This window comes from Microvirga terrae (assembly GCF_013307435.2).
GTDB lineage: Bacteria > Pseudomonadota > Alphaproteobacteria > Rhizobiales > Beijerinckiaceae > Microvirga > Microvirga terrae.
In genome coordinates this window covers 3,759,672-3,875,014 of record NZ_CP102845.1, presented here as the reverse complement: position 1 = coordinate 3,875,014, position 115,343 = coordinate 3,759,672, and the positions used below count along the sequence as shown (strand labels likewise).

At 57.8% G+C, this 115,343-nt stretch carries 88 protein-coding genes and 8 pseudogenes (2 of these 96 cut by a window edge); 56 read left to right on the top strand and 40 right to left on the bottom strand.

Annotated features, from left to right (window positions below):
- The 4 genes from HPT29_RS18170 to HPT29_RS18155 all read right to left on the bottom strand — a co-directional run.
- A protein-coding gene (locus HPT29_RS18170) for an IS256 family transposase (protein ID WP_173947165.1) crosses the window boundary here: on the bottom strand, nt 1-555 show its beginning. 645 nt of this gene lie to the left of the window's left edge; the window shows 555 of its 1,200 coding nt (coding positions 1-555); its start codon is at nt 553-555; its stop codon lies beyond the left edge, outside the window.
- Between the two features lie 431 nt (nt 556-986).
- Nucleotides 987-1,946, bottom strand: a complete 960-nt coding sequence (locus HPT29_RS18165; protein ID WP_173947166.1) for a glycosyltransferase family 2 protein — start codon at nt 1,944-1,946, stop codon at nt 987-989.
- The gene (locus tag HPT29_RS18160; RefSeq protein WP_173947167.1) at nt 1,943-3,169 is read right to left on the bottom strand and encodes a glycosyltransferase; all 1,227 of its coding nucleotides are present in this window, start codon (nt 3,167-3,169) and stop codon (nt 1,943-1,945) included. The genes HPT29_RS18165 and HPT29_RS18160 overlap by 4 nt, the downstream gene beginning before the upstream one ends.
- Nucleotides 3,170-3,204: 35 nt before the next feature.
- Nucleotides 3,205-4,017: a glycoside hydrolase family 16 protein gene (locus HPT29_RS18155; RefSeq protein WP_173947168.1), complete on the bottom strand. Its 813-nt coding sequence runs from the start codon at nt 4,015-4,017 to the stop codon at nt 3,205-3,207.
- 691 nt (nt 4,018-4,708) lie between these two features.
- On the opposite strand from HPT29_RS18155, the gene HPT29_RS18150 reads away from it, so the two are divergent.
- The 8 genes and pseudogenes from HPT29_RS18150 to HPT29_RS18115 all read left to right on the top strand — a co-directional run bounded on the left by HPT29_RS18150 (nt 4,709) and on the right by HPT29_RS18115 (nt 14,918).
- The gene (locus tag HPT29_RS18150) at nt 4,709-5,683 is read left to right on the top strand and encodes a glycosyltransferase family 2 protein (RefSeq protein WP_259060150.1); all 975 of its coding nucleotides are present in this window, start codon (nt 4,709-4,711) and stop codon (nt 5,681-5,683) included.
- A gap of 88 nt (nt 5,684-5,771) precedes the next feature.
- Nucleotides 5,772-7,679, top strand: coding sequence for a tyrosine-protein kinase domain-containing protein (locus tag HPT29_RS18145; RefSeq protein ID WP_173947170.1), 1,908 nt, complete (start codon nt 5,772-5,774; stop codon nt 7,677-7,679).
- 15 nt (nt 7,680-7,694) lie between these two features.
- Entirely contained in the window at nt 7,695-8,657 is a 963-nt protein-coding gene (locus HPT29_RS18140) for a glycosyltransferase family 2 protein (RefSeq protein WP_173947171.1), read from the top strand.
- Between the two features lie 289 nt (nt 8,658-8,946).
- Nucleotides 8,947-9,657: a sugar transferase gene (locus HPT29_RS18135; protein ID WP_173947172.1), complete on the top strand. Its 711-nt coding sequence runs from the start codon at nt 8,947-8,949 to the stop codon at nt 9,655-9,657.
- Between the two features lie 190 nt (nt 9,658-9,847).
- Nucleotides 9,848-10,789 carry a glycosyltransferase family 2 protein gene (locus HPT29_RS18130; RefSeq protein WP_173947173.1) on the top strand — a complete coding sequence of 314 codons (942 nt, stop codon included), beginning with the start codon at nt 9,848-9,850 and terminating at the stop codon, nt 10,787-10,789.
- A gap of 85 nt (nt 10,790-10,874) precedes the next feature.
- Nucleotides 10,875-12,164, top strand: a complete 1,290-nt coding sequence (locus tag HPT29_RS18125; RefSeq protein ID WP_173947174.1) for an O-antigen ligase family protein — start codon at nt 10,875-10,877, stop codon at nt 12,162-12,164.
- Between the two features lie 201 nt (nt 12,165-12,365).
- Nucleotides 12,366-13,587: pseudogene (locus HPT29_RS18120) on the top strand (IS3 family transposase).
- A 260-nt stretch (nt 13,588-13,847) separates the two neighbouring features.
- Nucleotides 13,848-14,918: an acyltransferase family protein gene (locus HPT29_RS18115; protein ID WP_173947175.1), complete on the top strand. Its 1,071-nt coding sequence runs from the start codon at nt 13,848-13,850 to the stop codon at nt 14,916-14,918.
- 22 nt (nt 14,919-14,940) lie between these two features.
- Here HPT29_RS18115 and HPT29_RS18110 read toward each other — a convergent pair.
- The 6 genes and pseudogenes from HPT29_RS18110 to HPT29_RS18085 form a co-directional block, all read right to left on the bottom strand.
- A pseudogene (locus HPT29_RS18110) lies at nt 14,941-15,074 on the bottom strand (transposase domain-containing protein); the annotation flags it as partial.
- Between the two features lie 24 nt (nt 15,075-15,098).
- A pseudogene (locus HPT29_RS18105) lies at nt 15,099-15,437 on the bottom strand (integrase core domain-containing protein); the annotation flags it as partial.
- 186 nt (nt 15,438-15,623) lie between these two features.
- The gene (locus HPT29_RS18100) at nt 15,624-16,250 is read right to left on the bottom strand and encodes a putative nucleotide-diphospho-sugar transferase (RefSeq protein ID WP_173947177.1); all 627 of its coding nucleotides are present in this window, start codon (nt 16,248-16,250) and stop codon (nt 15,624-15,626) included.
- A 636-nt stretch (nt 16,251-16,886) separates the two neighbouring features.
- A complete protein-coding gene (locus HPT29_RS18095) occupies nt 16,887-17,486 on the bottom strand; it encodes a transposase (RefSeq protein ID WP_173947178.1) in 600 nt (199 codons plus the stop codon).
- 212 nt (nt 17,487-17,698) lie between these two features.
- Nucleotides 17,699-18,760: an acyltransferase family protein gene (locus HPT29_RS18090; RefSeq protein WP_173947179.1), complete on the bottom strand. Its 1,062-nt coding sequence runs from the start codon at nt 18,758-18,760 to the stop codon at nt 17,699-17,701.
- A gap of 688 nt (nt 18,761-19,448) precedes the next feature.
- A complete protein-coding gene (locus HPT29_RS18085; RefSeq protein ID WP_259060149.1) occupies nt 19,449-19,643 on the bottom strand; it encodes a hypothetical protein in 195 nt (64 codons plus the stop codon).
- 961 nt (nt 19,644-20,604) lie between these two features.
- Between HPT29_RS18085 and HPT29_RS18080 the strand changes: the two genes are divergently transcribed.
- From HPT29_RS18080 to HPT29_RS18070, 3 genes are all read left to right on the top strand, one after another.
- Entirely contained in the window at nt 20,605-21,495 is an 891-nt protein-coding gene (locus HPT29_RS18080) for an FkbM family methyltransferase (RefSeq protein WP_173947180.1), read from the top strand.
- On the top strand, nt 21,492-21,668 hold the full coding sequence (locus HPT29_RS18075) for a hypothetical protein (protein ID WP_173947143.1): 177 nt from the start codon (nt 21,492-21,494) through the stop codon (nt 21,666-21,668). The genes HPT29_RS18080 and HPT29_RS18075 overlap by 4 nt, the downstream gene beginning before the upstream one ends.
- A gap of 242 nt (nt 21,669-21,910) precedes the next feature.
- On the top strand, nt 21,911-23,173 hold the full coding sequence (locus HPT29_RS18070; RefSeq protein ID WP_349774702.1) for a polysaccharide biosynthesis/export family protein: 1,263 nt from the start codon (nt 21,911-21,913) through the stop codon (nt 23,171-23,173).
- 168 nt (nt 23,174-23,341) lie between these two features.
- Here HPT29_RS18070 and HPT29_RS18065 read toward each other — a convergent pair.
- Nucleotides 23,342-23,497, bottom strand: a pseudogene (locus tag HPT29_RS18065) (transposase domain-containing protein); the annotation flags it as partial.
- A gap of 109 nt (nt 23,498-23,606) precedes the next feature.
- On the opposite strand from HPT29_RS18065, the pseudogene HPT29_RS18060 reads away from it, so the two are divergent.
- Nucleotides 23,607-24,770, top strand: a pseudogene (locus HPT29_RS18060) (IS256 family transposase).
- 37 nt (nt 24,771-24,807) lie between these two features.
- Here the strand turns inward: HPT29_RS18060 and HPT29_RS18055 are convergent.
- From HPT29_RS18055 to HPT29_RS18045, 3 genes and pseudogenes are all read right to left on the bottom strand, one after another.
- Nucleotides 24,808-25,011 (bottom strand): annotated as a pseudogene (locus HPT29_RS18055) (transposase); the annotation flags it as partial.
- A 124-nt stretch (nt 25,012-25,135) separates the two neighbouring features.
- On the bottom strand, nt 25,136-26,620 hold the full coding sequence (locus HPT29_RS18050) for a lipopolysaccharide biosynthesis protein (protein ID WP_173947182.1): 1,485 nt from the start codon (nt 26,618-26,620) through the stop codon (nt 25,136-25,138).
- 357 nt (nt 26,621-26,977) lie between these two features.
- Nucleotides 26,978-27,874 carry a glycosyltransferase family protein gene (locus tag HPT29_RS18045; protein WP_173947183.1) on the bottom strand — a complete coding sequence of 299 codons (897 nt, stop codon included), beginning with the start codon at nt 27,872-27,874 and terminating at the stop codon, nt 26,978-26,980.
- Nucleotides 27,875-28,322: 448 nt separating this feature from the next.
- Here HPT29_RS18045 and HPT29_RS18040 point away from each other — a divergent pair, with 448 nt between their 5' ends.
- From HPT29_RS18040 to HPT29_RS18020, 5 genes are all read left to right on the top strand, one after another.
- Entirely contained in the window at nt 28,323-28,523 is a 201-nt protein-coding gene (locus tag HPT29_RS18040; protein ID WP_173947184.1) for a hypothetical protein, read from the top strand.
- Between the two features lie 84 nt (nt 28,524-28,607).
- On the top strand, nt 28,608-28,928 hold the full coding sequence (locus tag HPT29_RS18035; RefSeq protein WP_173947185.1) for a transposase: 321 nt from the start codon (nt 28,608-28,610) through the stop codon (nt 28,926-28,928).
- Between the two features lie 786 nt (nt 28,929-29,714).
- Nucleotides 29,715-31,064 (top strand): UDP-glucose dehydrogenase family protein, encoded by a 1,350-nt coding sequence (locus HPT29_RS18030; protein ID WP_259060147.1) that lies wholly within the window; start codon nt 29,715-29,717, stop codon nt 31,062-31,064.
- Nucleotides 31,057-32,253, top strand: a complete 1,197-nt coding sequence (locus tag HPT29_RS18025) for a glycosyltransferase family 2 protein (RefSeq protein ID WP_173945057.1) — start codon at nt 31,057-31,059, stop codon at nt 32,251-32,253. The genes HPT29_RS18030 and HPT29_RS18025 overlap by 8 nt, the downstream gene beginning before the upstream one ends.
- 306 nt (nt 32,254-32,559) lie before the next feature.
- On the top strand, nt 32,560-33,447 hold the full coding sequence (locus HPT29_RS18020) for a glycosyltransferase family 2 protein (RefSeq protein ID WP_173945056.1): 888 nt from the start codon (nt 32,560-32,562) through the stop codon (nt 33,445-33,447).
- A gap of 1,010 nt (nt 33,448-34,457) precedes the next feature.
- Here the strand turns inward: HPT29_RS18020 and HPT29_RS18015 are convergent.
- Nucleotides 34,458-34,721: a hypothetical protein gene (locus HPT29_RS18015; protein WP_173945055.1), complete on the bottom strand. Its 264-nt coding sequence runs from the start codon at nt 34,719-34,721 to the stop codon at nt 34,458-34,460.
- 64 nt (nt 34,722-34,785) lie between these two features.
- Here HPT29_RS18015 and HPT29_RS18010 point away from each other — a divergent pair, with 64 nt between their 5' ends.
- Nucleotides 34,786-35,499, top strand: a complete 714-nt coding sequence (locus HPT29_RS18010; protein WP_173945054.1) for a DUF8692 domain-containing protein — start codon at nt 34,786-34,788, stop codon at nt 35,497-35,499.
- A gap of 449 nt (nt 35,500-35,948) precedes the next feature.
- On the opposite strand, the gene HPT29_RS18005 is transcribed toward HPT29_RS18010, so the two are convergent.
- Nucleotides 35,949-36,296, bottom strand: coding sequence for a hypothetical protein (locus HPT29_RS18005; RefSeq protein WP_173945053.1), 348 nt, complete (start codon nt 36,294-36,296; stop codon nt 35,949-35,951).
- A gap of 448 nt (nt 36,297-36,744) precedes the next feature.
- On the opposite strand from HPT29_RS18005, the gene HPT29_RS18000 reads away from it, so the two are divergent.
- From HPT29_RS18000 to HPT29_RS17980, 5 genes are all read left to right on the top strand, one after another.
- The gene (locus HPT29_RS18000; RefSeq protein ID WP_259060146.1) at nt 36,745-37,611 is read left to right on the top strand and encodes a UTP--glucose-1-phosphate uridylyltransferase; all 867 of its coding nucleotides are present in this window, start codon (nt 36,745-36,747) and stop codon (nt 37,609-37,611) included.
- An 822-nt stretch (nt 37,612-38,433) separates the two neighbouring features.
- Nucleotides 38,434-41,433 carry a family 16 glycosylhydrolase gene (locus HPT29_RS17995; protein WP_173948573.1) on the top strand — a complete coding sequence of 1,000 codons (3,000 nt, stop codon included), beginning with the start codon at nt 38,434-38,436 and terminating at the stop codon, nt 41,431-41,433.
- Between the two features lie 465 nt (nt 41,434-41,898).
- Nucleotides 41,899-42,267, top strand: coding sequence for a hypothetical protein (locus HPT29_RS17990; RefSeq protein ID WP_173948572.1), 369 nt, complete (start codon nt 41,899-41,901; stop codon nt 42,265-42,267).
- Nucleotides 42,268-42,913: 646 nt separating this feature from the next.
- Nucleotides 42,914-43,549, top strand: coding sequence for a transposase (locus HPT29_RS17985; protein ID WP_349774726.1), 636 nt, complete (start codon nt 42,914-42,916; stop codon nt 43,547-43,549).
- Between the two features lie 1,364 nt (nt 43,550-44,913).
- The gene (locus tag HPT29_RS17980) at nt 44,914-45,651 is read left to right on the top strand and encodes a LuxR C-terminal-related transcriptional regulator (protein ID WP_173948571.1); all 738 of its coding nucleotides are present in this window, start codon (nt 44,914-44,916) and stop codon (nt 45,649-45,651) included.
- A gap of 516 nt (nt 45,652-46,167) precedes the next feature.
- Here the strand turns inward: HPT29_RS17980 and HPT29_RS28860 are convergent.
- Nucleotides 46,168-46,476 carry a transposase gene (locus tag HPT29_RS28860; RefSeq protein ID WP_432807306.1) on the bottom strand — a complete coding sequence of 103 codons (309 nt, stop codon included), beginning with the start codon at nt 46,474-46,476 and terminating at the stop codon, nt 46,168-46,170.
- Between the two features lie 268 nt (nt 46,477-46,744).
- A complete protein-coding gene (locus HPT29_RS28855; RefSeq protein WP_432807305.1) occupies nt 46,745-46,843 on the bottom strand; it encodes a hypothetical protein in 99 nt (32 codons plus the stop codon).
- A gap of 258 nt (nt 46,844-47,101) precedes the next feature.
- On the opposite strand from HPT29_RS28855, the gene HPT29_RS17975 reads away from it, so the two are divergent.
- Nucleotides 47,102-47,860, top strand: coding sequence for a LuxR C-terminal-related transcriptional regulator (locus tag HPT29_RS17975; protein ID WP_173948568.1), 759 nt, complete (start codon nt 47,102-47,104; stop codon nt 47,858-47,860).
- 246 nt (nt 47,861-48,106) lie between these two features.
- On the opposite strand, the gene HPT29_RS17970 is transcribed toward HPT29_RS17975, so the two are convergent.
- Nucleotides 48,107-50,530 (bottom strand): ATP-binding protein, encoded by a 2,424-nt coding sequence (locus HPT29_RS17970; protein ID WP_173948567.1) that lies wholly within the window; start codon nt 50,528-50,530, stop codon nt 48,107-48,109.
- Between the two features lie 50 nt (nt 50,531-50,580).
- Nucleotides 50,581-52,752, bottom strand: coding sequence for a putative bifunctional diguanylate cyclase/phosphodiesterase (locus tag HPT29_RS17965; RefSeq protein WP_173948566.1), 2,172 nt, complete (start codon nt 52,750-52,752; stop codon nt 50,581-50,583).
- A 553-nt stretch (nt 52,753-53,305) separates the two neighbouring features.
- Here HPT29_RS17965 and HPT29_RS17960 point away from each other — a divergent pair.
- Both HPT29_RS17960 and HPT29_RS17955 read left to right on the top strand, forming a co-directional pair.
- The gene (locus HPT29_RS17960; protein ID WP_173948565.1) at nt 53,306-54,277 is read left to right on the top strand and encodes a crotonase/enoyl-CoA hydratase family protein; all 972 of its coding nucleotides are present in this window, start codon (nt 53,306-53,308) and stop codon (nt 54,275-54,277) included.
- 327 nt (nt 54,278-54,604) lie between these two features.
- Entirely contained in the window at nt 54,605-55,492 is an 888-nt protein-coding gene (locus HPT29_RS17955) for a LysR substrate-binding domain-containing protein (protein WP_173948564.1), read from the top strand.
- Nucleotides 55,493-55,585: 93 nt separating this feature from the next.
- Here the strand turns inward: HPT29_RS17955 and HPT29_RS17950 are convergent, their stop codons facing one another.
- The 10 genes from HPT29_RS17950 to HPT29_RS17905 form a co-directional block, all read right to left on the bottom strand.
- On the bottom strand, nt 55,586-56,023 hold the full coding sequence (locus HPT29_RS17950; protein WP_173948563.1) for a DoxX family protein: 438 nt from the start codon (nt 56,021-56,023) through the stop codon (nt 55,586-55,588).
- A gap of 176 nt (nt 56,024-56,199) precedes the next feature.
- Nucleotides 56,200-57,219 (bottom strand): aldo/keto reductase, encoded by a 1,020-nt coding sequence (locus tag HPT29_RS17945; protein WP_173948562.1) that lies wholly within the window; start codon nt 57,217-57,219, stop codon nt 56,200-56,202.
- A 165-nt stretch (nt 57,220-57,384) separates the two neighbouring features.
- The gene (locus HPT29_RS17940; protein ID WP_173948561.1) at nt 57,385-58,374 is read right to left on the bottom strand and encodes a ketopantoate reductase family protein; all 990 of its coding nucleotides are present in this window, start codon (nt 58,372-58,374) and stop codon (nt 57,385-57,387) included.
- A 101-nt stretch (nt 58,375-58,475) separates the two neighbouring features.
- Nucleotides 58,476-59,120: a ThuA domain-containing protein gene (locus HPT29_RS17935; protein ID WP_173948560.1), complete on the bottom strand. Its 645-nt coding sequence runs from the start codon at nt 59,118-59,120 to the stop codon at nt 58,476-58,478.
- Nucleotides 59,121-59,150: 30 nt separating this feature from the next.
- The gene (locus HPT29_RS17930; RefSeq protein WP_173948559.1) at nt 59,151-60,326 is read right to left on the bottom strand and encodes a Gfo/Idh/MocA family protein; all 1,176 of its coding nucleotides are present in this window, start codon (nt 60,324-60,326) and stop codon (nt 59,151-59,153) included.
- Nucleotides 60,327-60,331: 5 nt separating this feature from the next.
- Nucleotides 60,332-61,099, bottom strand: a complete 768-nt coding sequence (locus HPT29_RS17925) for a sugar phosphate isomerase/epimerase family protein (RefSeq protein ID WP_173948558.1) — start codon at nt 61,097-61,099, stop codon at nt 60,332-60,334.
- A 70-nt stretch (nt 61,100-61,169) separates the two neighbouring features.
- Entirely contained in the window at nt 61,170-62,249 is a 1,080-nt protein-coding gene (locus HPT29_RS17920; protein WP_173948557.1) for an ABC transporter ATP-binding protein, read from the bottom strand.
- A gap of 3 nt (nt 62,250-62,252) precedes the next feature.
- Nucleotides 62,253-63,137, bottom strand: coding sequence for a carbohydrate ABC transporter permease (locus tag HPT29_RS17915; protein WP_173948556.1), 885 nt, complete (start codon nt 63,135-63,137; stop codon nt 62,253-62,255).
- A complete protein-coding gene (locus HPT29_RS17910; protein WP_432807304.1) occupies nt 63,134-64,060 on the bottom strand; it encodes a carbohydrate ABC transporter permease in 927 nt (308 codons plus the stop codon). Before HPT29_RS17910 ends, HPT29_RS17915 begins: the two co-directional genes overlap by 4 nt.
- Nucleotides 64,061-64,149: 89 nt before the next feature.
- On the bottom strand, nt 64,150-65,391 hold the full coding sequence (locus HPT29_RS17905) for an ABC transporter substrate-binding protein (RefSeq protein WP_173948554.1): 1,242 nt from the start codon (nt 65,389-65,391) through the stop codon (nt 64,150-64,152).
- Between the two features lie 182 nt (nt 65,392-65,573).
- Here HPT29_RS17905 and HPT29_RS17900 point away from each other — a divergent pair, with 182 nt between their 5' ends.
- The 3 genes from HPT29_RS17900 to HPT29_RS17890 all read left to right on the top strand — a co-directional run bounded on the left by HPT29_RS17900 (nt 65,574) and on the right by HPT29_RS17890 (nt 69,321).
- Nucleotides 65,574-66,620, top strand: a complete 1,047-nt coding sequence (locus tag HPT29_RS17900; RefSeq protein WP_173948553.1) for a LacI family DNA-binding transcriptional regulator — start codon at nt 65,574-65,576, stop codon at nt 66,618-66,620.
- Between the two features lie 39 nt (nt 66,621-66,659).
- Nucleotides 66,660-67,658: a Gfo/Idh/MocA family protein gene (locus HPT29_RS17895; protein WP_173948552.1), complete on the top strand. Its 999-nt coding sequence runs from the start codon at nt 66,660-66,662 to the stop codon at nt 67,656-67,658.
- Nucleotides 67,659-67,881: 223 nt separating this feature from the next.
- Entirely contained in the window at nt 67,882-69,321 is a 1,440-nt protein-coding gene (locus tag HPT29_RS17890) for a phosphomannomutase (RefSeq protein ID WP_173948578.1), read from the top strand.
- 9 nt (nt 69,322-69,330) lie between these two features.
- Here the strand turns inward: HPT29_RS17890 and HPT29_RS17885 are convergent, their stop codons facing one another.
- Complete coding sequence (locus HPT29_RS17885) at nt 69,331-70,224, bottom strand: glycosyltransferase family 2 protein (RefSeq protein ID WP_173948551.1); 894 nt, start codon at nt 70,222-70,224, stop codon at nt 69,331-69,333.
- Between the two features lie 449 nt (nt 70,225-70,673).
- On the opposite strand from HPT29_RS17885, the gene HPT29_RS17880 reads away from it, so the two are divergent.
- From HPT29_RS17880 to HPT29_RS17815, 14 genes are all read left to right on the top strand, one after another.
- A complete protein-coding gene (locus HPT29_RS17880; RefSeq protein WP_173948550.1) occupies nt 70,674-71,981 on the top strand; it encodes a nucleotide sugar dehydrogenase in 1,308 nt (435 codons plus the stop codon).
- Nucleotides 71,982-72,107: 126 nt separating this feature from the next.
- Nucleotides 72,108-72,908 (top strand): ABC transporter permease, encoded by an 801-nt coding sequence (locus HPT29_RS17875; RefSeq protein WP_259060145.1) that lies wholly within the window; start codon nt 72,108-72,110, stop codon nt 72,906-72,908.
- A 9-nt stretch (nt 72,909-72,917) separates the two neighbouring features.
- Nucleotides 72,918-73,685, top strand: a complete 768-nt coding sequence (locus HPT29_RS17870; protein WP_173948548.1) for an ABC transporter ATP-binding protein — start codon at nt 72,918-72,920, stop codon at nt 73,683-73,685.
- A gap of 129 nt (nt 73,686-73,814) precedes the next feature.
- Nucleotides 73,815-75,818, top strand: coding sequence for a glycosyltransferase domain-containing protein (locus HPT29_RS17865; RefSeq protein ID WP_173948547.1), 2,004 nt, complete (start codon nt 73,815-73,817; stop codon nt 75,816-75,818).
- Nucleotides 75,819-76,012: 194 nt separating this feature from the next.
- Entirely contained in the window at nt 76,013-77,074 is a 1,062-nt protein-coding gene (gene rfbB, locus HPT29_RS17860) for a dTDP-glucose 4,6-dehydratase (protein WP_173948546.1), read from the top strand.
- 78 nt (nt 77,075-77,152) lie between these two features.
- A complete protein-coding gene (rfbC, locus tag HPT29_RS17855; RefSeq protein ID WP_432807258.1) occupies nt 77,153-77,710 on the top strand; it encodes a dTDP-4-dehydrorhamnose 3,5-epimerase in 558 nt (185 codons plus the stop codon).
- A 59-nt stretch (nt 77,711-77,769) separates the two neighbouring features.
- Nucleotides 77,770-78,642, top strand: coding sequence for a glucose-1-phosphate thymidylyltransferase RfbA (gene rfbA / locus HPT29_RS17850; RefSeq protein WP_173948545.1), 873 nt, complete (start codon nt 77,770-77,772; stop codon nt 78,640-78,642).
- 66 nt (nt 78,643-78,708) lie between these two features.
- Nucleotides 78,709-79,869, top strand: coding sequence for a DegT/DnrJ/EryC1/StrS family aminotransferase (locus HPT29_RS17845; protein WP_173948544.1), 1,161 nt, complete (start codon nt 78,709-78,711; stop codon nt 79,867-79,869).
- A 20-nt stretch (nt 79,870-79,889) separates the two neighbouring features.
- Nucleotides 79,890-80,918 carry a glycosyltransferase family 2 protein gene (locus tag HPT29_RS17840; protein ID WP_210272212.1) on the top strand — a complete coding sequence of 343 codons (1,029 nt, stop codon included), beginning with the start codon at nt 79,890-79,892 and terminating at the stop codon, nt 80,916-80,918.
- Nucleotides 80,919-81,019: 101 nt separating this feature from the next.
- Nucleotides 81,020-81,997 (top strand): WxcM-like domain-containing protein, encoded by a 978-nt coding sequence (locus tag HPT29_RS28660; RefSeq protein WP_173948543.1) that lies wholly within the window; start codon nt 81,020-81,022, stop codon nt 81,995-81,997.
- A complete protein-coding gene (locus HPT29_RS28850) occupies nt 81,994-82,416 on the top strand; it encodes a GtrA family protein (RefSeq protein WP_432807257.1) in 423 nt (140 codons plus the stop codon). Before HPT29_RS28660 ends, HPT29_RS28850 begins: the two co-directional genes overlap by 4 nt.
- Nucleotides 82,417-82,668: 252 nt before the next feature.
- Nucleotides 82,669-84,717, top strand: a complete 2,049-nt coding sequence (locus tag HPT29_RS17825) for a glucosyltransferase domain-containing protein (RefSeq protein ID WP_173948541.1) — start codon at nt 82,669-82,671, stop codon at nt 84,715-84,717.
- Nucleotides 84,717-84,857, top strand: coding sequence for a hypothetical protein (locus tag HPT29_RS17820; RefSeq protein ID WP_173948540.1), 141 nt, complete (start codon nt 84,717-84,719; stop codon nt 84,855-84,857). Before HPT29_RS17825 ends, HPT29_RS17820 begins: the two co-directional genes overlap by 1 nt.
- A gap of 13 nt (nt 84,858-84,870) precedes the next feature.
- Nucleotides 84,871-86,349 carry a hypothetical protein gene (locus HPT29_RS17815; protein WP_173948539.1) on the top strand — a complete coding sequence of 493 codons (1,479 nt, stop codon included), beginning with the start codon at nt 84,871-84,873 and terminating at the stop codon, nt 86,347-86,349.
- 85 nt (nt 86,350-86,434) lie between these two features.
- Here HPT29_RS17815 and HPT29_RS17810 read toward each other — a convergent pair.
- A pseudogene (locus tag HPT29_RS17810) lies at nt 86,435-86,855 on the bottom strand (transposase); the annotation flags it as partial.
- A gap of 271 nt (nt 86,856-87,126) precedes the next feature.
- On the opposite strand from HPT29_RS17810, the gene HPT29_RS17805 reads away from it, so the two are divergent.
- Nucleotides 87,127-88,266 (top strand): acyltransferase family protein, encoded by a 1,140-nt coding sequence (locus HPT29_RS17805; protein ID WP_173948537.1) that lies wholly within the window; start codon nt 87,127-87,129, stop codon nt 88,264-88,266.
- 460 nt (nt 88,267-88,726) lie between these two features.
- The gene (locus HPT29_RS17800) at nt 88,727-89,806 is read left to right on the top strand and encodes an acyltransferase family protein (protein ID WP_173948536.1); all 1,080 of its coding nucleotides are present in this window, start codon (nt 88,727-88,729) and stop codon (nt 89,804-89,806) included.
- A 298-nt stretch (nt 89,807-90,104) separates the two neighbouring features.
- Here HPT29_RS17800 and HPT29_RS17795 read toward each other — a convergent pair whose 3' ends face one another.
- From HPT29_RS17795 to HPT29_RS17785, 3 genes are all read right to left on the bottom strand, one after another.
- Nucleotides 90,105-92,186 carry a methyltransferase domain-containing protein gene (locus HPT29_RS17795; protein ID WP_173948535.1) on the bottom strand — a complete coding sequence of 694 codons (2,082 nt, stop codon included), beginning with the start codon at nt 92,184-92,186 and terminating at the stop codon, nt 90,105-90,107.
- 109 nt (nt 92,187-92,295) lie between these two features.
- Nucleotides 92,296-95,631: a glycosyltransferase gene (locus HPT29_RS17790; protein ID WP_259060142.1), complete on the bottom strand. Its 3,336-nt coding sequence runs from the start codon at nt 95,629-95,631 to the stop codon at nt 92,296-92,298.
- Between the two features lie 761 nt (nt 95,632-96,392).
- On the bottom strand, nt 96,393-98,540 hold the full coding sequence (locus HPT29_RS17785) for a glycosyltransferase family 2 protein (protein WP_173948533.1): 2,148 nt from the start codon (nt 98,538-98,540) through the stop codon (nt 96,393-96,395).
- Nucleotides 98,541-98,870: 330 nt separating this feature from the next.
- Here HPT29_RS17785 and HPT29_RS17780 point away from each other — a divergent pair, with 330 nt between their 5' ends.
- Entirely contained in the window at nt 98,871-100,373 is a 1,503-nt protein-coding gene (locus HPT29_RS17780) for a glycosyltransferase family 2 protein (protein WP_173948532.1), read from the top strand.
- On the opposite strand, the gene HPT29_RS17775 is transcribed toward HPT29_RS17780, so the two are convergent.
- A complete protein-coding gene (locus tag HPT29_RS17775) occupies nt 100,363-102,255 on the bottom strand; it encodes a glycosyltransferase family 2 protein (RefSeq protein WP_173948531.1) in 1,893 nt (630 codons plus the stop codon). The two genes, HPT29_RS17780 and HPT29_RS17775, sit on opposite strands and share 11 nt — an antisense overlap.
- Nucleotides 102,256-102,546: 291 nt before the next feature.
- Between HPT29_RS17775 and HPT29_RS17770 the strand changes: the two are divergent.
- From HPT29_RS17770 to HPT29_RS17760, 3 genes and pseudogenes are all read left to right on the top strand, one after another.
- Nucleotides 102,547-103,968: pseudogene (locus HPT29_RS17770) on the top strand (mannose-1-phosphate guanylyltransferase/mannose-6-phosphate isomerase).
- Between the two features lie 77 nt (nt 103,969-104,045).
- Nucleotides 104,046-104,993: an NAD(P)/FAD-dependent oxidoreductase gene (locus HPT29_RS17765; RefSeq protein ID WP_173948530.1), complete on the top strand. Its 948-nt coding sequence runs from the start codon at nt 104,046-104,048 to the stop codon at nt 104,991-104,993.
- Between the two features lie 212 nt (nt 104,994-105,205).
- Nucleotides 105,206-107,047 (top strand): cadherin domain-containing protein, encoded by a 1,842-nt coding sequence (locus HPT29_RS17760; RefSeq protein WP_173948529.1) that lies wholly within the window; start codon nt 105,206-105,208, stop codon nt 107,045-107,047.
- 99 nt (nt 107,048-107,146) lie between these two features.
- Here the strand turns inward: HPT29_RS17760 and HPT29_RS17755 are convergent, their stop codons facing one another.
- Nucleotides 107,147-108,166, bottom strand: a complete 1,020-nt coding sequence (locus tag HPT29_RS17755; protein ID WP_173948528.1) for an alpha/beta hydrolase — start codon at nt 108,164-108,166, stop codon at nt 107,147-107,149.
- A 164-nt stretch (nt 108,167-108,330) separates the two neighbouring features.
- Between HPT29_RS17755 and HPT29_RS17750 the strand changes: the two genes are divergently transcribed.
- Nucleotides 108,331-109,662: a solute carrier family 23 protein gene (locus tag HPT29_RS17750; protein ID WP_173948527.1), complete on the top strand. Its 1,332-nt coding sequence runs from the start codon at nt 108,331-108,333 to the stop codon at nt 109,660-109,662.
- Between the two features lie 132 nt (nt 109,663-109,794).
- Nucleotides 109,795-110,655 carry an SDR family oxidoreductase gene (locus tag HPT29_RS17745; protein ID WP_173948526.1) on the top strand — a complete coding sequence of 287 codons (861 nt, stop codon included), beginning with the start codon at nt 109,795-109,797 and terminating at the stop codon, nt 110,653-110,655.
- 53 nt (nt 110,656-110,708) lie between these two features.
- Here the strand turns inward: HPT29_RS17745 and HPT29_RS17740 are convergent, their stop codons facing one another.
- The gene (locus HPT29_RS17740; protein ID WP_173948525.1) at nt 110,709-110,912 is read right to left on the bottom strand and encodes a hypothetical protein; all 204 of its coding nucleotides are present in this window, start codon (nt 110,910-110,912) and stop codon (nt 110,709-110,711) included.
- Nucleotides 110,913-111,107: 195 nt separating this feature from the next.
- Here HPT29_RS17740 and HPT29_RS17735 point away from each other — a divergent pair, with 195 nt between their 5' ends.
- On the top strand, nt 111,108-111,281 hold the full coding sequence (locus HPT29_RS17735; RefSeq protein ID WP_009494036.1) for a DUF1328 domain-containing protein: 174 nt from the start codon (nt 111,108-111,110) through the stop codon (nt 111,279-111,281).
- Nucleotides 111,282-111,385: 104 nt separating this feature from the next.
- Here HPT29_RS17735 and HPT29_RS17730 read toward each other — a convergent pair whose 3' ends face one another.
- Together HPT29_RS17730 and HPT29_RS17725 are read right to left on the bottom strand one after the other, a co-directional pair.
- Complete coding sequence (locus HPT29_RS17730; RefSeq protein WP_173948524.1) at nt 111,386-111,931, bottom strand: sigma-70 family RNA polymerase sigma factor; 546 nt, start codon at nt 111,929-111,931, stop codon at nt 111,386-111,388.
- A complete protein-coding gene (locus tag HPT29_RS17725) occupies nt 111,928-112,161 on the bottom strand; it encodes a NepR family anti-sigma factor (RefSeq protein WP_173948523.1) in 234 nt (77 codons plus the stop codon). Before HPT29_RS17725 ends, HPT29_RS17730 begins: the two co-directional genes overlap by 4 nt.
- Nucleotides 112,162-112,344: 183 nt before the next feature.
- Between HPT29_RS17725 and HPT29_RS17720 the strand changes: the two genes are divergently transcribed.
- From HPT29_RS17720 to HPT29_RS17705, 4 genes are all read left to right on the top strand, one after another.
- Complete coding sequence (locus HPT29_RS17720; protein WP_173948522.1) at nt 112,345-113,151, top strand: response regulator; 807 nt, start codon at nt 112,345-112,347, stop codon at nt 113,149-113,151.
- 303 nt (nt 113,152-113,454) lie between these two features.
- A complete protein-coding gene (locus HPT29_RS17715; protein ID WP_173948521.1) occupies nt 113,455-113,976 on the top strand; it encodes a hypothetical protein in 522 nt (173 codons plus the stop codon).
- A gap of 368 nt (nt 113,977-114,344) precedes the next feature.
- On the top strand, nt 114,345-115,076 hold the full coding sequence (locus HPT29_RS17710; protein ID WP_173948520.1) for a PRC-barrel domain-containing protein: 732 nt from the start codon (nt 114,345-114,347) through the stop codon (nt 115,074-115,076).
- A gap of 224 nt (nt 115,077-115,300) precedes the next feature.
- On the top strand, nt 115,301-115,343 hold the start of the coding sequence (locus tag HPT29_RS17705; RefSeq protein ID WP_173948519.1) for a hypothetical protein. It continues 194 nt past the right edge of the window; the window shows 43 of its 237 coding nt (coding positions 1-43); its start codon is at nt 115,301-115,303; its stop codon lies beyond the right edge, outside the window.

Genomic DNA, 115,343 nt, shown 5'->3' with positions numbered 1-115,343 from the left:
GTTGACCCCCACCGCCACGATCACGGCCACCAAGACGATGCGCCCGTTCTGGCGCACCTTCACGTAGGTGGCATCGATCCACAGGTAGGGCCACTCGCCCTCGATCGGCCGCTCCAGGAAGGCATTGACCCGCTCGTCGATCTCCTCGCACAGGCGGCTCACCTGGCTCTTGGAGATGCCGGTCATACCCAAAGTTTTGACGAGATCATCGACCGAGCGGGTGGAAATGCCCTGGATGTAGGCTTCCTGGATCACGGCGGTCAGCGCCTTCTCGGCCATGCGGCGCGGCTCGAGAAAGCCCGGAAAGTACGAGCCGGTGCGCAGCTTGGGGATGCGCAGTTCGACCGTGCCGGCACGGGTGTGCCAGTCGCGCTCACGGTAGCCGTTGCGTTGGGCCAGACGCTCCGGGCTCTTCTCGCCATAGCCAGCGCCGGCGAGGGCACCGACCTCCAGCTCCATCTGGCGTTCGGCCGCAAAGCTGATCATCTCGCGCAGCAGATCGGCGTCCGGGGTCTTCTCGACCAGGCTCTTGAGGTCCATCATGGGATTGGTCATCGGGGGTTCTCTCGGGTGCAGGTGGATGTCGCAACCCAACCCTAACCGGAAATCGCCGATGACCACCCGCCCAGCGCCCGGCCCGCTACGGCGCTATTGAGGCGCGCGGGCCGACCGCTGTGCTTCCATCGAGCTACACCACGCACTGGGACCTATCCCGGTAGCTGATCGGGTTGCCTATGCGATTGTGCAGGTGATTGAATGCAAGGGATTCAATGTCACCGTACACGTCATACGTGCAGTCGGTCCAACGGCCGACTGCGTACCGTCAAGTAAGGTGCTTGAAGAGTATCTCCACGCGCAGGTTAGGAATATTCTCGATCTGGACGATGTACTTGTCCAAGAGCCAAGAGTATGCATGAGCTTCATGTGCCGCGATTAGCGACGAAGCGTTAACTTCGGTGCTGCCATTTGCGTCGCTAAACTCTGCTTTATTTGTTGCGGCGGAGTCCAACTCGCCGCGTCGAGCGAAGCACTGCCTCGTTGAAGCATTGCTTTGTAATGTACAAAAGAACTGGCATGCTCATCGTTGCGGTCTGGATCAGATCAACCGGGCGTCGTTCTTTGAAGCAGTCGATGAACTGAACCCAAGCGGCTCTCTCCTGAGTCGAAATGAAGTGGCGTCTGAGTGCTTTCTGCAGGCGCTGATTGCCGCGAGCCCGCAGCCAAGCTGCTTGATCGACCGCACACAATTTGAACAGGTCTGCTGCTCTGTGATCGAATGTTAAAGATCCATCTCGCACTGAGTAAATGTAAGTTGCCTCTGGTACCGTGATCCAACGTCCGCCAGCCAGAAGGGCATCGACGTAAAATGCGTAATCTTCTGCGAAGCGCATTTCCTCATTATAATGGATGCCTTTCTCGACAAGAAATGCTTTTCTCACAATTGGCTTTAGAAAACCATATCCGCAGCGTGGCTGATGTGGATTTGGCATGTTGCCAAGAACGAACGCTTCGCCATCAATGGACGGAGGCAAGCCGCCGGTCCCAAACATCGGACCGATAGTTGCTCCCCCCGCCTCATCGAACAGCAAGAGGTCATCGCAGACGAGGTCAGCCTCAACGCCGTTTCCAGCCCGGGTAACATACTCCAACCGATTAGGAGCATACCAATCGTCGGCATCCAAAAGGGCGATCCACCGGCCTGTCGCTGCGGAGATTCCGGCATTTCGTGCAGCAGAGGGTCCCCGGTTGGTCGGAAACCTAATCAGCTTGATTTTAGAGCTTCCCGCTTCGTAATCCGCGACAATTTGAGTCGTATTATCGGTTGAGGCGTCATCAATAACGATAACCTCGATGGCATCCAGTGTTTGGTGCAATGCCGATTCGATTGAGCGGCGAATGAAGTCCTGCCCATTCCGAACAGGAATGACAATGCTTACCTCAGTCATCCTTTATTCATCCGCAAGGTGCGCCTATCTCCGAGTGGTGCCTTGACGCGTCTCATTCTCATAAGTTGTTCGACATAGTCGTGGGTGTCCGTTTCATCAACGAAAAACCTCCGGGGCTTTGCCATAACGGCAGCGCGCAACTTTGAATAGCGTTTGCCGTCAAGGTCACGGATGAAATCACAGACACTTTGCTCAAGTGGCTGCGGGAACGCCTGGCCGAGCTCGTGCTCCGCGACCATTCGCGCTGTCGTCGTTCCTTGTCTAGCAAGACCGACCGCACCGAAGTAGCCACCTTCATACAATCGGTTGGGGAGAAGCCAGTCAGAGTTCGCACCTGCATCGGTGAAGTCGACGGACCAGCTGAAGTGTACTTTCCCATAGATGGTCGCAAGGTCCTCTGGGCTGGCATAGGGACCTTCAAAAATTATATTCGGACGCGCATTGACGACCTGCGAGAACTCCGTCTCACTGATGTCTTCTCGTGACAACCGCCCGCGTATATAAATTTTTACAGTTGAGCCAAGCTCATCAGCAATAGCTGCAAGGATATTGAGGCTTTTACGGCACCGGAGAACCCCAAACCACCCGATGACCCAAGGGGCGGCTGCCGGCAGTCCATCTGATGATTTTGCATATGCTCGTGGCGCAGAGTCAACTTGGCTTGCAGAGATTTTGTTTTCCAACAGGTACCGAGGACCGCCATACCTCTGAAGGGGCTCGAAATACTCCTTCACAAAGTCTGGTGACGAGATCAGAAGCAGGTCAATTCTTCTGAGAAGCAGGCGCTCAACCCCGCGGATAAACGAAGCCGTCCAGCCTTTTCCAACGAAGATCCGTTGCACATCGAGCACTTCATAGACTACTCGCGCCCTAGAGCCACATATGAACCGGGCAGCCAAGGCAAGTGCAAGCATATCAATATTGCGAGCCTGGATTATATCGACCTCACGTAGGACCCGCGCGTGACGCACGGCCGCGATAAGTCCAACAGCAAGTGGTACAAGTCGCCGGAGGTAGTTGCGGTCAACGGTAGTTCCCAGCGGAATGTTGTCAAAGGGCACCGACGCACGTTCGGCCTGGTAGCGACGAGAATATGTAAAGGCCACAATGCGACAGCCATTCGCCTGTAACGAGGAAATTCTCTTTTGAACGGCTGTTTCCCGGGCGTCATGTCCAAAATAGGCAATGGAGAGAGCTTGCTCAGGATCAGCGAGCCTCGTCATGTGTCTGTATCCTTATAATCTAACGAGCGCAGCGGCTACCGCGGCCCATCGGAGGGCGTGCTTTTCAGCGGGGAAGTGGAATGCGGCGGAGTATCGTCCGGCGTGCCGTCCTTGGTCCTTCGATATACCTTTACGTAATCAACTTCCATTGTGGATGGGAACGGTGTTGCCGCATCGGGATCGCCTGGCCAGTGACCACCGATAGCAAGGTTCAGGAGGAGGTACATTGGTTTTGCCGAAACACTCGGGCTAGAAAAGCGGTATGTTTCTTTGCCATCTACATACCAGATCAACTTGCCCGGTTGCCAGTCAACCCCGTAGCTATGAAATCCGGTCGAGAAGTCGCTCCCCGAATAACTGGTGCCCGCTTTTGCTCGTTTGCCTGAGGTGTCGTTGAAATGATAAGTTTGAACAGCTTGTGTGGTGCTGCTTCCCAGCACTTCCATGATATCAATCTCGGGAGGCCAAGAGCCATCGATTGGAAGCAGCCAAAAGGCGGACCACAGGCCTTTACCCTTTGGTACTTTCGCCCGAACTTCGAAATAGCCATAGGCTTGGGAGAATGAGCTTAAATCCTGGCAGCCAACACCCTTTTCCCATTTGTTGCACCCGGATGACGTAATCATCCCGGAAGAATACTCCAAATTGCGCACTGCACTCTTGCACTGGCTGGCTAATACATTGCCCTTTGCCGCAACAATCTTCAGAGTGCCATCGCTTTGCTCCAACGAGGTCGGCAGATAGCATTGCTTTTCACCGTTCGCAGCTAGGGTTTGATTCCCCCACAAATCGGACGTTTTCCACTTCGTTATATCAAGACTGCTTGCGTTGAAATCGTCTTGAAACACTATCTCCCAACCTGCGCTGCAGGTCTGCGGAGCCAAGATCAACAGTAAGAGCGTAAGGGCTCCGCTGCACCCGAGGAGGCGACGCGGAGCAATTTCTGTCATCAGTCTTAAGCTCTTCACTTGTAAGCCCCTCTTCCGACCCAAGGGGCCTTGGCGGCGGTTTGTGTAGAACTGTTGCGGGTTTCCGGCAACAGTCAATAAAGCCATCTTGGTTGTTCGGTCCGGGTTGTTTCTCGCAAAATTTTGCCGATTAGGGGTTCCAGCGTCTCCGCAGGCTTAGAGCCCCAGAATTCTGCGCCAGACACCATTTCCTCCTCGTGCCTCTAGGAACTGACAATAGCCCTTATAAGGCGATAGTTCCTTTTCGTGCAAAAGGGGCTGAAGTCCCGTTCGGACAAAGATAAATGTTTAGCTATAAAACTGGAACCGAGACTGCGGTTTCGGAGCATTTGTGAGTTCAGCGATAGGGGAAAAGCTATGACCCAACTTGAACGCAATGCTGCACTTGTATAGGAATGGCGCCGCTGAATTTTGCCCCTAAGGTCACGTGACAGTATCCTGAACACGTGGGTATGTCTGACAAGCTGGGTAATGATGAGTTGGGTCGCTTATGTCAAATGTTTTATCGTTGCCCTTACTCTGTCTAGGTTCCGCGCCGCAAGTTCCTCCAATAACACTGATAGTTCCAGTCTTGAATGAAAGCGTCTTCATAGAACGGTGCCTATTATCACTGCTGCCGCAGATCCGGGCTGGAGTTGATGAGGTCCTCGTGATTGACGGTGGTAGCAGCGACGACACATGTGACATTGTTCTGCGCCTCCAGTTGCAGCATCCCGAACTCCGTCTGCTTCATAATGCGAAGCGTCTACAGGCTGCAGCTGTCAATTTAGGTGCAAAGGCTGCTTCTCCCCAATCGAAGATCATCGTTCGAGCAGATGCGCACGCCGACTACCCCTCGAACTTCATTGAGCTTTGTGTCTCTAGCTTGATAAGACAAGGAGCGCATTCTGTTGTTGTGCCGATGCAGGCTCAAGGACGGACAGCCCTGCAACGAGCGATTGCCTGGGCGCAGAACAGCCTCATCGGAAACGGTGGTTCGTCGCATCGGCGCGCTGACTCTGTATCTAAATTTGTTGACCATGGTCATCATGCGGCCTTTCACCGTGAGGTTTTCCTCTTACTGGACGGTTACAACGAAGGGTTCACACATAACGAGGATGCGGAGTACGACTACCGCCTGCGATCTCTCGGCGGGCGGATTTGGATGTGCACCGAGGCTTGTATAATCTATTTTCCTCGTCGAACATGGCGCTCTTTGGCGATCCAATATTTCAACCATGGGCGCGGCCGTGGCCGCACTCTTCTGCTGCATCGGCAGACGCCGAAGCTGCGACAGATTGCGCCAGTTCTGGCCTTGGCTGGCACGGCCGGAGGCTTGCTTCTTGCTCTTGTCACGCCTTTTGGGTTGCTCTTTCCGTTGGGATATACAGTGACGTTGTTGGGGGTATCGATCACGCAAGCTGTCAAGCATCGTGATATCGCACTCCTTGCTACAGGGCTGGCGGCCGGAGTCATGCACTTGAGTTGGGGGGTAGGCTTTATAAGGGCGCTTATGGACGGTTTCGTCGGCCTGCGCCGTAAGTCCCTCGTGCGCATCTCTGCTTGATTTGTAGGGCATTTATGACCAAACCTCACATCCTGCGGGCTTTCGATCGCTTGTACCGGTTCAATATGCTTAACGCTTGAGGTCCTCAGTGCTGTATCAACAAACCAATCGAGGCCTGCGGAGTGCGGCAGAGGAGGGAAGAAGCGATGCTGTTGACTGGGCCGATGTAATACGGTTCGCAAATCTTGCCAAATGGCCAGTGGTTATCTGTGCTGTACTGTTTGCGGTTGCCGCATTTGTATATACGCTCGTCGCCCAGCCTCTCTATACCGCAAGCGCCAGTATTGTTCTCCAGAACCAGAAAGGTCTTGTGATCAGCAAGGAAGCCAACGGGTCGATTCCCATGGACGTTGGCGAAATCGAAACGCAGATGGAGATGATAAAATCTGAGAGGGTAACGGACGAGGTCATCCGCACGACAGATGTCGATCGCCTCCTTACATCTGTTAAGCAAGACCAGACCCGTTCGCTCCGTCAGCTCCTCACGAGCTGGATTGGGTTTCTAGGCGCACAAACTGACGACCACTTTGAGGAAGAGGCCTCAGAGCTTGCACGAAAGCGTAACTTGGTTCGTCAGGGATTATCTGTAAACAGGCCAGGATTGTCCTATGCTATCCAAGTGAATTATGTCGCCCGTGAGCCCGAAGCTGCTGCTGTCTTGGCGAATGCCTATGTGCAAGCCTACATCGCTGAAAGGCACAACCAGCGCCGGGACGCCGTCAAGGTCGCGACAGCTTGGATGGAAGAGCGTGTGTCTCAGCTCCGTACGCAGGCGGAGCAGGCCTACACGGCTGCTGAGGAGTACCGCGAGGCCAACATAGGGGTTCGCCCTGGAACAACTGCTGACCCATCTGGCGAGACTGCTGATCAGCGTCGGGTTAAACTTAAGCGCCTCGAGAATGCAGCTCAGACGCTTCAAAGCACCTACGAAACCTTTTTTCAGCGGCTGGCCGAACTCACCCAGCAACAAAGTGCTCCTGGCTCCGATGCTGTTGTATTGAACACAGCCGAAGCTCCCTCCGCGCCGAGCTTTCCCAAGAAAAAGCTCACGCTGGCTCTCGCTCTCATCGCAGGCGCTGCTGCTGGAATTGCTGGAGCGCTAATCCGGCATCTGATTTCAAAGCTTTTTGTGTCCCCACAGTATCTTCAGGCGGCCGGCCTGCCGTATTTAGGCAGTATCCCGGCTGTATCATGGGCACAAAAGCATGCCTCACAAGATGGTCTCCGTCGCTTTTTGCAACGTCTGGGGCTGGGGCCCCGCGCGAAGGAGTACGCAAGATCCCAAAGCAAGTCAGGGGGCGAGCGCGCTATTCTCGAGAGCGCCGACTCCCCGTTCAGTACAGCCATTCTCAATATCAAGGTTGAGCTTGATCTCGCCGGTCTAGGGCGCAACATTCATACATTAGGAGTTGTATCGACCGGGCCCAGTGACGCGGCTTCGGTAGTCGTAAGCAACCTTGCTCTTCTGGAGGCTCTGCAGGGTAGTGCGCTTCTGGTTGATGCAGAGGGACGCAATTCGCAGTTGTTCCAAGCCCTCGCACGACCCGGCAGCCTGGGTGTTGTTGATGCGATTACAAGAGGGGGCGAACTCAGTGCGGCATTGCAGCAGGACAATGAGACTGGCTTGTACTTTCTCCCCTACAACGCGCAACCCGGCTTGAACCTCCCTATCGCTGCAGTTCCTTCTCGGCAGTTGAGCCGTTTGTTTGAAGCGGCTAGGGCGCAGGCAGAGGTAACGATCGTTCATGTTCCCCCTATTGCTTCTGCGGCCACAAAGTCATTGCTGCCATACTTGGATGCGTTACTGATCCTGGCTGAGACGGGACAAACCGGGACTCGTCTACTGATGGACGTGGTTAAGGAGATTGAAACCCGTGGTGGGAATGTAATGGGCGTTGCACTTTATGAAGGCACTGGTCAGGATGACCAAGGCCAAAGTTGGCTTCACGTCCCGCTTCTCAGAAAATTACGCACTCTTTCAGCTTCTGTCTCCTGAGCAGGGCAGTTGAAGATGCACCCTCGCGTTTCGATCATCATTCCCACTTACAACGCGGCCGCGCACATTGGCCGGGCCCTGCAATCAGCCCGTTTACAGACGATTGAGGACATCGAGATCATTGTTATTGATGATGGCTCTTCCGACGCGACGGCAGAGATTGTGGCGCGCGTTGCTGACGCGGATTGCCGCGTCCTGTACATTGCCCGTCGACAGAATGGTGGGCCCTCCGCTGCCAGAAACGATGGAATCGAGAAGGCGAGCGGTGAGTGGATTGCCGTCCTTGATGCTGATGACGAGATGGCGAGCAATCGACTCGAGCGCCTCCTTGAACTCGGCGGAGCTACATCGGCAGATATCGTTGCTGATAACATTATCGTTAGCCCGGAGGCTCATTATGCAAAAGGGCATCATAGAAAGGGTCGGCCAGCATTGCCCAGCAGTGGGCTTCCTTACCATTTCAGCGTCGACGCAGTCGAATACATCCGCCGGAATATGATGCTCACTTCAGGCTTCAAACTCGGCTACCTGAAGCCAATGTTTCGACGGGATATGCTCAGGGCGAGTGGGCTCTTTTATGACACCGACGTGCGAATTGGCGAAGACTACCTTTTATGCCTCCAAGCACTTCTAACAGGCGCTCGTTTCGTTGTAACATCAGAGGCATTATACCGGTACTGGGTGAATCCCGGATCCCTTTCGTCTAAGCTGACCAAACGCGACATCCTCGCCTTGCAGAAAGCGCAACATTCGGTGGTCGCATTGTGCACAAATGAGCCGCTGCGGCGCCAGCTCGCGGCTTATGACCGGCATCTGATCGAACTGCTCATGTACACAGACTTTGTCGAGACCTTGAAGCACGGGCGCTTGCACCAAGCTGCAGCATCTGCCCTATTAAGGCCCCGATTGTGGCGTCATATCATTCGCGGTGGATCAGAGGCAATCACAAAGCGGGCGCGTCGGATCTTCCTCGTTTGAGGCAGATTCTCATGGGCCTCGTCCTCGCTCTCAGTTCTGCGATACCTAATGTAATAAACTTGCTCATAACAGGTTGACTGCATAATCTGCGCTGCTAATCCGAACGGGTTAGTCCCTTCGAATTGCATTGCATTTTATGCAAATTTTAAGTAAGTTCTGTTCAAGCGAGAAGGGCATACGCCAAGCCTTCGTCATTGAGCGCTCACAACAAGAACGATGAATGAGTGCTCATTGAATCCTCCCGCAAACAGGATATTGGCGACAGCACTCTCAGGGGGTTGATGAAATCATGGGTGGGCAAAACGGGCAGAGCGGCCGTACGGCCGCAGACTCCTTCGCATGGGCTGCAGAGTGCCCAAAGACTGCTTCCACGACTTTAGCGCGCCCTGTTGGCGGCTTCACAAAGCGCTCATTTGACGTGACACTCATTGTGGCGGGTTTCATTCTTCTGTGGCCCCTTTTGCTTCTGATCGCGCTGCTTGTTCGCAGCTCCGGCCCCGGTCCTGTAATTTATCGACACAAAAGGATTGGGTACGGTGGCAGGGAATTCTCCTGTCTTAAGTTTAGGACTATGTCGGTTGATGGTGAGCGTATCCTCGAAGAGCATTTTCGGCAGTTCCCGGACGCGCGCAAAGAGTGGCAAGAAAGCCGGAAACTGCGACACGATCCTCGGATTACCCGCATCGGGTCGTTCCTGCGGAAGTCTAGTCTGGATGAGCTTCCGCAACTGCTGAATATCTTGTGCGGAGACATGAGCTTGGTCGGACCCCGCCCAGTTGTTCGGGATGAACTGGTAATGTACGGTCCGTCTGCAGCGCATTACCTCCGAGCGCGGCCAGGCCTCACCGGTGCTTGGCAGATCAGTGGCAGGAGTGATACGACCTATAGCGAGCGCATTGCTCTTGATGCAGACTATGTGCTGCGGTGGTCCTTCATCTCAGACCTTAACATTGTTGTCCGCACCGTCCCTGCGGTTGTCTTCGCCAGCGGAAGCCGCTAAGAACAATTATTGCCGTCCCATGCTCAGGCGTCCAAGGCACCGCATGAGGCGTTCACCCTCGTGACAACGCACCATGAGGGCTGTTGTATCTGCGTCCTGATGTGTCGACTGCTCGTATCGGATTTCAGATCTTGTACTAGAATGGGCTGGACTTCATGCTAACAGGCTAACACAACGGTGAAGCATAGAAATGACCAGTGCTGTCTCAATCGGAATTACGACATACAACCGGCCTGAGCAGCTTGGGCTCCTTTTATCGGCATTGGATCGACAGGTTCTCCCGCACGATCTCGAGAGCCGGATCAAAGTTGTGTTGGTCGATAACAGCCCTGATTGTACAGCGAGAAACGTTGCGGAATCCTACTGCCACACTGGTCGCTTCCCATTAAAATACATTTCAGAGCCGTTGAAGGGCTTGTCGAAGGCGCGCAATGCCGCCCTGGCAACCGCTTTGCCCGACTCGGAGTTCATCACTTTCATCGATGACGACGAGGTGCCAACGTCCTCTTGGCTCGCAGCTTTAGTTGGAAAACTCATTGAATCCAACGCAGCTGCCGTTGTTGGCCCGGTGCAGCCCATTTTCGAGGGCGTAGCGCCAACGTGGATCTCAGGCGGACAATACTTTTCGAAGAATCTCGCAGTAGAGTGTGGCTTCGTTCGCGAAGGGTACACGTGCAACACCGCTCTAAGGGCATCCGTGCTTAGAAAGCTCAATCTATGGTTTGATGAGGCTTTCGATCAAACTGGCGGCGAAGATACAATGTTTTTCGACGCCCTCAAGAAGGCAGGTGAACAGATCGCTTGGGCTGAGGATGCACTTGTTCTTGAGTGGATCCCGAAAAGCCGCACAAACCTATCATGGATGGCTCGAAGATGGTATCGGACGGGCGGAACGGAAGCAAACCTCGGACGCTTCAGGCCCTTAGGAGTTGCTGGCCGAACTGTCAACTTCTTGCGCGGTTGTGTTCGGGTCGGAATAGGCGCCCTACTGTTGCTGCTATGCGCGCCGTGGTTTTGGTTCCGGCGAGGTATGGTTGTCCGGGTTTTAACAATGATATGTAGAGGTGCTGGGCTTGTCTCGAGTGCTTTCGGGAAGCAACATCAAGAGTATGCGCATCCGGCCTACCATTGACGCAAATTTGAGCATAGCCCGATTATGGATTTTTACTACGATATCAATGTTTGCTCGGCAGCCCAAGTACGTAGCACTACATGACATGAGCCAGCAGTCGCATTCGGCAGACAGCGGGATCGGTTGGGGTGAGGTTAATCTTCTGCCGCTCAAGCGCGCGACTCCAAGCCTCAAGAATGCGCCATCTGTGGAAGACTCAACTCTACTGGCTCGTTTGCCTGCCTGGGTTGAACAAGCATTTTGGTGCTTTCTTGTCGCGGTTGGCTTTGGTGCCCTCCAAAGCTACTCAGGTCTAAGTCGGGTTGCGTGGCTTATCGCAGATCTCTTCGTTGTTGGCTGCTTTGTTCAAGCCTTTAGCCAGTATCTCTCAGTCTCCGCACGTGCCTGGCTGTTCTACTCTTGGCCTGCTTTAGCAATCACGTCTTGCCTCTGGTCTCTCGTTCCGAGCCTCAGCATTTATCATGGACTGCAACTTACGGCGACAGTAATGGTCGGCGTTGTCCTGTTCACGAGGTGGGGCTTCCTCGGGACAATACGGATCGTCTTTTTAGGCTTGTTATCCGCAGTATGCCTATCCTTTATAGATGGACAAAGGGATCAGTTCGGAAATTTGATTGGTGTTTTTGGGCACAAGAACCAACTAGGTGGTGCTGGAGTTGCGCTCTTCTTCACATCGATAGTGCTGTTCATGCCCCGCTGGCGCCTCGTGTCTTTGCTCGGGACGATTGTCGCAGTTGTCGCAGTTGTGTTCAGCCACTCCGGGACTGCACTCCTTAGCTTGGCACTCGCTGCCTGCACACTTGCAATGGCAGTCATTTGGATTATGAGTCGGTCGGTGTTCCTTATTGCAATTGCAGTGGCTGCCGTACTGATTTCCAGCATTGTATATGCTTTATCTATTCAGAACCTTAGCATTGTAGATGAAGCTCTACGCTTACTTGGCAAAGACGCCACCCTAACCGGCAGGACTGTGCTGTGGCGGTACGGGTGGCTTAGCTTCATGGATCACTTCTGGCTGGGTGTAGGTTACAAGGCGTATATGGCATCCCCGCTGACCACTAGCACCCTCATTCAATATATTCTGCAGCAAAGACTTCCATATCTCCACAACAACTGGTTGGACGTTGCTGTGGACTTGGGTATTGTTGGCTTGGGCATGTTTGGAGTGGTGGTATGCCTCACAATCATAAGAATTATAAACGTATTTATTCGTTATCGAACTATATTGTACGCGTGGTCTCTTTGTTTTCTTGCGAATACATTGATAGCTTCTCTCGCTGAAGGTTCATTGTTTTACAATCACAGTATGACCCAAGTATTGATCGTTGTTGTATACTTGAACGCGGTTGTCAGTACTGTGCGAACTCGAGGTTAGGCTCGAGACTCGTTACTCATCGTAGAGGTATAAGACCATATGTCCGCTTGTGTTGAGGAGGTGGCTCGCCCTGCTCGGTGCCTCCGAGGGTTGCTCGGATGGGCCGAGCCGATCCTCACCGCAGGAGGACGATGAAGTAGCCCCTGAATAGACCGGACACGATCTCCCACCTCTCTAAGAGGTAGGAGTAGTGTTGGTGCTATGACTGGTTCTTCTCCGAAGATAGAGGTCCTTGACGGACCACAACACCGCCGCCACTGGACGGCCGCCGAGAAGCTGTCCATCGTCCAGGAGACCTACGAGCCGGATGCGACGGTCAGTCTGGTCGCCCGCCGGCATGGTGTGGCGCCCAACCAACTGTTTCGCCGGCGCGAGCTCGCCGCCCAGGGAGCCCTGACGGCTACCAGTGCCCAGGAGGAGGTCGCTGCCGCCTCGGAGTACCCCTCCTTGCAGAACCAGGTCCGGGAACTGTAGCGCCTGCAGGGCCAAGAAGACGCTTGAAGCCGAGATCCTCAAGGAGGCGCTGAAGGTCGCCACCAGGCCAAAAAAGCAGCTGTTGCGCTCGCTGTCCTGGCCCAAGGGCGGTTCACGATGAGTGCCGTCTGCGTCACCCTTGAGGTCGCCCGCTCCAACATCGCCGAGCAGGCAGCCGGGCGGCCATCAAAGCGCCGGGGCCGGCCGCCTCCGCCGGACGCGGGACCTGGTGGCGGCGATCAAGGCCATCATCGGCAGCCTGCCGACCTACGGCTACCGACGCGTGCACGCTCTCCTGACCCGCCAGGCGCAGGAGCAGGGCCGTGCTCCACCCAATCACAAGCGCGTCTACCGGGTCATGAAGGCTCATGGCCTTCTCCTTCAGCGGCACGCGGGTGGGGCCGAACAGCGCCGGCACGACGGGCGCGTGGCGGTGGAGCGCTCCAATCTGCGCTGGTGTTCGAACGGGTTCGAGATCGGCTGTGACAACGGCGAGAAGGTGCGGGTGGCGTTTGCGCTCGACTGCTGCGACCGGGAGGTGCTAGGCCATGTGGCCACGACCGAGGGGATCAAGGGTGAGGACGTGCAGGACCTGATGATCACGGCGGTCGAGTACCGCTTTGGGCCGGTGACCCGTCTGCCGCAGACGATCGAGTGGCTCTCGGATAATGGCTCGGGCTACATCGCCCATGAGACGAAGAGCCTGGCGCGAGAAATGTGGCTGGAGCCGAGGACCACACCGGTGCAGAGCCCACAAAGCAACGGCATGGCCGAAGCCTTCGTGCGCACGATCAAGCGCGATTACGTCCGCGTCAGCCCGATCCCGAATGCCCAGACGGTGATGGAGAGCCTTCCTCTATGGTTCGAGCATTGCAACAGCCTTCACCCGCACAAGGCGCTCGGGTATCGTTCCCCACGTGAGTTCATTGCCTCACGTCAACCGGGATGATCTGTCCGATATTTCAGGGGCAACAACAGACGAGCCATGGGACAATCTACGGAAGTTTTCGTCGGAATCGATGCCGCCAAAGCGCGCAATGACGTCCTTGTGGCGCTCCTGTGGAGGACTTGGCGTATAACGTGTCCTTCCATCTTGGGGCTAAACATCTCTCTAGCGAAAATTTTATCAGTCTAATATAGAATTGCGATGCCTCCCTCGGTAGGCCGAAGTCAAGCATTTGAAACTCAAGCGACGTTGGTTGAAAAGAATTGAAGAAGTCAAAATGGGTTCTGCGCCCCGAGTCTAGCAAACTCCTTAATTTGGATTTTCTCCGCTTTGTAGCTGCAATAGGTATCGTTTGGTTTCATTACGGATCAACGCTGATAGATCCAATTAAGGAACGCTTAGAAGCTTTTCTGCTGTTTGTAGACTTGTTTTTTGTAATTTCTGGTTACGTTATCGCCTATGTTTATGGTGGACGGCTCGGTTCAGGTCATGACTACCAAGTTTTCCTAAGGAAGCGCGTTGCTCGGTTAATTCCTCTGCACTGGGTAACCCTTGGTCTCTATGTAGCTCTCGGCCTAGCTCTTGGAACTAACGCCAAATACCCTGATATGTTTAACTGGCAATGCCTAATCCCAACTACTTTCTTAATGCATTCATTCGGAATTTGTACAACACCTTCCTTCAATTACGTTTCTTGGTCCATTAGTGCTGAGTTCGCAATGTATATTGCGTTCCCATTATTATTCGCAGTTGCTCGTTTACGATGGGTACCGCTGGCGGCAGTTGTAATCATATTTGTAATCCTATTTCAGATTACGAGCGGGGCGCATCCTTGGTACATCTGGACTCATGACTTCGGCGTCGTCCGTGCCCTTCCGGCCTTCTTATTTGGACTGTCGCTCTTCGTGTATCGCGACGAACTCAAGCGCGTTCCCGCACCCACTACTGGAATGTTCATCACTCTGGCGCTATTTTTTTGGGGTTCTTTCACACGCACTTCAATGGGAGCTCTCGTCCCACTCATCTACGCAGTCGTTTTTTTTGGTGTCGCCGCCGATGTGCAGGATCGTAGGATTTGGATGGTGAAGAGGATTGCCCCACTGGGGCAGCTTACCTACTCCGTCTATATGCTGCATCTCCCACTTCAGACGTTTTTGCTTGCTCGTGTACCTTTGGATGGTTTCGCCAGAGTGACTTGGTACGTCTTGGGCTGTTTTATCCTGATGGCGGTCTCTTGGGCATCTCTTGTGCTCTTTGAAACACCAATGCGTCGCTGGATTAGCGGCAAGGCTAAAGAAGTAACCGTTATCGATGTTCTCAGGCCGCGTCGTTGAGGTCTTGCGCGGCGGCATGGGCCTACGGCAGCAGTCCATCGATGCGGGTGTTGAGATGGCCGGTGGCGATGCGGCTCGGCACGTCGGCGAGGTAGGCCTGCGATCCACCCCGCACAGTGTGCAGGTCTCGATCAATGAGGTACTGATCGCCCAGTGCTCACCTGACCTGCCACTTAAGTTTCATCCAGCCGCCGTTAGAGCCCCGGCAGGTGATACGCCGTGTGGCGCGACAGGAGCAAGGGGCCAGCACGCGGAGCCTGTCTGTTGCGCAGCGTGATTGACCCTTGCGGCTCTCAGGCCCGCGGCATAGGCCGTGGCCATCCTATAGCCTAATGAGGAATGGGGCCTCGCGGTATTGTAATCGGCCACCCAGGCCGCAATCAGCTCGCGGGAATGATCCAGTCCGACGAACAGGCTCTCGTTCAACAGTTCATCCCGCCTGCGGCCGTTGAACGACTCAATCTAGCCGTTCTGCATTGGCTTGCTTGGGGCAATGTAATGCCACTCGATCCGATGCTCACCACCAGCCTCCTGCTCCCGCAAGATCCCAATAATCTGCTCGTCCGCGAACCGTGAACGCTTCATTGTCCGTCCTTGTGAGGGGCCGGACTCTAACTCAACGTGGAGGAAAATTTCAGCGGCAGGTCATTGTAGCGCTGCCGTCAAGAAACTAGCCCAAAGTGCATGCCTAAGTTCTAATAAATCTCAAGTGAAAAGTTTTGCACTCGCAGACGACAGGCGATTTTGAAGCCGATTGATTGCGAAGTTCGAAATGGAATAAGGTTCGGCTCTCTCAAGTTCGATCTGCACTGAAGGACTTCCATCTCCATACCCCCAGCGCTGTGCTTCATCGCGATAAGCCGCGAGCAAATGTCGAACCGATCCGACGAAGTGACCAGCAACAAAATCTTGGTTGTACCGGTCATGTTTTGAGATTACACGCATCTGCTTTGGCTTCCATCGGTACGTGCGAAGCTTTCCTGCAAGTGCCGCCCAGCAAGTCTGTTCCACAAACCACTGATACGATCGATTGGCTGAGTACCCGTAGCTAGTCTCAATGGTTCGGACCAGGCGCTCCATTCCCTCAAGTTCAAAGAAGCGCCGCCGGATCATCATCATCCCAGCGTTAAATCTATGTGGCAAACTATAGCGCATAGTTTGCCAAGGTTTCCAGCAATAGGAGTCAGCGTAATCCTTAAGATGTATAACATCTACATCCTCGCTTGGAAACACGAATGCACTATGGAAAGGTCGAACGAACAATATATCAGTGTCGCATAAGATTATATTTCCTTCTAACATAAGAGCAGCATCAACAAGCTTCATGCCCATTGCTGAACGTCTGCGAAATGCTTCGCAGTGTGGGAAGGTTTTGAGCAGAGGGTACACAAGGTCGTCCGACTCCTCCTTTGAGATTATACGAACATTAGGAAGAGCGTTTTCTAATCTCGCTCGATCCTCTTTCGTGATTGAGCCGTCATCGTGAAGCACAAGTTGAACAGGGTCCCGCGAAAAACGCAAAAGTGATCCTAGGCACTCAATCCCAAGATCTATGTCTCGATGGCAGATCATAGAACTGATCTGCGGTCTGTCTGGATCAATCGCCAATCTTCCCTCCAATCGATCCGAAACCAAGCATGTCCGAAGCGTCTGATGTCAAGTGTTGCCCAAGACCGACGAACTGATTTTCCTACTAAAGAGGCCTCTGTGGGGCTCAAGCTCCTATCCGTACCTCTGAAATCAAGGCAAAATGGCTTCAAAGGCAAATGGACATTTCTCAAGCGGCGTTTCCTATGTCGACCTCCACCATTTTTGGTACCCGAGATCCCCTCAGAAGGAAACTAATGATCTTCACGGGATGCCTGTAACGGAGAGGCCTGCATGGCGGAAGAAGCGGACGATCATCTCGAGATGCCGTTTGAGGCGGCCGAACTCGCGACGGGCGAGCCGATGCAGGTTGTCGACTGATCAGGGCAGGGCGTTTGCCATGGCACGCTTGATGAGGGCATTGCACTGCTCTTCCGGATTCAACTCCGGGGCATACGCCGGCAGATAGGCCACCGCATAGTCCTGCGCGTGCGAAGCGATGAAGTCCGTGGTCGCCTGTGAGCGGTGCGCGTTGAGCCGGTCCCAGACCACCAGCAGAGGCGTGCCGATCTTGTGGCGGAAGAAGCGCAGGGCCTGGATGACGCAGTGGCTTGAGATGGACGTGCGTAAGTGGCGCGCAACCAGCCGCCCGTCCGGCGTGATGGCCACCACGCTCGACACCTCACGTCGCTTGCTCACCCGCTGGAGCACCGGGGTCAGCCCGCGCCGCGCCCAGGTCGTGCCCGGCCGGATCCGGAGGCTGTGCCCGGTCTCGTCCCAGAGGACCAGGGTCCGATGCTCCCGGCGCGTGCGACGCAGCTCCCGCCGCCACTGGTACAGGTGTTGCCGGGTGACATCATGGCGCCGGGCTACATCGGAAACGCTCGCGCCCTCCACACCCATTTCGCTCAGGATTCTGTGCTTATCCTCCTGTGACCAGCGTCGCCGGCGCTCCACGCCTGTCAGTATCTCTTGCCGCATTGCTTACGCCTTGCTGACGTCAACAACGACGTCGTTAACGACGTAACCTCACACAACACGACAAGCTTCGTAAGGCGGCCTTGAACGGCCGATTACCGTAAACCCGGGCTGTAGTACAACTAATGATCCATTCTTCCGAAAACCGTGCACGTTTCCTTCATCCGTCTCCGCGCCGGACGGGCTCTAACCTCTTCCGGATGATTTCACACGGTTCACGTAGCCTCGACTAACGCAGGCTTTGAGTTTTTTCCAATCGCACGGGATATATTAATCGCTGGGGCTTCGACCATCCTGTGAAATAGCTCTGCAACTAGCAGCGACATCAAAACGGCCAGAGCAAGTAATGCAGGCACTGGAAGAGCGCCAGCGAAAGCGTGCCCGATCGACAATAAAACTATCAGGTGGGTTAAATAGAGACTGAATGATACCCTGCCTAGCCACGTCAATATACTTTTTGACAGGAATGATTGGAGGCTCTCCGAGTTTAAAGTTACCACGATAAGTATTAGAGAGCCAGCTCCATTGGCAAGTTCACTATATGGAAGCATAAGTGCGAGCCCGAATAATGCACAGCATGCTCGAGCGAGGTTTGAGAATGATTGCAACAGACACCGCCAGAAGTTGCCTGTGGCAGCAATCATTGCTCCAATTACAAAGAACGTTGAATAGTGAATCGTGCCACGAACTTCACTAATGGCAGTATTTCCGCCAGTTTCTATTAAAAGCACTGCGACAGTTGCGACTGTAATGTATAGCAAGCCAGGAAGCCAACGAGAATTTATCAGCAACAGGCAAAGAAATGGAAGCAATACCGATATCCGAAGTTCGTAGAAGAGGCTCCAAGAGACGCCATTGAGGTCGAGCCCGCTCCTTGTTCCTAGCATCAGCAGCATTTCGAGTGTTGCCCGAAGCGTAACTGGCTTCGACCAATTATCGTCAAATACGCCGCCTAATTCATGAGGCATTGGTGCAAAGAAGATGGCAAGTGGGATAGCGATTGATGTGGCGCCAGCAAAAGGAATGTAGATTCTAACAAACCTTTTTATGACATATTTGCCGTAGCCTGTGAGCGGGAATCTAGATATCAATCCCAAAGAAAGTACAAATCCACTCAGGACGAAAAAAAATATGACCCACGAGTGCGCATTTCTGATTATGCGCAAGGGAGTGAGCTTAACCCATGGGTCCACCACCTCAAAAATCGCCGGCGGCAACGCCCCGTAGCAGTGACTTAACATCACAATAAGTGCGGCTATGCCACGCAGCGAATCCAAGGCAACGATCCGATGAGGTACACTCGTTTGCAATTCCGGACCCATCCAATGCAAATCACAATCCCACAACCTTAGATACCGTTTTGGAGCTCCGTGTCCATAACTAAGTTTGTACAGCTTATTAGTTTTAGATAAGACTTCCTGCTGTGCTAAATAATCCTGAACAAACTGTAGTATATTTGCTAGCTTGTGGAGCTTAGTATACAATATGATTATGGTATCGGAATGAGCATGCATCTGGAGTAAACAATGTTAGCCGTGCACAAGGCAGGTAAAGCGCCTTGGCTTGGCGGTGGTATGCTCTTGCTCTGCCACTCAGCGCTGATGCAATCGTATGAAGCCGCGCGAGAGGAGCTTGATCATAGGCAAAGGACCAATCATAGACCTCAGATCCTGTTCGAGAACGTCGCAGTGGAGCGGATCGGGGTAGCGTCGGGTCTACATGGGCCCAATGTGGACGAAAGAGCATCGCGGGTGCCGGAAGGCCTTTGAGCGGCGGCGCTATCCCACTGGCCTGACCGACGAGGAATGTCAGCGGATCCGGCCGATCTTGCCTCCACCTGCGCGGCATGGCCGCAATCCCAAGGCAGACCTGCGCGAGATGCTCAATGCCAATCTCACACCTAGCTCGCACCGGCTGCGACTGGCGCATGCTGCCAGATGAGTTCGGGGCCGCCCGTGGGAGCTTCTACGTGCGGGTGGCGCGCCTCGGCGTCTGGAGCAAGCGGTCGATTGTGGCGGCGCTCATCGACAGGACCTTGGAGCGGAGTTCCGCCTCGAGCTTCGAATGTCCATTGCGTTCCAGCGCCGGCAAGAGGATGGGCCGCAAGGCCTTGAGGCGCTTGCCGCAGACGCGATCGGAAGCCTCCCGCAGTACAATCAAAGCGCCTCGAGCGACTTCATCATAGAACGACGGGCGCTGACGGGTTTGCCGGCGCTTCGGCTCCGGGAGCCTGTTCAGAACACGAATTGCGAACTTTTCGTGATAACCTGTTGCGGCGATGAATTCCTACAAGATCCTGCGCTTGTCCTTGTTCGCAGCGGCCGTATAGCGATCCCGGATCGCATTGGTGAGATCCATGCGCATGGCATGCGTCATCTTCGTCGTCATGATGCCTCCCTCGTGGTGAAGGGCTCATGCGGGATGCGCCTTTACGGGTAGCATTTTAGGTGAGGCAACGAACGCGCTCGGTTACATTCTCCTTGAATCAGTGCGCAGGGGCTATGGCGCGGCCAAGAAGGTAAAAGGCCGTACGTGGCACATTGTCGTGGACTCGGCGGCTCTCAGGCCCATTTTTGTGCGCCAAGCCGGCTCGCCCGAGCCAGTGGCTGATGGTGGAGGTCACACTGACCACAATGCCGAACTGGCGCAACTCGGTTTGGATCTCCACCAACGAGATGGCCGCCTTGGTGTCGAGAAGAGCCCGCACGAGAGCCTCATGCGGCGTGAGGATCGAGTGGGGTGGCAACTAAAGTGGGCCGGAGCCGGGCTGCCGCTCTGGCGGCAGCGCCGCACCAGCTTCACGGCGGCCGACGGATTGACCTCAAAGCGCAGAGCCGCCTGTCGGATGGAGGATCCCCCTTCCATCGCACCCACAATCCGCTCGCGCAATTCTCGCCACAGAGGAACTGGCATGGGATGCCTCCCAGCAGACCATAATCAACCCTATGGAATCTGCTCTGCCGGTCCCACGCAACCATTGCACGCTCTAACACTACGCCCGTCTCTTCCCGAGACATGAAACTGTGTCCGATTTTTTGGGGGCTACTTCAGTTGGTCTGGCCAAACTCAGCGAGTTCAAGGTAAGCACTACGTTGTTATCATTAGGAGAGGTAGAGTAGGAATGATCTCGAAAGAATGGATACCCATCGGGGTTAGACGTGCGATTCCCAATCCGATAAAACAGCTTCCGTGGCGGGTACAGTGGATGAGAAGCACATCAAGGTATAAAGATGATTATATCAAAACTGTATCAAGTTTGATAGGTTGGACAATCAAGGAGATATGCTCCTCCGAGTTGAGATATGTGACATCCGGCGGCATGGAATTACTAACAATGCCAAACAACATATCTGCATTCCAGGATCAAATAGCCGGAGGGTTTGAAACTAATCTCTTGATGCACTTTCGGCGCGCGCTATCGCCCGGAAGTGTAGTTTGTGATGTTGGCGGCAACATTGGCGTTTATGCGCTTGAGGCAGCGCGGGTAGTGGGACAGACGGGAAAGGTTATATCGTACGAAGCTCACCCGTATACGTTTGATTTCCTCACTAGGAATATTAATCTGCATCGCTTCGATAATGTTATTCCCCTCAATGTTGCTGTGGGAGATACGGAGGGCTCCATCTTTTTGAATTATGGTCAGGGCAATTCCGGATCAACCCACGTTGCGCTCAACCAAGAAGGTATCGAAGTTCCTATGGTTACTCTGGACGAGAGTCTAAGGAGGCATGGGATAGTGTACCTTGATTATCTCAAAATCGATGTAGAGGGATATGAGTTGCCAGTACTTCGAGGTGCACTCAACATAATCAAACAGAGCCCCAGCCTTATAATTCAGATCGAGGTCGATCAAGGAAATCTCAGCCGTTTTGGAAATGACACGAATGAGCTTGTAGATTTTCTCCTTCAACTAGGTTTCGAGCCGCGTGGTGTAGCACCTGACGGATCAACCACTTCTGTTAACCCCTACACAGTTAAATACGGCGACCTAATTTGGAGAAGGCCGGAATGAGTTTAGGTGTTCAAATCCGGCTTTGGTGGGCTGGATTGAGCCTGAGCGTTTCGGCTCAACTATCTCGATTGCAGGCAATCGGCCGTTACATCGACGGCTTCTACAACCCTGTGCGGCGCCATTCGACACTGGATTATGCCAGTCCGGCGCAGTTCGAGAGGCTGGTCGAATAGCTACCAAACCGCTCTCCACAAAAGCAACGCAAATCCGCACAGTTCCTGGTTCGACTTACGATTCATAAATCAGCATTGCAAAGTTACAACTGATAGCCTCGTGTTATGCAACTAAATTTCATCTTCTGTGTAACGCGTCTTTACAATTCAACGCTTTTAGGCAAGATCGCTCAGAACCTCCCTTATAATTCAAACTGCCTGGCTCTTATAGTTGCTATGTCTGGGCTAACCATCTTGGAAAAATGACAGCTAAGCGAAGAAGATTTCTCCCTTGGAGCCGAGTAGGGGCCTGGGCAAGCATTCCCATGGTGTGCATAGTGTTGCAGACGCCCGCTTTTGCGGAATACCGTCTGGCACCTGGTGACGTATTGGAGCTCTCCGTCGCGGGGTTCTCGGAACTTCGGCAAAAGTCCACAATCGGGGTTGACGGAGAGATTGTATTGCCGCTCATCGGCAGTGTGAAAGCTGTTGGGCGCACATTGCCCGAGCTATCTCAGGCTATTCGGCAGGCCTATTCGAGCGCTGTGCTCCAACAGAGAGTGCCGGGTGGACAATCTGAGCCGATCGTGATTACGGCCAACGAAATCACCTTGCAGATTTCTGAATATCGGCCGATTTATCTCACCGGAGATGTTGCCAACCCTGGGCAGCAACCGTTCCGGCCCGGCATGACAATCCGGCAGGCAATTACCGTGGCGGGTGGCTTCGGCGCAGGGCGCGCCGGACTTGCGAACCCTCGGCTTGAGGCGGCTCAAGTCCGTGCTGATATGAAGGCACTTTGGGTGCAACTGGTGAATGACCATGCCACTGTCTGGCGGATCAATTGTGAGTTGACCGGGAACAACGCTCCTTTCCCTGATTTCTCAATGGCTCCCCTCGATCAAGAGATGGTCCGTCAAATAAGATCAAACGTGGAAGAGCAGCTAAAGACGCGGCGGGACGATCTTTCCAAACAGAAAGCCTCGATTCAGAAAACGATTGAGCAGGCAGACAAGCGCCTTGCTCTATTAGCCGACCAATTGAAGAATGAGGAAGCCGGAAGTCAAGCTGATGCTGAGGACTTTGCGCGGGTTAGTGCCTTGTTCGAGAAGGGCAACATCGCAGTCACGCGCCTATCGGATGCACGTCGAACAATGCTGTTTTCCGGAACGCGCGTTCTGCAAACGACATCTGCGATTTCTCAGCTCGAGCGAGACAGAGAAGTGCTAAGAAGATCCCTTGAAGAAGCCGATGCCAAGAAGCGTATTGCCTTAAACGACGAGCTTCAACAGGTACAATCCAGAATAGCACAGGCACAAACAAAGCTTTCGGGACTTGAGGAAAGATTCCGATACATCGGCGGATCGCAGACCGGACTTTCGCGCGATCTCGGTAATGAGTTAAAGATTTCTGTATTGCGAAAAGGGGCAACTGGTGTGGAGCGTATTTCCTCCGAAGAAGATGCCGATCTTCTTCCAGGGGACGTTGTAGAAGTTCTTCTTCCTGATGACCGCCCTCAGCTATGAACCTTCTAATTTGACCTTCCTAACCTAGATCGTCAGACAAACCCAAAGCCAGACTTTGTTTTGAACTGTAATGCTTCGCGATCTAAGGGGGCGTAGTATTACAGAATGGCTTAGATGGAGCTGAGGCTGTGCAGCACCCACAGGGAGTAAGCGTGCAGCTGATGCCGTTCAGGAGCGATAATTCCACGGCATGAGGGTCTCGATCTTGCGGTTGGGCCCCCCGTTGGCGATGCGCTCGAGCGTTCGGGTCAGCCAGGCGTGTGGATCGACGTTGTTCATTTTGGCCGTAGTCAGAAGGCTCGCGCTGGCTGCCCATGTGCGCCCGCGGGACTATCGGGAATTTCGTGTGGGGCCATTACGATGATCATGGGGGAGACATCGCATGGCACGCCGCAAGGAACCCCGCATTCCCGACCACCTGCTCGATTAGCAGCTGGCGGGTGCTGAGGCCCAATCAGCCTTTGCCAGGGACGGGCTGCTTGACGAGCTGAAGAAGGCTCTGGCCGAGCGGGCGCTCAATGCCGAGATGGACCACCATCTCGATCAGGACAGCGAAGTCGGCAACACCCGCAACGGCTATGGCCACAAGAGAGTGCTCACCGACTCCGGCAGGATCGACCTGGAGATCCCGCGCGATCGAATGGCCACCTTCGATCCGCAGCTGATTGCCAAGTACCAGCGCCGCTTTCCCGGCTTCGATGAGAAGATCGTGTCGATGCACGCCCGCGGCCTGAGCGTGCGCGAGATCCAGGGCCACCTGCGCGAGCTGTACGGCAATCGAGGTCTCGCCGGATCTGGTCAGCGCCGTCACGGATGCGGTGCTGGAGGAGATCAGCGAGTGGCAGAACCGGCCTCTGGAGGCGCTCTACGCCCTGGTGTTCTTCGACGCGATCCGGATCAAAGTGCGCGATGAGGGCACCGTGCGCAACAAGGCGGTTTATCTCGCCCTTGGGGGCGGCCGGACGGCACCAAGGAGATCCTGGGGCTGTGGATCGAGCAGAGCGAGGGCGCCAAGTTCTGGCTGCGGGTGATGAACGAGTTGCGGACCCGCGGCGTCGAGGACGTGCTGATTGCGGTGGTGGATGGCCTGAAGGGCTTTCCCGAGGCGATCACGGCAGTGTTTCCCGAGACCTAGGTCCAGACCTGCATCGTGCATCTGATCCGCTCGTCCTTTGCCTTCGTAGCCTACAAGGATCGCAAAGCCGTGGCAGCAGCCTTGAAGGCGATCTACCGAGCTAAGGATGCCGAGGCTGGCCAGACGGCCCTGGAGGCGTTCGCCCAATCGGTCTGGGGCCGCAAGTACGAGGCCATCGCGGCCGCTTGGCGACGCAATTGGGCGGCGGTGATCCCGTTCTTTGCCTTTCCTGAGGAGGTTTGCCGGATCATCTACACCACCAATGCTATCGAGCCGCTGAATGCCAAGCTGCACCGGGCGGTGCGGGCTCGCGGGCACTTTCCCACCGACGAGAGCGCGTTCAAGCTGTTGTTCCTGGTTTTGAGGCAGACGCAGAAAGAGTGGAAAATGCCGCCACGCGAATGGGGCATGGCGAAAGCGCAGTTCGCCATTCTGTTCGAAGGCCGCTTCCGGCTGGGATGATGAACCCGGCCTGTACACGGAAATTCTGGCAGTCCCGCCGCTTGAGGCGGGTATTCTCCTCGAACACCTGCTTGAGCTCGCGCACCTGATCCGACTCAAGGCCGGCGTACTGCTTCTTCCAGCGGTAAAACCTCTACTCCGAGATGCCGACCTGCCGGATCAGGTCGGCCACCGGCAGCCCCAGCACCGCCTGCTTCAGGACCGCCACGATCTGCTCAACCGAGAACCGCTTCTTCTTCATGACAAACCTCCTTCGTCCCGAAAGGAAATCTGCCGAGAAAACTAACAAAAGAGCTGGACCACTTCGCCCGTGTCACCTCATCACAGAAAAGGAAAGATGATTGCTCACCAGCCTCTTACACCGTTCATTGCGGGTGAGTTGAACTCGGCTGGATCGAGCTTCTCAAGATCATGCCGATTGCTTTTGCGAGCGTCTTGCGGCCCCTCGCATGAGAAAGCATGGATAGTAGGGAGAGCAGATAGCAAGTCAGGAGTGTCATCAATATCAGGGGGAAACCCGCAAGGGAGAGTGCCTCCTGGAAGCCAAAATGGACGAAGAACCAGCTTAGGCCAGCAGAGGCTAACAATGGTCCCTGAATAAGCCAGTAGTCCGCGAGGAAGATTGGACCTTTCCTGCCTAAAATGAAATATAGTACTGGTTCCTTCAAAAGATAACTGCTCAAAGCATAAGCACTTGCCACTCCAACCGACCCGCCTTGAAGGCCCACCAGGATTGAGCCTACTGTCACAATCGAACTGTAGATACCCCAGTAAAACATTGCCTTTGTACGTCCTAGAGAGATGAAAACCCACCCAGTAGAATTCCCAAGAGGTTGTAGCAGTCCAGCTAACCCGAGCCAGAAGAAAACAGGTGCAATTGGCGCCCACCGCTCTCCGAACAGTATATCAACGAAAGTATCAGAGATAATTACTAAAGATGCTAAGCCAGGTACGGCAACGAAACACAGTATTTGCGCAGAGAACAGATAGATCTCTCGGAATTTGACTTGGTTGGTTTGGAAGCGACTCAGTATGGGAATCATAATGCGTGACAAGGGGCCGCTAATTGTCTGCAGCGGGAAGACCATCAACTTGTATGCTCGGTCATAATAACCAAGTTCAACGCTGCCGTGAAATTTTCCAATTAGAACATTGTCGAGGTTCCGGGAAAAGAAGTTCAAAAAGTTGAAACCTGTTAGACCAGCACCGAACGATATGATCTCTCGGTCCATACGAAATCTCGGTTTCATGGGCGTATAACGGCTTGATACCCAAGAAGCAACGAGGGTGGTCAATGAAGACGCTGATGTAGAAATTAATAACGACCAGTATCGCATCCCGATGATCGCGCTGGCTAGAGCTGTAATCAATCCCACAGCAATAGAGATAACTTCGATGGTGGCAAGCGTGCGAAAACGCAGATTTCTGTTGAGAATACTTAGCGGAATTGAACAAAGGCTTCCAATCAGTAGTGGAATTGCCGAGGCTGAGGTTACGGCTATCAGTCTCGGATCGCTATAGAACGAAGCAACCAGAGGGCTAATAAGCACAACTATTATGCTGCATATCACTCCGGCAGCTGTCGACGCCCAGAATACGTCGCTAATCTGCAGATTGTCTAGTTTATCCTTTTGGACTAGTGCTTGTTGAAGCCCAAGATCCTGAAATAGAGAGATAAAGACAATTATTGGACCAACTGACGCGACTAACCCAAAATCTTCGGGGGTGAGCAGGCGTGCTAGAAGGATCACCGAAAGGAACTGTGAGCCGACTTTCACCGCTTGCGAGAAACCCATGAATGCGCCGCCACGGATGGCTATGCGCGATAGATTTGTAGTTTCGCTGCTCATGATTGGCTCAATTCGTACACGCAAGGGTTTGTTAGGGAGGGCGGAGCTAGATGGCACTTATGGCAGACCACCGAGGGACCGCGGAGTTTGCCAACTTCAGACACGGGACGTGCCACATTTGATGCCGGATACATCCCTGCTGCGACGCCAAGGCACAAAATGGACCATCCCTTCGCGAGTATTCGCTGTTAATTCGGCCATATGTACACCTTGTCCGCTCCGCTAAGAAAGCTGCCTACTGCGTGTCATTGCAATCGCTCTCCATGGCGTAGCTGTGTCGTAGATAGCAAATAGGGATTTGCAGGAATTCTCGAGATCAGCTTCAGAGTGCTGAATAAGTCTACAGTTTTTGATGCATCAATTTGGTTGCGCCTTAACAGGAAACCCAAAGTGCCTTGTCAGTGCGCCGATCTGCTGGTCGTTTTTGCTCATGAGCAAGTTTTCATGGAACAGACTACGCTTCTGAGATGTCGGCCAAGTTGGTGGCACACCAGGCCCGCCAATCTTCTTGTAAATTGTCTTGGCACGCCTTCCCATCCAATAAAGCCAAAGATCGTCTCCACTCGGGCAGAGTTCCTGAAAAGTTTGCTCATCGAGCACGTCTGGATGGAGAGAGTTTGGCGGATACAATACGCCGCCAACGCCAATCGGAAGTAGGCTTGGCGAGACTTCCGGCGCCGAAGCATATTCCCAATCTTTGTAGGCTTTCGAGGAACCATCCTGATTTAGCGTAACTTGTCGGGCAACCCGACAAACGATCTGATGTTGGTCTTTTTCCCATGCCTTAATCAAGTGCTCAAGCCAGTGGGGGCCATAGTACGTATCATCATCTGCCGTGACGATGAACGCATGAGGGAAAGCCCTGAGGCTAGGAATAATTTTTTTGTACGACTTGATGTCCGTAGTGTAACGAATTTCAAGCCCGTACTGACAAAGATCGACTATTTCCGGTGGGATCGAGGTGTCCCCGTGAGCAAGCCAAAGAACAGTCCGATCAGGCCTGATTGTCTGTGATAAGAGGCATCTGAGGGTGAAAACAAGGGTATTAAAGCGCGGTTCATACGACGTCAAAGAAATTACTAAGTCGCCAGGCAGATCGTGCGCCTTCTGAGGCTTTCTGACGTGCCACCAGCAACGTGCTGCGGCGAGAGCTGTGTATCCTCTAAGGTTATCACGAAGGGCAGGATGCCACCTGTATCGGTAACGCCACTTAATTCCCCATAATGCTCGATTTAACAAAGAACGAACGAACAATTCTCACTCTCCACCAGCGGCCTAAGGAGATGCGGTGATGTTTACGGGCTCATCCACCGAATGAACTATCCTCACATGGTTGCCAGTATGGTGACGGTTGACACGATTCCGGATGTTGATACTATACAACATATACAGACACTTTGTTGCGGTGTGGCAGCCAAATACAACTAATTTCGTCGTACATCAATAATTCTGCGGGGAATGAGTCGACATCGCAGCCTAGAGCTGCCTTTCCTCGGCTTTCCCGACTTTTTATGGAGGCTCGCAAGATTGTGGATAGTTCGATTCAACTAAGATAATGAACAAGTTAGACAAAGAAGTTTAGGTTGGTTGAAATTGATCGACTGCGGCGGAAGCGGAGGGGCCCTAGCTAACCTGGTGTGCGGGTTTTTAGGCCTCGAGATCCACGGCTATCCTGAAGCGGTGAACAGCCTGCGACGCCTGTTTGCTGCCAGAGGAGCCTACTATTGACCCCGAGCGCTTCATCATAACCGTCTTCTGCACCATCGACGATTTCTTCTGCCAGTCCTGCCCCAAGCTGCGCCAGCGCGGTCCTGCACCCACGCTGGCCGACAGCGAAGTTATGACCATCGAAGCGGTCGGCGAGTTCCTGCACATCGATACCGACCTAGAGCTCTATGCCTAATTCCGCCGCCACTTCGGCGACCTCTTCCCCGGTTTGCTCACCGTTCATCGAACGACCTTCGCCCGTCAGGCTGCCAACCTATGGGTGATCAAGTCCCGGCTGTGGCAGCACCTGGCCGCAACGGCTCGTCAGGACCCAGCCCTGGCGCTCCTCGATAGCCTGCCGGTACCGGTCTGCCACTTCGCGCGGGCGCACCGCTGTCGCAGCTTTCCGGGAATTGCCAGCTTCGGCCATGATGCTCTCGCCCATCGGACCTACTATGGCCTGCGGTTGCATCTGTGCGTCACGTGTCCGGGCGTTATCGCTGCCGCCACCCTAGCCCCCGCCGATGCGGCTGATCTTGCCCTTGCGCCTGAACTCCTGTCCGACCAGAGGGGATGGGCTCTGGCGGACGGCGCATACTGAAGCCCGCGCCTGCGGGAGGATCTGGCGACGCAGGGGCTTGCTCTGCTGGCGCCGCCTCAAGGGGCGGCGGCAAAGACGGGAGGCTGGCCGCACTGGCTCGTGCAGACACGACGCAGGATTGAAACGGTCCTGAGCCAGCTGAACGAGCGCTATCATGCCAAGCAGATGTGGGCACGGGACGTCTGGCACTTGACGGCCCGGTGGCTGCGCAAGCTCGTCAGCCACACGATGGCGCTACTGCTGTGTCAACGCAGTGGTATCTCGTCGCTTGCCTTCGCTAAGTTAATCGCAGCCTAAAACCCGCACACCGCGTTAGCTAGCTATCGAAGCAATAGGACTTCGAGTGGGTGTGCACCATCTCGCGGTTATGCTAACCCTATCTTAGGCCTCCGCACAGCTTGCATTTGCGAGTTTCTAATGCAACCACCTTAAAATCATAAGTCATAGCTGTGATCTTGCCTCGCGGTCTGATCGCTTCTAATAGCCAGAGCTCGATGACCAACAGGGCTGCGCATGCTCAGCTATGCCGTTCCACTGTCGTAACGCATTGCAATGCGAACGAAGCGGTTCAGAGGCGAAAGCGGTCCAGCTTATGCTTGGACATTGCGCTGCAACATGGTTTAACGCCCTTAGCAGATCCAACCTTTGACGCTATTAGCGCGGGACGTTCGATGAAACAGACTTAAGTTGTCGGCTATCGTTAATCGCTTAGAGAACAATGCAGGCCTGCGAGTTGGAATTTTGTTCTATAGTATCATATATGTTTGAGTTTAATGGGAGTCTCTGATGCGTGTTGCGATGATCGGAGCGGGCTATGTGGGGCTGGTGTCGGGCGCCTGCTTTGCTGATTTCGGGCACGAGGTCTGCTGCGTCGACAAGGAGCCGGCCAAGATCGAGGCGCTCAACCGGGGCGCGATCCCGATCTTCGAGCCGGGCCTGGACGATCTCGTGGCCAAGAACGTGCGCGAGGACCGCCTGACCTTCACCACCGATCTGGCGCAGGCCGTCAAGAGCGCACAGGCCGTGTTCATCGCGGTCGGCACCCCGTCCCGGCGCGGCGACGGCCATGCGGACCTGTCCTATGTCTACCAGGCCGCCCGCGACATCGCGGCCGCCATGGACGGCTACACCGTGGTGGTGACCAAATCGACCGTGCCGGTGGGCACCGGCGACGAGGTCGAGCGCATCATCCGCGAGACCCGGCCCGAGGCCGAGTTCGCCGTGGTGTCGAACCCGGAGTTCCTGCGCGAAGGTGCAGCGATCGCCGATTTCAAGCGCCCGGACCGCATCGTGGTGGGCACCGAGGACGAGCGCGCCAAGGACGTGATGACCGAGCTCTACCGCCCGCTCTACCTCAACCAGTCTCCCCTGCTCAGCATGTCCCGGCGCACGGCCGAGCTGACCAAGTATGCCGCCAACGCGTTCCTGGCCACCAAGATCACCTTCATCAACGAGATCGCCGATCTGTGCGAGCAGGTGGGCGCCAACGTGCAGGACGTGGCCCGCGGCATCGGCCTCGACAACCGGATCGGGGCGAAGTTCCTTCATGCCGGCCCGGGCTATGGCGGCTCGTGCTTTCCCAAGGACACGCTGGCCCTGATCAAGACCGCGCAGGACCACGAGGCGCCGATGCGCATCGTCGAGACGGTGGCGGCGGTCAACAGCCAGCGCAAGCGCGCCATGGGCCGCAAGGTGATCGCCGCCTGCGGCGGCTCGGTGCGCGGCAAGACCGTGGCGGTGCTCGGCCTGACCTTCAAGCCCAACACCGACGACATGCGCGATGCGCCCTCCATCGACGTGATCACGGCGCTGCAGGACGCCGGGGCCCGGGTGAAAGCCTATGATCCGGAAGGCATGGAGGCGGCCCGGTCGGTGCTGACCGACGTGGCCTATGCCCGGGATGCCTACGATTGCGCCCGCGGGGCCGACGCCCTGGTGCTGGTGACCGAATGGGACACGTTCCGGGCCCTGGACCTGTCGCGCCTGAAGGCGACGCTGGCCGCCCCGGTGGTGGTGGACCTGCGCAACGTCTACCGCCCCGAGGAGATGCGCCGCCACGGCTTCACCTATGTCAGCATCGGACAGCCACTTCCTCATATGTACGAAAGATCAGTCACTAGAGAGACAAATGTCTGATACTTCGGTGATCATCCCAACATACAACCGGGAAGCGTATATCGCGCAGGCGATCGAAGGTATTCTGCGGCAAACTGAACCCGTGCGTGAGATCCTTGTAATAGATGATGGATCCACAGACGCCACGCCTCAGATTGTTCAAAAGTACGGTGGAATTGTCCGCTATTGTAGGAAGGAGAACAGCGGAAAGGCAAGTTCATTGAACCTCGCTATCCCCATGACGGACGGCGCAAATATCTGGATTTTTGATGATGACGACATCGCTGCTCCAACAGCACATCGAGCGTTGCAAAACGCCCTGAACAGCGAAAGAGGTCACGGTTTTGCCTTTGGGAGGTACCTGCATTTTGATCGGAGCGATCAGAGTGGCATTCCTGTTGAAACTTTTCCCTTGCCATATCACGAGCGCTTGGAGTTCCAATCGATCTTTATTCAATTGATGGAGCGGTGCTTTGTGTTTCAACCAGGCATGCTCGTGAGGCGCGCAACCTATGATAAGATCGGTCCCTTTGATGAAGGTTTAGCGCGATCTCAAGACTATGAGATGCTTCTGCGGATTGCTCATCGGTTCTCAGGTGCAGAAACGAGCGATGTGGTCTTTTACCAGCGCCGTCATTCGGGGCAGCGCGGCCCGGCGACAGCCACATCGCGCTTTCAAGATCGTGAAAGTGTCTGGCAATCGTACGATCAAAGGTTCTTTAGAGAGTGGTATAAAACCTTGCCGCTTTCCGCATATAAGCCGTCGATGATATCAGCGGACGAGCGAACGGAAGCACATGAGATCACCTGCTTGTTCCAGCGCCTTGTCCTTATGGGGCGCAAGTCTCTCTGGAAGCTAGCTGTAAGCGACTTGGAGTATGCTCTTGAATTGTCACGGGAGATTAAGAAGTGTGAGCTTAGCTTAGAAGAGAGCCGGATCCTGCGGAAGCTCTTTATCGAGAGGCCGTTCTCTCATCTTCAGGAGAACACCTGTGGCATCTTGGAAATGTTGAAGGCAGAGCCTAATCGTTCGCTTGGACCAGAGATCCGGAAAAACCTCATATGGGCTTTTCCTTTCTATCTAAACCATTTCCTTAGGCAGGCTGACATCCGAAGCGCTGCAAAAACTGTCTACTCAGCAACAAATTTCGCAGGCTCTAGAGCGATCTTGAGTGTTGTAGGTGCAAGGGTGGGCAGAAAACCAGCGTGAGTCTTACCTCGGGTACCAGCCAGCTTGCTTCCGGGCGTTACCGCGCCGACATTGATGGATTGAGTGTGCTTGCCGTGTTGCCTATTGTCGCTTTCCACATCGGCACACGTTATCCAGCCGGCTGCATCGGTGTTGACATACTCTTCGTTATATCAGGCTATCTGATCGGGAGTATCGTTCTTAATCAGGTTCACCGTAATACCTATACGTTAGTAGACTTTTACGTTGGCGCTTCCAGCGCTCGAGACTGTGCTAATCGCAACAACTGTGGCACCATGGTTCGCGCTCTTGCCTAAAGACAGTCTCATGTACCATCGGCCAAAAGTTAGCGTTGTCATTGCTTTTTTGAATGGAGAGAATTTTATTGGCGAGGCAATCAATAGTGTCGAGGCTCAAACATTTTCTGATTGGGAACTCATTCTCGTCAACGACGGATCGACCGATGCCAGCACAGTGATTGCTCAGGACGCCGCTAAAAAGCCGAAAGTCCGCTATCTTGAGCACCCTGGCTGCGTGAACCTTGGCACTACAGTCTCACGCAATTTGGGTGCTCAGGAGGCTCGCGGTGAATACCTGCTCTATCTCGACCATGATGACATCCTGTATCCCCATTGCCTGGAGCGCCTTGTTGCGGCTCTTGATACGTCTCCCACCGCCGCCGCCGTATTTGCCACAACGGTTTTTTGGGCTTGGGACTGTAGTCTGGACCTCGAAGACTACACCCAGGTCTTCGATCCCTTGCCTAATGGGGTAACTGAAGGTCCCAGGTTCCTCGCACGCCTGATCCGATCCGAAGACATGCACCCCGCTGTTTGCAGCACCCTGCATCGCACAGAGGTCCTGAACCGGGTCTCGCGGAGTGGAGGTCTGCTCAGCGGGATGTACGATGACACATCGGTTCTGGCGAGAATTTTATGCCAGTATGACGTCTATCTGCTGAACGAGCCCGTCTCCGCCTACCGCATGCACCGCAACTCGATGTGCAATCAAGCGAAAGCCGAAGGTACCCACAGCGATCAGGCTTTCAGTGCCGATCGCCTGCGCTTTCTGAAGTGGTTGAGGCGCGGGGCACCCCTCACTTTCAGGACCCGCATGGTTCTAGAACGCGAATTGCTGCGTCAAGAACAACCATTCTGGTTTGTGGCTCTCAAGCACCTCATAGGACGCAGAACCCAGCGTCGACCGGTTTCATGATTGTGCAGGGCTTGGTCGGTGATTCCGACCGGCAGGTACGCAACACACACATCTGCCAGTTCATCTACAAACCCTCTTATTGTTGAGAGATCAAGTGAGTTCTGGAGGGCTGTTTGCGCTTCTACGCCGCCGTATCTAGCCGAGATATTCTCGCCGCATCTTCGGCGTCATGAGTCGGAGGCTGGTCAGATCAGAGAGGAATTGTCTTGGGTTCTTACGCAGGCGGTATCTCTGAAAGTAAGTCTTACGGATGGTAGCCGAACCGCTTGTGGCACCCGCGTAACCAATCCGGTACATTGCGCCATCAAAAGGGAGCGGCTCAAGAGGCTTTCCGGCAGCGGCCAAGTAGCGTTTGGTGAACTTATGACTCCCGAACCATTGTTTCAGATAGGTCTCGTCGCGTCCTGCAACGACGACGGAAGTCGGTAGCAATCCGTATTGATAATAAGGGAGGTGCCGCACAACTCGTCGAAACCACGAGCCATCCGGTACACAATTCGCGATCCATCGTAGACGAGGCCGCTGTTCAAATACCATCCGGGACGACTGGCATTCGCCGCTACGAAGGCAGCCAACCGGTTACTCACCAAGTCATCATAGTCCGTCACCATCGCGTGACCGGATGGCTTCATGGCTAGAATGCCTGCAAGAACCCGCCGTCTCTTATCAGCTCGGATCGCCTCATACCGTGGCTCCGGATCGTTGCCTGCGTCCGGCAAAGGACGATATTCCAAGTCAACGCAGCATACTTCTATCCCGGGACCAAGAACCGGCAGAGATGCACCCGCATTGCAGACAAAGACACATTGCCACGATGAACTGGTCTGTGACCGGATCGACCGCGCCGTTTCTACCATTAACTCCCTAACAGCACCCCAGTCAGGAACAGAACTCTGATGTCGGACTGGAACGATAAATGTAAGTGCGTATGACATCTCTCGAACTTCTGTTGTCTCTGACGATGGGCACCGCGAGGAGAGGTCTCGTCTATCTATATTTTCAAAGCAAATTCAACTCAAATCTCCAACTAATTCCATAGGAACATCAGGTAACTCGTTGAAGATACTTTGTACGTCGGCTTCGGTGTCGTTCTCCCACAGAAACCGGGCGGTCCCGGCGCTCTTGATGAACTCCTGATAGCCCAGACGCAGCTCAAAATCGAACCGCAGCAGCTGCTCGTACTGACTTTCGCTCAGCCACCTATGGAAAAAGAAGCTCCTCTCCGCAATTGCGGCAGGATTGCTCCAAAAATACTCCATTTTGGCAATGGGCATGTGGGGTACACTGAGTGTAGCTAGCGATGAGTGAACGCGTAAGACACCAGTGACGATTCCGCACATGCAAGCCTTTGATAAGCCCAAAAGCCATGCGAAAAACGATATCTACTACCTTCCCGTACTTCTTTCGCTAGCGGCCGCTGTACTAGCGATTCTCCATATCTTCTTTCAGAGGAAACTGGAGGGGGCTGCCGACAACGAACTCGTCGCCGAACTCGCCCGCTTATTCAACTTGGACCGTGAAGCCACGATCCCGACGTGGTTCAGCGCGCTTCTCTGGCAGTTGGCGGCCTTATTCGCTTTGGACTCGGCGAAGCTTGTAAAGCGCCACCCAGGCTTAGAGCCTTGGCGTTGGTATATGCTAGCTGCCCTGTGCCTGTTCCTTTCGCTCGATGAGGCAGCCTCGTTCCACGAGACCATTGGAGCCCTCATTGGCGATGCAGTCCTTAACAAGGTTGGTCTAAACGCGACCTTCTATTACCCGTGGGTTGTATTTGGCCTGCTGTTCTCGGCAATTGTGGGACTGATCTTCGTGCCGTTCCTCAAAGCCCTCCCCAGATCTGTGCTGATCTTTTTTGTTGCAGGGGCAATCGTGTTTATGAGCGGAGCGGTGGGTTGCGAGCTCATTGCCTCAGCCGTAGAGTCGGGCGCTATTGAATTCCCATTTGGCCTGAGCTGGCGGCGGCTCGTTGCGCTTGAGGAATTCCTAGAAATGCTTGGCATCAACCTCCTCATCCATGGGTTGCTACGCTTCCGAGCCCAAGGATGCGGATGAGCGATGGCTCAGAAGTGCCATGGAAGACTTTCCGCGAAGTCTCTCAAACGAATTGGTTAAAGGGGGCACAAATAGCGAATAGCATTGAGAACCTCACTCAGGTTTGCCCGGTGGTTGCATTCCCGCTGGGGAGGGTGAATTTGATCCGCTCCACTCCTCGTCCTTTAGGTCGATGGCACAGCGGTGCCACTCAAAAGTCTTCCTGAGCTCGAGGTGCTCTTCCGCCCGGATTCAGCTCATGTGGGCTGACGCTAACCCCAATCCGACCTATTGCGACTTTCCCAAACCCGCTCTTCGCTTAGTTGCCCTTAGAAGTTATGAACTTTCTGTCCGCCGCTTCGCCTTGGCGGGAAAGCGGTTGATGCCAACCCCTGAAGCATAGTGAATTTCGGCGATCCAATCATGGAAGGCTGCTATGCATTGAGCGGCAGCACCTTGGCAGTCAAAGCTTATGGCTCCGTTTCGAGCTGCGGCTCGCCTTCCCAAGTGGAGAGTTCTTCAGGCAGGGTGAGGGGTGTTTTCGGGCCAAGCTTGTTGTACTTGCTCCCAAGACACTCGTCGCACATGGACTTAATGGCTTTGGCGGCAGTTGCGCTGTGTCTCTTATCAAGCTTTTCCGCTCTTTCCCATGCTGGCGACTGCGCATAGCTTGACCCATTGGGCGCGACGGGAACGCTTCTTAACGTGCTATAGGACAAGGGTTCCGAGGGGCGAGCTTCCTGCGCCTGCGCAACGTCGCCTAAGCTCAGCACGGCCAACGTCAGCAGAAGAAAGAGTACGCTGCGGAAAAAGTACATCGCCTTTGGCCCTATGTTGTGGATGGATCCATCCTTATGAAGACAATCGGCTGGACAGATAGCAGTCGATAAGGAGCTGGTGCAGTCTTTCCAATGTGACTTAATAACGCATTTTGCACAAACACACAGGCTGCTTTTGCCCGAAGAGTCAAGGATCTAAAGCCAGCACCAGTGGAACCCTGTCAGGCATGCGTATTTCACACAAGGACATAGGGCAGGGATCGCTGCTGCTCGCGCCATGGCGATCATCCGTGGGCTCCGCTGACCATACGTGCTCCCAGCTTGGCTCCCTGACTGGCTTGTAGGTGCACAATTCTTGCGATATTGCACTTCAGTCAAGCCTGTCGGCCTAGCGCTGCAGCGGCGTCCGTATATACGATTTCCGACAGGCATCAGCGAAGTTCCTCCATCTCTTTCTAATGTTGATTTGCACTCTATGGCCCGATCAATGAAGCGTATCCGCAAAGCAGTCCTTCCCGTCGCCGGCCTCGGCACCCGGTTCCTGCCTGCCACCAAGGCCGTTCCCAAGGAGATGCTCTGCGTCGTCGACCGCCCCGTGGTGCAGCATGTGGTGGATGAGGCGCGCGCCGCCGGAATCGAGCACTTCATCTTCGTCACCGGCCGCAACAAGGCGGTGATCGAGGACCATTTCGACATCGCGTACGAGCTGAACCGGACCCTGGAGAGCCGCAACAAGACGAAGGAGCTCGAGATCCTGGCCAAGGACCAGCCCCGGGCCGGCCAGACGAGCTTCACCCGCCAGCAGGAGCCCCTCGGCCTCGGCCACGCGGTCTGGTGCGCCCGCGAGCTCGTGGGCGACGAGCCCTTTGCGGTGATCCTGCCCGACATGCTCAGCCGCGGCTCCATGGAACAGATGATCGCCGCCTACGACCGGCATGGCGGCAACATCATCGCCGTGGAGGAGGTGCAGGAGGACCAGACTCACCAGTACGGCATCGTGTCGGTCGGCCAGGAATTCGGCCAGACTTTCGAGATCACCGGCATGGTGGAGAAGCCCCCGAAGGGCACCGCCCCGTCCAACTACATCATCTCCGGCCGTTACATCCTGCAGCCCGGGATCTTCGACCTGCTCTCCACCCAGGAGCGCGGCGCCGGCAACGAAATCCAGCTCACGGATTCCATGATCCGCCTGATGAAGGATCAGCCGTTCTTCGGCATGAAGTACCAGGGCAAGACCTACGACACCGGCTCCAAGATCGGCTTCCTCATGGCCAACGTGGCCTATGCGATGGAGCGCGAGGAGCTGTCCGCCGAGTTCCGGCGGGAGCTCGAGGCGCTGCTGCGGCTGCGGTGAAGGCGAGGCCGAATTCGATAATCTGCGAGACTATCGGTTAAAGGCGAAACTGAATGAAATAGGCTGTAGCGATCCTAAAGCACTCCAGCCCCGGGGCCTGAGCACACAATGCGGAAACGCAGGCTCGCCTTTCCGAGTCAAAGGCTGCGCTACTCTTTATAGAGTGAAGCATCTGAATTGAGTCTAGAACCAGGTCCGCTTTTGGGGCAGATGCTATTACCCTCCAGGAATTTGCGGATACGCATCTACGGAAATGATAGCTGCTGGGTGACTCGAACGGCGAAGCCGAGCCTATACACCGATCTGATTGTCTGCAGTGCCAAGACCGCCAGCAGACCGGCCATAACATTTGCTGGGTGAGAACCCGCGCCAGAAATTCGGGCGAGGTTATGACTGGGTTTGTCGAGGTGCAATGCGACGGCCATGGTGATCGGCTAAACCTGCAAATGAGCGATGGGTCATGTCTCAGCTAAGTCCCACAACATGTCGCTTTCTGGCATTTGCCAGTTTAGTGTTAACCCTGTTTCCTGTTCCTTCGATCCTTGAGTTCGACCAGTCTTCCGAAAGCCGGATCCTACCAGCTTCGAAGGTCTGATTCTGCCGGTATAGCTCTAACAGTCTAGGCTATCTGGGCGAATTGTGGATGCAGCTGGATTGCCCCAAAAAGGAGCACATCGGCGCCCAATTACTGAGGTGCTGGCGGGGGCAGCAAAAGACGCAATCCAGCGGAGAACCGCAGTAAGGCGGTCGAGCCACCAGCGCCATTTGAGGCGCGCGGAGGTAACTGGAATGCCTGCTCTTGATTGAAGTCAGGGGCTGATAGTGGCGCAGTATTTCAACGCTTTTGGTGCGGTGATCGGGACAAACTCCAAGATCATTAAGTCTTTTTATGCATCCGCAAATCAGCAAGTCCTGAATGGAACTAGCAGCAACGACGCTCTCTGGGACGAGACCAAAGTTGGCGTAACCCTCGCCGGCGGCGCAGGAAATGACACTTACTACATCACATCAGGCACTAACAAGATCATAGAGCAGGCGAGCGGTGGTGATGACACCATTGTGACTTGGATGAGCTATAGCCTGCCGAAGGAGATTGAACACCTCGTTGTCAATGCAGATTTACGCTACGGCTACGGCAACGACCTCGATAACATTATCTCCGGAGATGCCGGACGGCAGACGCTCGACGGAGGTGCCGGTAATGATGTGCTGATTGGCGGCGGCGGCTCCGATACCTTCAGCATTTCCAAGGGCAATGGAAGCGATGTGATCGTTGACTTCCAGGGCGGCACAGGCGGCGACGTCGTCCGCCTGACAAATTACGGTTTCTCCACTCTGGCATCCGTCAGGAACGCGATGACGCAGATGGGAGCGGACGTGAAGTTGGCTCTGGGAAATGGTGAGATTCTGATTTTCCGCAATCAGACCGTCTCTCAGTTCACCAGCGATAACTTCGCACTTTCCATCGACACCAGCGGAATGCGGCTGTTGTTCTCAGACGAGTTCAACACCAACCTATCGCTGCTCAATGGTTCATCCGGAACTTGGAAGACGACTTACTATTGGGGAGACAGAACTCTCGGTGGTAATAAAGAGCAGCAGTTTTACGTCGATCCGACATACAAGAGCCTTGGTCTGAACCCGTTCTCGGTCGCGGACGGCGCGCTTACGATCACGGCCCAGAGGGCGTCCCCCGAGGTTCAGGCCCAAATCAGCAATCTGCCGTACACGTCAGGAGTGATCACCTCCGAACAATCGTTCTCCATGCAGTACGGCTACTTCGAGATGCGCGCCGAGCTGCCTGCCGGTCAAGGTCTGTGGCCCGCATTCTGGATGCTGCCGATCAATGGTGATTGGCCTCCCGAGCTCGACATCATGGAAGTGCTCGGAAACGATCCGACTATGCTCTACACGACCGTTCACACGAAGGAGACTGGATCGCACAAGTCTGTCGGCCTTGGCTCCGGCGTGGCGGACACATCGAGCGGCTATCATAGCTATGGCGTGAAGTGGACCGCAGAAAAGATTACCTGGTACTTTGATGGGGTAAAGGTGTTCGAATCCGCAACTCCCGCGGACCTGCATCAACCCATGTACATGATTGCCAACCTTGCCGTCGGCGGCTGGGCCGGCAGCCCAGGAGCGGACAGCATATTCCCTGCTGAGATGAAGATCGACTATATCCGCGCCTATCAGCTGCCCGTGGATCACTCCGTGGTCACAGAGGCTCCTGCGACTTGGGTGCCGCTTTCTCAACTGACCTTCGGCACAGTGGATGGTACCGGCGCTCCCGTCGTGTGGAGCTACTCAAATACCATGTCGGCGACGCAGCAGAAGATGAAACTGGGAAGCGATTGGAGCCGCATTGCGAGCGGCAATGCTCTTGATAACTGGATTGAGGGTGGGGTCGGGCAGTATCAGGAGTATGACGGGAACGGTGGCAATGACGTGCTGAAGGGCGGTGCCGGCACCGACGTGTTCAAGATCCAGAATGGCGATGGCAATGACACCATTCTCGATTTCAGCAATGTGCCGGGGAACCGTGACAAGGTGTATCTCGACGGCTTCCACTTCCGCCACTTCGAGGACGTTAAGCCCTTCCTTACCCAGGTCGGCGCGGATGTGTTCCTGCGGCTTGATGCCGATCAAGCGCTCAAGTTCGCCAACATCACCATCGACAAGCTTTCGGCGGAGCAATTCGCATTCTTTAACCCGGTATCGCTCGCCAATGGTCCGACATTGACTGCCACGCAGCCTGTCACCTCAACCCAGACCACTAACATCACGCAACCTGTCCCAAACCGGGTTGCAACGATCACGGGGGATTTCAGTCGCACGATCATCGAAGACTCTGCCGCGGTGTTGAAGGCCTCGGGTAAGCTCACGGTGTCTGATTTGGATCCGGGCGAAGCCGGTGTACAGTCAGGTACTCTGACGTCGGCACTTGGAACGTTCGTGATCACCGCCGACGGTAGCTGGTCGTACTCCGCCGACAACGCCTTGAGTTCGATTCAGTCTCTCAACAACGGCCAGCAACTGATCGACACCTTCGAGGTTCAGTCGATCGATGGTAGCGCCCACACGAGCATTGCGATCACAATCCAGGGTTTGAACGAAGCGCCACTTCAGCCGCTTCAGACGAAACCTACTCCGGCAATAAATGCTCACGTACTCAATTCGAAGGGTAAAGCACTTCCGTTCGGTGCTGCGCCGACCAAGAGCCTCTACGCCTCAGGTTCGGCCTTATCAGGCACCTCAAATGATGACGCCTTATGGGGTAAGAACGACGTGAAGACGGTCATGGCTGGGGGAGCTGGTGATGATCTCTACTATGTGAAGACACCGCAAAGCAAGGTGTCTGAGCATGCTGGGGGCGGCATCGATACCGTGTACACGTGGATGAGCTACACGCTATCCAGCAATGTCGAGAACCTCACTCTTATGGCAAAGGGAGTGGTCGGAACCGGAAACGCACTGGACAACATCATGATCGGTTCGTCTGGTTCGCAGACCTTCGACGGCCGGGGCGGCAACGACGTGCTGAAGGGCGGCTCCGGCCGGGATTTCTACAAGTTCCACAAGTCTTCCGGCCATGACCTGGTGCTTGACTTCCAGGATGCCAGGTCAGGAGATCAGGACATCATCATGGTGTCTAAAGGGTTGTTCGCGGACTTCAAGGCAGTGCGCAAGGCCAGCAGCGTGATCGATGCAGACAAGGACGGCCGGGTTGATGATGTCTTCATCAAGGGCCCAGCTCAATCGTTGGTGCTCCTCAACACGAAAATGGCTATGCTGGGCGCTGATGATTTCCGTTTCTTCTAAAGCGTTCGAAGAATAAGACGGCAGAATAGTCTCGGCGTCCATGTCAGAGGGGTAAGGCTCGTGCGTGCTCAAATACGGAATGCTGAGTGCGGTCATGCCTTGGTTCGGTCAGGAGCTGATTGCGTGAACGCGGATGGTCGACTGCTGATGTCTTATTCTCACCGCATAGATGTCGGGCGGTCTGGGTCGAAGGCAGGCTGTGGATCGAGCCGAGGATGAGGTTCCGAGCTCTTGTGGCCTTCCACTCACGGTAACTTTGCGAGGCGTTGGCGATTGGTCGTCAGTCAAACTCCACGGAATGCTGAACTGTCCATGGCAATTCTATACTCGGCTACATGAATCAAGGCTGCATGCCATCAATCGTGAGACTACGTTGAACTGGAAAGTCGATAATCAGCGAGCCTAAGGGATCCAAGAAAACCGTCTTCCGCAATCTAAGTGATGCACCCGCCGGAGTTGATATACATGCAAGACCCATCCAGCCTTCGCAGCTCCCGTCACATGATGGCGCAGCTTGATTATACTTCTGCCTCTGATGCGGAAATGGATCAAATAAAAGCTGCGGTTGCTAGGATCCTAGAGTCCATCATGTCCGATGAGAAAAGCCTTCAGTGCTTTCTGCGCCTGGGTGACCGTTGGCTGGGAACTCGACGAGACGCTCCTCAGTCACCGTTGTATATGTTGGCCATTCTCGATGTTATCACAAAGGATACGTATCTCATGGACTTTCTTGCGCGCCGCGAAGGCATCACCTCTGACATGATAGACATGTATCAGGCTCGGCTGGTTTTCCAGGTCTCGCTTGAAGTCTCTCGCCTTTCTCCAAGGATCTAAACCGACTTGGTCGGTATATTCAGTGCCCAGGAGTTACAGCATCAAGTTCGCAAATGATCTCCAAGGCCAAAACTGTTTTGTAGAAAAATTCGACGTGTGGTTTCTATCGACTAGTGGTCGGATCCGTATGCTTGCGATTGCTGCTCGACACGGGCGTGATAGGCTTGGAACTCAATCGCTTTCAGCGCACATCGACGAAAGTAGTTCCTGAGTTCGTCAGGCTCGTGGTCCCATGCGTCTTGGGGCTCAACGGAACGATAAAACTCGCGTGCCACATGTTCAACTCTATGATCAAGGCTGCGTATTGTGTCCTGCATAGGTGACCGTATTCTCTCAGCTTCCGTTCGAGTCTGATGGTTTTGCAACGAGCACCGATAATTTTGAATGCGCTCTTCCGGATAGGTGGCTGCCAAATATGTATATTCTGTGGTCGCTTTATTGTGGCATTTGCGTGAAGTGAGGTACCCGACATTCAGCGTTATCTGCGGCGTCCGAAAGGACTAAAATAATGTTACTTCGATGAGTGATCACCGCAGAGATGCCGGCGCGTGATTTTATCGCTTAATGTAAGTCATTGATTCAGAAAAAGTTTGGTGCTGGGCCGCTGAGGCGGAGGAGGGCTATTTGATGGTCTGGGAGCCCCGCCATAAATGTCTGTTCCTACGCCACCGATCTCACCGATGCCGAGTGGGCGCTGCTCGAGCCTCCCGTTCCTCACAGCCATCCGGCCGGGCGGCGACAGACCTATCCGTTACGGCACATCGTCGACGCAATTTTTTGTCTGCTGCGCACGGGAGCCCAGATGCGGCTGCTGGCGCATGGGTATCTCCTTCGTTACGCCGTGTTCTGCCATTACGCTCAGTGGCGCGAGGACTGCACCTGGGAGCAGGTGACGTGGGCGCTGCGGGAGAGTTATCGCTGTCGGATCCGCCGCTATCCACAGCCGACAGCGGCGATCATCTGCAGCCAATCAGTCAAGATCACCAAGATCGGCGGACCACGGGGGTACGATGGCGCTAAAAAGGTCAAGGGCTGCAAGCGCCATCGTCTGGTTGATCCGCAAGGCACTCTGCTGAAGAACGATGGGCAGCCGGACGACGTCCGTGCTCGCGCAACGGTCGAACTGCGGTTGCTGGGTTTGCATCATCCGTTGTCGGTCATTGAGCGCCTGTGGGCCGACACGGCGTATCATGGGCTGAACGAGTGGTGGCGCAGAGCGCTCGGATGGAAGCTGTCGGTCCCGCAGCACCGGTGGACCGGAGGTACCCAAATGCAGATGTAATCCGAGCCGCCGACCCGCCCGAGCGGCTTTCAAGAGGTTCGCACGCCAGTGAGTGGTGGAGCGAACGTTCGGTGGATGACGCGTTGGTGCCGGTTGGTGCGGGACTATGAGGAGTGCTGCGATGTCTTGGAGGCGTGATCCGAGCGGCCATGAGCAGCCTCATCGTCCGACGCATCGCATACCCCTAGCTAATCTCAAACGGCCGCTAAGCGGTGCATCCGGCAGACTGCCGCCTGGATCGACCTGGATGGCGGGGCCGTTCACAAGCGCAACCGCCGGTTCAATTCGGAAGGACTGGAAGCGCTCAAGCATTGATACCGCTCGGGCCGCCGGCCAACCTAGACGCCCGAGAAGACGACCACCGTGGTCGCTAGGCCGCTCACGAAGCCAGAGACTCTCGTCCTGCCTTTTGCCGCCTGAACCTTGGATCGAGTGGCCACTTACCTGCACGAGCAGAACGGCACCGCGATGCAGCGCAGTCGCATCGACGAACGCGAAGAGGGTTTGCGCTGCCGCAGGCACGAGACCTGGTTCGGGGAGTGGGGCGATCCGACCTTCGTGGCAAAATGGGGGCGATCGAAACGCTCTATACCTCACCACCTGTGGGCAGTTGTGTGATCTGCCTCGACCAGATCGGGCCGGTGAGCGCCAAGAGCTGTGCCGGCTGTGCCCTGGTGCAGAACCGGACGCGACCAGCCGAGCACGGGAGACAGGAGATTGACGACGGTCGGCGCGCCAAGGGCTATGTCGTTGACGCTTATCGTCCGGCCACCGGCGAAGCCTTCACGCATCCGTATCCAGGACAGAGCGGCGCGTGTTGGGTTGACCTCCTCGACCACGTTTGGACCTGATCCTCGCGCACGAGCGAATGGGTTTACGACATCATGGATAATCTGAGTTCGCGTCGCGCCACGGACGTGTTGCTGTTTGTGCTCGCGCACCCGCGTCAGGAGATAGTGTTCCAGCCCAAGGACGCCGCTTAGCGCAACCTGATCGAGCCCTGGCGGAAAATTCTGCGCTCGCTGGGGCTAGCGGGTCGGGAGCTGGGTCGTGATCCTCGAGGCGTTTCGCCTCGCCACGGTCTAATGGAATGCGCATAACCATCTCTTCGTCTGGGGTCGACGCCGCCGTCCGCCACGTCATCCGCCCGGAGTCACCCTGCCACTGAGGGCGGCATGGCTTACCGGATGAACCACTTAGAGGAAGCAGCGCACTGCGTCGATGAAATCGGGGGCGGGTGCCAATGCGCTCCTTGGTTTTAGGTTCCCGACTCGCGTGAAGCAGGCAAAACTTGGGCGAGAATACGAAAAAATAACCGAGATGGGTGCTAGGTAGGTGGCAAGTATAACTTATGGTGGGTTCCAATGAGCGCTGACCGCCGCTTAGGCCTCGTTGCCGACAATGACTCTTATTTTAGGATCGCGGCAGCGGCAATCCTGACGCGTTATTTCAACTTCACAGAGGTAGCAGAGGCATCGTCTCTCGATGAGGCCTTGGAGTATTTGAGCGAGAACAAGCAAGTCGAAAGCGCATTGTTTGACCTCTCGATGGGAGGGATGCGCACTCTGACAAACCTGCGGGCCTTGAGGGAGTGCTTTCCGGCCACACGTGTCATCGTGATCTCCACCACGAACGAGCGGAAAGACATTCTCTCTGCATTAGAAGCGGGTGTGCACGGCTATGTGCCCAAGAACCTACCTGTTTCAGAGTTTGTAAAGGCTCTCACGGTAATCTTAGACGGCGGGGTCTATGTGCCTCCGTGTCTGGCTGACATTTCTACGGCAGCCGCGGACACCCCACCGCAGCCCCAGATGCCCGTGAGACTAGAAAGCACCGTGCACCCAAGCACAGTAGCAAACAGCCTCACGGCACGTCAGCGGGACGTTTTGGACCTTCTTGTGCAAGGAAAGTCAAACAAGGAGATAGCCTTGGCCCTCAAACTGGGGGAGGGGACTGTCAAAATACATGTGGCGGCAATCTTCCGCTACTTCGGTGTGAACAACCGAGCTGCCGCTGCCGTGGCAGGAGCGCGTCCCTATCCCAACCGTCCGCGAGGCGTTCTTCCAGTGGGCCTATCGGAGGAACCGTTGGATTCTGAATAGAAACGAGCTTTCAGTGACATAACGTTGAGCAATAACTGGACACGGTTGTACTGCGCAACGGCTGCGAATTTGGATTCATGGATTGCTCAGCTGATCTGAGTGACATTCTGCTGAAGCAAGATGAATTCGGGTTAATCTATCTGGAAATCATGGGGGATCACGAAACTTATCGCCAACAGCAAACGACCCCGCATAACCACTACGCGTTTGGGCTCAAGCAAAGATACCACCGCCAAGCTTGTCCCGTCTTAGAAGCATCCCACTTTCCGACTCAGGCCCGGCAGTGCCGTTTACAAGGGCAAAATAAGCTCGCTTCTAGGCCCCCTTGGACAAGGGCCGCGGGCAAAAAGGATTTAAATTTTATTTCATAACAATATGTTTTTGCCCTTCACATCTGACCCTGTCTGACAGCCTAATTATGCGCACGGACTGGCGCAGGAAAGCAAGCTTCACCATCGCAACGAAGTTGGCGGCGAGCGTCTCGGGCCAGGTGGCAATGGAGCGGCAACTTCTCGGCTATCCGACACAGCGTTCGATCACATTGCGTCTGCTGTAAAGGTCTGGATTGAAGGCTCGCGCGCAGCCCCCAATGTTGCCGCCGGCGCCGGGCGGTATCACGGGTCGAATATGGCGCCGCCGCAGATAACGGTACACAGGCCGGTAGCTGTAGGCCCTGTCACCCGCCAAGTGCTTGGGGAGCGTGGTCGGACGGCCTCTCGGGTTGGGCAGGCGGACGGCTCTCAGGGGCTGCTCGAACACCGGCACCTCGTGCCGTTGCCCGGGTGTGAACGTAAAGGCCAGCGACAGGCCGGCGCCATCGCTCACCAGCTCAATTTTGGTGCCGGAGCCGCCGCGCAAGAAGCCGAGCGCATGGTCATCCGGCTCCTGCGGATCCCCTTTCTACGGGCACCGGCCGCCGAGCGGCTGGCCCGCACCGAAGCTCTGCCGATGCAGCATAGATCCAGGTCGATCCGTCCCTCGGCATCCAGCTTGAGCCGGAGGCCGATCCAGGATCCGGTCGCACAACTCCTCCCGGCGGCAGCGCGTCAGGCGCTCGTAGACTGATTGCCAAGGATCGTACCGCTCAGGCAGATCACGCCACTGCGCCGGTACACAGCTTCCACATCAGCCCGTTGACCACCTGCCGGTGATCCCGCCAGCGCCCGCCGCCCCTTGGACCAGAACTGGGCATCAGATCGGCCATGAGTTCCCATTGAGCATCGCTCAATTCGTGCCTCCGCCCCGCGCACCTCTGCCTCGGTGAGCCCGACAAAGGCAACAACCGTCTTCTTATGCAGGTTCACAGGCCGTCAGAACGGATCTGGATATAAAGTTCTGATAGCTCAGCTCCCTCGGAGCTTATGCGACAATTTGGATTATGTTGCATACAAGAAATTAATCGTACGGCCTTATCGTAAGCTCAGAAGACATATTTAAGGGGCATCTTTCCATGAGTACGGGCGGGCGTGTGGGGCTTATCGCCGACAACGACGCATATTTCAGAGTTGCTGTAGCGGCGATCCTGACCCGTCACTTTAACTTTTCCGAAGTTATCGAAGCTTCGTCGCTCGATGAAGCATTGGAGCGTCTCACCGAGAACAGGCTGATTGAGACGGCCCTGTTTGACCTCTCGATGCCGGCGATGCGGACGCCAACCAATTTGCGCGCTGTGCGTGAGTGCTTTCCAAATACCCGCGTCGCCGTGATCACCATGTCGAATGCGCGCCAAGATATCCTTTTGGCGCTTGAGGCGGGCGTTCATGGGTATTTCCTAAAGAGCTTGCCAGTTGCGGACCTTGTAAAAGCGCTGCACATCGTCTTCGAGGGTGGGATCTATGTGCCGCCATGCCTGGCTAATCTTTCGTCCCCGCAAGATACGAACCCTTCAGAGCCGAAGGATCAGCCACATCATGCCCACAAGTCCTCAGCTCCAACATCCCAAGAGAATCTTCTGACTGCGCGTCAACGAGACGTCCTCGATCTTCTTGTGCAGGGAAAGTCGAACAAGGAAATAGCGCTAGCCCTCAAGCTGGGGGAGGGCACCGTCAAAATTCACATGGCGGCGATCTTCCGGTACTTTGGAGTCAACAACCGGGCCGCGGCAGCTGTCGCCGGCGCGCGCCCTTATCCGAACCGACCACGAGGAAGACTCAGCGACGTGCAGGAGCAAGGGTCTACCAACATGACACCTTACCTGATGGAAACCTGACTCAGCTGCTTCCATTCCGGCGCACTGACACAGGAATGGCAAGTACATGGGGTGCAAGACACCATCTCCCAGATGTTGGAAGAGACGGAACAGGTCTGTGGCCTCGCAGATCTGGCTTGAACAACGTGGAGACTTTTCCAGCTGCCAAGATAGCAATGATCATAGCAGCATGAGCTACGCACCGCGGTCCAATCAAACAGCAGAATAATCGACTGCTTCACAGGACCGGATTGAGCGGGCAGAACGCTAGTGAATGAGACCGGTTGTCTTCGTTGGAAAAGGTCTAACGCTCAGAAATTGCTTTAGCTCGGCGTGAGTGCGCTCAAGCTCAAGCGCCAAGTGGTCAACCTGTTCTGTCCCGCTGCGCACAAGGTCGGCGCTCGTGATCTTTCGCCAGCCAACACAGATCTCATGTACCGTTCTCGCTCCGACATTGGCTGACGCGCTTTGCAACCCGTGAGCTTCAAGGCGAAACCGGTGGGAGTCTCCTGTGGCTGCCGCCGACCGCAACTCGGCGACGAGATGATCGGCATCCAGGAAGAATTCCTCCACGAGGCTGAGAACGAAATCCCGACCGCCGAGCTGCTCCAGTTCTGCAAGAACAGGTTCGTCGACCAAGCGGTTCTGGCCTGTTGGCGACGGAACGGGAATTTCCTCGATGGCCGATTGCCCACTATCCGTCCGAGAGCCGGCCCTCTCGTCGATCATCTTGAGAAGGGTCGCCGGCTGAACCGGCTTCGTCAGGCACGCGTCCATGCCCGCCTCGAGAGTCCGGGCGACGATCTCCGGTGTCGCATCGGCCGTCAGGGCGACGATGGGCATGCGGACACCCGACGGCTCCGTGAACCGGAAGATCTTCGTTGCCTCCAAGCCAGTCATGATGGGCATGTTGATATCCATGATGACGAAGTCGAAGCTCTCCGTCGCGAGCAGGTCGAGCGCATCCTCTCCGTTCGTGACGCAGCGCGTGGAATGCCCGCCGCGTTCCAGGATCTTCGTGATCACCATGCGGTTCGTCGAGTTGTCGTCCGCGACGAGGATCGAGAGGCGCTTGGACGCCACCGGAAGATCGATGTCGCTGGAACCACCCCAGATCGATTGAGCCATTGACGTCTGCGCCGCGGCGGCGAGGGAAGCGACCCGTGCTTCATCGGACGTGAAGTCGAGTGGAAGCAGGCTGCTGGATACCCGGACGAGTCTCGTGTTCGAAGCCGTCTCCGATCGACGGGGGCGTATCAGCACCGGATGCGCCGCCAGGTTCGCCCGCTCGATGTCATCGGCGAGGAGATCGTCGGGCAGGTCGCTGTAGTAGAAGACCAGCCATTCCCCGCCACTGTGCTGCTTCGCGTACTCCCTGGCATCCGCCAGCGTTCGAACGACAGGGATCTGATCTGGTTTGCCGAGGCGCGGCGCGATGCTGCGGGCCAGATCCGCATTCGAGCAGATCAGCAGGCGCCGGAACCCATCCAGCCGTTGTTCTTCCGGGTTCCTCTCCTCGGGCGTGCCGACCGGAAGGGTGAACCAGAAGGAGCTGCCATGGCCCTCCTGGCTGTCGACGCCGATCGTGCCTCCCATGGCGGTAATCAGCTGCCTGCAGATCGAAAGGCCCAGGCCGGTTCCACCATAGCGGTTGATGATGGTCTCGTCCGCCTGGGTGAAGCTCTCGAAGATCCTGCCGAGCGCATGCGGAGCAATGCCGATGCCGGTGTCGGACACGGCGAAGCGAATGAAATGCCCGTCGTCCTTATCGAACGGCCGCGCGTCGAGCGTGACGGACCCGCTGTCGGTGAATTTGACCGCATTGCCGAGAAGATTGAGGAGGATCTCCTCAAGGTGGTGCCGTGAGCCATGAATGTATGTCGGCGTTCCGGGCGCCAGGTGGATGGTCAGGCGAAGGCCCTTCTGATGCGCCTGCGCGAGCATCATGGCCCGCGCGGTCGAGAGGACTTCCAGGAGATCGAAATCGGCCTTCTCCATGGGCATCTGGCCCGACTCGATCCGGGACAGGTTCAGGATGCTGTTGATCTGCCGGAGCAGGGTATCCCCGGCCGAGCCGATCGTGCGGATGATCCCGCGTTGCTCGGAATCGAGGTTCGTCCCGGCCATCAGGCTGGACAGGCCGATGATCGCATTGAGGGGCGTTCGCAGCTCATGGCTGACGCTTGCGAGGAAGAGCGTCTTTGCCCGATAGGCGGCCTCCGCCTGGGCCTTCGCGTTGGAGAGCTTGCGGATCAGCGTGCTTGCATAGAGCGGAAGCACGATGAGGCTGAGCAGCAGGGTCGCCGACAGGTACATGTCGTCGTGCCACCGCGGCGTGGTGTAGATGACCGCGGTGAAGCAGACCGCCGAGACCACCATGGCGATATACAGGAAGCGGACCCCGAAGCGGAATCCGTTCCCGAAGGTGATCCAAAGGTACAGTAGAAACAGGACCGACGACGTCTCCCCGACATAGCGCAGCTGGAACGACAGGGTGGCGAGGTCGCTGACGATGGCCACGATGCGCCGAGCGGTCGATTGGAGCGGCCGGATCAGGATATGGATGACGATCCCGGCGGAGACGAACGCAAACACGGTGGCAGCGATCAGCGCCTCCCGCGGCACGGACGGGTTGATCCAGAAGGTATAAGCGGCAATCAGGCTCAAGAAGATGAGCCGATTGAGGCTCATCTCATGTTCTCGATCAGGACTGCTTCTGAAACGGGCCAGGAGGTTGGCGATCACCGAGTGCGCGCCTTCCTGAGAGGGAGATCCTGTCGCGGGAGCCGGTACCGTGGCCGTTCCTTGAGCAGTTCGTCGAAGGCATCCGAAGGCACCGGCCGGCTGAACAGATAGCCTTGCGCCTCATCGCAGGGATGATTGAGCAGGCAGGCAAGCTGGGACTGCGTTTCGACGCCCTCTGCAACGACCTTCAACTCGAGGCTCTCGGCCATTGAGATGATCGCCCTGACGATAGCTTCGTCGCGGGTTCCATCCGAGAGGCTGGACACGAACGAACGGTCGATTTTCAACGTGTCGACCTCGAAATTCTTCAGATAGCTGAGCGAGGAATAGCCGACGCCGAAATCGTCGATCGCAATCTTCACGCCCAGCTTCTTGAGTTCGTGCAGGATCAACTGGGTTCTCTCGACATCCCTGAGAAGACTGCCCTCGGTGAGTTCGAGCTCGAGGCATTCCGGCCTCAGACCGGTCGCCTGCAGGGTCTCGGCGACGAGCTGCACGATGTCCTGGCGCAGGAACTGCACCGGCGACAGATTCACGGCGATCTGCAGAGGCGCATGCCCGTGGGCGTGCCAGAGAGCCGCCTGAGCGCAGGCTTCTCCAAGAACCCAAGCCCCGATCTCATTGATGAGGCCCGTCTCCTCGGCGATGTCGATGAAGACGTGGGGCGACGTGATGCCGAACTCGGGTCTGACCCAGCGCAGAAGGGCTTCCGCCCCGACGATCGCTCCTGTCGCCAGATCGACCTGAGGCTGGTAGTGCAGAACGAACTGCTCCTGCGAGATCGCTTTCAGAAGGTCCGCTTCCAGACTGATGGTGTTCAGTGAGATGCTTTCCATCTCCTGGGAGTAGAAGCGGACCGTGTTTCTCCCCTCGGCCTTGGCCTGATACATCGCCAGATCGGCGTATCGGAGGAGTTTCTCGACGTCTCGTCCGTCGCCCGGAGACATGGCGATCCCGATGGTGCAGCCGAGCCTGAGCTCGTTCCCGTCCAGGAGAAACGGGGTCGACAGGCTGTCGATGATATGGCGCGCCAGTGCCTCCGAATCCTGGGCTGCGGCGACACTGGTTTGCAGAACAACGAACTCGTCGCCGGACATCCTGGCCACGAGATGGGTGCTCGGCACGCAACCGATGAGGCGACCCGTCACCTGCTGAAGGATTCGGTCGCCGCCCGCATGGCCGAGGGCGTCATTGACGGACTTGAAACGGTCGAGATCGATCAGGAACAGGGCAAACTGCCCTTCACCGGCATCAATTTCCTGCTGAACCCTCTCGTAGAGCATCCTGCGGTTTGGGAGATCGGTCAGCGTGTCATGCAGGCCGATATGCCGGAGAGTGTTCTCGGCTTGCTTTCTCTCGGTGATGTCGATCGAGGTGGTGAGAACGCCCGTCACGCCGCCTGTGAGCTCGCGCAGGGACGTCTTGGTCGTCAGGAAGGCGCGCTCCGACCCGTTGCTGTCGGAGATGCGCTCCTCAAAGCTGGTTGACGCCCGCTGCTTTCCGAGAACGGCCTTATGGACGCGTTCGCCATGGTCCGCATTGTCGCTCTGAAGGACTGCGGGCAGGGGTCTTCCGAGGAGGGACTCGGGAGACATGTTGGCGAACTCGGCAAAGTAGGCGTTGACGAAGAGGATGCGGTTGTCCTCGTCGGTTGCGCTGATCATCGCCGGAACGCTGTCGATGACCTGGGTCAGTGCCTCGCGACTGCTCCGGACCAGTTCTTCCTGAGAGCGCTCGCTGATGAGGAGTTGCTGCTCAAGGGCCAGGGCGCGGCTCTTGATGAACTGCTGCTGTCTCTGAAGCTTGAGAAGGTTGCGGGCCCGGGTCGTGAATTCGTAATGATCGACGGGCGAGCGGAGAAAATCGGTAGCGCCTGCTTCAAGAGCCTGGAGCCGGAAGGCTCTGTCGTCGTAGGCCGTGATGACGATGATGGGAACATCGGCGCCGTTGACGCTGTTCCTGGCACGCCTGGTGAACTCTGCGCCGTCCATACCGGGCATTCGGAAATCGGTGATGATCAGGTCGGGGCAGTTTTCATCCAGCCAATCAAGCGCCTCATGGGGTGACGCGGAGGCATGAACCTCCGCACCTTCCTCAATGGCCTGCGCCAATCGAGAGAAGATGTTGCGGTTCGTGCTTCTGTCGTCAACGATCAGAATGCGCGCCATGTGTTGCCCCCCGGCATCCCTGGCCAATGAGATGGATCAGTCGCTGAGTTCTCTTCGCTATAGGCTTACGTGATGATCAGTTTGATGATGGTTATTCGATCGGCCATGGGTTTTGTACTCGTGCTAGCGTGGTTCGAAGGTCTCTGCAGAGATCGACACTCTGGTCCAGCAGTGAGACAAGGCTGTAAGTCGACGTCATTTTGCTGGCTTGACTACGCTGATCTCAAACTGAATAAGGTATTTATACCACAATAACGTTTGATCATGCGTCTGCGGATGCCTGTTTCTTCAGGTATTGGTTAATCCGGCCTTTTTGCCGTAGCATGACAACGGCAACGCCGCGCTGAGGTACGTTCCTTGATCGATGTCACTTGTGCGGATAAGGCTCCGACCATTAACCAAGTTGCTTACGAAACGGCATAGGCGACTACACAGGTGGTCGTTAATAGACCATTATCCATAGGAAAGGAGGCCTGTCGCAACCACGGCGTCCTGAACGACGGCGAGATGAAGCTCGCTGTCTGTCCGAAATTCTCTATGATGGAGAGTATTGATGCCGGCCCCCTCGGTCAAAGTCGCTGGCCATGTCCGCGACGAGGCCCAAACTGTCGATTACGAAGTCGGTTCGCCTCCTGCAGTCCCGTCTCAGAAGCCGAATTCTGCGCCGCCGGCGGGCAGCGCCACAAACCTACTCCTGCCTCACATCGACGTTAATATCGACTTTGAGAGCCGGATCTATTGGGCCGCCATGCGCCCGAGCCGGCACCCGATGATCACGATGGAATTGCTCCAGGACATGATGTGCGTGCAGGAATCCGTCCGCGCGATCATGGAGGAGGGCAACCGCGAGCAGCATCAGCACCTCGAATACTTCGTTGCGGCATCCCAGACACCGGGCGTGTACAACTTCGGCGGGAATCTCGCCTATTTCGCGGATTGCATTCGCCGGCGGGATCGTGAGAGCTTGCGGAAATATGCTTACGCCTGCATCGATGTGGTCTATGGAAATGCGATGGCGTTTCATACGCCTGTGATCACGATCGCCCTTGTCCAGGGCGATGCGCTCGGCGGCGGGTTCGAATGCGCCCTCTCCTTCGACGTTCTCGTCGCGGAGAAGAGCGCCAAGCTGGGGTTGCCGGAAGTCCTGTTCAACCTGTTCCCGGGGATGGGAGCCTACAGCTTCCTCTCTCGCAAGATCGGCACCGCGGCGGCCGAGAAGCTCATCATGAGCGGAACGGTCTATACGGCCGAGGAGCTCCACCGTCTCGGGGTCGTCGACATCCTGGCGGATGACGGCCAGGGCGAGAACGCCGTCAGGGACTATATCGCCCGCAACAGGCGCAAGCATAATGCCCATAAGGCCATGTACCGGTCCAAACGGCGCATCAACCCACTGACATACGAGGAATTGAGCGACATCGTCGATATCTGGCTCGACGCCGCCATGGATTTGGGAGAGCAGGATTTGCGCAAGATGACCCGCCTCGTGGAAGCTCAGGCGCGCCGTTTCGATAAGGAGACGTGAGAGGATCTGCCGGATCCTTCCACTCGCCGTCATACACCGAGAGGTGACCTGCACGGTGACGCGACGGGATCGGGCGAAGGATGAGAGACACCTTCCGCTGACGGAGGGGCTCGGTCGAACGGCAGATCGGCTAATTGCTCAAGACTCATGCGCTGCAGGGCTGGATGGGACAGGGGATCATCGCTGCAATCGTCCGGACCCTGAAGGCCCGGCCAGGGGCTGAGCAATCGCTTGGCAAGGCTGAAGAGGTTTAACATCTCTGCATGATGGTTCTTTCGCGTGCCTGACGGTATGGATTTTATCTGTAGGAGACTATAGAAAAGCTATATGAGGAACCTGAGCCGCTTCCATCTCAACGGGCTACGGGCCGTCGAGGCCGCAGGCCGGTGGGGAACCTTGCGGGCGGCAGCTGACGAACTCGGCGTGACCGTTGGGGCAGTCAGCCAGCAGATCCTCAAGGCCGAGGAACAGTTCGGACGCCCCCTGTTCGAGCGCCTGCCGAAGGGCTTGAAGCCGACGTCGTTCGGCCAGGATATACTGAAGTACCTGAGCGCCGGATTTGCGGAAATCTCGGCCGGGCTGGCCCTCGCCGAACGCCGTCGCGACGATGTTCTGACCGTGTCGGTTGCGCCGGTCTTCGCGAGCAAGTGGCTGGTGTGGCGTCTGCAGCGCTTTCACGAGATTTTCCCGGACATCCGCATCCGCATCGACGCCAATGTGGCGCTCGTCGATCCGGACACCTCCGACGTGGACGTGTGCATCCGGGTCGGCTGGGGAAACTGGCCCCATGTGAAAGCCGAGAAGCTGATCGATCAGGTGATCTTCCCCGTCTGCAGCCCGCCGCTCGCCGAGCGCCTGCGCCAGCCTGCAGATCTTGCTGCCGTCCCCATCATCCGTGAACCGACGCCTATGTTCGGCTGGGGTGCGTGGCTTGGGCCGAATGGCCTCGACGAGTCGATCCTGGGCGGCGGACCGGTCTTCTCGGATGCATCGCTCTGTCTCGATGCGGCCGTCGCGGGGCAGGGGGTGTTCCTGGCTTGGGAAACGCTGGCTGGAGATGCCATCGCTTTCGGCCGCCTGTCGGCTCCGTTTCCGGATCGCTATTCGACAGGGATCGCCTATTGGTTCGTCACGTCTCAGACCCTGCCTCAGAGCCGTGCCGTGTCGGCGTTCTACGACTGGCTGAAGGCCGAACTGGCCCGAATGGACACCTGACGGGCTCGTTTGGCTGCGGCCTTCCGCCGAGCTGCGCTCATTCCTCGAGCCGATGAGCGGTCGCGCGGGAAACACGCGACCGCTCGTGCTGTCTTACCCGATCCGGGGTCGAAGGACGGCGCCTGAACCCAGGCCGAGTGCCAACGGCCTGATTGCAAACGCACCGTCGCCGATCAGCGCATGGGCAACGGCCGCCAGAGCCAGAAAAGCCGGATATTCCCAGCCGCCATTGGTTGCGTTGAACACCCAGCCATTAGGAGCATGGACGAGAAGCGCGCCCAAAAGAACCGGCAGGAGAGCGACCGACACAGCCCGACCGTACAAGCCCAGCAGGATCGCAACGCCGCCGATCAGTTCGGCCAGGATGATGGGCCACGCCAGGAAGGCCGGAAAGCCGACCTGCGTGAGGAATCCGGCAAAGCCTGGAACCGTGAACACGGCGATCTTCAGATAGGCGTGGGCGATGAACATGATGCCAAGAGCCGCACGAAGGGCGAAAGCACCATAGGGAGCAAGGCGGGTGTCGATCATTGGTTTGTCTCCGGGACCCGAACGGTCCGTTGCCAGGAACGTGATCCTTTCTATATTGCAAATCAATGACGCAAATCGCAGGCTTGTTATTGCGATTGTGCAATGACAAGCCTGATCTGTTCCTGGAGACGGGATTTGGGCCTCAGCGCAGTGCATGAACCCGATCAAACCATGCTTTAGCTTTGCGGGCGTGTCCGGGCTTGGCGACCCTCGATCGGATAGGCGGGGTCGTTATATCCGGGCGTCGAGGGATGACCTTCGGCGACGAGGCCATCAACGAGCGCTTCGTCCTCGGCCGTGAAGCGGTAGTCGAGCGCTTTCAGGTAATCGTCCCACTGCTCTTCCGTGCGCGGACCTGCGATCACCGCGGTGATGAAGCGATTGTTCAGGACCCACCCCACGGCAAACTGGCCGGCTGTGATGCCGCGGGCTTCGGCATGGCGCTTGAGGTCCTGAGCGATCTGAAGCGATTCCGGACGCCACTCGGTTTGCATCATCCGGTTGTCCTGGCGACCGGCGCGGCTGGTCTCCGGTGGTGGAGCATCGGGGCTGTACTTGCCCGTCAGCACGCCGCGCGCGAGCGGAGAATAGGGCACGACGCCGAGGCCATAATAGCCGCAGGCTGGGAGATGCTCGACCTCCGGCATCCGGTTCATGGCGTTGTAGTAGGGCTGACTCACAACCGGGCGATCAATGCCGAGGTCGTCGCAGAGGCGGCAGATCTCGGCCACGCGCCAAGCGCGGTGGTTCGACACGCCGAAATGGCGGATCTTGCCCTGGCGCACGAGATCGCCCATGGCGCGGACCGTCTCCGCGAGCGGGGTCGCATGATCCTCCCGGTGGAGGTAGTAGATATCAATCCAGTCCGTGCCCAGGCGCCGCAGGCTTGCCTCGGCGGCCGCCATGATGCGGCGGCGCGAGAGGCCGCGGTCGTTGGGACCTTGGCCTGTCGGGTTCGCGACTTTCGTGGCGAGCACCCAATGGGAGCGGGCCGCGTTGATCGCCCGTCCCGTGACCTCTTCGGAGCGACCTTCGTTGTAGACGTCGGCCGTATCGATGAAGTTCACGCCCGCCTCGTACGCTTTCGCGATGATGCGCGCGGAAAGGGCTTCGTCGGTCGGCCCTCCGAACATCATCGTGCCGAGGCAGATTGGCGAGACCTTGAGGCCGGATCGGCCCAAATTGCGGTAATCCATGCAAAGCTCCTTCATAATCGCGCCTCGAAACAGGGTGACCGGCGGACATTTCGCCGAACGAGGATCGGATGGCCGCTCCTTGGCAGGAATGTCGCGCCGGCGGGACGCGTGAACCGGCGATCGTATCCGTTGCCGGCCGCTGTCGCCTTCAGGTGACCGAGCGGATCACCGTCCAGGCATGGCACTGAGAACGGAGAGCTGCGCCTCGACCTCGGACATGGAGATCGCTCCCGGCTTGAGTCCGTCCCGCACCATGCGGGTACCGAGTTCCGTGAAGTACGTGTTTGCAGGCGTTGCGACACCGTGAAGGCGTCCGAGCAGCACGATCTCGCCATTGAGATAGTCGGTCTCGACCGACCCGGTGCCGCGCGCGAGACTCTGCACCGTCGAGCTGCCGAGGCGGCCGACTTCTGCGATGGGCCGCTGCTGCATCAGCTGAGTTCGCCGTGGGTCGGCCCCTCCAACGTCCAGCCAAGGGATGCCGGCTGCCTTGAAGGCCGCCTCCGCCTCGGCGCGCAACAGCGCTTCCAAATGCGTGTAATCGGCGTCGAGGCCGAACGCGGCCTGCAGGATGTTGCTCAGGTTGAGCAGCAGCTTCCCGTACTTGCTTTGCATCACGTCCTGCGACACGAAGGTCGCGATGTTGGCGGCTTCCAGGGCTTCGGCGAGGGCCGTGTCATGCGCGTTGCTGCCGCCCGGGTAGCGCCCGATATCGAAGATGCCATGACGGGGCATGGAGAAAGCGGCGATTTCACCCGGGCCCGAGATGGCGGCGGGCATCATCACCGTCATCCCATGGACCTCCGGAAAAAGGCGAAGGGCGAAGCGTTCATTGGCGACGCCGTTCTGAACGCAGAAGACGGCCTGGCCAGCGGCGCCCGTGGCGCGAAGACGTTCCAGGGCGGGGAGCGTATCCTGTGTCTTCATCGTCAGCAGAATGGCATCGTCCGGGCGGAGGTCGATTTCGGTCGGGTCCGACACGCACGAAAATTGGGCCCGCTCGGTCTTTTCCGGGGTACGCAGAACCAACCCGTCCTTCTGGATGGCCAGGAGCTGGGCGCCGCGAGCGATCCCGATCACCTCCTGTCCCGAGAGAGCCAGGGCCGCCGCGACGGTCCCGCCGATCGCGCCGACGCCATAGATGATGATCCGCATGATTGTCCTCGCATGAAAGCTGGCCGATAAGGAGGTGCCTCCGCGGCTACCCTTACGCGCGATATCCTGCATCTTCCAGCATTTGGAACAGGCCGTTCGTATCAGTCCCGCGAAGCCCAGACCATGCCGCGTCTCAGGATGGTGCGCATTTCGGGCACGTCGAACTCCTTCGCCACATGCCCGAGGGAGCTGTAGAAGACCCGGCCCTGGCCATGACGGCGCTTCCAGACCACCGGCATGACGACTCCTTCGATCCAAGGAGCGTGCTCACCCGAGAAGGTGGTCGTGGCGAGAACCTCGTTCGATGGGTCCACATGCATGTAGTACTGCTCGGAATGGTAGTCGAAATCCTGGATGCCCTGCATGACCGGATCATCCGGCCGGGTGATGTTCACGCGATAGTCGATGATGTTGCCGGGATGGGCCACCCATTGGCCGCCGCACATGAACTGGTACTCGACCGCCTCGCGGAAGGCGTCCCCCATGCCGCCCTGAAAGCCCGCGAGGCCTGTGCCTTCGCGGACTGCCTTGGAGAGATTGGCCACCTCGTCCTTTTCGATCTTCGACATGGTGTAAATCGGAACGATGAGACTCATCGTGGAGAGCTGAGGGCAGGCAAAGGCACGGGTCGAGGTCTCCAGGTGAACCTGAAAACCCTCGTCCCGCAGCAGGCCGGCCACGATGGTGGCGCATTGCTCCGGCTCATGGCCGTGCCAGCCGCCCCACACGATGAGTGCTTCGCGCATCGTTCCTTCTTTCTTCCGCTGTGATCGATCTTAGGCTGCAGAGGCCGTCTGAGGCTGCCCCTTCCAGAGGAGCGCCGCGTCGGCATCCTCCAGAACCGCTGGTCGCTCGAGGGTCGTGGTGATCGCCCGGGGCTGCCCGGTTGCTGCTCCTTCAAGGATGCTGTGCATGACCTCGAGGACGTGCAGACCAAGGCGGCCGCTGGAGCGGTGTGGGCTACCGTTCAGAACGGAGCTCGCGAGGTCGGCGAGGCCGAGCGCACGGTAATTGGCCTTGTTCGGAACCTCGGGAGCCCAGTTGGGTGAGCGCCAGTTGGGAGAGCCCAGCGGCATCTCGCTCGAATCGACCGCGCGCCAGTCGCCGCCGCGTTCGGTGATCTCCACATGGCCGCCGAAGAAGTTCGGATCCGGGACGCGGAGCGAGCCCTCAGAGCCGTAGATCTCGATCGCCGGATGGCTGTGCTTCCACACGTCCCAGCTCATGCAGAAGGTCACCTGCGCGCCGGATGCGAATTCGAGAAGCGACATTACATGGGTCGGCGTCTCGACCGGAATCCGGTGACCCTTGCGCGGGGACTCGGAGGTGACGGTGCGCTCGGGAAACCCGATGCTCGACATGGCGAGAACGCGCTGGACGGGCCCGATCAGGTTGACGAGAGCGCTCAAATAGTAGGGCGCCATGTCGAGGATCGGTCCGCCGCCGGGCTTGAAGAAGAAATCCGGATCCGGATGCCAGTGCTCCATGCCGTGAGACATCAGGAATGCCGTTCCCGACAGGATGCGTCCGATCTTTCCCTCATCGACGAGGTTGCGGGCGAGGCGCCCGCCCGCGCCGAGGAAGGTGTCAGGGGCGCAGCCGAGATGAAGGCCGCGCGCTTCCGCTTCGTCCACGAGCCGGCGACCCTGCTCGAAATCGACCGCAAGGGGCTTTTCCGAGAAGACGTGCTTGCCGGCGCTGAGTGCCGCGAGCGAGACGCCGAAATGAGCCGCCGGGACGGTGAGGTTGACCACCAGGTCGATGTCGTCACGGGCGAGCAGCTCGTCCACCGTCAGGGCCTCGATGCCGTGCCGGCTTGCCTGTGCTTGGGCCACCTCGGGCTTCATGTCCGCGCAGGCCCGCAGAGTGAGGCCGCGATAGGCAGGAATGTTCTGGAGATAGATGCCTGAAATGTTGCCGCATCCGATGATGCCGACGTTGAGGGAGTCCATGGTCCTTAATCCTCGATCGTGCGCAGGAAGGCAAAGCTGTTGCGGGCGGTCTGCCCCGGGTCCGCGGGCTTGTCGTGCTCGACGACCATCCATTTCGCGCCTGCCGCACGGCACACGCGCCAGAGGTCGCGCCAGTCCAAGGTGCCCGAGCCCACATCGGCCCAGCCATCCTGGTCTTCATTCTGACCGGCGGGGGCGATATCCTTCACGTGGGCTGCCGTGATCCGACTGCGGTACCGGTCGATCCACTGTTTCGGATCGGCATTGCCGCGCACGAGCCAGGCCACGTCGACCTGCCAGGTGAGGGGGCTCGATCCGGCGGCCTCGAAGATCAGTTCGAGAGCCGTCTTGGCCCCATCCTTCGGCTTCAGCTCCCAGTGATGATTGTGGTAGCCGAGACGAATCCCATCGTCCTGAAAGCGTTCGGCGATCTGCCCGAGCTCGCGGCCGAGCGAGCGCCAGCCATCGGCGGCCATGTCGCGCTCGTCCGGCGGAACGGCCGGCATGTAGAGGTCCGTGAGGCCAAGCGTCCGGCACGCCTCGACGATGGCATCGGGTTTTTCGCGCAGGGCCGCCATGCTCACATGACTGGACGAGGCCTTGAGACTCCGCGCATCGAGCTTGGCTCGGACCTCGGCGGCTTTGTCCAAGTGTGAGCCCACCGCTTCCACATGGCGATAGCCAGCCTCGGCCACCGTGTCGAGGATCAGGTCGAGATCCTCCAGTGATCGCAGGGTGTAGAGTTGAATGGAAAGATTGTCCGTGACGCTCATGGATTCCTCAAGGTTCGTGACGACAGGCGCGACCCGCCATGCGGTGAGGCTGATCGCGATGTGGATGTGTTCACAGGCGCTCGCCGGTCTCTGCCGAGAAGAGAGAGACCTGCGTGGGATCGATATGCAGCGTGAGGCTCTCGCCCGGCGCGGCCCGGCGGCTGCCCGTGGTGCGCACCTGGACCGAGCCGATCGGATCGCTGCACCAGATGATGGTGTCCGCGCCCATGGGCTCGACGATATCGACCTTGAAGCCCTGCCAGATGCCTTTGCTCGCGATCTCGAGATGTTCGGGTCGCACGCCGAGCACGACCTCCTGACCCGGCGACGGGGCGGTCGCGAACGGGTAGGCCGACAGGGACAGGCGGCGGTCACCCGCCAGGAAGCTCAGTCCCTCTCCGGTGTTTTCGAGCCGGCCCTTGATGAAGTTCATCTGCGGTGAACCGACGAAGCCTGCCACGAACAGGTTGGCGGGCCGGTGATAGATCTCGTCCGGCGTTCCGATCTGCTGGATCTTCTGCTCCCGCATGACCACGATACGGTCGGCGAGTGTCATGGCCTCGATCTGGTCGTGGGTGACGTAGACCATCGTGGTCTTGCCGAGCCGTGCATGCAGCCGCTTGATCTCGACGCGCAGCTCGTTCCTCAGCTTGGCGTCGAGGTTGGAAAGCGGCTCGTCGAACAGGAAGACGGCGGCGTCGCGGACAAGCGCTCGGCCGATGGCGACGCGCTGGCGCTGGCCTCCGGAGAGCTGGTCCGGGCGCCGGTCGAGGAGGGGTGTGATCTGAAGGAGTTCGGCCGCCTTGGTGACCCGCTTCTCGATCTCTGCGCGTGGCGTCTTCGCCATCTTGAGGCCGAAGGACATGTTCTCGCGCACGCTCATCCGGGGATAGAGGGCATAGGACTGGAACACCATGGCGATGCCGCGGTCCTTGGGCTCCTCCCAGGTCACGTTCTTGCCGTTGATCCAGATCTGACCGTCAGCCACGTCGAGCAGGCCCGCGATGGCGTTGAGCAGGGTGGACTTGCCGCACCCCGACGGCCCGAGCAGGACGATGAATTCACCCTCGTCGATATCGAGGGACAGCCCGTCGAAGACCTGAACAGACTCGAATGCGACGGTCACATCACGAACGGAAACGGTCGACATGCCTTATCCCTTCACAGCGCCGGCGGCGATGCCACGGACGAACCAGCGGCCAGAGACGAAATAGACGACGAGGGGAACGAGGGCTGCGAGCATGGTCGCCGCCATGTCCACGTTGTAAGCACGCTCGCCCTGGGTCGAGTTGACGATGTTGTTGAGCTGCACGGTCATCGGCAGGTTCTCGCGCCCTGCGAAGGTCAGACCGAAGATGAAGTCGTTCCAGATGCCGGTGACCTGCAGGATGGTCGCGACGACCAGGATAGGCGTGGACATCGGCAGAATCACCCGGAAGAAGATCGACCAAAACCCGCCACCGTCGATGCGCGCCGCCTTGAACAACTCGATTGGCAAACCGGCATAATAGTTGCGGAACAGCAGGGTCATGGTCGGCAGACCGAAGATCACGTGAACCAGAACGATGCAGGTGAGCGAATTGTAGATCCCGGTCATCGAGAAGATGCGCACCAGGGGGTAGAGAAAAACCTGGTAGGGGATGAAGGCCCCGAGCAGCAGGATGCCGAACATGACGTTCGCACCCTTGACGCGCCAGAACGACAGCGCATAGCCGTTGATGGCACCAGCGATGATCGAGAGGATCACCGACGGGATTAGAATGCGCACGGAGTTCCAGAACCCCACACTGATGCCGTTGCATTCCAGGCCGGTGCAGGCGGAAGACCAGGCCTTGGTCCAGGCATCCATGGTCATGGCGGCGGGCAGGGCGAGGATGTTGCCGAGCCGAATCTCGTCCATGGGCTTGAGCGACGTCACCACCATGATCCAGAGCGGCAGCAGGAAGAACAGGGCGGCCGTGACCAGGAAGACGTAGACGCCGATGCGCCCAATGGTGAGGTGGCGAGGACGGCGGCCCTGTGGCACAGCGGTGCTCATGTATGCCTCCCTTGCGGACGAACGTAGCGGGTGTAGACCCAGGGAGCCAGGACGATCACCACGGTGATCAGCATGATGGTCGCGGCAGCCGTTCCGAGGCCGATGTTGTTGCGCTCGAACAGATGATCCATCACGAACTTGGCCGGCACTTCGGTGGCGATTCCGGGACCGCCGAGGGTCATGGCCACAACGAGGTCGTAGAGCTTCACCACACCGGTCGCAAGCAGCACGGTAGCAGTGACAACCATGGGGCGCAGCAGCGGCAGAACAACGGAGGTGTAGACGCGCCAGGTCGGAATACCGTCCACCTTTGCGGCCTTCCACAGATCCTTGTCCACGCCGCGCAAGCCCGCGAGCATGATCGCCATGGTGAGGCCGGAGCCGTGCCAGAGGCCTGCGATCACAATGGTGTAAATCGCCATCCTCTGATTGACGAGCCAGTCGAACGTGAAGCTCTCGAAGCCCATGTCGCGGACCAGCTTCTGCAGACCAAGTCCCGGATTGAGGAACCACTGCCATGCGACGCCGGTGACCACGAAGGACATGGAATAGGGATAAAGGAATACAGTCCGGAAGAGACCCTCGCCGCGCACGTTCTGATCGATGAACACGGCCATGAGGAAGCCGATGATCAGGCAGCCCGAGATGAACAGGGCGCCGAAGATGACGATGTTCTCGGCCGAGGTGACGAACCGGTCATTGGCGAAAAGGCGGGTGTACTGCGTCAGGCCAAACCAGTCGAGCTTGGGCAGGAGGGTCGAACTCGTGAAGGAGAGCCGCACAGTCCAGAGCATGCAGCCGATATAGACGACGAGGACGACGAGCGCCGTCGGCAGGAGGGCAACGGCTGCGGGCAGGCGTGTGCGTGCGCTGCGTCGCGCTTTCGTGCCGCTCGAAGAGGTGCTGGGTGCGCGGATCGATATCGTTTCCACCAGGCAGGCTCCATTGCGAGTGCATCAAGACTCAGTGATGGAGACCTCGCCCCGGCGTGGCCGGGACGAGGTGGGGTGATTTAGGTGGCATCGCGCATGGCGTTGACGATTTTCTCGATGAAAGCGTCAGCCGACATGTTCGGGTTGTTCCAGTACTGCGTGACCGCATCCTGCATGGCGCCCGAGAAATTCGGCGGGCTCAGGATTTCCATGCTTTCCACCTGGTTGGCGGGATCGCTCAGGATGGAATGGGATTTCTGAGCGCAGATATCCATGGATGACACGTCGACATCCATCCGGACCGGGATGGAGCCCTTCTTCTTGTTGAACTCGATCTGCGTGGCGGGGTCGAGCAGGACTTGGATCAACTTGTCCTGGGTGGCCAGCGCCGCCTTGTCCTTGGTCGCCGGGAAGACGAATACGTCCCCGCCGATGACCAGCTTGGGTTCCTGCCCGACAACCGTGCAGCCGTACTCCTTGCCTGCCGTCTGGCCTGCCGCGATGAATTCACCCTTGGCCCAGTCGCCGTTGAAGTGCATCGCCGCCTTGTTGGTGATGACAAGAGCCGTCGCGTCGTTCCAGTTGCGGCCCGGGCTGCCCGGATCGACGAGACCGCGCATTTTTCCGAAGAGTTCCACCGTTTCCTTAAACTTGGGGGTCTTCACCACATCCGGTTTGCGGGTGCCGTAGAGTTGGCGGAACATATCCGCTCCGCCATGGCCGACGACGACGGCCCGGAACAGGTTGTGCTCCCAGGTCGGCTGACCGCCGAGCGCCAGCGGAATAATGCCCTTGGCCTTCAGCTTCTCACCACTCTCGACCAGTTCAGGGAAGGTCTTGGGAGGCTCGAGACCGGCATCGACGAAGATCTTCGTGTTGTAGAACATCCAGTTCTGGCCATGAATATTGACCGGGACGGCGAAGAACTTACCTTCGCGCACAGTCGCATCGACGATCGGCTTGGGCATGATCTGCCGCCACTTGCCTGCCTGTGCCTGCTGGTCGACGTCACGGACCAAGTCATTGCTCACCAGCTCGTCGAATTGCTTACCAGTGTTGAACTGCATCATGGTCGGGGGATTGCCGCCCACCATGCGGTTGATGCCGGCCGTACGGGCATTGGCGCCGCCGGCAATGGCATTGTCGACCCAGGTGCCTCCGCCCTTCGTGAACTGATCGGCGAAGACCTTGACCGATGCGGATTCCCCGGCCGAGGTCCACCAGTGCAGAACCTCTGCTTTCATCTGCTGCGCGAACGCACCGCTGCTCCAGATCAGGGCAATAGAAAGGGTATACGCAGAAACGCGTGTCTTCATGCTCATGGCTTCCTCCCAGAAGCGTCTTATCGATCTTTGTAATCGATTACATCTTGAGGTATAGGTTGTAGTGGCTTTTTAGATTAGTCAAGACACTAGTTGAGGGAAGTTATATCCTATGAGAGAAGGTAACATGTCTTGCTGAAGGGGTGGGGGAAACCTCAATGAGTCGGAGAAGATGGCGTTCTGTGAAGGAGATACGCATCGCCGATGTAGCTCGTCTTGCGGGCGTCTCGACGGCGACCGTCAGCCGCGTTCTGTCGGAACCAGGCAAGGTGCGGCAGAAGACGCACGACGTCGTGATGGAGGCGGTGCGCCGCAGCGGCTACATTCCCAACAGCACGGCGCAGAAGCTGCGCACGCGCCGCACCATGAACGTGCTGGTGATCGCCCCGCGTCTTACTAATCCGGTTTTTGCCGAGATCCTCCGCGGGGTCGACGACGAACTGACGCACTCAGGCTATGGAATCATCATCGGCAACCTCGACAACCGCAGGGAGCGGGAGGCCCGCTATGTAGACCTCGTTTTGTCCCGGCAGGTGGATGGCGTCCTTCTGCTGACCGGGTACATTCCGGAAAACGGAACCCGTGACATGCGGGAATCCGGGCTGCCCATCGTCGCCGTGTGCGCTGCCATCGAGGACGAGGCGATTCCGAACGTGGTCGTTCAGGACCGCGAAGCCTCCCACAGGGCTGTCGAATATCTGGCCGGGCTCGGGCATCGCCGTTTCGGCTATATCTCCGGAACGCCGAGTTCGATCATCGAACATGAACGGTTCCGGGGGTTCCGCGAGGGTATCGCCGCGAGCGGCTTCCGGCAGGATGACTTCGTCCGCTGGGAGGGGCCTTTCGTCTTTGCCACAGGCGTATCCGCAGCCGAAGCCTTCCTGGCCATGAAGGACCGCCCCACCGGGATTTTCGCGGCCTGTGACGAGAGTGCCATCGGTTTCATCAAACGGGTCAGAGCCGAACGCGTCCGGGTCCCGCAGGATGTCTCCGTCATCGGCTTCGACGGCATCGAGTTTGCGGATTATACCGAGCCTACGCTCACAACCTTCCGGCAGCCCCTGCATGAATTGGGGCGCGTGGGCGCCGATGTTCTCATGAAGCTGATCAGAGGCGAGATGAAGGCCGGGGATTGGAATGTTCGATTGCCGCTGACGCTCCTGGAGCGGGACACCACGGGACCTGTTCTGCATAAGGATTACAAGTCGCTGCGCCGATCGGCGATGTAAGGTCGAAGCCGCCCACGAGAGAGAACCGAGGAGAACGCCATGCAGCCTGTCCGTTGGGGAATTCTGAGCACCGCGAAGATCGGTCGGGTGAAGGTCGTCCCCGGTATGATGAAGAGCCCACTCTGCGAGGTCATTGCCGTTGCGTCACGAGACGAGGCGTCCGCGCGGGAGATGGCTGCGGAGCTCGGGATCGCGAAGGCCTACGGCTCCTATGAGGCGCTCCTTGCCGATCCCGAGATCGAAGCAGTCTACAATCCGCTGCCCAATCATCTGCATGTGCCGATGACCTTGGCGGCCGCCGCCGCTGGCAAGCATGTCCTCTGCGAGAAGCCGATCGCCATCACGGCCAACGAGGCGGAGCAGCTCAAGCGCGCTGCGTCGCAGGTCATGCTCGCAGAGGCCTTCATGGTCCGCCATCATCCACAATGGCATCGGGCCCGCAACGTGATTCGCAGCGGCGAGATCGGAGATCTGCGCGCGATCCACGTCATCTTTTCATATTTCAACGTCGACCCGGGCAACATCCGCAACAATCCCGATATCGGCGGGGGAGGGCTGCTCGATATCGGCTGCTATGCGGTCGTGGCCGGGAGGTATGCCTTCGAGACCGAGCCCCAGCGGGTGGTGGCGCTTGTGGATCGTGATCCGGGCTTCGGCGTCGACCGGACCACCAGTGCCCTTATGGACTTCGGAGGAGGGCGGCAGCTGGCCTTCACGGTCTCGACCCAGGCGGTGCCCTATCAGAGAGTCCAGATTCTCGGAACGAAGGGACGAATCGAGATCGAGGTTCCCTTCAACGCACCGCCCGACAGCCCCACACGGATCTTCGTCGATGACGGCAGCCAGCATGGCGATCGCTCCGCGCGAGCCCTCGATTTTCCCGCGGTGGATCAGTACCAACTTCAAGGGGAGGCCTTTAGCCGGGCGATCAGAGGCGCGGCGCCACTCGACTACGGCTTGGAGGACGCCATCCTGAACATGCGCATCCTGGATGCGTTGCGGAAATCGGAAGTGTCCGCCGCATGGGAAAACGTTTAGCACCAGGACTCAAGGCTTAGGGTCGCGATGCCTTTGCGGTACTCCGTATAACTCCGTCATCCATCCGGGTGACCCGTCCGAGCCGACCGGGTGCGTTGACTTGCAAGGGCGAGCTCGAAATTATTCTCACATTCAAATATCGAGGAACGCCGCTTTTGATCGCAAGCGGCCTTGAGCCCCCCAACCTAGAGACAGGCAGCCCCGGATGGACATGAATCCAGCAATCGTCCCGTCATCCTTGAAGTTCGGCACGAGTGGGCTGAGGGGGCTGGTGGTCGAACTGAACGGCGTTCCGGCTTTCGCCTATACCCGCGCATTCGCCGAGATGCTCAAGGAGGACGGCTCGGCGGCTACGTCCCGCAATGTCGTGCTGGTCGGGCGGGATCTGCGCGAGAGCAGCCCGAGCATTGCCCAGCTCTGCTGCGCAGCTCTGCACGAATCAGGCCTCGTGCCGCTCGATTGCGGCGCTCTTCCCACTCCGGCGCTGGCTTATCATGGGATGCGCTTCGGCATTCCGGCGATCATGGTGACCGGAAGCCATATCCCGGAGGATCGGAATGGCCTGAAATTCTACCGGGCTCAGGGTGAAATCGACAAGAAGGACGAGGAGAGCATTCTAGCTTGGCATGCCAAGCTGGCGATCACAGCCGTGCCGGAGACCGCCCGAACGATCCGCGCCGGGACACCGGACGTCGATCTCGTCGCTGCCTACAAGGCTCGTTATCGCGACTTCTTCGGGGACGGGGCATTGAAGGGCCTCACCGTCGGGGTCTACCAGCATTCATCGGTAGCCCGGGATGTCATCGTCGAGATGCTGGAGTCCCTAGGAGCCCGGGCCGTGCCGCTGGGGCGAGCCACCAGCTTCATCCCGGTCGATACCGAGGCGCTTCGGGGTGAGGACGAGACACTGGCGCGGCAATGGGCGGGCGAGCAGGCTCTCGATGCGATTATCTCGACCGACGGTGATGCGGACCGTCCGCTGATTTCGGATGCAGGCGGAACATTCCTGCGGGGCGACCTCGTGGGGGCGATCACCGCCTTGTCTCTGGGAGCGGATGCAATCGTGACGCCCGTGACCTCCAACTCCGCCCTGGAGGCGTCTGGTGCCTTCAGGGCGGTTCTCCGCACCCGCGTCGGATCACCTTACGTCATCGATGGCATGGCTGAGGCCTTGGCCGCGGGGGCGCAGGCGGTCGTCGGGTTCGAGGCCAATGGCGGCGTGCTGCTCGGGTCCAACATCGAGCGGGGCAGGCGCCGGCTTGCGGCCCTCCCGACCCGGGACGCGATGCTGCCGATTCTCTGCGTTCTCAGCGAGATCGTCACGCAAGGCCAGCCTCTTGCCGACATCGGCGCCGCCTTCGCCTTCAAGGCTGCAGCCAGCAACCGGCTACAGAATGTCGCGACACAGAAAAGCGCGGCCTTCGTTTCTCGGTTGCAAATGGATGAAGCGTTCCGGTCCGAACTGATGGCGCCTCTGGGAGGGGTAGCCGAGGTCAATTCCCGCGACGGCTTGCGGATCATGGCCAAGACCGGCGAGGTCGTGCACTTCCGTCCGTCCGGCAATGCGCCGGAACTGCGCGTCTATGTGGAGGCAGCGGCAGCAGATCGAGCCGAACAGCTGTTGGAATGGGGATTGGCTGAGGCCGGGCGGCGGGTCGGGTAAACCCCGGCATCAGCCATTGATAGGGCCGAGGCGGCCGGCAACACTATCGCGAATACCCTTGAGGATCAGTTTCAGCCTGGCCGCGCGCTGGTCGGCGAGAGCCGGGTATGTCGCGAGGAACGCCAAGCTTCGGCTGACGAAGTAGAGCTTCCAGGCGAGGGGGGTGTAGGGCTGGCGAGCGAGCCAGAGAGCGTTTCTCACCCAGTAGTAGTTCCGGATGGGCACGTGGACGGCAACCTCGCGCGTCCCGACCTGCACGGTTCCGCTCCCGAGCTGATGTTCCACGTTCGCCATGGGAGAGAGATAGCTCCTGTACCCGGCCGCCCGGGCGCGAAAGCACCACTCGACGTCGACGAGATCGATGAAGAGATTTTCCTTGAATCCTCCCACCGCCTTCAGAACTGACAAAGGGATCAGAGAGCCCGAAGCAATGATGAAGTCGCTGGCAACTGGACGCGTCTCGTTCGCAAGAGAGAGCCGGGACAAGCGCACCCCATCGGCGCGATAGGCTCGCGTCTGTCGCTGGCTGTTGAGTTCAAAATAGGCTGGGCCAATGGCGGCTGTTCTCCCTTCGTCCCGGTCGAGCGACGATAGGTCGTGCGCCATGTTCATCACCGTTCCAGGCTTGAAAACAGTATCTTGGTCCAGCAGCAGGACGTGGGTAAAACCGTTGGCCAAGGCTCGGGCAACGCCCTGGTTCTGTGCTGCGGCGATCCCGATATTCTCAAGATTTTCAATAGTTTGGCCTCCAGCCTGGGTGGCCGTTCGCCGGATGTCTTCGACATTGGCCGATCCATTGTCGACGACCACAAGGCCTTGGACCTGCGATGAGGCCGACCCGAGGACCTGGGCCAGAAGCGCAATCTCCGGATTATATGTGACCGCGACGGCCAAGATGCGCATGGAAGCCCCCTGAATGAGGCGAGCGTAGTAAAGCGATGTTCAAAGACGGGCAAGCGCCGGGAGGGACGCAGGTCATCGACCTATCGCAGGGCTCCCTTGAAGACTGCCCGAGTTCTCCGGCCCCGCCTGCGCACTCCCGCGGGACAATCGAGTCCCGACCTCGCCGAAAAGTCAAGTGCTTCAATATTTTAGCCCTTTTTGCACGCCGGCCGGCATCAACCGGCCTGGCTCCAACCTTCGAGCGTTGAGGTAGACGGGGGCCAGGGTTGCTGGAGCAGAGCCGAAGAGGTATAGCGGCGTTCGAAGGAACTCCGGTCAGGCTTGCCGGCCGGGAGGTTCTTCCCTTGCGAAAGGCGCGGCACTATGGCGCTTTCATGAGGTATGCGGTCCGGATCAATGCCCTTATAGAAGGGGCGCGCTGTCCCACGAGCCTGTAGCCGAGATTTTCGATGCACAAAGATACGCTGCTGAAAAAGCTGAACGATAAAACCGCTGTGATCGGTATCGTGGGATTGGGCTATGTCGGTCTGCCGTTGTCTCTCCGGTATGCCGAGGTTGGCTACAGGGTTGTCGGCTTCGACATCGACCAGAGCAAGGTCGAGGTCCTGAAGCAGGGACGGACCTATATTGAGCATATCGGCTCTGAGGGTATCGCCAAGGCCATCAGGAACGGTTTCGAGCCGACCTCTGACCTGTCCCGGGCCCGCGAGGTGGATGCGCTGATCCTGTGCGTTCCGACACCTCTCAACAAGTACCGCGAGCCGGATCTCAGCTTCGTTCTGAACACCGTCGATGCTCTCGTCCCGCATCTGAGGGCTGGCCAAGTCATGTCCCTGGAGAGCACGACCTATCCTGGCACCACGGAAGAGGAGCTTCGCCCGCGGCTTGAAAAGGCCGGATTTACGGTAGGTGAGGACGCGTTCCTTGTATTCTCGCCGGAGCGCGAGGACCCCGGCAATGCCAAGTTCAGCACGCATACGATCCCCAAGGTCTGCGGCGGCTCCACCCCGTCCTGCCTTGAGGTCGGCATGGCGCTCTATGGTCAGGTGATCAACACAGTCGTTCCAGTCAGTTCGACTCAGGCGGCCGAACTGACGAAGCTTCTTGAAAACATTCATCGCGCGGTCAATATCGGCCTCGTCAACGAGATGAAGATCATTGCGGATCGCATGGGGATCGACATCCACGAGGTGATCCGCGCGGCTGCAACCAAGCCGTTCGGCTTCGTCCCGTACTATCCGGGACCCGGTCTTGGCGGCCACTGCATCCCGATCGACCCCTTCTATCTGACCTGGAAGGCGCGCGAGTACGGGCTGCACACACGCTTCATCGAGCTTGCCGGCGAGATCAACAGCACCATGCCCGAATGGGTGGTCGAGAAGATCTCCGATGCGTTGAACGAGCGCGGGAAGCCGATCCGCGGCAGCAAGATTCTCGTCCTCGGCATCGCCTACAAGAAAAACGTCGATGACATGCGGGAGTCGCCCTCAGTCGAGCTGATGACGCTGCTTCAGGCGAAGGGTGCGGAGGTCGCCTACAGCGATCCGCATGTCCCGACGTTCCCGAAGATGCGGCGCTATTCTTTCGATCTGAAAAGCGTCGAGCTGACACCCGACACGTTGGCGAGCTACGACCTAGTGCTATTGGCCACGGACCACGACAAGTTCGACTACGAGACCATTGAGAAGAACGCCAAGCTGATCGTGGATACTCGTGGGCGGTATCTGGGTGCTCGTCGCAACGTGGTGAAGGCGTAAAGCTGCGAAGCTGACTGGGAGTACGGGCGTCAGCCTGCGAAAGAACTGGCGGGGAGGGTCCGAAATTGGATCGGCTCGCCTTGGATCGACAGCACAAACGCCAGGATTGAGATCAAGGAAGCGAATTTGAGAGCGGATGAGAAGGCCTTGGAGGTGCTACGCGAGGTTCGCGACGGCTGGCGCTGGCGTGAGCTGTGGATGACGCTTGGCTGGCGCGAGGTGAAGACGCGCACCCGCCGCTCAGAGATCGGACCGTTCTGGAATACGCTCAGTCTTGCTTTCGTAGCAGCCTGTATCGGTGGCCTGTACGGCGGGATCATGGTTCGGCCCATGGCCGAGTACATCCCGCACCTCGTCGCCGGTTACATGATCTGGACCTTGCTGCAGGCGCTCGTGATCGAGGGAAAGGATGCCTTCGTAAGCAATGCAGCGGCGATCAGGGAAATTGCCGTCCCTGCGACGGTTTATGTCTACAAACTCCTTTGGAAGAATCTCATAATCTTAGGCTTTAACGCCATCGTGTATGTTGCGGTGCTCATCCTGTTCCAGATCTCACCGTTTCCAAATGTCGTCTTGGTAGTGCCTGCACTGGCGCTCGTGGTGCTGAATGGGATCTGGGTTTCTCTTCTGCTGGGCTTAATCAATGTCCGCTACAGAGATCTGGGGCAACTGGTCCCGAATGCTATGCGTCTTGCTTTCTTCGTGACGCCGATCCTCTGGTATCCTGACAGCGTGACCGGATTTCGCACAATATTTGTGAACTTCAATCCGTTCTATTATTTCATCGAGCTCGTGCGCGCACCGCTTCTGGGGCAGGTGCCGCATTCGATGATCTGGACTGTTACTTTAGCGATCACCCTAGTCGGTTGGGGCGTTACGGTCCCAATCTATGCCCATTGGCGTCGTCGGATCGCATTCTGGGTTTGAGGTCTGACGATGGCGCTGATTAAGCTCGAAAATGTGACGCTGGATTACCCGGTTCAGGCCTGGAAGTCTGATAGGAAGCGTGCGTCGTCCGGTGAGAAACCCATCGGCGGGCAACTGTCCTCAGGGCAGGCCGGTCAGATGGTCGTGCGTGCTCTCGACCAGCTGTCGCTGACGCTCGGCCCGGGGGACCGCTTGGCTCTGCTTGGACACAATGGTGCGGGCAAGAGCACGCTTCTGCGTGTGATGGCTAAGCTTTATGCCCCGACCCATGGACGTGTGACCATCCAAGGGCGCGTGGCGCCGTTGCTGAACCTCGGTTTCGGTCTGGACATGGACTCGACCGGTTTCGACAACATCTTCATTCGTGGCCTCTTTCTTGGAATGACCAAAGCCGAGCTGAAGAAGAAGGCCGATACCATCGCGGAGTTCAGCGAACTCGGAGACTTCCTTGATCTGCCGATGCGCACCTATTCTTCAGGCATGCGCGCCCGCTTGGCTTTTGCGATCTCGACCCATGTCGAGACCGATATCCTGCTTCTGGACGAGGTCGTGGCGACCGGCGATGCCCGCTTCTTCAAGAAGGCCAATGAGAAGTTGGAGAGCTTTGCACGAGACTCCAAACTTCTCGTTTTAGCTTCCCATTCCAACAAGGTCCTGCGGGACCTGTGCAATAAGGGCCTCTTGTTGGAGCACGGCCGCGTCAAAGCATTCGGACCTATCGATGAGGTGATTGAAACCTACGCCGCATCGGCTGGCGTCGACGCCAAGGACGGATGATCTCGCGATGCTGGTACAAAGGCGAACAGGCATGGGTCAAGATTGCGACGCGAGCGGGTCATTCGTCTCCGCGGCCCCGATCTTGATTCAGACTGCTTGTCAGCCGTTGAGCTGCAAAGTCTTGGACTGATGGCCCAGGATACTCCGCGCTCCCAATCCCACGACCCCGGTGCAGATGCTGCAGCCTTGCGTGAGCGGCTGCAGCAGCAAAGAGAGGAGATAGCTGAGCTCCAGGCGAACATCCGTAGCTTGCAAGCCGAGATCAGGGGACTTCGTGGATCCCTATCATGGAAGATTACAAGCCCATTGCGCGCCTTGGCCCGCAACATTCCAGGCGTGGCTGCCATGATTCAGCGGACCCTCGACCGAACGAAGGATGCCCTAGCTGTCAGATTGCCGAAGCAGGCCGCGAAGGCATTGTTCGATCATCGCTGGGAGATCGGAGACGATTTGGTCGAGCAGATCTCCGCCTATCGAAACTCCACGCCCGACAAGCGTCGGATCGTTCTCTACACGGCCATCTTCGGTGAATATGATAACCTGCTCCTCCCGGACCGCATTGATCCCGATGTCGACTACGTGTGTTTTACCGATCGTCCGCGGAATGATTATGGCGTCTGGCAGATGCGCGCCGTGCCGTATTACCATTCAGATCCGACTAGGATTGCCCGCTGGGTCAAGACCCACCCGCATGAGCTGTTTCCAGACCACGAAGTCGCCATCTGGCTGGACGCCAACATTATACTGAAGGGCGACATTCATCACTACATTGGATTGGTTGCAGGCAAGGACGCCGACCTTGGCCTCATAGCTCACCCGCACCGAGCATGCTTTTACGATGAGGCTGAAGCCTGCAAGCGACTGAGCAAGGATTCCGCGAAGCTCATTGACAGGCAGGTCAAGGAATACAGAAACGCCGGATTGCCACTCAAGCAGCCACTGTTCGAAACTGGCTTTATGATCGTTCCCCTGAGGAAGCAGGATACGGCCGATGCCCTGCATCTTTGGTGGCGGCAGATCGAGATCTACAGCCGGCGGGATCAGCTCGGCCTGGCATGGGTGAATTACCGCTGCCCTGAACTCGACATTGTTTCTCTGCTGCCACAGGGATCGTCGGTGAGAGACCACGATGATTTTGTGTATTTCCGCCATAGCTTCGCACGGGCTTTGATAATCCCGGAAGTACTCCTGAAGTTGGGTATCCTAGCTGATCCGTTGGGCAAAAGCCCCTTCGCCGCTGTGAAGAACGAGCGGCTGAAGCCTTTGGCTGATATTCCTGTCGATGTTGTCATATGCGTTCATAATGCATTGGAAGATGTCCGCCTATGTCTGGAAGCAGCCTGGGCGTGCCTGCTGCCCAGCCACAGAATTATCATCGTCAATGATCGGTCCGACGAGGCGACAAGCTCTTACCTGCGAGAATTTGCGACGGGCAGGAATCAGGTCAGCCTCGTCGAGAATGACCAGAACCTGGGCTATACGCGCTCAGCCAACCGCGGTCTCTGCGCCGGAAAATCCGCCTTTCGGATTCTCCTAAACAGCGACACTATTGTCAGTCCAGATTGGTCCCTGAAGCTTCTTGATGCGGCCAGCCAGAGTCCGAGGATCGGCATTGTAGGCCCCCTGTCTAATGCCGCAGGAGCGCAATCCATTCCTGAGATCAAGGCCAAGGGCAAGAACACCGCCATCAATCTGCTGCCGCCCGGTGTGGCTCCGTCCGATGTCGATATCGCCTGCGAGGGGTGGAGCGACGCGGATCTCGTGCCCCGCGTACCACTGGTCCATGGCTTCTGCTTCGGCATCAAGAAGGAGGTCATCGAGAGCATTGGGCTCTTCGACGACGAGAACTTCAAGCTCTTCTACGGTGAGGAGAATGACTATTGCTTCCGGGCACTCGAGGCGGGGTTTGACCTCGCTGTTGCGACCAACACTTTTGTCTACCACCGTAAGTCGAGAAGCATCGACGAGGAAAAGCGGGTGGTGCACATGGCCGAGGCTTGGAAGCGACTGCGGGAACTCTATGGCGCCGACAGGATCCTAACAGCCTATCGGCAAGTGGAGGAGCACCCACTGCTAGCTCGGATCCGTAAAGAGGCTAAACGCTACTTCCAGGTGCACCAGGGCCGGAAATGAACGCGCCATATTCAACTATAAGTTGAAAGAATGCATGAGATATGTCTTATTGCCCTTGTGGATCGAAGCAAGGCTAGAAGCCGTGGACGATATTGCCGTTATACGCTAGTACCCTGCCGGAGATACAGAAAGCAGGTTGTGCATGCTGGACGAAGAGCATGCTATGGACCTAGGGACGAAGAAGAGCAGGGGTCATGGCAAAGAGATACTTGATCACAGGAGGCGCCGGATTCATCGGTTCGGCTGTCGTCCGCAAGCTGATTTTGGACACGCAGCATCAGGTTCTAGTCGTTGATAAACTGACCTACGCGGGCAACCTCGATTCCCTCAAGTCGGTTTCCGGCAGTGATCGTTACCGTTTCGTCCGCGCCGATATCGCCGACGCCCGGCATATGCAGGCCGTGATCGACGAGTATGCGCCGGATGTGATCATGCATCTTGCAGCCGAAAGCCACGTCGACCGTTCGATCGACGGCCCGGGCGAGTTCGTGCAGACAAACGTGGTCGGCACCTTCACGCTACTCCAGGCGGCTCTGACTTATTGGAGTAAGCTGGACACCACACGCCGCGACGCGTTCCGCTTCCATCACATTTCGACCGATGAAGTCTTTGGTTCCCTCGGCGAGGAAGGCTTTTTCCACGAGGACTACCCGTACCAGCCCAACTCGCCTTACTCGGCCTCCAAGGCTGCATCGGACCATTTCGTGCGCGCCTGGCACCATACCTATGGCCTTCCGACCTTGGTTACCAACTGCTCCAATAATTACGGTCCGTACCATTTTCCCGAGAAGCTCATCCCTCTCATGATCCTGAACGCGCTCGAGGGAAAGCCTCTGCCAGTCTATGGCAAGGGTGAGAATGTGCGCGACTGGCTTTATGTGGAGGACCACGCAGAGGCTCTGATCCTCGTGGCCGAGAGGGGGAGGGTGGGTGAGAACTACAACATTGGTGGCTGGAATGAGCGCGCGAACATTGATGTCGTTCGCTCCATCTGTGAACTCGTCGATGAGATGGCGCCAAGTAATGCGATCGGGCCGCGGGAAAAGCTGATTTCCTACGTGACCGACCGGCCCGGCCACGATCTCCGGTATGCGATCGACGCCAGCAAGATCGAACGTGAACTGGGGTGGCGTCCTACCGAGACATTTGAGACAGGCCTCCGGAAGACGGTTTCCTGGTACCTCGGCAATCAGGATTGGTGGGAGCGGGTCCGGTCCGGTGTCTATCAAGGCGAACGGCTCGGAATCGCAGTCTGAGCTCAGGGTCTCGGTTCCGAGCGCGCAGCTGCTTGAGCCTGGTGCTCGTGAGTTCAACATAGGTTGAGGAGTGATGGAGTGCTGAAAGTGGAGCCGACGGTGCTGCCGGACGTCCGAGTGGTGAGCCCGCAGCGCATTGGTGATCGGCGCGGTTTCTTTTCCGAAACGTACAATCGGCAGCGCTTTACCGATGCCGGTATTGATGTGGAGTTCGTGCAGGATAATCACTCGCTATCGGCCTCGGCTGGCACCGTGAGGGGGCTTCACTTCCAGAGCGTGCCATTCGCGCAAGCCAAGCTTGTTCGGGTCGTGCGCGGCCGAATCCTCGATGTCGTAGTGGACATTCGGCGGTCATCGCCGACTTTCGGCAAGCATATTGCCGTGGAATTGTCTGCAGAGAATGGGTTGCAGCTTTTCGTGCCAATAGGGTTCGCTCACGGCTTCTGCACGCTCGAGCCAGATACGGAGATCGTGTACAAGGTCTCAGCCTACTACTCCTCAGCACATGATCACGGGATGCGCTGGAACGATCCATCACTTGGTATCGATTGGCCTGTCGCGCCGGCTGACGCAGTTCTGTCGGACAAAGACAGGGGGCAGCCGCTGCTCGCCGACTTGCCGGCCTACTTTGCATAGAACAACGGTTGGGCGTGAGGGCTCTTACGAGAGATCCCTGATAGCCAAGGAGACGAACGATGAAGGGCATCATTCTGGCAGGGGGCAGTGGAACACGACTGCATCCCATGACATATGTCACGTCGAAGCAGCTGCTGCCGATCTACGACAAGCCAATGATCTATTATCCGCTGACAACCCTGATGCTGGCGGGTATTCGCGACATCCTGATCATCTCGACACCGGATGATCTTCCGCGCTTTCGTCAGTTGCTCGGGAGCGGTGAGCAATGGGGCATACGCCTATCCTATGCGGAACAGCCCAAGCCGGAGGGACTTGCCCAAGCTTACATCATCGCGGCGGAGTTCGTCGCGGGCGGGCCATCGGTGTTGATCCTAGGCGACAACGTCTATTACGGGCACGGACTGACGGATCTATTACGTTCTGCGGCCGGCCGTACATCCGGCGCCTCTGTCTTCGCCTATCACGTGACCGATCCGGAGCGTTACGGAGTCGTCGAATTCGACCGAAGCGGCAAGGCAATCTCCATCGAGGAGAAGCCGAACGCTCCCCGCTCTAATTGGGCAGTGACGGGCCTGTACTTCTACGATGGTCAGGTCGTCGACATCGCGGCAAATCTGAAGCCGTCTGCACGCGGGGAACTCGAGATCACGGATGTGAACCGCGTCTATCTGGAAATGGGCCAGCTTCAAGTCGAACTGATGGGCCGCGGCTACGCCTGGCTCGATACCGGAACACCGGACAGTCTCGTCGAGGCCGCCGAGTTCGTTCGCGCTTTGGAGAAGCGCCAAGGTTTCCGGATTGCCTGCCCTGAGGAAATTGCCTTCACGGCCGGCTGGATCCAACGGGAACAGCTCGTGGCGCTCGGGACGAGGCTCTCTAAAAGCACCTATGGACAATATCTGTTACGTATCGCCGACGGAGCAGTCTGACGAAGGACTGCAGGACCGAGGCGATGCCTTATGTCACGTTCCCGCTGCTGGATAGAGAAACCTACGATGACCACTATTCCTCTCAATGACCTGCAGCGGATGTACGCCGCTTACGGTGACAAACTCGATCAAACGGCCTTGGACGTCCTTCGGTCCGGCTGGTGGCTCAATGGCCCGCGAAACAAGGCCTTTTGCGAAGCATTCGCGGGTTACCTAGGAGTTGGGCATTTCATAGGCTTGGCCAATGGCACCGATGCGCTCGAGATCGTTCTTCGGGTCCTGCTTGAGAAAGCCCTCCGTTCTGGCAGCGTCGAGCAGACAGCAACGCGGACGGCTGACGCGTACGAGGTGATTACGGTCGCAAATGCCGGTGGATATACAAGCACTGCCTGCTATCTCGTCGGCTGTACACCAGTTTATGCGGATATCGAGCCGGAGAGCCAGCTCCTATCCATCCCCTCGGCCGTCGCTGCCCTGTCGGGCAAAACCGTAGCGGTCGTGGCGACGCATCTCTATGGCGGCCTCATCGACGTTCCTGCCCTGCGCCGAGCCATGAATGACGCTGGTTACGCACATGTTCCCATTGTGGAGGATTGTGCGCAGGCGCATGGCCTCAAGGGCGCGAGTGGGACGGCGGGTACTTTCGGCGACATCGCGACCTTCAGCTTCTATCCGACCAAGAATCTCGGGGCTCTCGGTGACGGCGGTGGAGTTGCGACGAGTGACGCCGACCTCAACGGATCGGTGCGCCGGCTCCAGCAATATGGATGGGGTGACAAGTACAACATCGTAGCAGCCGGTGGCCGCAACTCGCGCCTGGATGAACTGCAGGCTGCTTTCCTATCAGTCCTACTGTCAGATCTCGATTCTTCTAATGCACGTCGTGTGAGTGTACTCGATGCCTATGAGAAGGCAGCTCCCGTTGGTCTTCAAATCGTCCGAAGCCGGATCGGAACCGTGGCTCACCTTGCGGTCATCCAGACGGGTCACCGCGAACAACTGAAGGAATATCTAAAGACCCATGGAGTCGCGACGGATATTCACTATCCTGTTCTCGACTGCGATCAGCCGGGGTGGGGCGACCGGCCCAAGCGGATTGGGCCGTCCGGTCTCGACGTATCACGCGTGAGCGTGAACAGGATCCTGACCTTGCCCTGCTTCCCGACCATGACTGAAGAAGAAGTGGCTCGAGTCTGCAACGCTCTCTCCGCCTTCACACCGCGGTGACGCCTCAGATTGGATACGCGATGATCATGTCCTCAGAAGAACGCCATCAGGTGATGGACGGGCAGGAGAGTCTTACAGACACGTCTGGGCGGCTTTCGCTCATCATTCCGGTGTACCGGAACGAAGACAACATCGCGTCCCTTGTGGCGGCTCTGAACGAAATTGACGCCGATCTCGGCAATCGTCTTGAGGTGGTGTTTGTCATTGATGGCTCACCCGACCGGTCTGGCGAACGATTGCTGGAGGCTAGGCCGGACTTCCGCTTCGCATCGCAGGTGGTCTTTCACAGTCGGAACTTCGGCGCCTTTACGGCGATCCGAACCGGTCTTGAGAGAGCGACCGGAGACCACTTTGCCGTTATGGCAGCTGACCTGCAGGAGCCCCCGGAGCTGATAATACGCTTCTTTGAAGAACTGGAAGCAGATCGCGCGGACGTGGTGTTCGGCAAGCGGACCGGCCGGAACGACTCGCTCCTGCGCGACGCGCTCTCGAATGCTTTCTGGTGGCTCTACCGCAAGCTCGTCATTCGAGACGTGCCGAAAGGTGGTGTGGATATCTTTGCATGCAATCGCCAAGCCCGCGATGTCCTCCTGTCGATTCACGAACCCAACAGTTCTCTCATCGCACAATTATTTTGGATAGGGTTTAGAAGAGAATTCATCCCCTATGGGAGAAGAAAACGTGAGGTTGGAGAGAGTGCCTGGAGGTTCTCGCGACGTGTCCGCTATATGATGGACAGCATTTTTTCATTCTCTGATCTTCCCATTCTTCTGGTGCTTTGGATCGGCGTATTCGGATGCCTGGGAAGCATAGTATTTGGAGCTGTCGTTGCTTTCGCAAGGGTTCTCGGATTTATCGCTGAGCCTGGATATACCACGCTGGTGTTGCTCATCACGTTCTTCGGCTCTCTGACGCTGGCGGTACAGGGGATCATCGGCTCATATCTTTGGCGGACCTTCGAAAATACCAAGCAGAGACCGCTCAGCATCGTTAGTCGCGTTGTAAATTGCGAAGCAAAATCAAATCAGCTAGGGACCGGGAAGGCTTGAGGCTGGAACGGTTTACCTGGAAATAGGGACCTGCCCTCAAAGGTTCGCTAGAGACCGGCGCAGCGATGCACTCAAGGGACAGCAAAGAGGCAAACATCATCATGACGGAACAACAATCGAACGGTTTGCCTTTCGTTCACGCGAATGGACTTTGCGAAAGTAAGCGTGTCGGCCCCGGAACCAGAGTCTGGGCTTTCGCTCACATTCTCCCGGGAGCGCGCATCGGTGCAAACTGCAACGTCTGCGATCACGTCTTCATTGAGAACGATGTGATTGTAGGAGACGACGTAACGATCAAATGCGGGGTGCAACTCTGGGACGGACTGCGAGTTGGAAACCGAGTCTTCATCGGCCCCAATGCGACGTTCACGAACGACATGAGGCCGCGCTCGAAGGTCTACCCCGACGCTTTCCTGCAGACTGTCCTCGAAGATGATGTATCGATTGGAGCGAACGCGACGATCCTGCCGGGGATCCGTATCGGGCGTGGCGCCATGGTCGGCGCCGGCGCGGTCGTGACGCGGGATGTGCCGCCCTACGCGACGGTGGTCGGCAACCCGGCCGTCATCATCGGGTACCAGGACACGCAGAGCAGCCAGACTGCCTCCGCCGAGCGCCCGCGGCTTGGCGGAGCGGATGCGCTCGGGGCAAAAATCGGCTCCCGTATCGAACTTGGTGTCTCGAACTGCTTCCTTGAGCGACTGCCCCACTTCTCCGACATGCGCGGGAGTCTCACGCCTCTTGAGAATGGAAAGGGGCTGCCCTTCGTGCCTGTTCGTAACTTCCTCGTGTACGATGTGGCCAGCAGTCGGGTGCGCGGGGAGCATGCGCATCGCAAATGCGAGCAGTTTCTCGTTGCAGCACGAGGCGGCGTTTCGGTTGTCGTGGATGATGGAAGAAGCCGCGCCGAGGTCCGGCTGACCGATCCGTCAGTCGGGCTCTATCTCGCACCGATGGTCTGGGGAATTCAATACAAGTTCGATCGAGACAGTTTGCTCCTGGTCATGGCTTCGCGGCCCTACGAAGCAGATGACTACATACGCGATTATGACGAATTTCGTGAACTGGTAAATCGATGATGCCGAATCGATTGCCCTTCCGGGAAACTAGTCTTGCAATGTTCTTGGGCGATATTGGGCGCTTCCTCGGAGCGGGCCTTGTTAACACGGCTCTGACACTCGTCATCTATCAGGTGCTGTTGTTCTGGCTGCCAGCGACAGTTGCCTATGCCGGCGCCTGGCTCGTTGGCCTCGCTTTCGTAGCCCTCGTGTACCCTTCCCGTGTCTTCAAAGGTGGACGAACAGGGAACGAAGCCCGTATTGCTACGTCAGTTATATACCTCTTGGGGTTCGCCATAGGTCTTACAACGGTCAAGTTCTTGGATACGACGTTCGGTGCTGAGCGCCTTGCCATCTTCGGAGCGCTCTTGGTCACCACCATCTTCAATTTTGCTCTAATGCGAGCCGTTTTGAGAGGCCGCGACAGAGCGACCCCGTAAAATCGAGGCTAGTTCTGCGGCGTGCTCTGAGGTTGGAGGCCGGATGTAATCTCGGACGGGAGCGAGGTTCCGCTCTAAGTTTCGAGAGGGCGTCTTGCGATATCCGATCAAGGTCGATACGAGATGGATTCTCTTCCCGGCGAAAACTCATGCGTTATCGACCCAGACGGCTTGGATTGCTTCCGAAGTTCGACGACCCGATAACCGAAGATAAATGGCTACACGACTGGCCAATTTCCTGGATACGTAGTTATGAATAAGCTTAGTCCTACCTTATCGACCAATGTCTCTGACATCGCGACAAGCGGAGATGGAAGAGAGGGGGGGATTTCATTTCGGTCTGTTCTGGAGCGGCACCTACCAATTGCTTCCCGGCTTATGCTCATCTTTATCGCTCTGTACTTATCCGAGCTTGGGATATTTCCACTCTCGATCGACGAAGAGTTCGCCGCCTTCCGAGACGATCCGGCCGTCTGGGTGGCACAAGGGCGCTGGGCAGTTTACCTGATTGAACTATTTCTTCTGCCACAACCTACAATACCATATCTTCCCGTCGTGCTCTTCGGAGTTTGTACTGTCGTTTCGTATCTATTGATTTTGCGCTCGCTTAGATTCGAAACCAATTTGTGGGCTTATATTCTTTTTCCTCTGTTTGCCGCATTTCCGATATGGTTCTTTATTATTGAATTCTATACGAATCTTCCAGGCATCGGTCTTGGATTGCTCTCCACAGGCTTGACCCTATACTACTATGATAGATTGATCTCATCGTCGGATTGCAAGTTAAGTTCGATTTTTGGCCAACTGAACAGCCTGATCATCGCAATCGTCGCGACCGCCTTTGCGCTCGCATGTTACCAGTCCTTCTTGTTCTTCATCATCTCGGCCGGGCTTGGTGCAATCCTGGTAAAGCTGCCAGGTCACAACCGGATCTGGAGGCTGGTTTGGCAAGGTTCTGCCATCATGGCGATTGTGATCGTGGGAGGCGGCGTCCTTTACTATCTAATCTGGATGGCTTTGCTCTACGGACTTGGAGTTCCGATATCTTACATTCAGGGGTTTGCTGACCTAGGATCGTTCCTTGAGAATCCAGTCCGCATTCTAAATACGAGCCTAGCAGAACTCTGGAAGATTTATTCAGGAAGCCCTGCCGTTTACGGTCACCGAAATCTTGTAGGAGTTCTCATCTTAGCAGGATTGCTTGCAATCCTGGTTCAGCTCTCAAGCCGAGGACTGGCTGCAGTCGGTGCCGGGATTATTCTTATTGTTGCAATATTGACTGCTCCCTTCGCGCTGCATCCGCTCTCCCGAGGCTTCGCGGCGTACCGTTCCATGGTGGCGGTGCCGTACATTGTCTTCCTTTGCGGAACGCTTGTACTCACCTCGCGAATTCATCTCATGAGAGTGATCGGAATTGCTGCGGTTATTCTAGTCATTTTCGGAAGCCTATACAGCTTGTCGCTGTTTCAGGCTGCCAATCATTTGGTACGGGATCACGATCGTCTCGTTGCACAGCAGGTTTACACTCGCATTGCTGCTGCGCATGACAAGTTTGATGTCAATAAACCTTACCTTGTAGACTTCTACGGAGGGAAGAAGTTTCAAACGCCCTATCCGCGAGTTCTGTCCTCGACAATTGGGCAATCTTTTTTCGAATGGGATCAGGGCAACCCTTACAGAATTATCTCTTTCATGAACCTGATTGGTTTTAGCAATCTCAAACCTTTAGCAGCCGACCAGCGAGCTAATTACTTGGCTGAGTTCAACACGATGGCCATTTGGCCAAACGAAGGGTCGGTGAAGGTGATTGGAGATGTCACCCTCGTCAGGCTCAGTCAGGAACCCGGGCTTGTCCACCAGAATCTGGTTGTACCCTTCCGCTTCGAGGGGGACGATGTTCTCTATAGGTTGCGCGACCAGCAATCGAGTGCCCCGCCCGTTCTACAGCCGGGCATGAAGGTGTCGTCGAATGGCTCCATCAGGATCCCGTCTCAACCAGATCCCCAGGTGGTTGTTCCGCTTAAAGACGCCGGCGCTCGAACCTGTCGAGTGCTTCAGGTCGCAGTCACGCAACAAGTCAAGGTTGGCGCTGCCGTGCAGGTTTTCTACCGGCCTACCGGAGCAGCCGATTTCTCTGAAAAGAATTCCTTCAGCATCTATCAACCTCCTGGGGCGAAAGAGACGACCTTCCTGCTGGAATCCGACACTGGGTTTGAGCCCGTCTTGAGAGTCGATCCCGTACAGAACAGGCAAGCCGTTAGGTTGAACGATATTGCGGTCGGATGCGCCAGGAGGTTGTGATGCTCACCACAATCGTCAGTCTGTGCGGTTCGGATAGCGGCGATTTCGAGATGAATGTGATGATCCGTAGAGCCAAGGACTTGATTACTTCTTCCGCATGGGGTCCAGAGATACTTCAGTTGTCGAAGCCAGAGAAGTGAACTCGAAACACCCATGTCGACCCTGACATTCGCCGAAACTAAACGCAGGTCTCTCTCACTTTGGCCGGTGATGGTCGCTCTGGCCCTGTTCGGAGTTGGTTTTACTGCGCTGTACCTGAGAGCTCGACAGACTCCTGCCTTCGCGGACTCGGGAGGCTACGTTAGTATCGCAGTCAATTTTCTCGCGAACGGCTTCAATTCACCATATGGAGATGTCCGCACCTACGGCTATCCGGCGTTCCTTCAGTTGGTCGGATGGCTGTCGAAGGGGGGCTATCACGACATCGTTGCAATTGCGCCCATTGTCCAAGCCGCTGTGTACCTCGCGAGCGCTATCTGGCTCTGCGTGGAAATCGGGAGGAGAAATCAAGGCTTGGCGAATGCAGTCTTCATCGGACTGCTTCTCAATGTCGTTAGCATCAATTTCCTTGCGTATACGCTGACCGAAGGTCTGACCGTTGTTACGGTCATCCTGCTAACAGTGGTCGCGCTACGTGCTGAGGAGGCTGAAAGCCAGATTTCAAAATTCGCTTGGCTGGCAATCGGAACTGCGCTTGCGAGCTTTGCGGTGATGGTGCGCCCTGCAAACATTCCGGTCTTCGGCGTGTGGACAGTAACTGGTTTGCTCCAGTGCAGCGTCGAGTACGGCGGGAAAAAGAGGCTATTGGCGCTAGCGACATTCGCAATCCAAGCCGTTGTGATATCTCTGCTGATTTTCTCGCCGCAAATCATATACAATTACAATACTTACGGCAAATTGACGTTTTTTCCTGCTTATGAGCTTGGCGCGAAGCAAACAAAGTGGGGCATCGAAATCCTGAAATACGAGACCTTCGTCGCCTTCGACAATGGAAGGTGGTGGGCGGTAGGAGTTCGCTACCTGAACCCATTTTATGATTTCGGCCCGATTCCGGCCGAACCGGTGAAGTGGTACTTCCAAAACCCTCTGGCGGCAGCGTGTACGGTTTTGTTCCGCGCATTCATGTCATTGAACATAGAGGACATCTTCATATACCTGTTCAATAAGAATCCAGGTTATTCCCTACTGTTCGCCACCTTTACTTGGTTTCTGGTCCTTATGGGCGGACGCTTCGCGGTTCTCTCGCTGCGCCGTTACATTTGTTCAAGCTCCACATGGTATGAGCAGCGCGGTGCAAGCGCAATCATATTCCTGGCTGGCGTTGTAATCTCCAGCTTCGCTCTTAACTTGCTGACTGCCTTCGAGAACAGGTTTAATGCAGTCACACTCGCTGTCATCGTTGCGTGCGCCGCTGCGGCTATCGTGGAAGATTTGGGACGATTGCGCCCGCAGTTCCTCATCTCTGCGCTGGCAATCTCAGCGATCTTCGCTGTTGCAGCGGACCAGTACCGCGCAGGATATCTCTACATCGTGCCTGAGCACAGGTGGCTTGTTCCCTGTACCAGCAACTTCTGCGAACTCGATCAGGACGTCTATATCGGCACTGGAATTCGCATGATGGGGCCGAGATGAATCGGGTCTGAGGAAGGATGTAAGAACCTCCATTATGCAATGTCATGGTGCTCTGGACATAGAATTTTACAATCGTGCGTCTGACCGGCGAGATCCGAAAGGCGTTGGCGCGTCCGAGAGCGTCGGCGATCACGCAAGCCTTGGTGCCATCTCCCCACGAGACCGGCCGGGTGCTTCACGAGTGTCTCGTTGATATTGAGAGCGCCTTTCCGCCCCGCCTGTGCTGCCTTCTGATGCGCATGCACGCTGGTGCCGTCGAGGAGAACGTCATTCCAAGCTGGATCCCACGTTCCTGCACCAGATTGAGCAGACGCTCCCAGACACCCAGGCGAGAGACCAGCGGATGAAGGTCTGGGCCGCCCGCCACGGGCGCCCAGTTCAGCCGGCACAGCCCGCCACTGTGCGCCGTTCTTATATCGCCAGAAGATGGCCTCAACCGTGCGACGCAGATCGTGCGGTGGAGTTTTGCCCATCGGACGGCACTGTTCAACCAAAGGCTCCAGCATCACTCATTGGGCGTCCGTCAGCATGGCTCCTCGTCCGATAGGACGAGCGAAACGCCCTCAGACGCAATGAGCTCAAGCGCCAACAGGCCTTAGATGTTTGATCCTTGAGGCGAGCAATTGGGAACAACGATCGCCTCGACCGGGAGTTGGCGAAACGCAGATCCTTCAATCCCAGCTAGAGTGCCGACCACACTTTCGTCGCGCCTGCGGGTGGCATTCCATTCTTGCGCCCCATGTCTGAAATGCTTTAAGTCGTCCCTGAGGGGCAACAATGCGGCACAATACGTCACTCTACCAGAGCGAACCAAGCCAAGATGCTGCGCAAGACCGTCTGTATCTGCCTGCGCTGGATGGATTGCGGTTCTTCGCCTTCCTTGCCGTTGTATTCAATCACATTGACCCGACACCGAGCTTGCCGTTCCTATATACCCTCTATAGCAGAGGCTGGGTCGGAGTTGAGTTGTTCTTCGTACTTTCGGCATACCTGATTTTCGCTTTGTTTCGGATCGAATATCTTAAGAATGGGCGGATAGCGGTCGTCGACTTTTTCATCCGCCGATTGCTGCGCCTGTATCCATTGATGATCGCAGCACCACTCCTCTTCATGCTGATGAAGTTTCCAGACTTCAAAGTAGACGCTGCGCTGACTGAGCTGAGAAACATCGCGCTCTTCACCAATAATCTCTTCTGGTTTGGACCCCTGCCGAGGGCGATCCCATTCGCATCCCACCTATGGACACTCTCGTTTGAGTTTCAGGTCTATCTTTTCCTGCCAAGTGCCTTTCTCGTCTATGCTGCGCTGGGCCACCGGAGGTTCTTTGGGGTGCTGGCTGCTGTTTCGATTGTGTGTCTGGCATTCCGATCCTGGTACGCGCTGTCCGGGGTGCACTATGCCTATATCTACTTCTCTCCAGTCCTTCGGCCCGACAGCATCCTGATCGGAATTGCGCTGGCCCTGTTGGCGTCCCATGTGCGCGGTCACGCCTTGCTGGCGGCCATTGCGCTGGTGGTGAGCGCCATGGCCTTCTTCGCATTGCCGAACCTGAATGTGCCTGGCCCGACAGCTGTTGCCCTTTACCCAGCCGCTGCTGTTATGTGCGGGTCGATCCTTTGGCTCTCTCTGAACCTTCAGTGGGCGAGGCGACTGCTGAGCAGTAAGGCGTTCGTATACCTCGGCAAGCGGTCGTATGGCTTATACGTGTTTCATGTGTCTGCAATCGCCCTGACGAAGACATACGTTCTGCCTTCGCTTTCAGGAGTCTTGGAGGGGCCGGCTCAGATGTTCTTTACGACATTGCTGGCGTCGCTCGGCTTCACTGTGGGGATGGCCGCCGCCAGTTACCGCTTCTTTGAGAAGCCATTCCTGCGGATGAAGGACAAACGAGCCATAATCCTGTCGCGCCCATTTTGATATCGGTTGGCCCTGAGGTCTTCAGTCCGCGGCAATGCGGGCAGTCGAGTGCGCGGGCAAACCATTCTCCTGACGGAACTGTCGCTCTAGTCGCACTCAGGGTGGGTATGTCTCGTCAAACGGCTACCATGAACACTCGCATCGCTTGGTGGCGCTGGGTTGCTTGGTATCGAGTCTCGATCACACGTGAACTCGATCCCACTTTTCTCAGGTCCGACGACCTCGGCGAGTCATAGCCGCGACGAGTGGTGGCCGTCCGAAGCCAGAGCATGATAAGTGATCTAATGGGGTAAACGTCGCTATCTGCCGCAGACGAAGGATAAAAGCCGGGCCGTCCATGTGGTGCCCGTATACCAGACTGAAGTCTGGCATCTGCTTCTCAAGGCCCAAGTTAATTCAAGCTCAGAAGGGTGACGAACCGACTATTTGACGAGGGGGGCAGCGCCACTTATCAGGCCTCATGCTCCAAGATCAGAAATCGAAGCCGAGCCTGTACCGCCCGTCCTTAGACGGGCTTCGCTTCTTCGCGTTCTTGCTCGTCTTCGTCCATCACCTCGTGCCGCCCGATTTTGCTCCTCTGAAGCTTGTCTCGAGGTTCGGTTGGGTCGGCGTCGACCTCTTCTTCACCTTATCGGCCTTCCTTCTGATGCTGGGCCTGATTGAACGACACAATGCGTACGGCTTCGTATCGTTTAAGGAGTTCTTCCTGGGGAGGCTTCTCAGAATATATCCCCTAATGGCATCCGCTACTTTGATCTTTGTATTCTTCCATGGGAGTTCATTGAACATCCGGATTGCAATAGAGCAGATGGTGGCGCAGCTCGCTTTCGTGAGCAATTTCTATTACTTCATAGACAAGGGTAGTTATTATAACATAGCTCATCTGTGGTCCTTGTCTTTTGAGTTCCAGTTTTATCTCGTGCTGCCAATGATTTTTCTGGTTTACAGCCGACGTGGGTCGACATCCTTCTTCATGCTCCTTGCTGCCATTCTCGGTCTCGGCCTTATCGCGAGGGGGATTGCAATCAGCGCCGGTGTCCGACATCCGGTTATCTACTACACCCCACTATTGCGTCCCGAGAGTATCCTGATCGGCCTCGCCTTGGCTGCCGCGTCTCTGAACGTACGCCCGATCCTCGTATCCGGGGTCGGGCTCATTGCTTGCACCTTGTTCCTGTCAGGGCCAAACGTGAATGCGCCCGGCTCCTGGAACGTGATTCTCTATCCTTTGACAGCGGTCATGAGTGGCGCGACCGTTTGGCTTTCCCTGCATGCAGCGCCACTTCGAGCCATCCTCAGCGTGCGTCCATTGGTGCGTCTCGGGAAGATTTCGTTCGGCCTGTACGTGTTTCACCTTCCCATAATTTATCTGCTGGTCGGGATCTCGGGAGAGACTCCATCTGGGCCGCGATACGTCGCGAATTTCGTGATCGCCCTCTTCGCCACAATTGCCTTGGCGGAAATTAGCTATCGTTATTTTGAGACGCCGTTCCTGAGAATGAAAGACAGAAAGTCCAAACTTATCACTCGGCCCCTATAGCCGGTGGTTCTCAGCTCGTGTTTTTCCAGTTGAGTTACAGACGCAGTCTGGCGGGCACAGGCAACCATGATTGCCTGCGCTCCGGATGCCTGAAAGAACTTGATTACATTTTGGCCTTTTTTCCACTCGCGTGGACGATTGGGTCTTTTCGTCCTCGCAAGAGCGAGCTGTCGTTCAGATCAGCTTCTCCACCCAAGAGTCGGCGGCAAGAGACCTTCCGGCGGTACTGGCGACGGACTTTGCCAACCGATGGGTTTGCTGACCGCTTTCAAGCGGAGCATCAATTGCGTCATCGGTCTTACCTGCTTGGCTTCCGGATCTTGCGTAGAGCGGAACCAGCACTTCTGAAGATCCACCGGGCTGCCTTGGATGCAACGGGACTGCGTTCGTCGACGCGTCTGGCGAGCTGCAGTAGTTTCCACGGTGTTGAAGCGTGGAGTGCCTGAATCTCGGATTTTTGACGTTTGAGCCTCTCGGCTTGTCGCTTGATCTCTTCTTGTCGTTTGCTGACGCGCTGCGCAAGACGAATGTTCTCGGAGGAAAGAGTACTGACACTGACGGTAAGCGTGTTTTTCTCCGCGATTAGGGCATCTCTCTCGCCAAGGAGCGCGTGCTTTTCACTGATCAGCTGATTCATCGCCACACTCAGTCGGGCGTTCTCGCCCGAGATCTCGTTGAAGTCAGCAATTGTGGGGCGGATGTTGAGGACCCAATTTGCGAGATCCGGAAGTGAGTCGTCGCTAGGATGTTCATCCGGCTCACCCTGAACCCACCTTTGAACGCGCCATTCAAGTTGCTGGTAACGTTTGATGTCGGATTCTGTCAGCGATACTCCATTGTAGGCAAGAACATCCAGGATCAGGTTGACCACGTTCGTGGGTGTCCCGGCGAGCGGAGCCGCGCAGCTGGTTATGCGGATGATGCTATCTCTCAACCCGCGGAAGAGGATGAAGCCGATTTCAATATCTTCTTTGATATGCCATTCCTGATCGAAGAAGTGTAGCTCACCCTTGTCCATTACTGCATTGAGCGGTGTCGCGTCGAACAACGCCCCGTCAATGGTCTCGTTAGGGTTGATGGTTAGGCCGCTGCTCCCAGCCTCTTTCGCAAGGAGGCTGACCCAAGGCTTTGCCCATTCTCCGAGAGTACCCACGCTCCAATCCGGATGATTGACGAGGCGCGACAGTGCGACCCACCAGTTCTCACCGCAGATATAGATCTCGTCCTCCGCATGATTCACGATAAGGGTATCAGGCGAGGCAGCATTGCTGAGGCGCGAGCGCTTAACGACGATGCGATCGTCGCCATCCGTCGTGAAAATCGCCCGCTTCATGAAGGCAGGCGTCCTATCTAAAGAGAAGTGCCATGCAAGCTTGCCAGGCGCGGTAATTGGCTTGAGGCCGCTCTCCGTCCGCGAAGCGATGACGAGAAACGACCCGGCATGGTCTTGTATGAGGCCATTTCGATACGAAACGGCAAGAGCCCGTTCGAGAGAGAAGAACGGCGTCATAGGGCGTTGAGGGTCAGCCAGAACAGATTGCAGGATCTGTGCCTCGGCATCAAATGCGCCCCCTGGAACACTTCCTTCCGGTGACAACACCGTCACTGGAAGTTTGTAGTCGGGGAGGGGAATGAAGACGTGTTGGTAAGAAAGCCCTGCATCCGACAGAAGTTGCTGAAGTTCCGCTTTCCCGAATGTCACGGCTGATCCAGCATCATAGCTGTCGTTCACCCCGAAATATGGAACACTGACGTGATCTTCCTTTGCGCCCGCAAAATATTTCATCCCGAGCTGATTCTCGATGGCGAGGATCAAGAAGCCGTCATCTTCAAGATGAGACAATGCATGGGACAGCATATCACGTTCAGTGAAGCCCTTGTAAGGTGCGAAAGCACGGGCGTACTCGAGGACGCCGATCAAAGTCACGACCTTGAACTTGGAACCCGTGGTGAAGTTTTCGATTCTGTCGCAGACAACAGTGACGTTCGTCAGATCCGCCGTCCTTTCGCGGGCGATCCTGGCACGGGCGAACGACCCCTCGACCGCCGTGACGGCGGCTCCGATCTCTCCCAGGTACCGGGTTATCGCACCACATCCAGCACCAAGCTCCAGAATGGATCCCTTGAGAGCATCTTCAAGTGGGCGCAGCAGGTTCGACCGGACTGGGGACAAATGATACTTCGATGCCCAGTCGTTGATGTGCGAGAACAACTCACGAGAGAACAAAGATCTATCAGATGCACCTGCTATGGCGTCGTAAATTCTGCGCTCGACCTCCTCTCCATCTGAATAGGTGAAGTCAGCAGCCGAGACATCGTCCGTCAGAGGCAGCCAGACACCTTGAGCCAATCGATAGCTTTTGTTCAGATCGTGATCCATGAGCGTGGCATTGCCAGATATGGCGTCCGACTCGGAGAGTGCATCGTTTATTGTCATTGTAGCTTATCTGTGCCTTTTACAGTCGAAACGAACGTTCACTTTCAGAATGTCAGCCGGCGACATCGAGTTTGTAGTATTCCTGTAGCACCGAGCCATATGTCACGTTTGCTGCGGTTGCGATATCTTTGGGCGGTCCCTTGATTTCGACACTCGTCAGGAAGCTCAGTATATCAGGTACCGACAGCATATACTCGGTGGGCATGATACCTCCCCAGCGCAATGCCCTAAGGCGTTCCGCCGGAGCACCGAGGTCAAAGACCACTGGGAAGATGCCCGCCTCCAGGGCCGCAGATAGCGTATAGCTGAACGTCTCAGGCAACACGGACGGCAACCAGACTATGTCGGGAGCCTGCTCATCCAAGACGTTTTGAAGTTCGCTCTCGTCGTAGCGGCCCGTAATCGTCACGTTCGGCAGTCCGCGCAACTCCTGATCCGCCGAGGCGTACCCTACAATGATAAACCTGATCGGGATCTGGTGCTTCAAGGCATACCGCGCGCATTCAACGAGGAGGCCTGACCCTTTCTGGGGGCCGATAGCGCCAATGATCGCAATATGACGCTCGCGCCGATTTGGAATGGGCCTCGGAGGCCTGGGCTTGAGTGCGGTGAAGTGTGGTCGGACGGTGAATACAACATGCGGAAAGTAGCGGCTCATGCGATTTGCAGCATCATCGCTTGGGACGAAAACGGACCTTGCTTCCGCCAGGAAAACACGAAAGTTCGCCCGCCATTTCTCGATCGTCACGTCGCCCGCAATCGACGGCAACGTTGAGATGCATACATTGCACATCGCTGCCTCGGGCTCGCCGCAATACACACCTGAATGGCTCGTCAGAGTGATACGAGGACAAACATACATGTAATCATGCACGGTGACATCGTAGAGGATGCCGGCCCTGTGCGCGGCCTCTCGAATCATATGCTCAGCGCCATCGCCGGCATCTGCTAGATGCTGCACGTGAATATGCTTGATATTCAGCCGATCGATGATTCTGATCAGGGTCTTGGGGTCGTAAGGTGTGCTGAGGTTCGGCAGGTTAGGGACATCACGCAGATCCTGGTTGTCGAATCGCAGCGAGCCTGGCTGTCTCGGATCGGACCTGAGGGTGAAAACCGAAACACCCTCAGTCCGCAGGGCCTGTTGCATTTCTTGCACGTGTCGCTCGGTTCCGCCACCCCTTCCGAGCGTGATAAAGAGCATCGCAGGTCCTTTCGCCTGCGAGTGTCGACGGAGACGCTCAAAATCGAGATTCTCGCGGATTTCTAGGACGGGATCATTGCGAATGAATTCTCGAACGGTCGGGAAGTATTCCGGGTGGAGCGCCTGCATGCGCTTTTCAGCCTCCTGAACCAAGGCCCTCTTTGACTCTTTGAATGAGACCCCGCCGTAGTGCCGGACGAAGACGTTTCCGACGAGCACATTGCTCCAGCCCTTCTTGACCGCGCGCCGACAGAAGTCGTTCTCTTCACCATAGCCACGTCCGAAGTTCGCGACGTCAAAGAGGCCGACTTCGTCGAGGCAGGCTCTGCTGATGTACATGCAGAAACCGACGGCTGTCGGAATCTCGACGCTTTTGCCGGCGTTTACTCTTGCTGCGATTTGATCGAGGGTCGCATCATCGAGTTCCAGCATATCATCATTATCGCTGACGAACTTGGGATAGCTGCAGATCGTTGCGTTGTTCGATAAGGGAGTGACCGTCCCGATCTTCGCATTGGATCCAGCGAATTCAACGATCCTGTCGAGCCAATTTCCATAAACCGCGGTGTCCGAGTTCAGCAACAAGACATCACGGTCGGAATGCAGTGCCATGCCACGATTTACGCTGGCAACAAATCCGAGATTCACCTCGTTCTTGAGGAGGCTGATAAGCCCTCGAGACGCTAGTTTTTCCAGTTCCAGAGAAAGCTCCGGATCGGGCCCGCAGTCGTCGATAACAACGAGGTCATAGGCTGTTCTCTGCGGCGCATTCAGGACGTGGAAGAGACAGTTCAGAGTTTCACGGGCTTGGCCGTAAACGGGAACGACGATGTCGAGAGTTGGGGTCTGGGGAGATCTCCGTTCAAACTCCCGGGCAAGCCTTTCCCAAGCCTCTCGGCTCGGAGGAGCAGGAACCTCAACCTTCCGAGGCGTGTTGTCAGTATCCTCCGTGATCCCATTCACCTCCTGATCGAGGTAGGTAATCGATTGCTCCTGCCTATGTGCGGCGTTTTTCGGCTTCGACGCCGGGAGGGATACTTCGGTTGCGGCCTGTCGGTGAAAGAGACCAGTCGTTCTCAGGCGCAGAGCAGCAACGGCTTTCCGCGCGGCGCGAACAGGGCGCGCGAATTTCCAAGACGTGGAGTTGTAGAGATCGTGAATGAGCGCCTCATGAGCCTTCAGCTTCTTCTTGTATGCCTTAAGCTTGGCGTCGCTTTTCTTTAGCCTTGACCGGAGATCGGCGTTAGTCGTTAGCGCCGTCCCGGCGTGGGCGAGACCGGAGGATGCCTCGTCGAAACGGACGTTCGCTTCGGCAACCTGGAAACGGAGGCGCGCCAACTCGTCGCGCCAAATCTTCGGTGCGCGATCGAAAGGCGTTCGATCCCCATGGCGGGGCACGGATAGGAATGCAGTCGCGAGATCCTCGAATGATTCTAATGCGAGAACCTTGATGGCACCGGTGGCGCTATTGGCATCTTCAAACACGAAATCGGATGGGCAAAACAACATGCCGCAATCCATTGATGACCCAAAGATATTGTCGGCAGCTTTGGAAACGTTGTCTCTGTTGAATGCGTGTGTCGCAACAAAGTAAGCTCGATAGGTTGGTCTTTGTATCTCAGAGAATGCCGAGTATGCTTCCTCAAGGGATTCAAAACTTACAAAAATCAGAGGCTTGTGTTGTGAAATCAACTGGTAAAGGTCGGCCAGTAGTCTTGAGTCTACCCTTGTGACATCGAGCTTGATCAGCGCGACGTTGTCGATGGCGGTATGACCGATTGTATTAGTGGGAGCGACATCCGTGGCGACAGGCAAACTTGGCGCGAAGCTTCGCCGGAAACGTTCGTCGAGTTCGTTCACCACGACGTTCGCAGTGCCATTCTCCACAACCGTCGAACTGAGTGCATCAAGCGCTGCGCCGGCGAACTCATAGGCATGGACGGTGCCTTCCGTCGCGACGCTCCGTGCCAGAGCGAGCGTTGATGTGCCGACGCGAACGCCGAATTCGAGAACGACATCTCCCGGTTGCAGAAGTTCTTGAAACAATCGGACTTGAACCTCCGCCCATTCGCCGTAAAGCTTCAACGACTCGCAGACTAGATCATCCTGTGAATAGGATACGCGGCCGTACTTGGTCGGGATCGTCAACTTCAGGCTATTCATCTGTTCGTGCGAATGCTTCATTTCTAGGCCGTATTGGTGTTGGGAAATTAATCCAAATTCAGGTTGCGGCAGCGCAATAGGGAAACCAAAACTACGCGTGGAAAAGTCTGCCGAGCGGACTTCATGCTTGTTGCCCCGAGTAATCCCTTTTTAAGCGATCCGCACGGCTGAGTGTCGCGCCTTGCTGGCAGATGCCTTATTTTCATGCGGGGCATAGCCCAATTTCGTCGCTTGAGCAATCATGGCGATACGTTCGGCATCGGAACGGTGTCAGACAAAGATCTCGATATTTCAAGGGCTTACTTCGATCGAAGATTAGGTCTCACTCAGTCTGACAAATCGTCTCTGCTTCGCTGTGTCAGTAGATTGAATCGAGAACTCCTGAACCGGCGGCAAGTCGCAACTCGACAAAGCCAGATCATAATCTGGAGTTGGACCGCATTGAGTGCATCGATTCAATATTTTTTGATGCCGTTTATGCTGTTGCCCTAGCGCTTTAGCTCATGAGAGCCGTATGAATGCAGCCATTGTCGGATTAAAGAAAAAATGCCAGATTGTTGATTGTATATATTGCCGATCAGCGTCTTGCCTCATGGATGTCAGTTAATGACATCCGCGTTAATAATAGAGTCAATCGTGATTATCTGCTCGGCAAGCTTGTGACCTTCGTTGATAGGTGCTCTCATCATGGACTAAATCCAAGTTTTATTTTTGTATGCAGCCCGATATCCCGCGAAACCCTTAAGTTGCTAGGCTGCAATTACGGGAGAGTTGCCTCAATCTCATTGATTTATGTCTCCAGAATTGGGATTCGTCGAATTAGCTCGATTTGGTTCCGGACCAACTCCTGTAGAGGACATCCGCTTTTCGGTTGCCACCCCCTGCAAATGATAAACCTTGCTGTACGGCGTGTAGATGATCCTCCGACCGAGAACCCGCCGCAGCGCTTCGCAGAAGATCCAGTCTGACCGGTAGTGCGGACCGTTACGCTGATCGAGGCCCCCGAGGGCTTTGATCGTCTCCGGGCGGATTAGGCCGCAAAAGAGGGGCGCATAGCTCAACTCGACGAGGTTGTCGTCCGGGTCGAAGTCAGGATTGAAGATATTGTCGTGCTGGCTCGAGAGGTTGATGTCGCATTCCAGTCGGGCGTCGGCCGCCGGCATGTGAAGCTTGAGGGCCTTGGTCCCGGCCGGGATCACCTGACGGGGGACGGCGATGCCCGCGTCCTCGTGTTTGACCAGCACGTATCTCAGCTCGTCGAGCCAATCGGGCGTCACCAGGGTGTCGTTGTTCAGGATGACGACCTTGTCGTTCCTGTCGGCGATCTCGGCAAGGCCCCGGTTGACCGCGAAGGAAAAGCCGGAGGCCGTGGTCTCGCGGAGGAGGCTGGCATGGCCGAACGACGCGATCATGCCTTCGAGACGCTCATAGGTCTCGTCGGACGATCCGTTGTCGACCACCAGCACGTCGTAGGGGGTGAGGGTGTGCTCGGCGATGGAGGCGAGGCACATCTCGAGTTCGCCAAGGGACTCGTAGTTAGGGATGAGGATCTGGACGCGCTCGACAGGCAGGCCTGCCAGCTTTCCCCTTCGAGCGCTCCGCACCGAGCGGCTGATCGAGTGCGCCAGGTGTTCGGTCCCGTCAGTGGTCACGAAGAGCTGCGACCAGTCTGCCCTGGCGACCAGCCGAGCTCTGGCCTCGTGAAGAGCCGCCTCTTCACCGTCCTGATCGCCCGCTGCGGTTTCAGCGGTGCTCTCGGACGCTTGGTCCTCATCCCGGTACGGCAGAAAATGGTGGCCGAGCAGGCATGGCACCGCTGTCGGGCGCGCTGCTTCGGTCATCCGCGTGATCCAGTCCCAATCGACGTGACCTCTCAACGCTTCGTCGAAGGGCCCGAGCTCGTCGAGCAGGGAGCGGTCATGGACCAGAACTGTCGTTGACAGATAGTCGAGGTTCTCGATCAGGCTGCGGTTGAACGGCGAGAACCGGATGGATTTGAAGGACCAGCCCAGGCGGGCATCGGCGTCGAAGCCGTTCCAAACGATCTGCGCTCCGTAGCTCGCGCGGGCGCCTGTCGCGCGCATGCAGTTGCGCAGGACGCACAGGCAGTCGGGATCCCATAGGGTGTTCGGGTCGAGATAGGCGACGAGATTTCCCGATGAGGCTGCGACACAGGCATTCCGCGCCCGACCGGGCGTGGCGGGCCTATCGAGCGGCAGCAGCTTGATCCGGTCATCGTCGAACCGGCGCACGAGGGCGGCGATATCCGCGTCATCACCGACATTCGCGACGATCAGCTCCCAGTTCTCGTAGGATTGCATCAGAACTGAGACAATCGTGTCGTCCAGCAGTCCGACCTCAGCCCTGGCGACCAGGACGATGGAGACCAGGTCTGCTGGCGAGGCTCCGCTGTCATCCGCGGAGAACCTCGTCTTCTCGCCGTCCATGTATGCGACGACACGCAGGTCATACTCGGTCAGATCGGGTCCGATCAGGTCGGGCTTGATCATGGCGCGCCGGAGATATTCGGCAAGCGTGCTACTGGGGCGATGGACCGTGCGCTTCTCTCTCAAACGGTAGAGCTCCAGATAGCGCGTCGGCGGCATGCGGGAGAGAATCGGGGAGCTCGTCGCGCGGAAGAGATGTTCCTGCGGTAGCCTCATGCGCGAGGGAAGGCGCAGGTCGGCGAAAAGCGGGCTCGGCCGGTGGCCCGCCGACCTCCCGTTCAACCGATAGTACCGATACCCCTCCTCATGATCGGCTGGCGCCTCAGGATGTTGGCCGAGGTACCACCGGGCGTCGAAGAGGAGGCGTGCTATGTCCTTCCGCGGCGGCACTTTCGGGGCCGGGGCGGCAGGCGGCGCCTGGACGGGCGGGGCAGCCATCGTGACGATACGGTCCGGCACGATCGCCCTGATCGCCCGTTTCACTGGCCGAGGGATCCTGGATAGCGCGGCCTTCAGAAGAGCTCTCATCGTTTCCATGGTGGTCTATGGCGGGCGGGGCCGCCCAGGCCCTCTGGCGTCAATGGCCTGTAACAGAAATACCCCAAAGTCAATGAAGGGCCAGCCGGCCGGCAGCCGCCGAGGGGCGGGGCGCCTGGAGGCGGAACGCTTGCCCCGACGTCGGCCCGGGTGATAAGTCTCGCGCCCCATGTGCAGCAGGCTGACCGTCCCCCGATGAAACACCTTCTCCGGCGAGCCGCAGTTCGCCTCAAGCAGAGCGATCTTCTCAGAAGGGCGGTGTTTCAGCTGAGGGGGATGTCGCCGAACCGCGGGACGGCGGTACTGGGCCGGGCCGGAACGCTTCTCGAGGCGGGCAATTTCAACCAGGCCGCGGACTACCTTGCCGGGGTCGAACGGAAGACGCTGCGGGCATGGCGCGCGCTTCTGAACGCGCTCCTCGCGGCCCACCGGTTCGAGGAGCTCGCCCGGACCTACGAGGCGATGCCCGCAGAGCCCAGGAAGGATTTCGATTGCCGGCATCTTTACCTCCTCGCCGCGGCCAATCTGAAGCGCTCCGAGGCCGTCGGGCACATCATCGGGTCGGTTCTGGAGGAGCCGGACAGCGAGGAGGCCGCGGCGTTCCTGGCGAAGGTATACCTGTTTGCCGAGGGCCGGGGCCCGACCATCGGCCAGGCCGTGGTGAAGCGTATCCTGGACCATGGCCCTTCGCTGGCCGCCAGCCATTTCGACATCATCCTGAAATGCGCCCATCATCTGCGCTCCGGCGGCATGGTTCCAGAGGCGCAGGCGCTCGAGGCCGTGCTGAGGCGGGAGGCGCGCAGCGACAGGAACAAGACCAAGATCGACATTCTCGATGCGCAGCTTCATTTCTGGGGCGGCCGCTACGACCTCCAGCTGGACGGCATCAATGCCGTTCTTGCCAGGCAGGGGCTCGACCCGATCGCCCTGAAGGATGCGCACGCGCCGCTCTCCTGCGACAATCTCCGAGCGGCCTCCGAACCCGCGGCGCCGGCGCGGGGACCGCTGGTCTCGATCCTGATGCCCGCCTACAACAGCGCCGAAACCCTTTCCTACGCGCTGCAATCCTTGCGCAGCCAAACGTACCGGGATTTCGAGGTCATCGTCGTCGACGACAGCAGCGACGATGAAACAGCCCTGATCGCCACCCGGTTCTGCGACGCCGATCCGCGGTTTCGCCTGATCACCCTGGAGCGGAACTCGGGCGCCTTCGTGGCCCGGAACGCGGCCCTGGCGGCCGCGACGGGCGAATTCGTCACCAATCAGGATGCCGACGACTGGGCTCACCCCCAGAAGATCGCGACGGCCGTCGCCGAACTGCAACGAAACCGGTCGGCGGTCGCGACCTGGGTCGAGCACATCCGCTGCTCCCGCGGGCGCGGGTTCAGGGCCTTGAACGGCTATCTTCGACCGGATGCATCATCGCTGATGTACAGGCGGGACGCGGTGATGGCCAGGATCGGGTGGTACGACTCGGTCCGGGCCGCCGGCGATGGCGAGTTCCATCTGCGGATGGAACGGGCCTTCGGGCGCCGGAGCATCGTGAGGATCGACAAGCTGCTGTCGTTCGTGAACTGGTCCGAAGGGACGCTCTCGGGCGGCGGAGTCTTCGCCATCGACAGCGAGTTGGGGCTCTTCAGTCCCGCGCGCAGCGCCTATCGCCGGTCCTTCGGGCTCTGGCACGAGACGACGAAGAGCCTCCATATGCCATTCCCCCTCGAGACGCGCCCGTTTCCGGTTCCGGACAATCTTCTCCCCGCGCGGCCCGTCAGGGCTTGAGGCCGTTCAACGCATCTATCACACGGTCCTCGCGGACGAGGACCGGGGCGCAGCCGAAATAGCGTGCCGCGGCCTCAGCCTGGAGGGTCGAAGGCGCGGTCTCGCCGACAATGTAGAGGCGTCCGGCCGACAGAGTCGGCAATGGCGACGGAGGATCGTCGAGGAGGGTGGAATCCAGAAGGATCGCGGCTCTGCAGGCCGCGTTTTCGCCGGGAACGATGTTCTCGACCAGTTCCGCCGCGATGGCAGCGCGGACCGGGGGCATGATGTTCGCCTCGGCCCGCCTGAAGGTCGGCCAATGAACGAGGCCGAGCTTCAGGCCTGCCTCCGACAGCTTCCGCCAGCGGCCGACATCCTGCTCGAAGGGGCGCGCCGCATCGGCGAAGTTCCCGACCACGACGACGTCGAGGTCCTGGATCGGCTCGCGATGTCCCAGGATGATCCGGGGAGCCGGAAAGCGCCGGTCAGGCGTCATGCGAAGATCGGGCTCGGGTTTCGCCATCTCCGTGGCGTGCCAGAAGCGATAAGCTTCCTTGTATTGGCGTCGCGCGCCGTAGTTCACGGTTGCGATCCCGGCGGCCTTGGTCTGGGTTAGGGACGAACCGCTGAACAGGATCAGCGTCAGAGGCGTTGCGGGATAAAGCTTGTTCGCCACGAGATTGTGCCGTGCCCGGATACGCTCGTACAATTCCGAATCGGCCCCGAGCCGAGTGGCGTCCCAACCGCTGAGGTCGGCAAGGGTCTGCCTCTTCACGAGCAGCGAGGAGGTGTTCTCCATCAGCATTCCGGCCATATTGGCCTTCACGTCGAACCGGAGATCCGTGGAGACCCGGACGCCGATCGTGGTGCTGATGCCCTCTGGGTGGGATGTTGCATGAAGCATCTGCGCGGCGAACTTTTCAGGGTGCGACCAGTCGTCGGCATCATGAACAGTGACGAAATCGCCCGTGGCGTGGGACAGTGCCGTATTCCTCGCGGCGTATGCGCCTCCATTCCGATCATGCCGCAGTGGAATGATGCGCTGATCCCGCTGGGCAAAGTCCTGGATGACCCGCCAGGTCTCATCCGGGCTCCTGTCATCGACAACGAGGACTTCCAGGTTGCGCCACGTCTGATTGAGGATGCTGTTCAGAGCGATCGGGAGAGTATCGGCGCAGTTGTAGGCGGGAACAAGAACGCTGAGCTTCGCGGAAGCCTCCGTAGGACGCGGATGAGCAACGGTGAGGTTCTCGATGCTCAAGGGCGCATCGTCGTTGACCAGGCTGACCTTCGAAAATCCGCCTTCCTCGTAGACCTTGTTCAGCCAAGCCAGGCGTTCGGCATCGGCGGAGCGCACCGACCCGGCCCGGCTTGCCAGCGCATGGCAAATATTCGCGACCGAGAAATAGAACTCCGCCCGCATCCTCGTGTGTTTCGAGGCCCATTGCAGCCATGCCTGAGCTTCGTCCGGGCGGTCGAGGCGAAGCAGGCATTCAACCATCATGAGCTGAGTGTAGACGTTGCGTCGCATTCGGGGGAACGCCGCCGTCATGAGCACCAGGTTTTCGAGCGTGGCGACGTGGTTTCCATTATAGGCGTACCACTTCGCGAGGGACCAGGCCGTCGCGGCCAAGGTGGCACGATCCCTTTGAGCCAGCGGTTTGGAAAGCTCGAGCTCTCTAGCGGCCCGCTCTCCGAAGCCTGACCAGATCTTGGAGAACAGGGGGTGCGGCTCGCGGTTGGGGTTGGGCTGCTGAAATCTTTCCCAGGCTTGGCCGTTCAACACGAGGGGAATGGAATCTAACCCGATCGCAAGCTTCCTGACCGGCTCCGGGAATTTCCGCTTGATGAGGGTTCGCGCCTCAGTCGGAAGGATACGCTTGAGGTTCTGTGCAATGCTCATTCGTGAGGATCACATCCCGAGTGCCTGTTGGCACGGCTAAACAGGGGGATTGTCGGTAAGATCGAAACCTATAGCTCTGTTGTGCTGATCTGCAAAGAGAGGCGGCCCGCGGCGTGGTTTCAAGCCGCGGTTGCAGACTTCACTCGAGGTCAACCGGGGTGTTCGAGAGGTCGAGGGCTGATCAGGCCTCCGGTCCGAGCCGCGTGCCAGATACGGGTCCTATGAAAGACGGATTGATGCAACTATATTGCTATCCTGGGATGTGGATCATCGGTCGAAAGAAGGTTCGCCATGAGCGAGGGCAGCTCCCGGATCATTCCCGTCATTCTCTGTGGCGGTTCAGGCGCACGTCTTTGGCCCGCCTCGCGGGACAGCAGACCTAAGCCTTTCATCAATTTGCTGGGGCCTTATTCCACCTTTCAGATGGCCGTTCAGCGCGTCGCATCACCTGCTAAATTCTCTCAGCCCGTCATCATCCGGAGCAAAGCCGCCAAGTTCGCCGCAGCGGATCAATTGGCGCAGATCGGCGCGGGAGCCGCTATGGTCCTGGAGCCGGTTCAACGGGATTCCGCAGCGGCGATCGCGGTCGCGGCCTGTCACGCCGCATCGAGCGACCCAGAGGCGATCCTCCTGATCGTCCCCGCGGATCATGTGATCGACGACGCCGAGGCATTCTTGATGTCATGCGAGGCAGCGATCAAGCCAGCGAGACAGGGGCATATCATGATCCTGGGCCTGGTGCCGCAGGATCCGGCTACGGGCTATGGCTATATACGCCCGGGAATACCCATCGATGGGACAGCGGCCTTCAAGGTCGACAATTTCATCGAGAAGCCCGATGGGTTCGCCGCCCGAGGCTATATCGAGCAAGGCTACCTCTGGAACAGTGGGATCTTCATGTTTCGGGCCGACGTGATGCTGGACGAGCTAGCGCGCTTCCAGCCGGAAATCCTCGCAGCAGCCCGGGAAGCGCTTTAAAGGGCCGCTGAGGATCAGGACTCCCTCTGCCTGCACGAGGGTTCCTTCGAGCTCGCACCGAAGACGTCCATCGACTATGCCGTGATGGAGCATACGGACCGAGCCGCTGTCATCCCGGTTTCCTTCTCCTGGTCGGATATCGGAACCTGGGAGGCTTTGTGGAATGCCTCGCCCCGAGACGAGAGAGGCAATTGCCTGCGCGGCAACGTGGAAGTGACCGAGTCTCGCAACAGCCTCATCGACAGTGACGGCATTCTCACGACCGTGGCAGGCCTTAACGACATCGTGGTGGTCACTAGGCCGGATGCGGTGCTCGTCGCTGCACGAAAGCGCCCGGATCTTGTGAAGGATCTCGTCGCGTCGCTGCGCGCTAACCAGCGCCCCGAAGCCACTGAACCCGTCCGCGCGGATCAATCGTGGGGGTGGTCCGAGACGATGGATCGCGGCTCCCGCTTCCAGGTCAAGCGAATCGTGGTCAATCCCGGCGCGGGGCTCTCGCCGCAGCGGCATCATCACCGGGCCGAGCACTGGGTGGTCCTGCATGGGAGCGCGGAGGTGACGGTCGAAGGGAGAACCACGCTCGTACGGGAGGGGGAGGCAGCCTATATTCCGATGGGGGCGTTGCATCGCCTTTCCAATCCGGGTCGCGTCCCATTGGAAATCATCGGAATCCAGATCGGCCGCTACACGGGCGAGGACGACATCATCCGTGTCGAGGATAACTGTAGCCGCTAACTGGCTTCGCCGTGGCGATCTTTTCCTGCCTTCAGGTGTTGTGCCTCCTATGAGGCTAGCGGGAGGATTGCGCGGGAATGGGGTCGAACGGAGACATTCTGGATTGCCTGATCGTCGGCGGCGGACCGGCGGGGCTGACGACCGCGCTGTATCTCGCCCGCTTCAAGCGCCGCTTCGTGGTGGTGGACAGCGGCACGCCGCGGGCAGCCTGGATCCCGACCAGCCACAACATCCCGGTCTTTGCGGAAGGGATCTCCGGCAGGGACATCCTGGCCCGCGCCCGGACCAATCTGGAGCAGTACGGGCCGACGATCCAGACAGGGCGGGTCACGGGCCTTCGCAAGCAGCCGGACCGATTTATTGCGGTCGTGGAGGACAACGATGGCGGCATGAGCCAGATTGCGGCCAAGCGCGTGGTGCTGGCCACGGGCTCCGTCGACATCGAGCCCGATCTGCCGGATGTGCCCAACGCCGTCCAACGGGGAATCGTGCGCTATTGTCCGATCTGCGACGGCTATGAGTCCCGGGATCGGAAGATCGCCGTCATCGCGTACGGCTCTCACGGGATCGGGGAGGCGGTCTTCATCGCCCGCACCTATTCCCGCGACGTGACCTTGCTCACGTTGGGTCAACCCCTCGAACTGACCCCCGAGCAGCGGGGGAGGCTTGAGGAGCACGACATCAAGATCATGGAAACGCCCGTCGAGTCCCTGGACATGGAGGAGGATCGGATCTCCGCCGTGCATATGGGCGGCAAGGAGCACCGGTTCGACGTGCTCTATTCGGCCCTCGGGCTGACCTACCGCTCGGACCTCGCCATCGCACTCGGTGCCGAGCATGACAAGTCGGGCGCCCTGACCGTCGACAGCCATTGCCAAACCACCGTCAAAGGGCTCTATGCCGCCGGCGACATCGTCCGCGGCCTCGATCAGATCGTGGTGGGCATGGGACATGCAGCGCTTGCGGCCACCCATATCCACAACCACTGCGAACTGCCCACCGAGGACGAGCCGGGCGGGGCGTGATGCGATCTCTGGGGAAGAGATCGGCGGTTGGGATCTGAGAGTTGCCCTTGATCCCGTAGAGAACATGGTCGGGCTACGGCAGGCATTCGCCAGCATTGCACCTATGTTGCAGGGCGTGGCAAGAACCTTTTCCTGTCCCTTACGCTAGGGTATGTTGGTTCCTGGGGAAGGGCCGTGTCTCGTTTTCCGCGGTCCGTCAGGGGCGGCTAGACATGAATGCAGACGGCGACGATATCGTCTACGCTTACGGTTACGAAATCGAGAATAGAAGCTTTGACGGTGGAGCAGGTCAGGACACCTTCCAGCTTAAGGGAGGTGGATACTTTAACATCTCCCTGGCCGCTGACTTCACAGGTTTCGAAATCATCCAGGGCACATTGGGCGAGGACACGATCTCCATTGCCGGCTCCCAACTTGCCGATGTTCAACGCATCGACGGCGGTACGGGCTACAATTACCTGTATCTTTCCGGCCCGACCGTAGACCTGACGGGCAAATCCATTCTGGGATTTCAGAGTATCCAACTGATCTCGGATGGAATGACCGTGCAGGCTGACAGCTTCGATGTCGCGCATCTGCTGTGGGGCATGGGCTCCGACAACGATGGGCTGGTTCTCGAGGACGTCAACCTAACCAATGCACAGCGACTGATCCTGCACAACCAGGGGATCGACCGCATCACTGATGCCACGGGAGACACCACAGTCAATGAAAAGGCCCAAATTGCTGGCTTGGGCGGGGACCGGGTTATCGTCACCGGCGGGCAGTACACTCTCATTGATGTCGGCCGCGATGCCGTCATCACGGACGATCGGGGGGCGATCCGGTCACTTGAAGTGAGCTTCAGGCATTTGGGCCAGCACGATGTGGAGGGCATCTTTTTCCTTACCGCCTCCGATCGCGTCACCTATGAGACAAGCAGCTTTAGAACCAAAGCGGTCTACGTCGACGGCGTTCTGATCGGCACCTGCGAAGACTTCATCTCCCTCTCATTCAACTTCAACAACGATGCGACGCCTGAGCGCGTCACAGAGGTTCTGCGAGCGATCGCGTTCCGAAGCAATGGCCAGGGCTACCTTCCGGCTGCCGAGGCTGCTGTAGATATTCGTGTCACCGACGCCGGTGGACGCGTGACGCAGTCATCGATGATCCTGGAGAACGCCAACGACGCTCCTGCGGTCCTCGATCTCATCTACGGTAAGATCGAGGAGGGTGCCAAAGCCGACACCTATGTAGGCTGGCTGACAGCAGGAGACCGGAATATGGGTGATACCCCGACCCTTCGGTATTCCCTCGTCGACGATGCGGACGGACGGTTCAAAATCGTGGGCGACAGACTGGTCGTGGCCGATGGCGCTAAGCTCGACTTTGAGCAAGCGCAGACCCATCAGGTTGTTATCCGAGTGACGGACCGCAGAGGGCTTTATCTGGAAAAGACGTTTACGATCGACGTGACCGACAATGCGGCCGACAACCCGACAGTCCCCAATGAAGGCGTGGTTGGCGGTGAAAGTTTGGTCGGCGGTCGCGGCAAGGATACGCTCTCCGGCGGTGCCGGGAACGACAGCCTGTCGGGTGGAACCGGTGACGATGTCCTCTATGGCGGAGCGGGTCATGACGTTCTGAAGGGTGGCGGTTCTGCCGATAAACTCTACGGCGGCTCAGGCGATGACATCCTTTATGGCGGCGACGGCAAGGATTATCTGCACGGCAGCGCCGGCAAGGACGCCTTCGCGTTCACGTCAAAGGCGACAGGCGCCAATATCGACCGGATCGCCGACTTCAACGTGAAGTATGATCGGATCTACCTCGACAACAGGATCTTCACGAAACTCGGGAAGCAAGGCTCGGAGGTATCTCCGGCAAAGCTGTCGTCGAAGTTCTTCACCGTGGGCGATAAGGCCAGGGACAAGGACGACTATGTCATCCACGACAGGGAGAAGGGCGTGCTCCTCTACGACGCCGATGGATCTGGCTCCAGGCACGAGGCCGCCGAGATTGCGACGCTCTCCAAGAACCTGAAACTGTCCGCCTCCCACCTGTTCGTGATCTGACGGTGGGCGGCATGCCCGCCGCGGCGGCCCGACCTCAACGCTCGTGACCTGCGCCGGGTCCGGCATCCGGTCCGGAGACCGTGGATCGGAGTCGGTGTTTTAGGACAGCGCCTCGGCCAGGAGCGGGAGGCTGATGTCCATGCGGTAATCGACCGAGGAATGGTCGTCGTGGAATTCCTCGTAGGTGTGGGGGATGCCGGCGGCTTCAAGCTTCCGGTGCATGATCCGGGAGCCGTAGACCATGTTGTATTGGTCGATGTCGCCGCAATCGATGTAGAAGGCCTTCAGCTTGCGCAGGTTCTCCTGAAGCTCAGGACGATCGACCATGCGCAGGGGGTCCCAGCGCAGCCAGTTGGCCCAGCGCTCCTCGATGACCTCGCAGGTCTGCAGATCCACCGGCAGGCGAACACCGTAGAACTGACTTGGGTCCGGATCGAAGCTCGCCGCCTGGGCGAGGAGCATCAGCACATGCCAATCCTTATCCTTGGCCTTCGGACCAGCTTCGAACTTGCGCAGGAAAGCCTCGATGGACATGCCGTGGTCCACGAGGTGGCGCAGCGCCCCGGCGAACTCGCCGAGGTGATAGAGATATTCGAATCCGACGTCTCCCGAGTGGGAAGCCGCCGCTGACCAAACGGAACCGCCATGCCGCAGGGCATGGACCATGCTGCCGTAACCGCCCGAACTCTTGCCGAAGACGCCGCGGCGCCCATCCCCGCCGCAGCCGAAGCGTTCCTCGACGAAGGGGAGCATCTCGCGCACGAGGAACGTCTCCCAGGAACCCATGGCGGCACTGTCGACATATTGATTGCCGCCCAGACGCGTGAAGCAGTCGGGAAAGGCCACCACGACCGGCGGCATGGCGCCCGTGCCGATCAGGCGGTCGAGGCGCTCGGGCACGTTCTCGCCGTAGTTCTTCCAGTTGGTATGGGCTGGGCCGCCTGCCGTATAGCCCACGAGATCCACGAGGAGGGGCAGGTTCCGGCCGTCTTGACCTGCCGGCACATAGACGTCGATCCGGCGACGGGAGGGATCCCCGAGAAGATTCCCCTTGAGGCTTTGGCTGTCGAGCCAGAGGGTGTGAAGCATGCCTTCCGGAACGTCGTAATCTTTGCGCATGGTCATCCTCATCCGTCGCAATGGGGCATGATGTGGCGGCCAAGAGAGCACTTGTCCAGAATCCAGGCTCTCGCGGCGGTTAATAAGTCCTTATCTCACCTAGCCATTCCCGGGATCGCGGGTCTACGGTGCTGCTCGATAAGCCATATCCTGGGGGAGTATTCATGTCCGACAGTTTCCTGCCGCGATGGAGCCTGAAGACCGAAGGCATCATCATGCCGGATGAGCGGCTGCCGACCGGCCAGATGATCGTCGTAGGCTTGCAGCATGTGGTCGCCATGTTCGGCGCGACCGTGCTCGCACCGATCCTCATGGGTTTCGACCCCAACGTGTCGATCCTGTTCTCAGGCCTTGCCACCATCATCTTCTTCTTCGTGGTCGGCGGTCGAGTTCCGAGCTATCTCGGCTCGAGCTTCGCCTTCATCGGGCCCGTTCTCGTGGCCACCGGCGCGAGCGTCGGCAGCCCCAACGGGAACATTCCCCTGGCGCTCGGCGGCATCATCGCGGCTGGTGCCCTTTATTTCCTCATCGGCCTCGTGGTCCAGCTGGCGGGACACCGCTGGATCGAACGGCTGATGCCTCCGGTCGTGACGGGCGCCATCGTGGCGGCCATCGGCCTCGTGCTCGCACCGATCGCGATCAACAGCGCCTCTGGGGTCACGCCCGACAACCAGGCCGGCAGCGACTTCGCCCGCTGGATCGCTCTCGCCACCGTGGTGGCGGTGGGCTTCGTGGCGGTCTATGCGCCGGGAACGATGCGCCGCCTGCCAGTGCTGATCGGCGGCGCCGCCGGCTACCTGATCTACTACATCTGTGCCAACATCCTGGGCCTCGGACAGCCGATCGACTTCACGAAAATCGGCCAGGCCGCGTGGTTCGGCCTGCCGACCTTCCAGAGCCCGGTCTTCGACGCGCGAGCCATCAGCCTCATCGCCCCGGTGGCCATCATCCTGGTGGCGGAGAATCTCGGGCATATCAAAGCCATCGGCGCCATGACGGGCCGCAACCTCGATCCCTATCTCGGCCGCGCCTTCATGGGCGACGGTCTCGCCACCATGCTGTCGGGCGCGGCGGGCGGCACGGGCATGACGACTTATGCCGAGAACATGGGCGTGATGGCGGTGACCCGCATCTACTCGACGCTGGTCTTCATCATCGCGGCCGGTTTCGCGCTTCTCCTCGGGCTGTCTCCGAAGTTCGGCGCCTTCATCGGGACCATTCCGGGGCCGGTCCTCGGCGGCCTGTCCATCGTGGTCTTCGGGCTCATCGCCGCGACGGCCGGTCGGATCTGGGTGGAGAATCGGGTCGATTTCTCGAACCCGCGCAATCTCATCACCGTGGCGGTCGCGCTGGTCCTCGGGGCCGGAAACTTCAAGCTGAACGTCGGAGGCTTCACCCTCGACGGCATCGGCACGGCCACCTTCGGGGCGATCATTCTCTACCACATCCTGCGGATGACGCCTGAAACCGCCGAGCGTCCACACCCGGCGGAATAGCGCCGGCCCTTTCTCAGGAACAGGCAATTGGAGCCCGCGTTGAGCCCCAACGCGGGCTTCGCTTCTTTGGAGACCTGACCTCCATCCTGGCCGGTCGGGGGCCCGCATCCTCTTCTTTGACGGAATGATGCCATGAGCTCCGAGCAGACGCAGACCGTTCCTCCCCAAACGCAGGACCGGCAGCCTGGACACGAGACCGAAATGACCCCGCGACCCGAATACGAGCCCCGTTATCCCGGCAGCGGCCGGTTGCAGGGCAGGGTCGCGCTCATCACCGGCGGCGACAGCGGCATCGGGCGGGCGACTGCCGTTCTCTTCGCCCGCGAGGGAGCCGATCTGGCGGTCCTGTATCTGAACGAGGGCGAGGATGCGCAGGAGACGAAGCGACTGGTCGAACGGGAAGGGCGGGCATGCCTGACCATCGCCGGCGATGTCGGCGATCCCGGCTTCTGCCGCTCTGCCGTCGAGCAGGTCGTCCGGCGCTTCGGCAAGCTGGACGTCCTCGTCAACAATGCGGCCGAGCAGCATCCGAAGAAGGATATCGGCGAGATCACGCCGGATCAGATCGATCGCACCTTCCGCACCAACATCTTCGGCTACTTTTATATGGTGCAGGCAGCCATGCCGCATCTGAAGCCGGGCGCTGCGATCATCAATACCACGTCGGTGACGGCCTACCGCGGCAGCGCCGACCTTCTCGACTACAGCGCCACCAAGGGCGCGATCGTCGCCTTCACGCGCTCTCTGGCCCAGAAGCTCGCTGGCGACGGGATCCGGGTCAACGGCGTGGCTCCAGGACCCATCTGGACGCCCCTCATTCCATCCACTTTCCCGGTCGAAAAGGTGAAGCAGTTCGGTGCCAACACACCCCTGAAGCGTCCAGGGCAGCCGAACGAGGTCGCGCCTTCATACTTGTTCCTGGCGTGCGAGGACTCTTCCTACATCACAGGTTCGGTCCTGCACCCGAATGGCGGGGATGCGACGGAATCCTGAAAAGGGAAGGGCGGCTCAAAGGGCCGCCCTTTCTGTAAGCACCGAGTAGCGCGTCAGCGTCTGCGGCGGACGCGAACAGGGACGAGGCTTTGCTGCGGCGTCGCCCAGGCGAAGAAAAGCATGACGGCCGACAGAGACCCGCCAAGAACGAAAAGGACTTCTGCAATTTCGACTTGAGACGCCGCACCAGTCATCGCCGCCAGGACAGTAACAACCGCAAAGATACAGAATGCGCGAAGGGCAACCGAACGAGTCATCGACCATCTCTCCCAAGTGATCTGGAAAACGTATGGGCTAGGGGCAGGTTCCATGTGAAAGAAAGCCTGCCCGAATACCTTTGAACGGTGGATGAACACAGTTGAGCGTGCTCCGATTGGAACCCTACAGTCGCGCTTGGCGTTGTTTGAACATCGTCGGCTTACAGTCGATTGTAAATTCAGCGAGGTAACACCATGCTCGGTTGGGCAGTCACTTTTCTCATCATCGCTCTGGTCGCAGCTCTGTTCGGCTTCGGCGGCATTGCCGGCACGGCTGTCGAGATTGCGAAGCTGATCTTCTTCGTGGCGATCGTTCTTTTCGCCATCTCGGCCGTGATCGGTCTGCTGCGGGGACGAAGCCCCATGTGATGTTGGCCCCGTGACGCCGATCAGGTGTCGAGGTCACGAACGCCGCCTCGCAAGGGCGGCGTTCTCGTTGAGGAGATGACGATCGGGAAAGGAGAGGGGAACGGTCAGCCCTGCAGGGCTGCTCTTGTCATGCTGTCGGGACCGAGGTCTTCGATGTCCTCGACGTTCAGCAGGGACGCGAGGCGAAAGCGGGCACGGTTCACGCGGCTCTTGATCGTCCCGACGGCGCAGCCGCAGATATGCGCGGCCTCCTCGTAGGAGAAGCCGGATGCGCCGACCAGAAGCAGAGCCTCGCGCTGGTCGGACGGGAGCTTGGCGAGCGCGCTGCGGAAATCCTCGAAATCCAGGTGAGAGCCCTGTTCGGGCTGAACCTTCAGGCGCCCTGCATAGGAGCCGTCGGGATCCTCGACCTCGCGACGCCGCTTGCGGTACTCGGAATGGAAAAGATTGCGAAGGATGGTGAAGAGCCACGCATTCAGGTTCGTTCCCGGCTCGAACCGATGCAGATTGGCCAAGGCCCGGAGGAGAGTGTCCTGAACAAGGTCGTCCGCCCTGTCGACCTGACCCGAAAGCGAGATGGCGAAGGCGCGAAGGCTGGGAACCGCTGCGAGAAGGGCTTCCCGTAACTCCGGTTCAGGTTCTGGGGTCATTGAGACCCCTCCTTCCCCCCGTTCTTCTTGTCCAGCTGATCGAGCAGTTCCTTGAAACGGTCCGGCACAGGCTGCTGCATCAGTTCGTCATACATGGCACGAAGTTGGTCGCCGATGCGCTTCTGACTGCCGCTGTCGAGCTTGGGGTCGTTGGCAAGCTTATCGTCCTTGTCGTTCACGGATGTATCCAGAATGGCCCGAGCAAGCTTGTTCCCCTTATCGACCGTCATCTTCGTCCCCTTGCCATCCCAATTTTTTCAGGGGGATAGCCAATCTTGGCAATATCCATATATTCGTTTTCGAGCAATAACGCTGGTTGCTGCGCCCGGTTCCATCCGTGGAACTTTCGCAGCTTCGCCGCGTTTAATGGTCCGTCAGTACAACGAGCCAAAAGCACAGTTAAGGGGAAGCGAATGTCGACAGCGCAGCTTGTCGTCCAGCATTTACCGTATCTTCGCCGCTACGCGCGCGCGCTCACAGGCAGCCAGATGGCTGGTGACGCCTATGTGGCCGCCACCCTCGAAACCCTCGTGAGCGAGCCCGAGACCATCGGTCCTTCCGGAAACGTGAAGGTCGAGCTCTTTCAGGTCTTTACCCGAATCTGGAATTCCCTGTCGGTGAACGGACGCAGCGAGCAGATCCAGCGCGACCTGCCGGCGGAGGTCCGTCTCGGCCAGATTACCCCGCTTCCCCGTCAGGCCTTCCTTCTGTCCTGCCTTGAGGGCTTTGGAGAGGAGGAGGTCGGCCAGATCCTCGACGTCGACACGAAGACCGTCCGTGAACTCGTCGACGAGGCCGGACGGGAGCTTGCGGCCGATATGGCAACGGACATCCTCATCATCGAGGACGAGCCTCTCATCGCGATGGACCTCGAGGCTCTGGTCGAGGGCCTCGGCCACAACGTGACGGGAGTCGCCCGCACGAGGACCGAAGCCGTCAAGCTCGCTTCCGCCAAGCAGCCCGGCCTGATCCTGGCCGATATCCAGCTGGCCGATGGCAGCTCGGGTCTCGATGCGGTCAACGACCTCCTCAAGGCCTTCGAAGTTCCGGTGATCTTCATCACGGCGTATCCCGAGCGCTTCCTGACCGGCGAGCGGCCCGAGCCCGCCTTCCTGATCGCCAAGCCGTTCCAGCCGGCGAACGTCTCGGCCGTGATCAGCCAGGCCCTCTTCTTCCAGCAGAGCGCCCGGCGCCGCGAGCCCCGTGCTGCAACGGCCTGATCCCTCAGGCTGATAGGATTACCAAGTAATAGCCCGGCCGTTGGCCGGGCTTTTCTTTTATCATGACGTATAGGCACAAAAAAAGACGGGCTGATGAGCCCGTCTTAGGTGCCGGCCAATGCACAAGGGGAATGCGGGGAGGACCAGGAGGCCGGTACTTTAAGAACGCCCTATCGAAAACAAAGGTTCCCAGCTTTTTTACCCCACTTTTTATTCTTCGCTCCTAGGGAATGAGGCAGGAACATCAAAGAAATGGTCGCGTTGTTTTTTCGAATAGTTGAGCTGGGATAGCAGGAGAGAGGGATGTTCCGCACACCTGTAGCTTTGGTCGGATTGGCTGGGGCTTTCTTCGTGGCCGGAAGCTTCGCACCATCGTCCTTCACCATGTCTCCGCTGGTGCAGTCGGAAGCCCTGGCTCTCGCGGCTCCAGTCTCGGTGAGGGGCGATCGGATCGCGGCGCCTGTTCCGTCGAGCAGGCCGGCAGCGGTTTCGATCGTGGAGTTGGTCGGCGTGTCCAACGCTGCCGTGATCCTGCGGGACCAGGAAGGCAAGGTGCTCTACAAGTCGGATCCCCGCTCCGGCACCACGACCTTCGCGCGGGACACGGACCTGCCGGTCGTGACCCTCAAGGAGGAGGTGCAGGGCCCGGTTGCACAGCACCCGGTCCGCCGCCAGGAGGGCAATGAGGCTCCGCAGAACCAAACCCAGAAGCCGAAGAGCCGCAACCCCATCGGCTGTGTCGGCGACGTCTCCCCGCTTGCCAAGGCGAGCGCCAACCGGATGCCGAGCCTTTGCCTCGCTTTCCTCGAGCAGTCGCTGTCCTGAGGAGTTGATGTCCGGCATCTCGCATCGGGCGAGCGGCTTCTCCGGTGAGCCGGCTGTCGTTCGGTCTGGTCCGTTGCATCCCTTCAGCGGCGGGCAGCCCGGGTCGCACGATCCGGCCGGAACCAATCATCGTCAGGACGGTTGCCGTTATCGGCATGGTTGATGTTGCCTGTCAGCGTGCAGGCGGCACAGGTACTTTGCCGCCATAAAATATTAATAAGTATTCATCTTAGAGTTTCGGAATATAGACGCCGATAACATTAGCTTGATCCAGCGGATATTCGGAACGGAGGCTGGGGCTGCGCGTTACATCCCCGCGCACTTCGGTGCACAACGCGATTTTAACCGATCCTCAGGAGAAATAAGCAATGCTGAAGAAGCATATGGCGGCTTGCCTTGTCGTGACGGCTTTTGCGGCCGCGCCCGCACTCGCACAGACTTCGTCCCCGTCGGCTCCGACCGATCGCCCGGCTGCTTCTGGCGCGGGCTCGACCACCACGGGCTCGCCGGCCATGCAGCCAGGTGCCTCCGGATCTTCCTCTTCGGCGCAGTCCACGACCACCATGGGCCAGAACAGCGCCATGCAGGGTCAGTTCATCACCAAGATGGAAACGAACCACGTCATGGCGTCCGATCTGATCGGCACCAAGGTGGTCAGCGCCAACAACGAATCGATCGGCGACATCAATGACGTGATCCTGGACCGCAACGGTCAGATCATGGCGGCCGTCGTCGGCGTGGGCGGCTTCCTCGGCATCGGCGAGAAGGATGTGGCCGTTCCGTTCAAGTCGCTCGAGTTCATGACCAGCCAGCAGGCGCAGGCCATGGACAGCAGCCGCAGCGGCAACAACAACGTGAACACCACGGGTTCGACAGCCGGCTCGACGGCGACCACGGGCAACACGACCACGATGGGTTCCGGCACGGCCGGCTCGACCAACACCGCGGCGAACACCTCGTCGAGCAACCAGAACCAACCCGAGCGCGTGGTTCTTCGGATGACGAAGGCCGAGCTCCAGGCTGCTCCGGCTTTCGATGAGGACGGCGACAACAGCGCCAACCGTTCGACGACCGGCACCACCACGGCTCCGAAGCAGTAACCGCAATCGCGGCTTCTGCCGGCAGGCGGCGTCTGAGGTCACTCAGGCGCCGTTTTGCTGTGTGCGGCGCCCACCCGTCGCGCCCATGCCGACAAGCGGGCGCGACGCATCCCCCGGCTGGGTTCGCTCTCCCAGGCGCGACCGGACTTGTTGCCGCACAAGGAACCGAGGGTTGACGCATACGTTGCCGTTCCAAGCACGATGAGAATGCGGAGGAAATGATCATGACTGCCACGAACGAACTGGACGCGGTTCTCTGTCAGGAAG

Excerpts from the sequence above, each read along its gene's own strand:
- HPT29_RS18070 (WP_349774702.1), top strand. The coding sequence starts at position 21,911 with ATGACAGCTAAGCGAAGAAGATTTCTCCCTTGGAGCCGAGTAGGGGCC.
- HPT29_RS17825 (WP_173948541.1), top strand. The coding sequence starts at position 82,669 with ATGAATAAGCTTAGTCCTACCTTATCGACCAATGTCTCTGACATCGCG.
- HPT29_RS18005 (WP_173945053.1), bottom strand. The coding sequence starts at position 36,296 with ATGTACTTTTTCCGCAGCGTACTCTTTCTTCTGCTGACGTTGGCCGTG.
- rfbA (WP_173948545.1), top strand. The coding sequence starts at position 77,770 with ATGAAGGGCATCATTCTGGCAGGGGGCAGTGGAACACGACTGCATCCC.
- HPT29_RS17980 (WP_173948571.1), top strand. The coding sequence starts at position 44,914 with ATGAGCGCTGACCGCCGCTTAGGCCTCGTTGCCGACAATGACTCTTAT.
- HPT29_RS17800 (WP_173948536.1), top strand. The coding sequence starts at position 88,727 with ATGCTCCAAGATCAGAAATCGAAGCCGAGCCTGTACCGCCCGTCCTTA.
- HPT29_RS17795 (WP_173948535.1), bottom strand. The coding sequence starts at position 92,186 with ATGGATCACGATCTGAACAAAAGCTATCGATTGGCTCAAGGTGTCTGG.
- HPT29_RS18165 (WP_173947166.1), bottom strand. The coding sequence starts at position 1,946 with ATGACTGAGGTAAGCATTGTCATTCCTGTTCGGAATGGGCAGGACTTC.
- HPT29_RS18160 (WP_173947167.1), bottom strand. The coding sequence starts at position 3,169 with ATGACGAGGCTCGCTGATCCTGAGCAAGCTCTCTCCATTGCCTATTTT.
- HPT29_RS17840 (WP_210272212.1), top strand. The coding sequence starts at position 79,890 with ATGATCATGTCCTCAGAAGAACGCCATCAGGTGATGGACGGGCAGGAG.
- HPT29_RS17775 (WP_173948531.1), bottom strand. The coding sequence starts at position 102,255 with ATGAGCATTGCACAGAACCTCAAGCGTATCCTTCCGACTGAGGCGCGA.
- HPT29_RS18100 (WP_173947177.1), bottom strand. The coding sequence starts at position 16,250 with ATGGGCATGAAGCTTGTTGATGCTGCTCTTATGTTAGAAGGAAATATA.
- HPT29_RS18010 (WP_173945054.1), top strand. The coding sequence starts at position 34,786 with ATGCAAGCCTTTGATAAGCCCAAAAGCCATGCGAAAAACGATATCTAC.
- HPT29_RS18015 (WP_173945055.1), bottom strand. The coding sequence starts at position 34,721 with ATGCCCATTGCCAAAATGGAGTATTTTTGGAGCAATCCTGCCGCAATT.
- HPT29_RS17955 (WP_173948564.1), top strand. The coding sequence starts at position 54,605 with ATGAGGAACCTGAGCCGCTTCCATCTCAACGGGCTACGGGCCGTCGAG.
- HPT29_RS17725 (WP_173948523.1), bottom strand. The coding sequence starts at position 112,161 with ATGACGGTCGATAAGGGGAACAAGCTTGCTCGGGCCATTCTGGATACA.
- HPT29_RS17950 (WP_173948563.1), bottom strand. The coding sequence starts at position 56,023 with ATGATCGACACCCGCCTTGCTCCCTATGGTGCTTTCGCCCTTCGTGCG.
- HPT29_RS17735 (WP_009494036.1), top strand. The coding sequence starts at position 111,108 with ATGCTCGGTTGGGCAGTCACTTTTCTCATCATCGCTCTGGTCGCAGCT.
- HPT29_RS18075 (WP_173947143.1), top strand. The coding sequence starts at position 21,492 with ATGAGTTTAGGTGTTCAAATCCGGCTTTGGTGGGCTGGATTGAGCCTG.
- HPT29_RS28855 (WP_432807305.1), bottom strand. The coding sequence starts at position 46,843 with ATGCCCAGTTCTGGTCCAAGGGGCGGCGGGCGCTGGCGGGATCACCGG.
- HPT29_RS17965 (WP_173948566.1), bottom strand. The coding sequence starts at position 52,752 with ATGGCGCGCATTCTGATCGTTGACGACAGAAGCACGAACCGCAACATC.
- HPT29_RS17820 (WP_173948540.1), top strand. The coding sequence starts at position 84,717 with ATGCTCACCACAATCGTCAGTCTGTGCGGTTCGGATAGCGGCGATTTC.
- HPT29_RS18030 (WP_259060147.1), top strand. The coding sequence starts at position 29,715 with ATGCGTGTTGCGATGATCGGAGCGGGCTATGTGGGGCTGGTGTCGGGC.
- HPT29_RS17715 (WP_173948521.1), top strand. The coding sequence starts at position 113,455 with ATGTTCCGCACACCTGTAGCTTTGGTCGGATTGGCTGGGGCTTTCTTC.
- HPT29_RS18050 (WP_173947182.1), bottom strand. The coding sequence starts at position 26,620 with ATGAGCAGCGAAACTACAAATCTATCGCGCATAGCCATCCGTGGCGGC.
- HPT29_RS17915 (WP_173948556.1), bottom strand. The coding sequence starts at position 63,137 with ATGAGCACCGCTGTGCCACAGGGCCGCCGTCCTCGCCACCTCACCATT.
- HPT29_RS17745 (WP_173948526.1), top strand. The coding sequence starts at position 109,795 with ATGAGCTCCGAGCAGACGCAGACCGTTCCTCCCCAAACGCAGGACCGG.
- HPT29_RS17730 (WP_173948524.1), bottom strand. The coding sequence starts at position 111,931 with ATGACCCCAGAACCTGAACCGGAGTTACGGGAAGCCCTTCTCGCAGCG.
- HPT29_RS18135 (WP_173947172.1), top strand. The coding sequence starts at position 8,947 with ATGGGTGGGCAAAACGGGCAGAGCGGCCGTACGGCCGCAGACTCCTTC.
- HPT29_RS17895 (WP_173948552.1), top strand. The coding sequence starts at position 66,660 with ATGCAGCCTGTCCGTTGGGGAATTCTGAGCACCGCGAAGATCGGTCGG.
- HPT29_RS17920 (WP_173948557.1), bottom strand. The coding sequence starts at position 62,249 with ATGTCGACCGTTTCCGTTCGTGATGTGACCGTCGCATTCGAGTCTGTT.
- HPT29_RS17765 (WP_173948530.1), top strand. The coding sequence starts at position 104,046 with ATGGGGTCGAACGGAGACATTCTGGATTGCCTGATCGTCGGCGGCGGA.
- HPT29_RS17930 (WP_173948559.1), bottom strand. The coding sequence starts at position 60,326 with ATGGACTCCCTCAACGTCGGCATCATCGGATGCGGCAACATTTCAGGC.
- HPT29_RS17755 (WP_173948528.1), bottom strand. The coding sequence starts at position 108,166 with ATGCGCAAAGATTACGACGTTCCGGAAGGCATGCTTCACACCCTCTGG.
- HPT29_RS28660 (WP_173948543.1), top strand. The coding sequence starts at position 81,020 with ATGACGGAACAACAATCGAACGGTTTGCCTTTCGTTCACGCGAATGGA.
- HPT29_RS28850 (WP_432807257.1), top strand. The coding sequence starts at position 81,994 with ATGATGCCGAATCGATTGCCCTTCCGGGAAACTAGTCTTGCAATGTTC.
- HPT29_RS17935 (WP_173948560.1), bottom strand. The coding sequence starts at position 59,120 with ATGCGCGAAGCACTCATCGTGTGGGGCGGCTGGCACGGCCATGAGCCG.
- HPT29_RS17990 (WP_173948572.1), top strand. The coding sequence starts at position 41,899 with ATGCAAGACCCATCCAGCCTTCGCAGCTCCCGTCACATGATGGCGCAG.
- HPT29_RS18095 (WP_173947178.1), bottom strand. The coding sequence starts at position 17,486 with ATGCGGCAAGAGATACTGACAGGCGTGGAGCGCCGGCGACGCTGGTCA.
- HPT29_RS18080 (WP_173947180.1), top strand. The coding sequence starts at position 20,605 with ATGATCTCGAAAGAATGGATACCCATCGGGGTTAGACGTGCGATTCCC.
- HPT29_RS18020 (WP_173945056.1), top strand. The coding sequence starts at position 32,560 with ATGTACCATCGGCCAAAAGTTAGCGTTGTCATTGCTTTTTTGAATGGA.
- HPT29_RS17790 (WP_259060142.1), bottom strand. The coding sequence starts at position 95,631 with ATGAAGCATTCGCACGAACAGATGAATAGCCTGAAGTTGACGATCCCG.
- HPT29_RS17740 (WP_173948525.1), bottom strand. The coding sequence starts at position 110,912 with ATGACTCGTTCGGTTGCCCTTCGCGCATTCTGTATCTTTGCGGTTGTT.
- HPT29_RS17960 (WP_173948565.1), top strand. The coding sequence starts at position 53,306 with ATGCCGGCCCCCTCGGTCAAAGTCGCTGGCCATGTCCGCGACGAGGCC.
- HPT29_RS17710 (WP_173948520.1), top strand. The coding sequence starts at position 114,345 with ATGCTGAAGAAGCATATGGCGGCTTGCCTTGTCGTGACGGCTTTTGCG.
- HPT29_RS17805 (WP_173948537.1), top strand. The coding sequence starts at position 87,127 with ATGCGGCACAATACGTCACTCTACCAGAGCGAACCAAGCCAAGATGCT.
- HPT29_RS17760 (WP_173948529.1), top strand. The coding sequence starts at position 105,206 with ATGAATGCAGACGGCGACGATATCGTCTACGCTTACGGTTACGAAATC.
- HPT29_RS18125 (WP_173947174.1), top strand. The coding sequence starts at position 10,875 with ATGAGCCAGCAGTCGCATTCGGCAGACAGCGGGATCGGTTGGGGTGAG.
- HPT29_RS17845 (WP_173948544.1), top strand. The coding sequence starts at position 78,709 with ATGACCACTATTCCTCTCAATGACCTGCAGCGGATGTACGCCGCTTAC.
- HPT29_RS18025 (WP_173945057.1), top strand. The coding sequence starts at position 31,057 with ATGTCTGATACTTCGGTGATCATCCCAACATACAACCGGGAAGCGTAT.
- HPT29_RS17885 (WP_173948551.1), bottom strand. The coding sequence starts at position 70,224 with ATGCGCATCTTGGCCGTCGCGGTCACATATAATCCGGAGATTGCGCTT.
- HPT29_RS18140 (WP_173947171.1), top strand. The coding sequence starts at position 7,695 with ATGCACCCTCGCGTTTCGATCATCATTCCCACTTACAACGCGGCCGCG.
- HPT29_RS17970 (WP_173948567.1), bottom strand. The coding sequence starts at position 50,530 with ATGAGCCTCAATCGGCTCATCTTCTTGAGCCTGATTGCCGCTTATACC.
- HPT29_RS17720 (WP_173948522.1), top strand. The coding sequence starts at position 112,345 with ATGTCGACAGCGCAGCTTGTCGTCCAGCATTTACCGTATCTTCGCCGC.
- HPT29_RS17975 (WP_173948568.1), top strand. The coding sequence starts at position 47,102 with ATGAGTACGGGCGGGCGTGTGGGGCTTATCGCCGACAACGACGCATAT.
- HPT29_RS17880 (WP_173948550.1), top strand. The coding sequence starts at position 70,674 with ATGCACAAAGATACGCTGCTGAAAAAGCTGAACGATAAAACCGCTGTG.
- HPT29_RS18000 (WP_259060146.1), top strand. The coding sequence starts at position 36,745 with ATGAAGCGTATCCGCAAAGCAGTCCTTCCCGTCGCCGGCCTCGGCACC.
- HPT29_RS17940 (WP_173948561.1), bottom strand. The coding sequence starts at position 58,374 with ATGCGGATCATCATCTATGGCGTCGGCGCGATCGGCGGGACCGTCGCG.
- HPT29_RS17905 (WP_173948554.1), bottom strand. The coding sequence starts at position 65,391 with ATGAGCATGAAGACACGCGTTTCTGCGTATACCCTTTCTATTGCCCTG.
- HPT29_RS18130 (WP_173947173.1), top strand. The coding sequence starts at position 9,848 with ATGACCAGTGCTGTCTCAATCGGAATTACGACATACAACCGGCCTGAG.
- HPT29_RS17815 (WP_173948539.1), top strand. The coding sequence starts at position 84,871 with ATGTCGACCCTGACATTCGCCGAAACTAAACGCAGGTCTCTCTCACTT.
- rfbB (WP_173948546.1), top strand. The coding sequence starts at position 76,013 with ATGGCAAAGAGATACTTGATCACAGGAGGCGCCGGATTCATCGGTTCG.
- HPT29_RS17925 (WP_173948558.1), bottom strand. The coding sequence starts at position 61,099 with ATGAGCGTCACGGACAATCTTTCCATTCAACTCTACACCCTGCGATCA.
- HPT29_RS17945 (WP_173948562.1), bottom strand. The coding sequence starts at position 57,219 with ATGGATTACCGCAATTTGGGCCGATCCGGCCTCAAGGTCTCGCCAATC.
- HPT29_RS17870 (WP_173948548.1), top strand. The coding sequence starts at position 72,918 with ATGGCGCTGATTAAGCTCGAAAATGTGACGCTGGATTACCCGGTTCAG.
- HPT29_RS17780 (WP_173948532.1), top strand. The coding sequence starts at position 98,871 with ATGTCGCCGAACCGCGGGACGGCGGTACTGGGCCGGGCCGGAACGCTT.
- HPT29_RS17750 (WP_173948527.1), top strand. The coding sequence starts at position 108,331 with ATGTCCGACAGTTTCCTGCCGCGATGGAGCCTGAAGACCGAAGGCATC.
- HPT29_RS17865 (WP_173948547.1), top strand. The coding sequence starts at position 73,815 with ATGGCCCAGGATACTCCGCGCTCCCAATCCCACGACCCCGGTGCAGAT.